Genomic DNA, 96,536 nt, shown 5'->3' with positions numbered 1-96,536 from the left:
CCGCACCCTCCAGCCGGAAGTCGGCCTCCTCGATCTCCCACCGAAGGCCGTCGACCGAGAAGCCCACGTGGATGCGCATCCGGCGGTTCGTGTCGTCGCACCGGAAAACGCCCGCATAGTTACATTTTCCTTTTTTGAAGGGAATGACCGCCGAGTTGAAGATCGAATTCGACGTCGAAAGCGCATGACGCCCGATGATCGGGTTCGCGCTGTAACGCCACATCACCTCTTTGGAGCCGGCGGGACGATCCTCCCACGGCATATCGGGTTGATTCGAGCCCGCAATTTGTAATTTTTCATTCATCGTAATATCCATTTTGTCAATTGATTGTAATCTCGTCGGTGAACAGCCATCCTCCCGGACGGCCGTTCGCAAAGGCCCGGTAGCGAACATAACGAGCTTGGTCGGTGCCCCGCCATCCGAAAGCGCGGTATGCAGGGCGATGCTCCTCCTCGGGGTAATCGTTCTCCACAGTGCCGAGGTTGCGGAATGTCTCTCCGTCATTGGAAAACGCAATCTCGACCCGTGCGGGCAGCCAGACCCATGCAGAATACCATTGGATGAAATCGGCCGTCACTTCATGGATCGGTCGCACTACACCCAGGTCAACCGTCGCGTCCATGTCGCTGTCGAGAAAGCCCAGCCAGCGGTTCCCATAGCTCCATGAACCGCGGCGCCCGTCAGTCAACGTGGCCGCGCCGTCGGCCGGATAACGCTTGCTCCACGGGATGGCGAACGATACCGGACATCCCACGGCCAGATGCTCTGTGGGCACTAGTGATTCGGGGCGCTCCCCCCGCTCTGCGGCCAAGTCGAACGTCGTGTAGCCCCTGGCGCGGGCCGCGACGCAGAGCCGCAACGCCCGGTGCCGGAAATCGGCGTAATCTTTTTCGTCGGCGGGGCTCCACGCCACTTCGGCCAGCGCGAAAGCCCGTGGGTACAGCATGTATTCGGCCTGCTCGGGCGTCGGGATGTACTCAGTCCACAGGTTCGCCTGCACGCCGAGCACTTGTCCGCGCCCCGGCATATCGGCCGGCGCAGGGTTGTAGCCGTAAACTTTCTCCAGTGGCAGATAGCCCGAAAAAGCCTGCGGTTCTGCGGTCGGGGCATCCTGATAACCGTCGAAATAGCAGTAAGCGCCCGGTGTCATCACCACTTCGTGCCCTGCGGCGGCAGCCTGGCGCCCGCTCTCCTCGTTACGCCACGACATCACCACAGCTTCGGGCGTCGAGTCTCCGTCGAGGATTTCGTCCCAACCCACCAGCTGGCGGCCGTGGGCATTCAGGAATCGTTCGATACGGCCCACGGCATAGCCCTGCAACTCGTCGACTCCCAAAAGGCCCTCCCGTTCCATGCGGGCACGGCATTTCGGGCACGTCGCCCAGGCGACTTTCGACGCCTCGTCGCCGCCGATGTGAATATACGCCGAGGGAAACAGTTCGAGCGTTTCGGCGAGGACGTTCTCCAGAAATTCAAACGTAGCATCGTTGCCGATGCAGAAGTCGCCTGCGCCGGGTTTTCCCGTGCACGACAGTTCGGGAAAAACGGCCAGAACCTCCTCCGAATGGGCGGGCATCTCGATCTCGGGTACGATCACGATATGCAACGAATCGCCACAGGCCACCATTTCGCGGACATCCGCCTTTGTGTAGTAACCGCCGTAGGCGTCGGGATCGCCCTCGCTGGCGTAGCAACGGCCTTCGGTCTGCCATTCCCGCCACGTGCGGCCAATACGCCACGCTGCCGTTTCGGTCAGTTGCGGATAGCGGTCGACGGCGAGGCGCCAACCCGCGCCGTCGGTCAGGTGCAGGTGCAGGCGGTTGAGCTTCAGCGAGGCCATCATGCGCAGTTGTTTCAACACGAACGCCTTGTCAAAAAAATGGCGCGAAACGTCCAGATGCAGCCCCCGCCATGCGAAACGCGGCGCGTCAACGATTTCCTGCGCCGGAATCCGTGCCCCGTGATAGTCGTAGAGCTGCAACAGCGTCTGGAGCCCGTAGAAAAGACCTGCGGCTCCGCGCGAACGGATCGTGACGCACTCTGGACGGATCGAGAGAGCATAGCCCTCGGCGGAGGTCGGCAGCGCCCCGTCGTCGGAGAGTTCGAACCGCAGCGCACCCCTGCCGGACACATCGTCGCCGGGCATGGCGCAGGGAAGCGGGCAGGTACGCAGATAGGCCGCAAGCGGCCGCACGACGCTGTCTGGAGCGTCGAAAACTGTTGCGAGCGTATCGCCGACCTTGAAAGAGCCCGCACCGGCTTGTACCGATACCGGATGCGGAATTACGACGCTCTCCGCCCCGTCGTGCGCGCAGCCAGCGCACAGCACCGCGACAAGCAATTGGAAGATAGATCGTAGTTTATTCATTGCTACAAGGTTTTTGCTCCACGGCGGCCAGGCCATCGGGATGGGTGAAAGGTACGAAGTGTGTTATCACAAAAGCCGGAATGGTGGCGAGCATCACCGCGAGGAAGAAGATCCGGTAGCTCATCAGATCGCTCAAAAAGCCCGAAGCCATGCCCGTGAGCATCACCGAGAGGTTCATGATACCCGAAGCGAAAGCGTAGTGCGCCATCTGGTGACGCCCCGGAGCGACCTGCTGCATCATAAACAACGTGAGGCCCACGAATCCGAAGCCGTAGCCGAAGTACTCCACGACGATGCCACCCCCGACGAGCCACATTGACTGCGGCTGGAACCATGCAAGCAAGGCGTAGACCCCGAACGGCAGGTTGAAGATACAGCACAGCGTGAAAAGAGTGCGCCGCAGACCACGTCGGGCGATGTAGTAGCCCGCCAAAAGCGAGCCCAGCAGAAACGCCCCCGCACCGAAAGTCCCGTAGTAAAGGCCGATCTGTTGGTTCGTAAGGCCCAGACCGCCCGAAGCCGTGTCGGCTTTCAGAAACAGCGGAACGATCTTCATCACGAAGCCCTCGCCCAATCTGTACAGGATGATGAACGCGATATAATACCAGATGTGTCTCTTCGTGAAAAAAGCACCGATGACCTCACGCAGGCCGGCAAGGCCATCCCGCAGCGAGCGGCCTTCTGAAGCGGTGCCGCCTGAAGGAAGCGCGCGGAGATGGTAAAGGCCCAAAGCGACGAGCGTGCCGCACAGGAGCAGCAAAACGACCGTCCACGAACGGACATAAGCGTCGAACGATGCGGTCCCCGAGGTGCTGAAACCCTCGTAAAGCCACCCCGCAAGCCACACCAGACCGCCCGTGGCGACAAGTTTCGCAAGGTTGTAGAACGCACCCTGCCAGCCGATGTATTTCGCCTGGGACGCAGGCGAAAGCTCCGACATATAGACCCCGTCGGCCGCGATGTCGTGCGTGGCCCCGCTGAAAGCAACGACGGCAAAGATCGCAATACTGACCGCGAAGAACAGCGGAAGCTGAAGCGACAGGGCCGCGACGCCGAACAATACGCCGCTCAGCAACTGGCTCCCCACGACCCAGAACTTCTTCGTCCGGTAAAGCTCCAGAAAAGGACTCCACAGAAACTTGATCGTCCATGGCCACATGATCAGAGACGTCCAGAACGCGATCTGAGCATCCGAGATACCCAGATCCTTGTACAGAACCGCCGAAACCATGTTCAGAACCACAAACGGAAGCCCCATCGCAAAGTACAAACTCGGAACCCACCGAAGGGGTGAACGTAATTTATCCGTCATCGGGTTTTACATTTTTTTGAAATACGGTTCATTTCAGATATCAAATTATTATTTTGGCCACGAACAACGTGTTATCCAAACGATTAAATCATGATAAGCTGACAACCTCGTCGTCCGGAAACTACCGCCATAATATAAACAGGTATTAGTTTAACACCCATGACCAATTCCGCGGATAAACAAATGACAAAAAACTGGACGATCAAAAAGATCGTCCGGCTTTTTCGAAAAATACGATATATGCTTATTTTACCCATGCATATATCTCGGAAGACAATACACTGGTTCCGAACATTTGCAGACGTATGTATTGAGCTTCCACCGGATCATGGAAGGAAGCATAATGGGGTTACCTTGATTTTCGAGCCGACTGGAGTCCAATTGGTTCCGTTTGTGCTGGTTTCCATAATCAACGAAGAGGGTGCGTAATTACTTCCGTAACTGGAATAGGAAGCTACACCGGTCAGCGCTTTCACCGTTCCCAAATTGACCTTGATTGCGAGAAACGAAGAATCATACCACACATAATCATTCTTGTCATTATTCGTCAATTTGGACGTCACACTCCAATTAGAGAGAGTTTCGTCATTCGTACACTCTACTATCCACTGCTGCTGGTCTTCCACCAACGTCCCGCTTGGAGCTGTCGTGTAAATGTTCGATAATTCGCTCTTTGTGATCTTATAGATGGATTGAGATTTCTCTTCCGATGGGTGAACATTTATATTCGCGATTGAGATCGTTATCGTGCATTCGACAACTGTTGCGGTTTCAGCCGCGAACGACCAGTCGATATCAAAGGCGGAGGAAACCTCTGTTTCACCGGCAGGAATGGTCAGTGTCATACCATCGCGGAACGTAACGTATTCGGGTTCTATCCCATCGATTGCCGCTTCCAACACGACGGTACACTCCTTTTGCAATTCCGATTCCATCTTGTCGGCATTGTTATTCTTTCGTGCGACCGTGAAGAGGATTTCTTTCTCCTTGATGCCGCTCGGAGTATGCTGGAATTCTACGGATTGTGTACCCGAAGCAGGTAGGTAGGCAATCGTTTCGTGGTAATAATAGGGTAATTGGGTGTCAATCGTCGGATTCTCGCAATTCGTCAGTGCGAAAATAGCTACACTGAAAAATACAAATATTTTTAATGATTGTTTCATAATCCTTTCGAGTGTTTATGAGTGGAAATTAGTTGTTTGGGGCGCTGAAATTCACCCCGACCTCCGACCATACTGGAGCTTTCTCACAGGTGAGGTCGAATCCATTAGAAGTCGAATCGTGGAATACCGAGCCTGCACCTTCGTCGAGTTTCCAGTATCCGAATAATCCTTCAGAATCAGCCGGGACAGTCCGGTTCATGGCATCCACAATCGCATTTTGCGACAGAGCCTTACGCCAGAAACGAATTTGAGCCTGCCGGCCGTTACACTTCCAGTAGGAACCGGAAGAACAGAGCTGGAGGTTGTCAATCACGTAGTTGGCGACCTCAATCTCCTTCGAGTTATCCAATGCCCCGTTTACATACAATGTAAGCGTGTTGTTCCCGTAGGTGCATGCCACGTGATACCATGTTTCCGGTGTGAATACCGTGTTACTCTGCATTTCCGAGCCGCCGGTCTTGATTTGTATCTGATTAAACGGCACCGCAGCGTCCCCGAAGCGGCAATATATTTCCGTTCCTTGCGATACGGCTGCATTCCAAAATGCTTGGTTGTTAATCGGGAATGCGCTCATCCATATCCAGCCTTCAAGTGTCCATTCGGATGTTGAGATTCCCCAATTTCCCACACCGGCCGGAAGGGTAGATGCAGTCATTTCCGGAACCTTCTGCAACAACGGTTTGGTCAGCAGGTAGAGGATGTGGCTCGAAGTTTTAGTGGTCGCTACCGGAGCATCCGAAGAAACGATTTCTAGTGGAATGCAGTAAGCCTCGCCGTTGTCGGTAGAAAATTCGTCGATAGTGAGCACAACAGGGGACGATGCGATTTGGCCGGCTGCAATGGTCGTTTCGGTCGTAAAGGTAAGATATTGCTCCGGAATGATTGTATAGGAGGTGCCGTTTTCCGAATTGTAAGCATCCGCATATTTTGGAGCAATGCCGAGCGTAATATGCACATCCCGGTCAATCGCCTGCGCCAAACGAACGGTAAGGCTGGTAGTAGTTTTTCCCGTTATAGTCAGCGTTTCCGTTTGCTGCGTAAATTTGTTGTCCGAAGCAGCTTCGTTAATGTAAAGAAGGTTCTCTATCGGCTGATAATCTGCATCTTCGCATCCGATGAGTGCAAAGAATGCCATACCGAGTATCGATCCTTTCAATATATGATTGATTTTCATGACATGTTCCTTTTTAAGGTTATTTAATAACGGGGTTTGCTACTTGGATGGCTTCCCGCAAATATTTGTAATTCTCGTCGAATTTGATGCGAAATGCTCCGATACCGCCAATCTTGGCATTGACATCCGGGTAGCTATACATTGCATAGGCTTTGAGTTGGTTGACGGACGATCCGTCGCGAAGCCTGTAAGTCGGGCCGCCCGTTCCTCCGAAAGATTCGAAATTCGAGGTCAAAATCGTTTTGCGAATAATTTCCTCACGGGTCATCACGGATTTGAACGTATTGAACAATGCATTAAGACGCCCATCCGTTGCCGGATAGTTAGAATCATAATAGGCTTGGAGGAGGAAATGGTCAAGCAACAAACCCGTTTCTGGAAGCAGCCAATCGGGCTCGCCATCAACGCACAACATCCGGTCGGTACCCGAAGCCGGCCCCATCTCTTTGGAAAGTTCGTCGAGCAGGATATGCAGACGATCCGGATAGCTGGCGATGTTGCCGGGCGATCCGTAGTGGGGTTCCAGGTCGAGGTCAAAACCGCTGAATCCGTACTTGTACATCGTGTCGATGATCGACCGGGCGTATTTACGGATGGCGGCTTCGATCACTGCGTCATCGGCGGCTTCGCCAGCCCAGCCCCAGAACTCTTTTTGAGTCCCGGCTTCTACAACTTCGGGAGGAGTCGTCTGAACACCGATGTTATCGACAATCCAGCACATGAGCACTTTCGTACCTTTCTTTGTCTGGACTTCCTGCAGGTCTTTCTGTTTAGACTCGGAGAGATTGAAGTTATTACCCCACATCGAAACAAAATCCATCGAATCGGGGAGGCCGACCAGACGTCCGTAAATATCCGTACCCGTACCTGTCCAGTCGCTGTACCAAGCGAAAGCTTTGACATGATCCGTACGAGCCTTATAGGCCCGTAAATTTTTGTAATACTCTTCGCCGTAAGACGATTCGGTCAGTGGATGGTCGTACTGCAGCGCCTCGGGCTCCGTCCAGTCGCTGCAACGGACGAATGCGAAAAAGGTCAATGCACCGAGGAGCGATATGTTAATTATTCTTTTCATATTCGGTTTCATTTTTCAACGGTTGGTTAATATTTGCTACCCGACGGAAGCGCCCAATAGAGGTCTACCCCGTCCCCATCGCGTTTGGCTCCGAGCATCTGTATGGCCGCTTTTACGTTGGCGTTGTTGTTGGTGTATTCGTTCAGCGTGAAGCGCAGACGTCGCTGACCGCGCTCGTTAGAGCATTCGCCGCCCGAGAGGTTATCCTTCGGCGGAAAGATGTAAGGATAACCGGTACGACGGAAATCACTCCAAGCTTCCAGATGATTAAGGTAGTTGGCTATCCACTTTTGCGTGATAATCTGTTCGAGATGTTTCTCGTCTGTCGAAACGCTGTCCCAAGCGATCGTAATCGTAGAACGATTTGCAATATTATTGGAAGCGGAGGCAACGTCGGTATAGTTTTCGGGAGTTTTCGAGGCATCGGATAGATAGGCTTCGACACCCGAAACACCCCATTCTTCAAATGACAAGCGGATGCCTTCTTCATAGAACTTTTTAGCCGTACCACCCATATTCCAACCTTTCAGGGCACCTTCGGCTCGCAAAAAAGCAGCTTCGGCTGCGTACATAACAGGCATAGGCTTCGTCTGTCCGTCGCTCGCTTCGTAAATCGTACCTGAATAGTTGCGGAACGTCGCGGGAACGCACCCGGCAATACCCGACCGAACGCCCATATAGCCGCCTTTGTCATTATACGCCTGTTGCGTGAAATAAGCAGCGCGGCGCGGGTCGTTGTAGCCGTTCATGTAGGACGTAATACAAGCATTGGCCTTGACTTCGTAGCTTCCCCAGCCTGTTGAGCATTGGTAGTATCCGTTGGGATAACGTCCTGCCATTTTATCGTAAGCACTTTCGGATGTCGAAGTCATGACACCGGAAGCAACAGCCTCTTCGGCTTTCTCTTGTGCATAGGCGGGTTCAGCACTGCTGATGCGCATCGCCATACGCAGTTTCAGTGTATTGGCGAATTTCAGCCATTTCGAATTGTCGCCTCCGTATATGCGATCGACCGATGCGAGCGGCATGGCGCCCGAAGTGGCTGCCGACTGGATTTCGGTGATGGCTGCATCCAGATCGTCGAACATGGCGTGCCAGGCCGTTGTTTCATCGTCATAGGCGATGTAAAGATCGCCGTCCTGGATCTGCGAATAGGGCATGGGGCCTTGTAACGAGGCAACCATTTGCATTACGTATACGCGCAATAGTTGGGCCATCTGATAGTAATAACCTTCACCGCCCGTCAACCGTTTTACCTGAAACCATGCAGGATAGAACGTCTGGAAATACCAGTTGACTGACCATTCGTTCCACGAATCATCGATGTTGTAGGTCGAGTAGAGTTGCGAGCGGCTCCATGAGTTCGGAGCAGTGACATACCCGCCGAAGCAGGCCCAGAACGTATTGTTACGCTGGCATGGATTTTCCTCGGGAGAAGCCAGGCAATCGATCATGGACGGAAAACTGGCTGTTGCCGGCAATGTGGTAGGATTGTGCTCCGGAGTATTGAACTGTTCAAAACCACTCGTACATCCGGTAGTGCATAAAACTGCGAATCCCAAAATATATTGATAGAGTTTCATGGTTGTTTTCGGTTAGAATTGAAGTTTTACGTTGAATCCAAGATTCCGCGTGCTCGGCATCATGAAGCAGTCGTAGCCTTGGTAGAAGGTGCTAGTGGTATTGGCTGAAAGTTCCGGATCGAACGGGGCCTTGCAGTAAATCATCCAAAGATTCTTGGCTACGAAGCCAACGGTCATCTTCACCTTGTTGCGGAACCATTTCCGTGGGAGATTATAATTGAGCGCAAGTTCCTGCATACGAACATTTGTTGCGTCGTAAGTATAATATGTAGCCATGCCTGAAATTGACTGAAGGTATTTTTGAGCTTGAATCATGCCGCCCTTGGCCGCAATGCCACCACGATCGCGCAATTCGGAAGAACGCTTTGATACACCATAATAGTCGAGCCATGATTCCGTGCCGCTCAACACGATACCGCCCAGACGTGCAGAGAATGTGGTACTTAAATCAAGACCTTTATATCCGAAGTGGAAATTCATGCCCATATTGGCTTTCGGGAATATCGAACCAAGGAAAGTTTCCTTGGCTTCCGTGGGAAGAATGGAACTGGAATCGTCAATATAACCATTATAATCACGTGCAAGAATGCTCTGGCCGTAAACATCGCCCATCGAGCCATCCTTGCGGAGAATGATCTTGGCGTCGAGATTTCCAAACGAACCGGCTTCCAGTTGCGGCATACTGATCTTTTCTTCAGTATAGGGATTGGTCGCACCATCAGCCAACCGGATGATCTTATTCTCGTTCCAAGTCAGCGTGTAGTTAGCACCGAACGTGAAGTCGTTCCACTTGTTATTATAACCCAATGCCACCTCAACTCCCTGATTCTGGATGTCGCCGCTTTGCACATAGATCGACGAATAACCCGACGACGAAGGCAGCGAAGCAGAGAAAGTCTGGTTTTTGGTATGTGACCGGTAATAGGTAAGATCAACAGAGAAGTGATTCCACAGGCGGGCGTTCATACCCACCTCCCACGACTGTGTGCGTTCGGGTTTCAGATTCAGGTTAGGATAAATCGAGGAGTTTTCCCAGTCGTTCGACTCTCCGTTATATGAATAGTAAACAGTATTCTTGAAATAACCATAGGAACTACCTACTTCAGTATACGAAGCACGAACTTTCAGGAAACTGAGCCATTTCGGAGCGTCGAACATATTAGTCAGTACTCCCGAAAGGCCTACCGAAGGATAGAAGAAAGACGAATAGTTCGAATAAGCCAACGAAGCGTCCCAGTCATTACGCCCCGTAAGCGTCAGGTAGATCATCGATTTCCAGCCTAGTTCGATATTGGCGAAAATCGCCTGAGACTGGTAGTGGTAGTCGGTTTGCGTGGGTTTGAACTTAGTCGTACGGTCGAGATTGTAGACAGAAAAGAAGTTGGGAATAGTGGACAGATTGCCGTTATCTCCTTGACCTTCCGCTTTAGTATCATCGAGCGAAGCGCCAATGTTGACGTTAAGCGACCAATCCTCACAGAAAGTCTTGTTGATGGTGGCGATTACATCGGCATAGGTGTTGTTCATCATCGTGAAAATGTTGCGATAAGCACCGTTCTCACTCGAAAACAATTGATCCGACGATGCATAGATCTTATATGTATTCCGGTTGGAGGTGTTGTCAACCTTGACGCGTCCGGTTACATCGACCCAGTCCGCGATCTGCCACTTGAGCGAAGCGTTAAGCGAGTAGCGCTTCTTGCTGTTCGTTCGCAACATGCGGTTCTGAACCCAATAAGGGTTGTCCATACCGACGTTGCCGTTGCCGTAGGGCCAATAGCGTTGATTGTAACCAAAGGCGGTGTTATAGCGTTCATAGAGCTGAATATCCTCGAAACTTTCGCTGCGAGGAAATAAATATAAACCCGGCAGAGGATTGTAATAATACCCCTGGGAGGTCATATTCAAGTCGGTCTGTTTTACGTAAGTGGCACCCAGATCGAGAGTCAGCTTCTCCTTGGCAAATTTGGTTGTATTGCGGGCCGTAAAGTTATAACGGTCATATCTGCTGTTGGGCAGTGTCCCCGTAGTATTGGTCGTCGTAGCCGATATATAGGTTTGGTTCTTTGTATTACCGGTCGAGAGCGAAACCGTATTGATCGTGTTTACGCCGGTGTTGAAGAATTTTCTTGGGGCGTAATTTGAATTGGTCGCATTTCCCCAACTGACCGTTTGTCCCGATGCATTGCCGTATTTCGACTGCATTTCGGGTAGCATGTAAACCGATGAGAAAGTCGTGCTGTTCGATACCGTGATGGTCGTCTTATCCTCCGAGCCTTTTTTGGTCGTGATCAATACGACACCGCTCGCTGCCGCATTACCGTAAAGTGCCGCAGCCGAAGGGCCGGTCAGCATCGAGATCGATTCGATATCTTCAGGGTTGATATCAGCCACAGCATCCGTGCCGGGCTGATCCACATGTAAGCCTACAGAAGCAGTATTGGCTATGTAGTTCGACATCGGGATACCATCGATCACGTAGAGAGCGATGTTCGAACCTGTCAGAGATTTGGCTCCGCGCATCACGACGCGCGATGCACCGCCAGCACCATTGGCCCCCGAATTGATTGTTACGCCGGCAACTTTGCCGACGAGCGAATTCATGAAATTGGCATCTTTCACGGCAGTGATTTCTTCTGCCGCGATCTGTTGTACATTGTAGGAAAGAGCTTTTTCAGAACGTTTGATGCCTAAAGCTGTTACTACAACGGCATCTACCACTTCCGATTCTTCCTCCAAGGTGACCTCAATCGAGGTTTGTCCCGTAAAGATAATCTCCTGTGTTTTGTAACCGATAAAAGAGATGATAATCACATCGTCTTTTTGAACCTTTGATAAGGTAAACTTCCCTTCAAGATCGGTCGTTGTTCCGGAGATGCCGTTTTTTGTCATGACCGTAGCACCCACGACCGACCCAGTGGCATCTTTAACTATACCTTGAACGGAGTAAAAATTCCCCCCCTGTGCCATTGCGTCTGGCACAGACACAAGCAAAATTGTGCAGCATGCTGCAAGCAATAACTTAATTGATTTCCACATAATTAATTTTGGATAAATTAAACATAAGCGCTTTGATTAAATTGAAGTGAAAAATCCATTTGTTTCACCTCGAGAACAAATGGTGCGAAATGTTGTGATGTTTTAGATGTGGTAGTGTTTTGATTTGGTTAAACTGTTTATTCGTTTTTTTGTTCCCAACTGCTTTTATAAAAAAGCAGCTACTTATAGCAAAAGTAATCAAATTTTGTTTATATCAAAAATTTATCACATGACGATAGTTAAATACTAAAAGATGAAAGCATACGAGCGATTATCCGAAAAATAGTCGTAACACCTTGTCTAGTGATACTCCGACTCTTATATTCGCAACCACTCCTTAGCCTGTTTTGCGAGGTTGAGAATCTCAATGCTTAGGGCTTTCAGCTCTCGTGTGCGTTGTTCCAACAAAGCGATCTGATGCGGGATTGCGACGTTGGAGAAGTGCGTATTAATGGCTTTTACGACCTGATTATAATTCGCAGCTATACGCTGAAATTGGAAATAAAAATCGTTCAGCCAGGCGATAAACTGCGTCTTTGACGGGTCGCGTTTGATGACGACGAACTCCTCGGCGAAGAGTCTTTTGACGATAAAACGGCTGCGGTTGTGCTCCAATCCGGCCTCGGCGAGCATCCGTCTGAAGCGAATATTTTCCTCCGTCGTCAGCTTGAAATTGTACCGATGGATGCGAGGATCGGTGGCTGTAGGCCGCCCGGTTCTCTTTTTAGTGGTTGTCATAGTGTTGGTAGTTAAGGTGGCGTGACTCGGGAACGCCACCCGGCCTCGCAGAGCGAGCACCTTTTGTATGCCGAAAAACTTTTCGGCATACAAAGGTACAGCTCGCTGTTATCTGACGATAACAAAAATCCGCGGCGGAAAAATTTTCGAAAAAACTTTGCAAAACCTCCGCTACGGCTTCCGAGGCAAGGTCTTTCCCGTGTGCAATATTACAACCGTACGGGTGCAAAAAAAAGCCATCGGTGCGGACTGGAGCGGACTGGAGCGGACATCAAAATCCAAACCCTTGAATCGGTTGTATATTGCAACATGAAAGTTCGGGTTTATTATCTCGTTCACAATTCCGATATAAACCGCATGAAATAAAAAACGGTATTTTGAATGGTTGAAAACATAAAACCAAACACGCATGCTTTACGACTGCAAAACGAACAATCAATCTCAAAAACGTTGTACCATGGATTCATTAGAAGAAAAAGACAAACCCGCACCGAAACTTTCGAAGAGTCCCCGTATCGAAGTCGATGAGGAACTGATGCGCCAGATGATCGCCGGACAAGCTCCTTTGGATTCCAAAGTCGTCCGCCGGATTCCCGAACCGGAAGAGGGCGCAGAAGAAACGGCTCAGGAGCCTGTTCCAAAATCCGAGGTTGACGAATCGTCCCCATCGGTCGTCCCTGCCGCTGTAGCTGCAGGGAAGGATGCGTTCGGGTTTCGTCGTAAAAAACTCACGCTGCCGGATTTTGAACGCACGTTCTTCGCACCGGTGGATTGCCGTAACCGCTCGGCAATCTATGTCAGTGCGCAAACCAAGCATAAAGTATCGGAAATACTCCACCTGTTAGGAAATGAGAATACAAGGCTTACAGCTTTGGTCGACAATATGCTGCGCTTTGTCATGAACATTTACAGCGACGAACTGAATTATCTCCACGAGAAGAAGAATAGCAGAAGGCCGTTTTGAAAAAGCGGAGGTATTTCGACGGCAGATAGCAGGACGGGAGGGGGCCGTCGAACGGGCAGGCCGATCGCGGCTGAACATCGGAACCGGATCGTCAGGAGCCGCAGAATGTCGTCTTTTCCGACGGTAGCGACCAGCAAAACGCCAAAGATGGAAATACGCAAGGCTCGCCCTTCGGGCGATTCGCATGGCCTTGCGTATTTCCATCTCCGGCGTTTAATTCCCTGCCGGCGGAAAGAGATTATGGTATAGTATCCAGAATCGCACCGGCTTACTGCGCAATCTTGAAGACGCTGTCGAGTTTCTCGCTCAATGCAGCCATATCCTGTCCGATTTTATCGTTGGTAATTCGGGCATAGATTTGGGTCGTGGTGATGCGTTTATGCCCCAACATCTTGCTGACGGTCTCCAGAGGTACGCCCTGCGTGAGCGTGACCGTTGTGGCAAAAGTATGCCGCGCGCAATGGATCGTGGGGTTGAACGACAGGCCGGCGTGTCTGGCAACATGCCGTAACGACATATTCAACGTATTATAGGTGCCTTTGAGCGGAAAGACTTTATCTCCCGCAAGGCGCAGATCCTTATAACGGTCATAGAGCATTGCGGCAACGGGAAGGAGTTTTACTCGGAACTGAGTGCCCGTCTTCTGGCGTCTGTCGATGATCCACCGCTCTCCGTTATCGTCCGTATGGATGTCCGCATGGGTGAGTTTCACCACGTCGGCATGGCTCAGGCCCGTGAAGGCGCAGAAAACGAAGGCATCCCGGTTGATGCCCGTTCGGTAGTTGGGAAGCTTGACATCCATCACGGCTTGTAATTCCGAAGCCGAGAGGTAACGCCGTTCGGCATATTCTGCTTTGACATAGAAACCTGTGAAAGGGTCGGCAGGAATCCAGCCGTTCTTATACGCCGTATAGGTCATCAGCTTCAGTTTCTTGATGGTCGAATGGATCGTCCCGGAACGCATCCCTTGTACCGAGGAAAGATAGGCCACGAACTTTTCGATAAAATCCCGCTTCAACTCTTTGAACGAAATGTCCTTGACATGGTATTCGTATTCGAGGAAGGAGGCAAGACGGCGGCGACGCTTGCAGTAGTCTTCATAGCTGGAATAGGTGCGGTCTTTGCCCACGCGTTTGAGGAACCCTGCGAGGTATTCGTCGAAGGTCTGTAACAGCAGGCGGCAGTCGTCCCCCATACCGAGGAAGGCGTTGCGGACCTTTTCGGCCGTAACGTATGAATCACGGTCGCAAAGGCGTTGGTATTGCTTGCCGATGTTGGTTTTGATGTTCTCCAACTTTTCATTGAGGCGTTGGGCTTCGAGGCTTTTACCTGCCGCCTTGTTTGCTTTGGCGTCCCAGAGGGAAGAACGAACGGTGAGTTTACAGCTGAACTGCGACATTGTACCGTTGATCGTAATACGGCCCATAATGGGAACCTGACCCGATTTCTCCGACTGCCTTTTTACGTAGAAAAGGACTTTGAAAGTGCTGCGTTGCATAATAACTTGAACTTTTTGGATGGGTTAAACGTTAAGTCAAGTTATTTGGTATGCGGTAATTCGATGCAACGAACTGAAAACGAATGTTTTGATGCAAACCAAAGCATTTCGGGCAGGTAACGGATAAGTAACGAAACTCACTGTTAAACCTGCCCGATTATGCTTTTTTATTGCTCGGAGCATATGCAGAAGAGAGAATCAAATATCTGTGAACTTGATACTTGCTCTTTTCTGCGCTTCTCTTTACCTACAAATACCGAACCGGACGGGTTCGTCGGCACCAACACCCAGCTAACGGAGGACAACCACCGCTGGGGCGCGAACGGCGGGTTTCTGCGCATGCAGCACGACGTCTACAACGCCGGCATGCTCATCGAAGCCGGGGTACACTATTACCAAGCCACGGGGGACGACAGGCTGCTGAAAGTCGCCACGCGCCTGGCGGACTACATGGTGCGGACGATGGGGCCCGCACCGAAAAAGAACATCGTCCCGGCGCACTCGGGCCCCGAGGAGGCCCTGGTAAAACTCTACAAGCTCTACCGTGACCGCCCCGGCCTGCGCGCGCAAACCGGGGCGCAGTCCGCAGCCGGCGACTATCTCCGGCTGGCCGAGTTCTGGATCGGCAACCGCGGCGTGCACTGCGGCTATCCGCTGTGGGGCACGTGGGGCAACGACAGCGCGGAGCGGTGGATCCACGAGGAGCTCTACACCGCGGAATTCGGCCCCGAAGCGCGGCCCGCATGGGGCGATTACGCGCAGGATTCGATCCGCGTATTCGACCAGCCCGCCATCGTCGGGCACGCCGTGAGGGCCACCCTGCTGGCGACGGGCATCGCCGCGGCGGCCTATGAGAACGGCAATGCGGACTACATCGCCACGGCGAAACGCTGGTGGGACGACATGGCCGGGAAAAAACTCTTCGTCACGGGCGGTGTCGGGGCAGTGCATTTCGACGAAAAGTTCGGCCACGACTACTACCTGCCCACCGACGCCTATCTGGAAACCTGCGCCGCCGTAGGCGTGGGGTTCTTCAGCCAGGCGATGAACCAGCTCACGGGCGACGCGAAATACATGGATGAATTCGAACGCGCGCTATACAACAACGTGCTGGCTGGCGTCGCCGCCTCGGGCAGGCAGTATACCTACCAGAACCCGCTCAACACCGACCGCAGCGAACGCTGGGAATGGCACCCCTGCCCCTGCTGCCCGCCGATGTTCCTCAAGATAGTCTCGGCGACCCCCGAATTCATTTACGCCCGGGACGACAGGACGGTCTATGTCAACCTGTTCATCGGCAGCGATGCCGACATCGCGCTCGGCGACACGCAGGTGCATGTCCGGCAGCAGACCCGATACCCCGTGGACGGAAAGGTCGTCCTCACGCTTACGCCCGAAAAGGCGGCACGCTTCACCGTGAAGGTACGTATCCCGGGCTGGGCCCGCGGCGAGGAAAACCCGTTCGGGTTGTACGTATCCGAAAGCCCGGCCGCGCCGGTGCTCTCGGTGAACGGCACCCCGGTCGAAATCCGCCTCGACAAAGGGTACGCCCTCCTCGACCGGGTCTGGAACCCCGCAGACCGCATCGTGCTGGAACTTCCCGTCGCGCCGCGCCTCGTCCGGGCACATAAAGCCGCCCGGGAGCTGGACGGCATGGCCGCCATCGCGGCCGGGCCGCTGGTATACTGCATCGAGCAGGCGGACAACGCGGATTACGCCCGGCTGAGGCTCGACACGGCCGGCAGCATGGAACTCGGATACCGCAGCGACCTGATGGACGGCACGCCGGTCATCACGGGAACGGCCATCGACGGCAAGGGCGCGAAGAGCACCTTCACGGCCATCCCCTACTACGCCTTCGGCAACCGGGGAAACGGCGGCTACCGCGTCTGGCTGCCGACCCGCTGACAACCCGAACAGCGCGGGCACAAAAAAGCACCGGAAAGGTTCGACGCCTTCCGGTGCTTTTTATTCCCGGCCGCCATCCGGCCGCCCGTTCCCGGGATCAGAAGTTGTAACCCAGCGAAACGAAGAAGCTGCCGTTCTTGGCCTTGACCTCGTCGGCATCCTTCAGGATGTTCAGCAGGCCCAGGTCATACCCGAGGCTGACATTGTAATGCTTCCTGAATGTCACGTTGGCACCGAAGCGCAGGCCCAGGTCGGAGCGTTTGAACATCGCTTCCTCCTCGGCGCCATCCCCCAGGTCGGTGGACTTGAACAGGTCGGCCTTCTCGCCCTTGAACTTCGCCTTGCCATGGATACCGAACCCATAGAAGACACCCGCCAGGGGCTGTATCGAAACGCTCCTGACGTTGAAATGCCAGCTGACCACGACGGGCACCTGCAAATAGAGCATATTGAACTTCACCTTCCCGGACAACTCCTCGTCGAACCCGAAGCCGAAATCGGCCACATTGACCGCTCCGCCGCGCCCCGTCAGATAAAGGCCCGTTTCCAGATAAAGCGGAAGCGCCCGCAGCAGCGGCTGCTGGTAGGCAAAGCCCACATTGTACGACGCACGCGAGTCGAACGAGAAGCTGTTACTGCCCGCGCTCAGGTCGATGCTGGTCACATTCAGTCCGGCGCGCACTCCCATCACGCGGCCCTGGCCGAATGCTGACATGCCGGCGGCAACGGCCAGCAAACAAAGAATAAATTTCTTCATAACTTTAAAATTGTGCCCCGGCTCCCGTGAGGCGTTTAAGTTTGGATTGCCGGAATAGGGAACCGCCGCGCCCGTTTCCATTCCGGAACGGGAAGCGGGTACCCCGCCATTGTTTCATCGGTTGTAAATATAGGCGCATTATGCGATATCCGGAAATAAAATCAATGAATGCCACCCTTTTTCACACGAAAGCCGCATTTTACAGAACCGCATCCGCCTCCGAGGCCGGAAAACCGGGATTTCGGAACGGCATGGTGCGCATAAGAAAAAGATACGGCTTATTTTTCCGACTTTTTTCTTCGTTATGTCTGATGGAATTTCTACCTTTGCCCGCACAACTCGCATCAAGAAAGGATGAAAGTATTTGAAAGTGTCAAGGAGCTCCGTGCAGAGCTGGACAAGGCGGAGCAGTCGGGAATCGGCTTCGTACCGACGATGGGTGCCCTGCATGCAGGACACCGCTCGCTCGTGGAGCGTGCCCGGCGGGAAAACGGCACCGTCGTGGTGAGCGTCTTCGTAAACCCCACGCAGTTCAACGACAAAAACGACCTGAAGCATTACCCCCGCACGCCGGAGGCCGATGCCCGCCTGCTGGAAGAGGCCGGGGCGGATTTCGTGCTGATGCCCTCGGTCGAGGAGATATATCCCCAGCCCGACAGCAGGCAGTTCGATTTCGGACTGATCGACAAGGTGATGGAGGGCGCCACGCGCCCCGGCCATTTCAACGGCGTAGCGCAGGTCGTCAGCCGCCTGTTCGACATCGTGCGCCCCGCACGCGCCTATTTCGGGGAAAAGGATTTCCAGCAGATCGCCGTCATCAAGTCAATGGTGGCCCAGCTGGCGCTTCCCGTCGAGATCGTCGAATGCGCGATCATCCGCGGCGAAGACGGGCTGGCCCTCTCGTCGCGCAACACGCTGCTCGACGCAGCGCACCGGGCCGCAGCGCCGCACATCTACGCCACGCTGCACGCCGCAGTGTCCAAATCGCAGGAGATGACACCTGCCCAGCTCAAGGCGTGGGTCACGGCCGAGGTGGAGCGCAACCCGTTGCTGAAGGTCATCTATTACCAGTCGGTCGACGCACGGACGATGCAGGAGGTCGCCGCTTGGGACGACTCCCCCCGCATCCAGGGCTGCATCGCAGTACAGGCGGGAGATATTCGTTTAATCGACAACATCCGTATCCGATAATGAAATTCCAGATTGAAGTCATCAAATCCAAAATCCACCGCGTGACGGTCACACAGGCCGACCTGAATTACGTGGGGAGCATCACCATCGACGAGGCGCTGTTGGAAGCCGCCAACATCATCGAGGGCGAGAAAGTCCAGATCATGGACATCAACAACGGAGAGCGTTTCGAAACCTATGTCATCAAGGGCGAACGCGCAAGCGGCTGTATCTGCCTCAACGGCGCCGCCGCACGCAAAGTACAGGTGGGCGACGTCATCATCATCGCATCCTATGCGCTGATGGATTTCGAGGATGCCAAGCAGTTCAAACCCTGGGTCATCTTCCCCGACACGGCGACCAACCATCTGATCGGATAATGCATCCGGAGCCGCCGGACGTAAAAAATCTCCCCTAAAGGGAGATTTTTTTGCTATAAATGTTTATATTTGTCGAAGTTAACGCTCTTTTTTTCATCCCGGATAATATGGACATAGCGCTTTCCGTACTCGCATTCCTGTTCTCGATCGTCGGCATCATCGGCTGTATCGTCCCGGCCCTGCCGGGCGTGGTGCTCAGTTACGCAGGGCTTCTGTGCGCCTACTTCACCTCCTATTCGCACATGTCGGCTTCAGCCATATGGATATGGCTGGCCATCACCGTGGCCGTCAGCGTGGCCGATTATTTCCTGCCCGCATGGATGACCCGCAGGTTCGGCGGTTCGCGGGCGGGCGCCATCGGGGCCACGGTCGGCGTATTCGCCGGGTTTTTCATCTTCCCGCCCATAGGCATCATCCTGGGGCCGTTCGTCGGCGCCGTGGCGGGGGAATTGCTCAACGACCGCGGGAACTTCCCGAAGGCAATCCTCGTAGGCTTCGGTTCCTTCCTCTCGTTCGTCGTCGGCACGGGGCTCAAGGTCGTGGCTGCCGTCGGGATGCTCATACACGTCACGGCCGACACATACCCCGCCATACGGGACTGGTTCGCAACTCTATTTTAACCCTTTCGATAATGAAAAAACTCCTACTCTTTGCGGCAGTCATCGCAGCGATGCTGGCCGCGGCTTGTTCTAATTCTAAGTACAAGTACGAAACAGTGAAGGGCGATCCGTTGAACACCAAAATCTACACCCTGGACAACGGGCTGAAAGTCTATATGAGCGTCAACAAGGAGACGCCGCGCATCCAGACCTACATCGCCGTGAACGTGGGCGGCAAGAACGACCCGGCCGAGACCACCGGACTGGCGCACTATTTCGAACACCTGATGTTCAAGGGGACGCAGCAGTTCGGCACATCGGACTTCGCAGCCGAGAAACCGATGCTCGATGAGATCGAAAACCTCTTCGAAGTTTACCGCAAGACCACCGACGAGGCCGAGCGTGCGGCGATCTACCACCGCATCGACTCGATCAGCTACGAGGCTTCGAAAATCGCCATCCCCAACGAGTACGACAAACTGATGTCGGCTATCGGCGCCAACGGCACCAATGCTTTTACGTCGCAGGACATGACCGTATACGTCGAGGACATCCCTTCGAACGAGATCGACAACTGGGCCAGGATCCAGGCCGACCGGTTTAAGAACCCCGTGATCCGCGGCTTCCACACCGAGCTGGAGACTATTTACGAGGAGAAGAACATGTCCCTGACGCAGGACAGCCGCAAAGTCTGGGAGGCCATGGACGCCGCCCTCTTCCCCCACCACCCCTACGGCACGCAGACCGTACTGGGCACGCAGGAACACCTGAAGAATCCCTCGATCACCAATGTCAGGAATTACCACAAGACCTATTACGTGCCCAACAACATGGCCGTCTGCGTATCGGGTGATTTCGATCCCGACGAAATGGTCGCTACGATCGAAAAATATTTCGGCGACATGCAGCCGAACCCCAACCTGCCGAAGCTGCACTTCGAGCCCGAACAGCCGATCACGGCTCCCGTCGTGAAGGAAGTATACGGGCTGGAAGCCGCCAATGTGATGCTGGGCTGGCGCCTGCCTGGCGCGAACGACAAGTCGACCGATATCAGCGACATCGTGGGTTCGATCCTCTACAACGGCCAGGCCGGCCTGATCGACCTCGACCTCAACCAGCAGCAGAAGGTGCTCTCGGCTTACGGCTACGCCTCGACGCAACCCGATTACAGCTCGTTCCTCGTAGCCGGACGCCCCAAGACCGGGCAGTCGCTCGACGAAGTACGCGACCTGCTTCTGGCGGAAGTAGCAAAACTGCGGGACGGGGACTTCGATGAAAACCTGATCGAAGCGACCATCAACAACTACAAAATGCAGCTGATGCGCTCGTTCGAGGAGAACGACAGCCGCGCGATACTCTATGTCTATTCGTTCATCAGCGGAACCGACTGGGCAGACGAAGTCGCACGGATCGACCGCATGTCGAAGATCACCAAGCAGGACATCGTGGACTGGGCCAACAAGTACCTCGGCCCCGAGAGTTACGCCATCGTCTACAAGCGCGAGGGCAAAGATCCCAACGAGCAGAAGATCGCCGCCCCGAAGATCACCCCGATCGTGACCAACCGAGACTCGCAGAGCGAGTTCCTCACCGAGATACAGAACTCGAAGGTCGAGCCTATCGAGCCGGTATTCGTGGACTACAAGAAGGACATGTCGCAGTTCGAGGCGCAGAAGGGCGTCAACGTGCTGTATAAGAAGAACGAAACCAACGACATCTTCACGCTGATCTACGTATTCAACACGGGTACGGAGAACGACCCGGCACTCAACCTGGCCTTCGACTACCTGAGCTACCTCGGAACGGACAAGATGAGCGCCGAGCAGATCGCATCGGAGATGTACGCCATCGCCTGCTCGTTCGGCCTGAGCGCCGGAGCCAACCAGAGCTGGATCGAGGTATCGGGCCTGAGTGAGAACATGGGCAAGGCGATGGAGATCGTCGAAGGGCTGATCGCCGGGGCGCAGCCCAACGAGGAGATCCTGCAAAACCTCAAGGGCGACATGATAAAGAGCCGCGCCGACGCCAAGCTCAACCAGAGCCGTTGCTTCGGAGCGCTCCAGCGTTACATGATCTACGGCAGCGATTTCATCCGCCGCACCACGCTCACCGACCCGGCATTGCAGGGGCTGACCTCGGAACAGCTGCTTGCAAAGATCGGCGACCTGATGGGCAAGCAGCACGAGGTGCTCTACTACGGCCCGCAGGACGAGGCCGAAGTGAAAGCCGCCCTGGCCGCACACCACAAGGTGGCAGCCGACCTCCAGCCGCTGGAAAAAAAGTTCAGCACGCTGCAACCCACCGATGAAAACAAGGTCATGCTTGCCCAGTACGACGCCAAGCAGCTCTACTACATGCAGTATTCGAACCGCGGCGAGAAATTCGACCTCGCAGCCGACCCGCAGATCACCCTCTACAACGAGTATTTCGGCGGGGGCATGAACACCATCGTCTTTCAGGAGATGCGCGAAGCCCGCGGTCTGGCTTACTCGGCATGGGCCAACCTCGCCATCCCGACCAACGCCAAGGGAGACTATTACTACATGGCCTTCATCGCCACGCAGAACGACAAGATGCAGAAGGCCATCGAGGCATTCGACGAGATCATCAACAACATGCCTGAATCGGAAAAGGCGTTCAGCATCGCCAAGGAGGCCCTTATCTCGCGCCTGCGCACCGAGCGCACGGTGAAGGACGGCGTACTGTGGAGCTACATCCGCATGCGCGACCTCGGCCTGACGGAGCCGCGCGGAAAGCAAATCTTCGAGAAGGCGCAGCAGATGACGCTCGCCGACGTCAAGGCCGCACAGGAAAAGTGGGTGAAAGGACGCAAATACGTCTACGGCATTCTGGGCGACATCCAGGATCTCGATCTGAACTACCTCAAGACCCTCGGCCCGATCCAGACCGTGACACAGGAGGAGATTTTCGGGTACTAAACCACCCCTGCTTCCCAATAACGAAAGCCGCCGGTCTCCCGGCGGCTTTTTCGTGCCCGCTCCCGGCCAAAGTACTAAACGGGCAGTCCGGCAAGCCGGCGGGAAATAAAACATCCTGAGCGGAAACGCCGCGAACGAAAACGCCGGGAACGGAAAACGCCGGGAACGCAAGCCACTGGGAAAGGAAAACACCCCTGCCGAAGGTTTTTCCGACAGGGGTGGAATCATAAAACAGGTCTTGACTTCCCACCCGGCCAGAAACCGGACGGGCGCAGGAAACTTCCCGTTTCGCCGGGGAAGAGCCCCGAAGCCCACGCAGCCTCCTGCCGCTAATAGCGGTAGTGCTCGGCTTTGTAAGGGCCGTCGGGATTTACGCCGATATAGTCGGCCTGTTTCCCGGTGAGGTGCGTGAGTTCCACGCCGAGGTTGTCCAGATGCAGGCGTGCCACCTCCTCGTCGAGGTGCTTGGGCAGGCGGTACACGCCCACTTCGAGGTTCTCCTGCCACAGCTCCATCTGCGCAAGGCACTGGTTCGTAAAGGAGTTCGACATCACGAACGAGGGGTGCCCCGTCGCGCAGCCGAGGTTCACCAGACGGCCTTCGGCCAGCACGAAGATCGAGTGTCCGTCGGGGAAGGTGAACTTGTCGACCTGCGACTTGATATTGGTCTTGACGGCCCCCGATTTTTCGAGACGCGCCATCTGGATTTCATTGTCGAAGTGGCCGATGTTGCAAACGATCGCCTGGTCGCGCATCTTCTCCATGTGCTCCAGCGTGATGATGTCGCAGTTGCCCGTGCAGGTGACGTAAATATTGCCTTCGGGGAGTGCGCTCTCGACGGTCTTGACCTCGAAGCCTTCCATGGCGGCCTGCAGGGCGCAGATCGGGTCGATCTCGGTCACGATGACACGTGCGCCGTACGAGCGCATCGAACGGGCGCAGCCCTTGCCCACGTCGCCGTAGCCGCAGACCACGACCACCTTCCCGGCGATCATCACGTCCGTGGCGCGCTTGATACCGTCGGCCAGCGACTCGCGGCAGCCGTAGAGGTTGTCGAACTTCGACTTGGTGCAGGAGTCGTTGACATTGATGGCCGGGACGAGCAGCTCGCCGGCCTCCTGCATCTGGTAGAGGCGGTGTACGCCCGTAGTGGTTTCCTCGCTCACACCCTTCCACTCGGCCACCGTGCGGTGCCATTTGTCCTTGTCTTCGGCAAGGATCGTCCTGAGCGTACCGAGGATCACCTTCTCCTCGTAGGACGAAGGCTCGTAGTCGAGCGTCGAGGCGTCGTTCTCGGCCTTGTACCCTTTGTGGATCAGTAGCGTGGCGTCGCCGCCGTCGTCCACGATCAGCTGCGGGCCCTTGCCGCCGGGGAACGAGAGCGCCATGGCGGTGCACCACCAGTATTCGGGCAGGGTTTCGCCTTTCCAGGCGAAAACGGGAACCCCGGCCGCGGCGATGGCCGCGGCGGCATGATCCTGCGTCGAGAAGATGTTGCACGAGCACCAGCGCACGTCGGCGCCCAACTCGACGAGCGTCTCGATGAGCACGGCGGTCTGGATGGTCATGTGCAGCGACCCCATCACGCGCACGCCTTCCAGCGGCTTCTGCGGGCCGTATTTGCGGCGCACGGCCATCAGTCCCGGCATCTCGTGCTCGGCGATCTCAATCTCTTTACGCCCCCACTCGGCCAGCGACATGTCGGCCACCTTGTAGGGCATTGTCAAATCCAAATACATAGTATTATCTTTTAATTCCAATATATATTCCTTGTCCCTGGCGATCTGCGCCCGAAGCTCCCCGATCGTCGCGAAACGACGTTCGTCACGAATCTTACGCACCAGTTCTACGCGCAGGGTACGGCCGTAGAGCGAACCTCCGAACCCGAAGATATGGGTTTCCAGATGGCGGACGGCTCCGCCGACCGAAGGGTTGCTGCCCAGGTTGGACATCGCGTCGTAAAGCGTCCCGTCCACCTCCGCGCGGGAATAATAGACCCCGTCCGCGGCCGTCACGGAATCAGGCACGGCCATGTTTGCCGTCGGGAATCCCAACTCGCGCCCGAGCCGGCGTCCGTGTTCCACTACGCCCTCTATCGTCACCCCGGCCATCAGATTTTCTCGGTCAGTTTACGCACCAGCCGGAACTGCGAGAAGAACTCCTTAGCAAAGACACGCAGTACGGTATAGGAAGGGATTGCCAGCAGCATGCCGAGGATTCCGGCCATCGACCCGGCGATGAGGATTACAAGGAAGATTTCGAGCGGATGGGCCTTGACACGCTCGGAATAGAGCGTCGGCTGCACCACAAAATCGTCGATCCCCTTGAGGATCAGCAGCGAACCTGCGATTATAAAAGCAGTATGCCCCACGGTCATCCCCCCGATCGGGGTTACGATACCCACGAAGACGGAAACGATACCGCCGATCAGCGGCCCGGCATAGGGCACCACGTTCATCACGCCCATCACAAGGCCGATGAACGCAGCGTCAGCCGCCTTCATGCCGAAGGCCATCATCGTGAGCGACACGGCGACCATCAGCATCAGGCTTTCCGAGAGAATACCCGTGAAGTAGCGGGCCAGCAGCAGCGTGACGGAATCGAGTGCGCGGGTGATATTCTCGTGGTAACGCTCGGGGAACATGGCCGTCACCATGGCATAGAACAACCCTTCGTCCCGGAGGAAAAAGAAGGTGATGAACGTAATGGAGAAAATGGCGATAACCGACGAGAGCACCACGTTGACGATCGAGGAGAACACCGAATTGAGCGATTCGATGTCGATAATCTGCTTGAGCGCCGATGCGAGCGCCTCCGAAAGGGAGAACGTGCTTTCGGGCACGGCGAAGAACTCATGCAGGTATCCCTGTGCTTGGGCTATCGGCTCCTCGATGCTTTGCACGACGGCGGCGAAATCGAGGTTCGACAGCTGGTAAATCTTATTGAACACAAGCGGCACGAACAGCGAGCACAGCGTGGCCAGCACCACCCAGATGACGATCAGTGTCACCAGCGCAGCCAGCCAGCGGGGCACTTTCCAGCCCTTGATATGCAGCGCCGCGAGGCGTTTCACGAGCGGATTGCCCACGACGGCCAGCACGGCGGATATGAGTATGTATACGACGATCGAACTGAAATACCAGACCAGAAAGAGGACGGCCGCAGCTACGGCCGCGCCCGCGATGAACTTCAGGAAGGTCTGGGGAGTCGTTTTCATCCTTCGGGAGTGGGGTTAAATCTTATGCAGGCGTGCGATGGGGGTCTGCGAACCCACGACGGGATCGCCGATCTCGACCAGCAGTTCGCTGTCCTTGGGTACCAGGACATCGACGCGCGAGCCGAATTTGATGAAGCCGCAGACGCTGTTCTGCTCCACAGGCTCACCGACTTTCATGTAGGAGATGATGCGGCGTGCAATCAGGCCCGCAATCTGGCGGAAAAGCACCTTCCGGCCGGAGGCCATCCTCACGACGGTCGTCGTGCGTTCGTTCTCGGTCGACGACTTGGGATGCCATGCCACCAGAAAACGCCCCGGATGGTATTTGAAATACTCGACCGTGCCCCCGACCGGCACCCAGTTCATATGGACATTGGTCACGGACATGAAGATCGATATCTGCAACATCTCCTCGTTCAGGTATTCGGTTTCCTTCACGACCTCCGTCACGACCACGCGGCCGTCGCAGGGAGAGAAAACCAGGTCGGCATCGTGTATCCGCACACGGCGGGGTTCCCGGAAAAACGCGACGATAAAGAACCAGAACAACAGCAAAAGCACGGCGCTCACCCACAACAGCGAAATATTCGAATCGCTGACCAGCAGGTGATAGATCAGCCAAAATATAAATACACAGACGGCACCCGAGATACAGATAATCTTGTAGCCTTCCTTATTTATCCTCATAACTCTTTTTTAGGTTTGCAGTTACATCACAAAAAGCATATAGACGAATACGAACGGCGCCGAGAGCAGCATGGCGTCGAAACGATCCAGCACCCCGCCGTGGCCGGGGATCAGCCGCCCCGAATCCTTTACGCCGGCAGCCCGCTTGAACATCGACTCCACCAGGTCGCCCAGCACGCCCGAAACGGCGGCGACCAGCGCCAGACCGGCCCAAACCCACATATTCCCGTCCAGCACCCGTGCGGCCACGATGCCCATGACGACGGCACCGGCGATCCCGCCGAAGAACCCCTCCCAGGATTTCTTGGGCGAAAGGCGTTCGCAAAGGCGGTGGCGTCCGACGGACATCCCCACCAGGTAGGCGAAGACGTCGTTGGCCCAGATGATGAAGATGTAGGCGACCATCACCCAAGGGTTCCAGGTATCGCTGCCGAGGATGGGAATATAGCACATCAGCGACAGGGGCAATGCCACGTAGCAGACTCCCATGAGCGTCGTGCCGATCCCGGAGGCCGGGTTTTCACCCCTGCGGTAGAGTTCGCAGATGAACATGGCGGGCAGGAGCAGCAACAGGAACGCCAGCCCGCAGCCGAAGGCCTGCCGGGCAACGCCGAGAATCTCGCGGATGTCGTCCGAGACGAACGCTAAATTGAGCGCGAAAAGCACGATACCCGCAACAAGCCCTACGACTCTCTGCGGCGCATTGCCTTGTTTCCCGGCCAGCGTATAGAACTCGTACATGCCGCCCACGAGCAGCACCGCGAGCAACGCGCCGAAGCTCCACTGCGACCAGACGATCGCCCCCAGTACCACCGCTGCCAGGACAAGGCCGCTCAGCGTGCGTACCACGAGGTTTTTCATAGTTTCATTCATCAGTTAATGCGGGTTAGGTGTCTTATTCGGTCTTGGAAATCGCGGCGGCCGTATTGCCGTCGGCAGGGGCTTCGGGCGTCTCCGTCTGTACAACCGCGGGAGCGCCCTCTTCCGGGGCGGGCTTCGCCGCCAGGGCTGCAGAAGCCTCGGGCTCCCCCTTCGCGGCGGCTCCGTCAGCCTTGGCTTTGGCCTCGGCCTCCTTCCGCTCACGCAGGATGTCTTTCTTGCGGCGGCCGAAGATACGCTCCACGTCCTCGGTGAAGACCACTTCGCGCTCCAACAACAGTTCGGCCAGCTCTTTCAGGCCGTCGGCATGCTCACGGAGCACTTTCTCGGCCATCTCGTAAGCCTTCCCGATGACGAGTTTGGCCTCGGCGTCGATCTGCTGCGCGGTCAGTTCCGAATAGGGCTTCGTGAACGCCATGTCGCTCTGCCCCGTGGAATCGTAATAGCTCAGCGTCCCGACATTTTCACTCATGCCATAATAGGCTACCATGGCATAGGCCTGCTTGGTGACACGTTCCAGGTCATTGAGCGCCCCGGTCGATATTTCGCCGAAGGTCAGCTGCTCCGAAACACGTCCGCCGAGCGTGGCGGCCAGCTCGTCCATCATCTGCTCGCGCGTGGTGATCTGCCGCTCTTCGGGCAGGTACCAGGCTGCGCCGAGCGCCTTGCCGCGCGGGATGATCGTCACCTTGATCAGCGGGCTGGCATTCTCGAGTATCCAGCTCACCGTGGCGTGGCCCGCCTCGTGGTAGGCGATCACACGCTTTTCCTCGTCGGTGATGATCTTATTCTTGCGTTCGAGGCCGCCCACGATGCGGTCGATGGCTGCCAGGAAGTCCTCCTTCGAAATGAATTTCTTGTTGTGGCGCGCAGCGATCAGCGCGGCTTCGTTGCAGACATTTGCAATGTCGGCACCCGAGAATCCGGGGGTCTGGCGGGCCAGGAACGACCGGTCGAGCTGAGGATCGAGCTTCAGCGGACGCAGGTGGACGTTGAAAATCTCCTCACGTTCCTTGACGTCAGGCAATCCCACCTCGATCTGGCGGTCGAAACGGCCGGCGCGCATCAGCGCCTTGTCGAGGATGTCGGCACGGTTCGTGGCCGCAAGGACGATCACGCCCGTATTGGTCTGGAAGCCGTCCATCTCCGTGAGGAGCTGGTTAAGCGTATTCTCACGCTCGTCGTTGCCCGAGAACCCGGCATTCTTGCCGCGGGCGCGGCCGATGGCGTCAATCTCGTCGATGAAAACGATGCACGGCGCCTTCTGCTTGGCCTGTTCGAACAGGTCGCGGACACGCGAAGCACCCACGCCGACGAACATCTCCACGAAGTCGGAACCCGAAATCGAGAGGAACGGCACGTTGGCCTCGCCTGCGACGGCCTTCGCCAGCAGGGTCTTACCCGTCCCCGGAGGGCCTACGAGCAGCGCTCCCTTGGGAATTTTGGCACCCAGTTCCTTATATTTGTCGGACTTCTTGAGGAAATCCACGATCTCCATGATCTCGACCTTGGCCTCCTCCAGCCCAGCCACATCCTTGAACGTGACGCGTTTGGAGTTATCCTTGTCGAACACCTGCGCCTTGGCCTTGCCCACGTTCATGATGCCGCCGCCCGCACCGCCTCCGGCACCGCGCGACATCGAACGCATGACGAAAATCCACACGCCGATAATCAGCACCCACGGCAGCAGGTTGATCAGCACGTTCGTCCAGTCGTTGGCCTTGTTTTCATAGACCACGGGAACGACTTGCCCGGACTGCTGCTCGGCGGCTTTCAGGTCTTCACGGAACGAGTCGACCGACCCGATCGTGAAGAGGAGCTGCACACCCGTCTCGGGAAGCCGGCGAAAGCGTTTGTCTACCGTATCCCTGCGGTACTGCTCGACCGCTTCTTTTTTCAGGAATACCTGCGCCTGGTCGCGGTTGACGACCTGGATCTTCTCCACCTCGCCCTTTTCGACCATCCGTTCGACGGTAGCCCAGTCGCTGGGCACGGGCGTGTCGTTGACATCCCCGAAGACGTAGTAGCCGATAATGAACGCGCCGATCAGACCGTAGAGCCACAGCATCGACGGTCGCGACATGTTCATATTCATCTTATTATTGTTCTTGCGTTGATTTGCCATATTTAAAATTACTCTTCGTATTCATATTTGGTCATCGGCGCATCGGCCCACAACTCTTCAAGCCGGTAAAACCCGCGCAGTTCGGTCTGGAAAATGTGCACCACCACGTCCACATAGTCCATGGCGATCCACACGGCATTCTGCTGCCCCTCGATACGCCAGACCTTTTCGCCCAGCACTTCGAGCACCTTCTCTTCGATGCCCGCGGCGATGGCCCCTACCTGCGTCGTGGAATCGGCGTTGCACACAATGAAACGGGAACATATCGCCCCGTCGAACCCCGAAAGGTCGAGCGATACAATATTCTTACCCTTTTTATCTTCAATCGCACCAACGATAGTTTCGATCAGTTTATCCATAAATAGTCAATAGGTGTCTATAACCTTGCAAAGGTACGAAAAGAGAATGATATTTGAAAATTAAGCCCCGTAAAAAAAGCAGCCGGACGGGCGACAATCGCAGAAGTCCGCACTTTTATCCGCCACAGCGCCGTTACAGCGGATTAATTCTTAATTATATGCCCGAGCCCCTCCCCTGTAAACGGCGGGTGCCCGGCAATCGTATCGCCGGGCACCCTGCCGTTTACAGGCATCCGCCTACCCCTTTACTTCGGGTATATTGGCCATGATCGTGTCGGTCAGGGCCTTGATGATCGAACTCTTGACGTACGTGCGGCGTACCGCCACGGCGATCTTACGCGACGTGGCACCTTTGGCGAGCATCTTCAGCCGGTCGTGGTGATCCGCGGGGATGTACTCGATGGCCATTTCGGGGATGATCGTCAGGCACGACGTGCAGTCGACAATGCGCATCAGCGTATCGAGCGACCCCGACTCGAAGGAGTAGTGCGACGGCATGTCGCGCTTGGCCTGGCACAGCTCAATGATCTGGTCACGCATACAATTTCCGGCGCTCAGGATCACCAGGTCTTTCAGGTCGATGTCCTCGATGCGGATGTTCTGCCGTTCGTACAACGGGTTTTCGGGCGAAACATAGGCGAAAAAACGGTCGTTGAAAAGTTCCTGTTCGAGGATACCGTCGCCACACGTGCCGCTGGCGACAAGTGCCGCGTCGATCCGGTCGCGCTTGAGCGCCTCGACGATGTCCGAAGTGACCATCTCCGAGATTTCCAGTTCCACCTTCGGGTAATCGCGCACGAAATCCGGGATGAACTTGTGCAGCAGGTAGGGCGCGATGGTCGGGATGACGCCCAGACGCAGTTTACCCGAAGTTTCGCCCTTCAGTTCGGCGACCGACTCGCGGATATTGTTGTAGGCCCGCAGCGTTTCCCGGGCGCGATCCAGCACCACTTCGCCGGCCTCGGTCGGGATCACGGGTTTCTTCGAACGGTCGAGCAGCACGACGCCCAGCTCCTCTTCGAGCGCCTTCACCTGCATGCTCAGCGACGGCTGGGTCACGAAACAATGCTCTGCGGCCAGCGAAAAGCTACCGCAGTTCGCCACCGCCAGGAGGTATTCAAGTTGAATTATAGTCATAGTAGCCGATTATTTCAATACACAAAAATATAAAATAAATCTATAACAGACAACTTTATTAGGTCACCCGCGCGGTTTTTCGTAAGTTTGCCCACAAAATATATATAAAGTTTTATGGGAAAGATCATTCTTACCGGCGACCGTCCTACGGGCCGGCTCCACTTGGGACACTACGTCGGTTCCCTGCGCCGCCGCGTCGAACTGCAGGAATCGGGCGAATTCGAACGCATATTCATCATGATAGCCGACGCGCAGGCCCTGACGGACAACGCCGACAACCCCGAGAAAGTGCGCCAGAACATCATCGAAGTGGCGCTCGACTACCTTTCGGTCGGCCTCGATCCGAAAAGGTCTACCCTTTTCATCCAGTCGCAAATCCCGGAGCTCTGCGAGCTCTCGTTCTACTATATGAACCTGGTGACCGTGCAGCGCCTGCAACGCAACCCGACCGTGAAGGCCGAGATTCAGCTGCGGGGCTTCGCCGAAGGCGCCGCCGAGGGCGACACGCAGCAGAAGCAGGGCATCCCCGTGGGCTTCTTCACCTACCCCATCAGCCAGGCGGCCGACATCACGGCATTCAAGGCCACGACCGTCCCTGCGGGCGAAGACCAGGAGCCGATGATCGAACAGACCCGCGAGATCGTCCACAAGTTCAACACGGTATACGGCCCGGCACTCGTCGAGCCCGAGATCCTGCTGCCGGAGAATGCGGTCTGCATGCGCCTGCCGGGCACCGACGGCAAGGCCAAGATGTCGAAATCGCTCTGCAACTGCATCTACCTCTCGGACAGCGCCGACGAGGTGAAGAAGAAAGTCATGGGGATGTATACCGATCCCGACCATCTGCGCGTCGAAGACCCCGGCAAGGTGGAGGGCAACACGGTATTCACCTACCTCGATGCCTTCAGCCGCCCCGAGCATTTCCCGAAATATCTGCCCGACTACCCGTCGCTGGACGAGCTGAAGGCGCATTACCGCCGCGGCGGCCTGGGCGACGTGAAGGTCAAGAAATTCCTGATCGCTGTGCTCAACGAGACACTGGAGCCGTTCCGCGAACGCCGCAAATACTACGAAGGCCGCATCGAAGAGGTCTACGAGATTCTCCGCACCGGTTCGGAGGCAGCCCGGCAAATGGCCTCGCAGACACTCGACGACGTGAAGCGCGCCATGAAAATCAACTATTTCGACGACAAACGGCTCATCGCCGAACAAGCCGAGCATTTCGCTCGCAAACAATAGGATGCAGTTACGCACCGAGCATATCTACCGCGAGTTCCTCCGCCTGACCCGGCGGTTGAGCAACAGCCAGATCATGATGCTGCTGGCTGTCGTGGTCGGTATACTCGCCGGACTGGGCACCTACCTGTTCGAAATACTGCTGCACGGCATCAAGAGCGGACTGATACGCTGGTTCCCGGTGGACAGTGCGCATCTTCTGTTCCTGATCTACCCCGCCATCGGCATCATACTCGCCACGCTGTTCGTAAAATACATCGTGCGCGACAATATTTCGGAGGGCGTAACACGCGTGCTCTACGCCATGTCGAGCCGCAACTCGCGCATCCCGGGGCACAACTGCTGGACGTCGATCGTAGGCGGCGCCACGACCATCGGGTTCGGCGGTTCGGTGGGCCCCGAGGCACCGATCGTACTGACGGGCGCGGCTATCGGCTCGAACGTCGGGCGGCTGGCGCGCCTCAATTACAAACACACCACGCTGCTGCTCTGCTGCGGTGCCGGTGCGGCGCTGGCGGCCATCTTCAAAGCCCCGATCACGGGCGTGGTCTTCGTGCTGGAGATCCTGATGCTCGACATCACGGCCGGGTCGGTGATCCCGCTGCTGATCGCCTCGATCACGGCCACGACGATGGCCTTCATGCTGCGCGGCTTCGACCCCATACTGGCCGTGACGCTCCAGCCGCAGGACGCCTTCGAGCTGTGGCAGATACCGCTTTTCATCCTGCTGGGCGTATGCTGCGGGCTGATGTCCTGGTATTTCACCTCGACCAACCTGCGCGTGGGCAACTTCTTCCGTAAGATCGACAGCCAATATAAGAAATGGCTCGTCGGCGGCGCCGTGCTGGGCATCCTGATCTTCATCTTCCCGCCGCTCTACGGCGAAGGCTACGAAGGGTTCATGTCGCTGATGCACGGCCGCGCACAGGAGTTGTTCGACAATTCGCTCTTCTACCGGTTCCGGGAGATCGATTGGGTGGTCATCCTCTTCGTCATCGCCACGATGTTCTTCAAGGTCATTGCCATGGCCTCGACCAACGCCGCGGGCGGCGTGGGCGGAACCTTCGCGCCGTCGCTGTTCGTGGGGGCGTTCACGGGGGCTTCGATCGCCCTGCTGTGCAATGCATTTTTCGACTGGGACGTCTCGGTCGTCTCGTTCACGCTGGTGGGCATGGCCGGCGTGATGTCGGGCGTGATGAAGGCGCCGCTGACCTCGATCTTCCTCATCGCGGAGCTTTCGAACGGCTACGGGCTGTTCATCCCGCTGATGATCACGGCCTGCATCTCGTTCGCCGTGGACTACTACCTCGACCCCGACTCGATCTACACCAAGCAACTGCGCCAGCGGGGCGAACTGCTCACGCACGACAAAGACCAGTCGGTATTCGTCTTCCTGAAGCTCGACGATCTGATGGAGACCGATTTCCTGCGCATCAAGGAGAATTTCACACTGGGCGACATCGTGCACATCATCTCGACGGCACGCCGCAACATCTTCCCCGTGATCGACAACTTCGGACACCTGCTGGGCGTCGTCCAGCTGGACGACCTGCGCGAGGACATGTTCAAACACGAAAAATACGGGCATCCGATCTCCGACTACATGATCCAGCCCCCGGACAAAATCCTCGAACACGAGTCGATACAGGGCGTCATGGAGAAATTCGAGGACAAGCATACCTGGATGCTGCCCGTGGTCGACAAACAAAACCGCTACCTGGGCTTCATTTCCAAATCGCGCATCTTGAACGCCTACCGCGAACAGCTGGTGAAAATACAGCAGTAAACCGGGGTTTAGCACCGTATCTTCGATACAATCCCCATAGTCACTCCGAACCTCCCGTTGAAAAGGGAGGCTTTCCCCGACGATAAACCTACGGCAATATGACGACAGAAAATCCCTATCCCTGGGCCGACGGCATGGACTGCGCGGTTACGGTATGCGACACCGGGGGCACGATCCTCTACATGAACGACAAGGCGCGCACGACCTTCGCCCGGCACGGCGACATGGTCGGCAAAAACCTCTTCGACTGCCACGGCGAGCGGTCGCGCGAAATCATCCGCCGCCTGCTCACCGACGGGGGCACGAATGTCTATACGATCGAGAAAAACGGCGTCCGCAAAATGATCTACCAGACAGCCTGGCGCGTGGACGGCGTCGTGGGCGGACTGGCAGAAATCTCGATGGAGATTCCTGCCGAGATGCCGCACCACATCCGCAACTGATTCCGGAAAGGAGAAGCACCAGGGGTGCAGGGGTTCCCCCGAGCCGGATTACGACTCCCGGACTACCATTTTCGGACTACGACTCCCGGACTACGCCCCCCGGTATCATGAATTCGGGGTACAGCTTCCATCCCATACCCGATTCCCGGGGTTCAGGGTGTGCGTGCCCGGGAATTCGGGATACATCCGGAGCCGCCCTGCGCAATTCCGCCCCGGTAAATCATACCGCCGAACAAAATTTTTAGAGGGTCTAAAAGACCCTCTAATTTTTATGCCGCAAAAATTTTGTCGTGTTTATTTGCTAAAATGTAAAATACACTTTACATTTATCCTGTCTCAAACCTTTAAACAACCACGTTATGACAAAGGAATTACTACTTCCCCACAGTTTTAAGAAAATCGGCTGGGTCATCCTGATCCCGACGTTGCTGTTGGGCGTACTGATGCTCATCGACGGCTTCAACGGCTACCCGACCTACCTGATGCCGGCCGAAGGAACGGCCTGCTACGAAACGCTCTGCTCGGCAACGACAGGCCGTGCGCTGAACAACATCGCTCTGGTGGGCATCTGCATCGGCGGGATATTCGTAGCCTGCTCCCGCGAACGGATCGAGGATGAAATGATCTCCCGCATACGGCTGAACGCCCTGCTGACGGCACTTTACGTCAACTATGCCCTGCTTATCGCCACGGCGCTATGCACCTACGACCTCAGTTTCCTCTACGTCATGATCTACAACCTGCTCACCATGCTGCTGATATTCCTCGCGGTATTCCGCTGGAAACTGTGGCGTCTGAAACACGCGGTCGCAGATGAAGAATAGGATCCGGGTCGAACGCGCCGAAGTGCGCATGACCCAGCAGCAGTTGGCCGATGCCATCGGCGTAAGCCGCCAGACCGTAAACGCCATCGAGGCCGGGCGCTTCGTCCCCTCGACGGTACTGGCACTGAAGATCGCCCGGATCTTCGGCAAACCCGTCGAACAGGTTTTCCAGCTCGAAGAGGGGGACTGACCGCGGAGACATACCGGCAGACAAGACACGCGGGGACGGTACCGCATGGTACCGTCCCCTTTGTTTTCACGGCAGGCGCTCCGTTCCGAACAGACCGTCCCCGTCTATGCGGCGTGACGCAGTTGCGAAAGCCCTATAACTTGATGTCGTAAATCTGGATCACGCCCTGCAACTTCCCTGCATCGTCGGTGACGAGCAGCGACGTGACCTTGTTACGGGTCATCATCTTCTCGGCCTCGATCAGTTTCTTATCCGCGGAGATGGTTTTCGGGTTGGGCGTGGCGATATCGGCGGCCTTGATATTGAAAAACTCGGCGCGGCGGCGCTCCATCGCACGGCGCACGTCGCCGTCGGTCACGATGCCCTCGATCCTCTCGCCGTCGCAGATGATGATGAGCCCCAGCCCGCCCTTGCTGATGGCGTGGATCATATCCGTCGCCGAGCAGTCGGGCGCCACGACCGGGAGGTCGTGCGAACGCATCACGTTGCCCACGGTCATCAGCAGGCGCCGCCCGAGGCTGCCGCCCGGATGCAGGCGTGCGAAATCGACGCTCGTAAAGCCCCGCATCTGCATGAGCGACACGGCCAGCGCATCGCCCATGGCGATCTGCGCCGTGGTCGAGGTCGTCGGCGCGAGGTGCAGGATGCAGGCTTCCTCTTCGACGCTCACGTCGAGATGGATATCGGAATTCTTCGCCAGCGCCGATTCGGGGTTGCCCGTCATCGACACCAGCTTGTTGCCGTTGGAGTGGATGAAAGGCACGATCTTCAGGATTTCGTCGGTCTCGCCCGAATAGGAGAGCGCCAGCACGACGTCGTCCTTCGAGATCATCCCCAGATCGCCGTGGAAGGCCTCGCCGGGGTGCAGGAAGAAACTCGGGGTTCCGGTCGAGGCCAGCGTCGCGGCGATCTTGCGCCCGACGAGCCCCGACTTGCCCATGCCGGTGACGATGCATTTGCCGCTGCATGCGAGGATCAGCTCCACGGCATCGGCGAAATTGTCACCCAAGGTCTCCTTCATGTGCTTGAGCGCCAGCATCTCGGTATTGATGGCCTTGCGGGCCAGGTCGAGGATCTGCGCTTTGGTGGTATCGGTCATTATAGCAAGGTTTTAATGAGATTCTCCAGATCGTCGAGTTGCAACATGTTGGGGCCGTCGCTCCTGGCGCAGTCGGGGCAGGGGTGCACTTCGAAGAAGAAGCCGTTGGCACCGAACGCCCGGGCCGCCCGGGCCATGGCCGGCACGAACTCGCGGTTGCCTCCCGTCGTACCGCCCGCACCGCCGGGACGCTGCACCGAATGGGTACAATCCATCACCACGGTCTGCGCGATGCGCAGCATGTCGGGGATATTGCGGAAATCGACCACCAGATTGTTGTAACCGTAGATATTGCCGCGTTCGGTGAGCCATATTTCCGAAGCCCCCGCATCGCGCGCCTTCTCATAGGGGTACTGCATGTCCAACCCCGAAAGGAACTGCGCCTTTTTGATATTCACGGTCTTGCCCGTCCTGGCCGCGGCGGTGAGCAGGTCGGTCTGCCGGCAGAGGAAGGCCGGGATCTGGATCACGTCGACGACCTCGCCCACGGGCGCGGCCTGCCACGCCTCGTGGATGTCGGTCAGCAGACGCAGCCCCCATTTCGCCCGCACATCGGCGAGCATACGCACCCCCCGTTCGAGTCCGGGGCCGCGGAACGAGGAGATCGAGGTGCGGTTGGCCTTGTCGAACGAGGCCTTGAAGATAATATCCGTCCCGAGGGCCTTGTTGATCGCCACGAGGCGTTCGGCCACGGTGTCGAGTAACTCGGCGGATTCGATGACGCAGGGGCCGGCGATGAATTTCATAGCTGTCATTTTATAAATTCCGGATGGTGTGACAAAAACTCCTCGGCACGTGCGAGGTCTTGGGGCGTGTCGATGCCGATGGTCTCGACGTCGGTGATGCCCACGCCGATCCTGTAGCCGTTTTCGAGCCAGCGGAGCTGCTCGAGCGACTCGGCCTTTTCGAGCGTGGACTGCGGCAGCGCCGTGACGGCACGCAGCACCTCCGTGCGGAAGGCATAGAGGCCGATGTGCTTGTAGAACGTATGGTGCGCAAGCCACTGCGAGCGTTCGACGCCGCGCAGGTAAGGGATGACCGAACGCGAAAAATAGATGGCCCGCGACTGCGCATCGAGCACCACCTTCGGCGAATTGGGGTTTTCCAGCGCGGCCAGGCCGTCCGCCTCGGCAAAGGGTTTCACGAGCGTGGCAATGTCCGTCGCGGGATCGTCGAAGCAGCGCTTCACGGCTTCGAGCTGCGACGCCCGGATGAAAGGCTCGTCGCCCTGCACGTTGACGACCACGTCGTAGGGTTTCCCCTGCTTGAGGTAGGCTTCCCAGCAACGGTCGGTGCCACTCTTATGGTCTGCCGAGGTCATCTCGGCCTTGCCGCCGAACGCCAGCACGGCATCGTAAATCCGCTCGTCGTCCGTGGCGACCACGGCATCGTCCAGTACGCCCGCCACCTGCTCGTAGACCCGCCGGATAACGGGTTTCCCGCCCAGCACGGCCAACGGTTTGGCCGGGAAGCGGGTCGACGCATAACGCGCCGGTATGATTGCGATAAATTTCATCGGCAGAGGAATTGATCCATAAAATTAAAAAAGTAAAAGGTGAAAAACAAAACTTTCCACCTTTTACTTCTTTCGGGCTGCTATATGAGCGCCTGTTTCAGCACTTCGTCGTTGGTCTTCACGTAATGGAAGGTCAGTCCGTCGATGTATTCGGGCTTGATCTCGGCGATGTCCTTGCGGTTCTCCTCCGAGAGGATCAGCTCGTTGATCCCGGCGCGTTTGGCCGCCAGAATCTTCTCCTTGACGCCGCCCACCGGCATCACACGGCCGCGGAGCGTCGTCTCGCCCGTCATGGCGATACGATCCCGGACTTTCCGCCCCGTGTAGGTCGAAACGATCGAGGTCACCATCGTAATGCCGGCCGAAGGGCCGTCCTTCGGGATCGCACCCTCGGGGACATGGATGTTGATGTCGTTCTTCTCGAACAGTGCGGGGTCAATGCCCAGCTCCTTGCTGTGCGCCATCACCCACTCGTGGGCGATCGTAGCGGACTCCTTCATCACATCGCCCAGGTTACCCGTAAGGCTGACCTTGCCCTTGCCGGGCGTCAGCACCGACTCGATGTAGAGGATGTCGCCGCCGACCTCCGTCCAGGCCAGGCCCGTCACAACGCCTGTCATGCCGCCCACCTCGTACTCCTCCTTGAGGAACTTGGGCATGCCGAGGATCTTTTCGACCTCCCGGGCCGAAACCTCCGGGGCAAACACCTCGTCGAAGGCGATCTGCTTGGCACGGGCGCGGGCGATCTTGGCCAGCAACTTGTCGAGCGAGCGGACACCCGACTCGCGGGTATAGCCGGCGATGATGCCTTCGACTACCTCGGGGGCCATCGTGAGCTCCTGCTCCTTGATGCCGTGCGCCTCGCGCTGCTTGGGCAGCAGGTGGTCGAGGGCAATGCGCACCTTCTCCTCGATCAGGTAGCCGGGGATATTGATCATCTCCATGCGGTCGCGCAGCGCCGGTGCGATGTTGGCGATATTGTTGGCCGTGGCGATGAACAGCACTTTCGACAGGTCGTACTCCATGTCGATGTAGTTATCGTGGAAGGTGGTGTTCTGCTCCGGGTCGAGCACCTCGAGCAGCGCGCTCGACGGGTCGCCGTGGTTCGAAACGGTCACCTTGTCCACCTCGTCGAGGATGATGACCGGGTTGGACGAACCGCAGCGCTTGATGGTCTGGATGATCCGTCCCGGCATGGCGCCGATGTAGGTGCGGCGATGCCCGCGGATTTCCGACTCGTCGTGCAGGCCGCCGAGCGAGATACGCCCGAACTTGCGGCCCAGCGCCGCCGCCACCGACTTGCCCAGCGAGGTCTTACCCACACCCGGAGGGCCGTAAAGGCAGAGTATCGGGGATTTGAGGTCGCCCTTGAGCTTGATGACGGCCAGGTGTTCGAGGATACGCTCCTTGACCTCCTCCAGCCCGAAATGGTCGCGGTCGAGCTGCTCGCGCGCGCAATTCAGATCGAGATTGTCCTTGGTTACCTCGTTCCACGGGAGTTCCAGCAGCAGTTGCAGGTAGGTCATCTGCACCGAATATTCGGCCACGGCGGGATTCAGCCGCTCGACCTTCTGCAACTCTTTCTCGAAGGTTTCGCCGACCTCCTTGGGCCAGTTCTTCTTCTTGGCCTCCTCGCGCATCTTCTCGATGTCGGCATCGGCGCCGTCGCCCAGTTCGTCCTGGATCGTACGCATCTGCTGCTGCAGGTAATAGTCGCGCTGCTGCTTGTCGATCTCCTGCTTCACGCGCTCCTGTATCTGGTTCTTCAGCTCGGCCAGCTGCTGTTCGCGGATCAGTATTTCGAGCAGCTTGCGGGCTCGGGCCAGCAGGCCGGGGGCCTCCAGCAACGACTGGCGGTCTTCGTCCGTAAGCTCCATGTTCGAGCAGATGAAATTGATGATGCCGCGCTTGGAGTCGATGTTCTTGATGGCGAAGGCCGCCTCCTTGGGCATCGACGGCGAAACGTTGATGATGTTGAGCGCCACGTCGCGGATCGAATCCACGAGGGCCTCGAACTCGATGCTCTTCAGGTCGGGCGTCGTATCGCGCAGGGCGGTCACCCGGGCCCGGAAATAGGGCTCGGTCGTTATGTATTCGCGTATTTCGATCTTCTCCAGGCCGTTCAGGATCACCGTGAGGTTCCCGTTGGGCATTTCGAGGATTTTGATGATGCGCGCTGCGGTGCCGACCTTGTACATGTCGTCCGGCGCGGGGTCTTCGACGTCGCTCTCGCGCTGCAACACGGCGCCCAGGATGCCGCCTTCGGCATTCACGGCACGTACGAGGCTGATGCTCTTGTCGCGTCCCACGGTGATCGGGGTGATCGCACCGGGGAAGAGCACCGAACTGCGCAGCGTAAGGATCGGGATGATCTCCGGCACTTCGACCTCCTCGGCAACCTCGTCGCCGCCGGTCACGATCGGAATCACGTGGTGTTTGCCGTCGAGCAGCTCGGGAAGCAGGCTCGCATCTTCGACTTCGATGGTTTCGATTATCTTATCTTTTTTACTCATAGTTTACAGATACAAATATATAATGGTGCAAAGGTAACGATTTTTTATAGATATTTATTTTATCTTTGACAGAATGTTAATAACTTTGCAGGCCAAATAACGAAGCAAAACATTCACACCTTTCCTTTATGCAAATCGCTGATAAATATTCGCCGCAGGAGATCGAACAGAAATGGTACGACTACTGGATCGACAACCGGCTGTTCCATTCGGAACCCGACGGACGCGAACCCTACACGATCGTCATCCCGCCGCCCAACGTGACCGGCATGCTCCACATGGGGCACATGCTCAACAACACGTTGCAGGACGTGCTGATCCGCCGTGCCCGCATGTCGGGCAAAAACGCCTGCTGGGTGCCTGGCATGGATCACGCGTCGATCGCCACGGAGGCGAAAGTCGTGGCGATGCTGCATGAAAAGGGCATCGAGAAGTCGTCGCTTTCGCGCGAGGAATTCCTCGAATACGCCTGGGAGTGGAAGGAAAAATACGGCGGCATGATCCTCAAGCAGCTGCGCAAGCTGGGCGCCTCGTGCGACTGGGAGCGCACCTGCTTCACGATGGACGAACCCCGCACCGAGAGCGTCATCAAGGTATTCTGCGACCTTTACGAGAAAGGCAAGATCTACCGCGGCGTACGCATGGTCAACTGGGATCCCGCGGCGCAGACGGCGCTGTCGGACGAAGAGGTGGTATTCAAGGAGTCGCACGGCAAGCTCTACTACCTGCGCTACATGGTCGAAGGCTCGGACAAGGCGGTCATCGTCGCCACGACGCGCCCCGAAACGATCCTGGGCGACACGGCGCTGTGCGTCAACCCCAACGACCCGCGCTACGGCTGGCTGCCGGCCGGGGCGCGCGTCATCGTACCGCTGGTGAACCGCGCAATCCCCGTAATCCGCGACGAATACGTCGATATCGAGTTCGGTACGGGCGCGCTGAAAGTGACCCCGGCGCACGACGTGAACGATTACATGCTGGGCGAGAAATACAACCTCGAGGTGATCGACATCTTCAACGACGACGGCACGATCAACGACAAAGTGGGGCTGTACGTCGGCATGGATCGTTTCGACGTCCGCAGAAAGATCGAAGGCGACCTGGCGGAAGCCGGCCTGCTGGAGAAGACCGAGGATTATACCAACAACGTGGGCTATTCGGAGCGCACGGGCGTGGCCATCGAGCCGAAACTCTCGATGCAGTGGTTCCTCTCGATGGGGCAATTGGCCGAACCGGCGACGAAGGCCGTCATGGAGGACGCGATCCGCTTCGTGCCCGAAAAATACAAGAACACCTACCGCCACTGGATGGAGAACATCAAGGACTGGTGCATCTCGCGCCAGCTGTGGTGGGGCCAGCGCATTCCGGCCTGGTACCTGCCCCAAGGCGGCTTCGTGGTGGCCCCGACGGCCGGGGAGGCGCTCGAAAAGGCGCGTGCGAAAACCGGCGACGCCTCGTTGCAGCCGTCCGACCTCAGACAGGACGACGACGTGCTGGACACGTGGTTCTCGTCGTGGCTGTGGCCGATTTCGGTCTTCGACGGCATCCGCAACCCCGGCAACAGGGAGATCAGCTACTACTACCCCACCAACGACCTGGTGACGGGCCCCGACATCATCTTCTTCTGGGTGGCGCGCATGATCATGGCGGGTTACGAATACCGCGGCGAAAAACCTTTCGGAAACGTCTATTTCACGGGCATCGTCCGCGACAAGATCGGCCGCAAGATGTCCAAGCAGCTGGGCAACTCGCCCGACCCGCTCGACCTGATCGCCAAATACGGCGCCGACGGTATGCGCATGGCGATGCTCATCTCCTCGTCGGCAGGCAACGACGTGATGTTCGACGAGGCGCTCTGCGAACAGGGACGCAACTTCGGCAACAAGATATGGAACGCCTACCGCCTGGTGAACGGCTGGTCGGCGGACGGCAATGCCGCACAGGACGAGAACAACCGTCTGGCGGTCGCATGGTTCCGCCAGACGCTCGGCGTCGCTTTGCGCCAGATCGCCGACGATTTCGGTTGCTACCGCATTTCGGAGGCGTTCAAGACGACCTACAAGCTCTTCTGGGACGATTTCAGCGGCCTGTACCTCGAGATGGTGAAACCCGCCTACGGGCAGCCGATCGACGCGCCGACGTTCGAAGCCACGCGCACGTTCTTCGACTCCCTGATGCGCGTGCTGCACCCCTTCATGCCCTTCGTGACGGAAGAGATCTGGCAAGACCTCGCCCCGCGCAAAGAAGGCGAGTCGATCACCGTCGCCCCGATGCCCCAGCCAGACGAAATCGACGGACAGTTGCTGGCGCGGTTCGAGCTGGCCAGGGAGGTGATCTCCTCGGTGCGTAACGTCCGCAACCAGAAGAACCTGCCGCAGAAGGAAGCGCTGACGCTCAAGGTGATCGCCGACGAAAACTACCCGGCCGAGTACGCCCCCGTGATGCGGAAAATGGCCAACCTGACGGCCATCGAGACGGTGACGGAGAAAGACCCGGCGGCCGCAGCGTTCATCGTCAAGACGACGCAGTACTTCGTGCCGATGGCGGGCAAAATCGACGCCGAAGCGGAACGACGCAAACTGACGGACGAACTGTCCTACCAGGAAGGGTTCCTCGCGAGCGTAATGAAAAAGCTCTCGAACGAGCGTTTCATGCAGTCGGCCCCCGAGAAGGTGGTGGCCAACGAACGCGCCAAGCAGGCCGACGCCGAGGCCAAGATCGCGGCCATCAAGGCGCAACTGGAAGCCCTTTCGTAAAAAGGACGGACATGCCTTGTCCCGAATTCCTGCGGGGTTCGGGACAGGTACTTTCCACCGCGGCCATGCCGCAGACGAACCATACCCGCACCGCAGGGCCGGGTTTAACGACAACACGATTTGCCGACAATCACCATATATACCGACGGCTCGGCGCTCGGGAACCCCGGGCCGGGAGGCTACGGCGCGGTACTCCTTTCGGGACAGCACCGCAAGGAGCTGTCGCAGGGATTCCGCCTGACGACCAACAACCGCATGGAGCTCATGGCTGTCTGCGTGGCACTCGAGGCGCTCAAGTTCGACGGGTCGGACGTCACCGTGTACTCCGATTCGAAATACGTCGTGGACGCCGTGACGAAAGGCTGGCTCTTCAGCTGGGTGAAAAAGCGGTTCGCCGGTAAGAAAAACCCCGACCTGTGGATGCGCTTCCTGCGCGTGTACCGGCATCACAACGTCCGCTTCGTCTGGGTCAAGGGGCATGCCGACACCGTGGAGAACAATCGCTGCGACCAACTGGCGGTCGCTGCCGCCAACGACAAGGCGCATTTACTGGAAGATACGGGTTACGAACCCTGAAAAGGGGCGGACAGCATGTCTGCCCCTTCGTTTTTTTCGGTTCTAAACTCCCCGGAACTTCGCACTTTTAAGCCGGGAATTCCGAATTTCACATTATTATTCCTATCTTTGTCACGATTATCACATAAACTGCAAATAATCCGCCCGTAATGTTTAAAATATACATGAGGCTTCTGGGTTTCGCCCGACCCATCCGCAAATACGCCATCCCCTATTTCTTCTACTCGCTCTTCTACGCACTGTTCAATTCGCTCACGTTCCTGCTGATCATGCCGATCCTCAAGACGATGTTCGATGCGGATTACACGTTCGTATACGTGGAGAAACTCCCCCCGCTGGCGTTCAACCAGGAATACCTGACGGCGCTGTTCAACTTCACCTATTCGCACCTGTTCAACGAATACAACCCCGAAAACGTCCTGCTGCTGCTGGCCATCGTCACCATCTTCGTGAGCCTGCTGAGCAACCTGTTCCGCTACATGGGCGCATGGACGGTCGAGAACATGCGCACGCGCACCCTGCAGCGCATGCGCAACGAGATGTTCTCCAAAGTCGTGGACATGAACGTGGGCTATTTCAGCGACCAGCGCAAGGGCGACATCATCTCGAAAATCACCTCGGACGTCGGCGTGGTGCAGTTCTGCATCACCAACACCTTGCAGGTGGCTTTCCGCGAACCGTTCCTCATCATCGGCTATACGGTCATGATGGTCGCCATCTCGTGGGAGCTGGCACTCTTCTCGGTGCTTTTCCTGCCCGTCGTGGCACTGATCATCGGCAGCATCGTCAAGCGCCTGCGCCATCCCGCACGCACAAGCCAGCAGCGCATGGGCGAACTGGTCTCGACACTCGACGAATCGCTCTCGGGCATCAAGGTCATCAAGAGCTACAATGCCACGGGCTACGTCAAGCAGAAGTTCTACGACCTGAGCGAAGACCTGGCGCGGCTGACCCTTTCGATGGCCCGCCGCCAGCAGCTGGCTTCGCCGATGAGCGAATTCCTGGGCATCTCGGCCGTAGGCGTCATCCTGGTATTCGGAGGTTCGCTCGTATTCAAGGACGCGCTCAGCCCCGAAGGCTTCATCGCCTTCATCGCCATGTTCTCGCAGATAACGCGCCCGGTGCGCACGTTCATCGACCAGTTCTCCAACATCAACCAGGGTATCGCCGCCGGCGAACGCATCTTCTCGATCATCGACGCCCAGAGCGAAATCCAGGACAAGCCCGGGGCGATCGAACTCGACGGGCTGAAAGACAAGATCGAATTCCGGGACATCCACTTCTCGTACGACGGCAGCCGCGAGGTGATCGAAGGCATCTCGTTCGAGATCAAGCGCGGCGAGACCGTGGCCCTGGTAGGCCCTTCGGGCGGAGGCAAGTCGACCCTCAGCGAACTCATACCGCGTTTCTACGACGTGAAGGCGGGCGACATCCTGATCGACGGGGTCTCGGTGCGCGACTACACGCAGGACAGCCTGCGCGCCCACATGAGCGTCGTGGCACAGGACACCGTGCTTTTCAACGACACCATCGAAGGCAACATCGCCATGGGCAAGGCCGGGGCCACGCACGACGAGATCGTCGAGGCGGCCCGGATCGCCAATGCCGACTGCTTCATACAGGAAGCACCCGAAGGCTACCAGACCAACATCGGCGACCGGGGCGTCAAACTCTCGGGAGGCCAGCGCCAGCGGCTTTCGATCGCACGCGCCGTGCTGAAAAACCCCGAGATACTGATCCTCGACGAGGCCACCTCGGCCCTCGACACGGAGAGCGAAAAACTCGTGCAGGATGCCCTCAACAAGCTGCTCGTCGGCCGCACATCGGTGGTTATCGCCCACCGCCTGTCGACGATTCACAACGCCGACAAGATCATCGTCGTCGACCACGGCCGCGTGGCCGAGCAGGGCACCCACACCGAACTGCTCGCCAAGGGCGGCATCTACGCCAAGCTGATCGAATTGCAGTCGTTCGACTAAAAATGCCGGCATGTACCGATGAGAGGCGAGAAGGAGAAGATGCTGGCGGGCGAATGGTTCGACCCGCATGACGCGGAGCTGACGGCCGACCGCGACCGTGCCACGCGCCTGATGCATCGCCTCAACGTCGAATGCTGCGGCCACGGCGACGACTACCGCACCACACTCGGGGAATTGTGCCCCAACGTCCGCGGGTTCATCCGCGAACCTTTCCACTGCGACTACGGCTACAACATCCACATGGGCGAAGGTTCCTTCGTCAATTTCGACTGCGTTTTCCTCGACCTGGCACCGATACGCATCGGCTGCGGGACGCTCATAGGCCCCAAAGTGCAGCTGCTCACGGCGCACCATCCGTTCGACGCCGCGACACGCGGGACGGCCCTCGAAGCAGGCAAGCCCATCGTCATCGGCGACCACTGCTGGCTGGGCGGCGGAGTGATCGTATGCCCGGGCGTCACGATCGGCGACAGGGCGGTCGTCGGGGCCGGGTCGGTCGTCACACGAGATATCCCCGCGGATTCGGTCGCAGCAGGCAACCCTGCACGTATCATCCGCCCGCTCTAAATATCCCCAGACATCCCATTGCACCATGTTCACACCCGACACCCCTAATTTCCAATCCCTGATGCTCATGCTGGACGCCGCCCACATGGGTTGGTGGAAAGCGGATTTCCAGGCCGGCGAACTGCATGTCTCCGAATATATTGCCAAGCTGCTGGGGCTCGACGGCGACAAAGTCCGGATCGGGCAACTGACACACCTGGTTCGCGAAGACTACCGGATGCCGATCCACAACGAATTCATGGCGCTCAAGGTCGACAGCAAATTCGACAGGACGTTCCCGATCGAACTTCCCGAGGGCGAAGTCTGGCTCCACGCCCAGCTCGTCGGACGGCAGACCGACCCCGCAACGGGTACGCACCTTTTCGGCTACATGCAGCGCGTCCCCGTGCACGACCGGCGCGAAGCAGAAATCCTGACGCTCGAAAACAACTACCACACGGTCGTAAAGGAAAACAAGCATATGGACGTGCTGCTCGACCACCTGCCGATCGGATATTTCCGCATCCGGCTGCTTTACGACAGCGACGGACGCGCCATCGACTACCTTTTTCTCTCGGTCAACCGCGCGGCGCAGCAAATCGTGGGGATAGAACCGGACGCATATATAGGCAAGACGGCACGCGAGACCGGGCACCCCGTCGATGCCCATATCGACAAACTCGCGCACATCCGCCTCGGCAATTACAAGACCGACGAATGGTTCGCAAAAAAAACCAGGCGCCATTGCCGCAGTTTCCTGTACAATACGCCCAACGACGGAAGCGAGATTGTGATCCTGATCCTCGACATCACCGACGCCATAACGGCACACAAGGCACTGGACGAGCAGGAAAAACTGCTGCGCAACATCATCCAGAACGCCCCCGTCGGCATCGAGATCTACAACGACCGGGGACGGCTCATCGACATCAACACCTGCGACCTGGAGATGTTCGGGGTGAAAGATCCGGGCAAAATACGCGGGCTCAACCTGTTCGACAACCCTAATTTCCCGGAGGAGACGAAAATCCGCATCCAGCACGGCGAAAGTGCGGATTTCACCGCCCGTTACGAATTCGGAAAACTCGGCGGCTACTACGAAAGCACGCGCCCGGGGCATTTCGACTGGACGGGGCGCATACGCTGCCTGTACGACGACCGGGGCGAACTCACCCACTACCTGCTCATCAATATCGACAACACCGAGTTGCGGCAGATCCAGAACCGGGTTTCGGAGTTCGAAGCCCTGTTCCGCATCATCTCCGAATATGCCCAGGTAGGATATGCCAACTACAACCTCTACAACAAAGAGGGCTATGCGCAAAACGTATGGCTGCGCAACTACGGGGAGGCCGACTCGGCGCAGATCGTCGACGTGATCGGCAAATACCGCCACATCCACCCCGAAGACCGCAAGCCCCTGCTCGACCTGCTGACCCGCTTCTCCGCGGGTGAAGTGCAGTCGGCAACGGCCATCTGCCGCGTGCAGCACGACGACGGACGGAAAACATGGATCAAAACCCACCTCATCTGCCGGGACTACCGCCCCGGCGAACAGGTCATCGACATGCTGGGGATCAATTACGACATCACGGCACTCAAGCAGACCGAACAGGAGCTGATCGCCGCCAAGGAGCGCGCCGAAGAGTCCAACAAGCTCAAATCGGCCTTCCTGGCCAACATGAGCCACGAAATTCGCACGCCGCTCAACGCGATCGTAGGCTTTTCGGAACTGATGGCTACGGAGGCCGATCCCGACCAGCGCAAAGAATTCGCCGACCTGATCCTGGTAAATAACACCCTGTTGTTGCAAATCATCTCCGACGTACTCGACCTGGCCCGGATCGAATCGGGACGCATAGAGATCGTCCGTACGAAATTCGACGCCCGCGATTTATGCCGCGAGGTGGCCGAGACATTCCGCCTGCAAGTCGCCGAAGGGGTCGTCCTGCGGCTGGAAGACAGCCTGCCCCGGCTCCAGCTCGAGGATTACAAGCAGGGACTGCACCAGATACTCGGCAATTTCGTACGCAATGCCGTGAAATTCACGACAAAAGGTTCGATAACGATCGGGTTCTCGCAACGCCCCGGATGGGTACGGTTCTACGTCCGCGATACGGGCATCGGCATCCCCGAGGAGGAACGCGCCAAGATTTTCGACCGGTTCTACAAGGTCGACACCTTCACGCAGGGCACCGGGCTCGGGCTGCCGATCTGCAAGAACATCGCCGAACAGCTCGGCGGCCGTATCGGCGTCGATTCCGCCGTCGGCGCGGGGTCGTGCTTCTGGGTCGAAATCCCGGCCGGAAAATAGCCCGCTCCGGGCAGATGCCGCCACGGACGGAATAGGTGCAATTTTGCACGCTTTTCAAATCTTTTTTATATCTTTGCAAGTTGTCGGAAAAAGAGGAATCTTTCCGGCACTTCCGGCCATGCCGGCGTACGACCCCGAACGAAATAAAAAACACATATACCATGAAATTCAATGAGTATAAAGGCCTCGACCTGGCCCAGATAGCCGCCGACGTGCTCGGCGAATGGGACGCCCGCGACACATTCCACAAGAGCATCACCACGCGCGAGGGGCACCCCGCGTTCGTATTCTACGAAGGCCCCCCGTCGGCCAACGGGATGCCGGGCATCCACCATGTCATGGCCCGCACGATCAAGGACGTCTTTTGCCGCTACAAGACACAGCAAGGGTATCTCGTGCACCGCAAGGCGGGCTGGGACACGCACGGGCTTCCCGTGGAGCTGGGCGTCGAAAAGAAGCTCGGCATCACCAAGGAAGACATCGGCAGGAAGATTTCGATCGAGGAGTACAACCGCACCTGCCGCGAGGCCGTCATGGAATTCACGGGGGCGTGGGAAGACCTGACCCGCAAGATGGGGTACTGGGTCAACATGGACGATCCGTACATCACCTACGACAACAAATACATCGAGACCCTGTGGTGGCTGCTCAAACAGCTTTTCGACAAGGGGCTGCTCTATAAGGGCTATACGATCCAGCCCTACTCGCCGGCTGCGGGCACGGGGCTTTCGACGCACGAGCTGAACCAGCCGGGCTGCTACCGCGACGTGAAGGACACGACGTGCACGGCGCAGTTCAGGATCATCCGCGACGCGAAAAGCGAAAAGCTCTTCGGCGACGCCGAAGGGCCGCTCTATTTCCTGGCGTGGACGACCACGCCGTGGACCTTGCCTTCGAACACCGCGCTGGCCGTAGGCCCCGCGATCGAATACGTGAAGGTCAAATGCCGCAACCCCTATACCGACGAACCCCAGACGGTCATCCTCGCTAAAGACCTCGTCGCATCGTACTTCTCCAAGAAGATGGAGGGAACCTACCAAATCACGGGCGAAAGCTGGATGGGGCCCGAACTGGAGGGGATCCGTTACGAGCAGCTGATCCCCTGGGTAAAGCCGACGGGCGACGCATTCCGTGTGATCGTAGGCGACTATGTGACTACGTCGGACGGTACGGGCATCGTGCACATCGCACCGACGTTCGGCGCCGACGACGACCGTGTGGCCAAGGCCGCAGGCATCGCCCCGCTGTTCATGGTCGACAAAGCCGGCAAAAACCAGCCGATGGTCGACAAGCAGGGCAAGTTCTTCGTACTCGAAGACCTCGACCCGGAATTCGTAAAAAACAACATCGACGTCGAAAAATACAAGGAGTATGCAGGCCGCTACGTCAAGAACGCCTACGACCCGGAGATCGCCTGCGATGCCGAGACAACGCTCGACATCGACCTGGCCGTGATGCTGAAAGCCCAGAACAAGGCGTTCAAGATCGAAAAGCATACCCACTCCTACCCCCACTGCTGGCGTACGGACAAGCCGGTGCTCTACTACCCGCTCGATTCGTGGTTCATCCGCACCACGGCGCTGCGCGAGCGGATGATCGAGCTGAACAAGACGATCCGATGGAAACCCGAATCGACCGGGACAGGCCGTTTCGGCAAATGGCTCGAAGGGCTGGTGGACTGGAACCTTTCGCGCTCGCGCTTCTGGGGCACACCGCTGCCGGTATGGGCTACGGAGGATTACTCGGAGCTGAAGTGCATCGGTTCGATCGGGGAGCTGATGGGCGAGATCGAAAAGTCGATCGCCGCGGGCTTCATGAAGGAGAACCCCTACAAGAATTTCAAGGTCGGCGACATGTCGAAGGAGAACTACTCGACCCGCAATATAGACCTGCACCGCCCCTATGTGGACAATATCGTACTCGTGTCGTCGAAAGGCGAGCCGATGAAGCGCGAAAGCGATCTGATCGACGTATGGTTCGACTCGGGTGCCATGCCGTACGCGCAGCTGCACTACCCGTTCGAGAACGGCGGCGACTATTTCAAGTCGGTCTACCCGGCCGATTTCATCGCCGAGGGTGTCGACCAGACGCGCGGCTGGTTCTTCACGCTGCATGCCATCGCCTCGATGCTCTTCGACTCGGTAGCCTTCAGGAACATCATTTCGAACGGGCTGGTGCTGGACAAAAACGGCAACAAGATGTCGAAGCGCCTGGGCAACGGCGTCGACCCGTTCGAGGTTCTCGCAACCTACGGGGCCGACGCTACGCGCTGGTACATGATCTCCAACTCGCAGCCGTGGGACAACCTCAAATTCGACCGGGACGGCGTGGACGAAGTACGCCGCAAGTTCTTCGGGACGCTCTATAACACCTACTCGTTCTTCGCACTCTACGCCAATGTGGACGGATTTACGGGCAAGGAGCCGGAAGTTCCCGTCGAAAAACGCCCGGAGATCGACCGCTGGATCATTTCGTTGCTCAATACGCTCGTCAAGGAGGTAACCCGCTCGCTCGAGGATTACGACCCGACCCCGGCGGCACGCGCCATTCAGGAGTTCGTGGGCGAAAACCTTTCGAACTGGTACGTGCGCCTGAACCGCAAGCGCTTCTGGGGCGGCGGTATGAACGACGACAAACTGGCGGCCTACCAGACGCTCTACACCTGCCTGGAGACTGTTTCGATGCTCGCGGCACCGTTCGCACCTTTCATCACCGACCGTATCTTCCGCGATCTGAATGCCGTCAGCGGCCGCCACGCGGACGAGTCGGTACACCTCTCGACTTTCCCGAAGGCCGACGAAAAGCTGATCGACGCCGACCTGGAGGAGATGATGTCCCTGGCACAGCGCGTATCGTCGATGGTGCTCGCCCTGCGCCGCAAGGTGTCGATTAAGGTGCGCCAGCCGCTCACCAAAATCCTCATCCCGGTGCTCGACCCGGCCATGGCACAGCATATCTCGGCCGTGAAAAACCTCATCCTGAACGAGGTGAACGTCAAAGAGGTCGAACTGATCGAAGACACCACGGGCATCATCACCAAACGCATCAAGCCCAACTTCAAGACGCTGGGCCCGCGCTACGGCAAATACATGAAGCAGATCGCCGCCATGACGGCGGAGTTCTCGCAGGAGCGTATCGCCCAAATCGAAGCCGCGGCCCAGACCGTACTCGACCTGGGGGATGAAAAAATCACCGTGACCCCGGCCGACTTCGAGATCACCTCGGAGGACATGCCGGGATGGCTGGTAGCATCGGAAGGCAAACTTACCGTAGCGCTGGACATTACGCTGACGGAAGAGCTCCGGGCGGAAGGCGTGGCACGCGAGTTGATAAACCGCATCCAAAATATCCGTAAGGACTCGGAATTCGAGGTAACGGACAAGATCCGCGTCGAGATCGAACAGAAGGAGCTCGTGGCCGGCGCGATCGCCAAATATGCCGGATATATCGCATCGCAGACGCTCGCCGTCGAGGTGAAAGCGGCCGCACGGCCCGAAGGCGGCGTGGTCGTGGATTCGGATGTCGACGACGAGCCGATCCGGATCGCCGTAACACGTATCTGACGGGCGGGCCAAGGCGGCAAATCCGCTTCGGGAACGGCAAATGCGTCTTGCTGAGAACGATATAAAGGGTGCGTCCGGACGATATCGTAGATAACGATATAAAATTTGGTGTTTACGGAAAAATTGTTTAATTTTACATAAAACCAACAAGGAGAAGACGACTATGGCAGACGAAAGAACCAGATACAGCGACGCCGAACTCGAGGAGTTCAAGCAGCTCATCCTGAAAAAGCTTGAGAATGCGCGCGCGGACTATGAGCTGCTGCGCGCCACTATCACCCACACGGCCGATAACGACACGGAGGATACCTCCCCGACGTTCAAAGTCCTCGAAGAGGGCGCAGCGACCCTCTCGAAAGAGGAGAGCGGACGTCTGGCGGCACACCAGATGAAATTCATACGGAACCTGGAGATGGCCCTCGTGCGCATCGAAAATAAGACCTACGGCATCTGCAAGACGACCGGCAAGCTCATCCCCAAGGAGCGGCTGATGAAAGTGCCGCATGCTACCGAGTGCATCGAAGCCAAAGAAGGGCGCAGGTAAACCTGCAATCCGGATATGACAGAAAAAAGACGACTTTCGGGGTCGTCTTTTTTATTCGGGCCCGGCCGTCTGTCCCGGCACATGCCCGCCGACAGGCAGCCGCTATGTCAGCCGCAACGGCTGCTGGATCGACAGTCTTCACAAACAGCCGCAATGACAGCTGCCTTAGCAGGTGCATTGTCAGTCTCAACGGCAGGGCAGACCGGCACCCGAAACCTCCCGTTTTTTGCCAAGGGTAACTCCTGCGGGCCAGAAACTGTATTTTAGCAGGTTCAGGCGCACTTTTTCATCAAAAAATACGTTATCTTTGACGATATGTATCGCCGGATTTGCATACTCGTGCTGACCCTCCTCGCTGCGCAAAGCGTCTGTTTCGCCCGCACGGTCAATCCCGGCATGCGGGCGCCGGACAGGGTTTCCCCCGGCGGATTCTCCCCCGACAGCCTGAACACGGCGACCTCGGAGCGCAACCAGCGCCTCTACGACAGCATACAATCCAAAACCAACCGCCGCGCAGTTCCGCGCATGCTTTACAGGATGCTCTTCGTCAAACCCGTACTCGATACGACGATGAACGGGCGCGTATTGGACGAAAGCAGGTTGCTGGAACCTTACGCCGGGAAAACCGTAGGCGACATCACCATCGAGCGCATGATGCCGTTCGACTCATGCGGCAACTGGTTCGAGCGCGCAGGCAACAAAACCCACATGCTGACCCGCGAACGGGTTATCCGGCGCGACCTGCTGTTCAAGCCGGGCGACAAGTTCGATCCCCAGCTGGTCGTGCGCAACAAGCAACTGCTGCGTTCGCGCCCCTACATCTCCGATACCGAGGTGATCGTCGTACCCGACTCGCTCGATTCGACGCGCGTGAACATGGTCATCCGCGCGCGCGACAGTTGGACGATCAGCATCGACGCAGGCATACACGGCGAAGGGCGCACCATGGTCGGGCTTTCGGACGCCAACATTTTCGGCACGGGCAACACCCTGAAAATCAAGACCAATTTCAGCCGCAGGGATTTCTCCTACGGCGGCAACATCGTGGAATACAAAATCCCCAACGTGCTGGGGACATTCTACACGGCCGACTTCTCGGCCGGCCGCGACTTCTACAACTCGGAACTGAACCTCGGGCTGCGCAAGGAGTTCATCCGGCCGACGGACTACGAGATCGGCCTCACGTACAGCGACATAAAATCGAAACGCTACATGGTCGACCTCGACACCTCGCTGCTCGTGAAAGTCCGCAACCTCGACGTATGGGGCGGCAAGTCGCACTACATCCGCTCCATCAAATCGAGCGTCTTCCTGACGGGCCGTTACAGCTATGCCCGGTTCAGCCGCCGCCCGCCCGTCACGGCCGACTACAACCCCGCGCTGCACGACCACGACGCCATGCTCTTCGGCGGGGGGCTCTACCGGGAAAAATTCTACACGGCGAACATGGTCTACGGATTCGGTACCCGCGAGTATCTGGCGACGGGTTACAAAGCCGAGCTGGTGAGCGGCTATTCGTGGGGCGAGTTCAACGACGAGATGTACCTCGGCATGTCCTACCAGACCGGCGGCTTCCGGGGGATGGGCTATATCATGGGCGGCTTCACGCTGGGAAGCTACATCGACCTCAAAAGCGGCATGTGGCGCCACAGTGCCGTCGACGTAGACCTGAAGTGGTTCTCGAACCTGTTTCTGTTCCGGCGCAGCCGCATCCGCCAGTTCCTGGCGTTCAACTACACGCAAGGCTGGAACCGGGGCGAAGGCAGCGACGAAATGATCCGCTTCACCCACGACAACGGGTTGCAGGCGCTCAAAGAGTACGTCACCGGAACCAACCGCATGATCCTCAACACGGAAACGGTGGTCTTCACCCCCTACCAGCCCCTCGGGTTCCGCATCGCGGTATTCGGGTTCGCAGACTTCGGACTGATCGGCTATTCGCCTAACATTTTCAAAAACGATTTTTTCACCTCGTTCGGAGTGGGTGTACGGCTCCGCAACGAGCGGCTCGTATTCAACACGGTGCAGATCCGCCTGGGAATCGCCTTCGGCAAACGCGGGTTGGTCGAGAGCGAATATTTCCGCCTGTCGAACGCCACGCGCGTCGAACAGTACCGCTACCGCCCCACCCGCCCTGAGATCGTAGGGTTCAAGTAAGCGCAACGCGCCGCAACAGGCCCGCAAGCGAAAGCCGCAGGCATGAAAAAACGGAGGCCACGGCCCCCGTTTTCGCCATTCCCCGCCCGGGGAGCGTCATTGCTCGACGATCTGTCCCGTCTCGTCGATCGTCAGCACCCGGTCGTATTGTTTGACCTTGGCTCTGAAATCGTGGAAATCTTCGGCCTCCTGGTACTTGCAGGGAACGACTTCGTTCCCCTGCCGGTCGATATACCCGTACCCGAGCCCCTTGATGAAGACACGCGCCAGTCCGCAGCTGAACGGATAGGCCTCGTGGTACTTGAGCGGCACGACCAGCTGACCGTTCGTGGCGATATAGCCCCAGCGGGCATCGTAGAAATCTTCGGCATTGGTACCGAAGCGCATCACGGCGGCACGCATCTCGCTGAACTCGGCGGCATCGTCCCACTTGGCCGGTATCACTTCGCGTCCCTCGGTGTCGATATAGCCGCAACGGGGCTCCATACCCTGGAAATTCATGCCGTAGAGGTCGGTATTGAAAGGCGCCAGCCCGTCGTTGAACCTGCCGATGCGTTTATAGCGGAACGAGCTGACTTCACCGCCGTTGCGGTCGACAAGCCCGAAATTGACATTGTTGTAGCTCACCACGGCCACCCCGCCCGAGAAGGGCCGCGCCACGGAGAAACGGGGCGAAATAGCCACATTTCCCTTGACATCGACATACCCGTAATTGCCGAACTGTTCCAGCCTGAACGCAGCGAGCCCCTCGCCCGGGGTGTCGAGGTAGTAATAGCGGCACGGGATCGTCTCGTGCCCCAGCGTGTCGATAAGTCCCCACTGGCCGCCGTAGGGCTCGTCGCGCAGCACCATGCTGCCGCCGTAGTTCGTCCGGGCATAACCGTCCCTGAAATCGGAAATATAGGAGAAGAAACAAGGCAGCACTTCGCGCCCGTCGGCGCCGAGGAAGCCATGTTTGCCGTCGCTCGTCACGGGGATCAGCCCGTAGGCGTTCGGCTCGCCGATCAGGTTATAGGCACAGGGGACTACCACCTCGCCGTCTTGGCGCAGGACGCCCCATTTACCGTCGCGCAGGACACGCATCCAGCCACGTTCGTCGGGTTCGCCGATCTCGGAATAAAGGCAGGGGATGATGGTTTTCCCCGTTTTGTCGATACGTCCCCAGAGCTCGCCGGCCTGCACCCAGGCCATGCCGTCGTCGAACGCCCCGGCCACCGTAAATTGCGGAGCCACGACCGCCCGGCCTGCGGTATCTATATAGCCCCACAGCCCTTCGGGCTCCTGCACGGCGGCCAGTCCGTCGTCGAAACTCCGGGCATCGGCATAACGGCATTCGATGACCAGCCGTCCCGTCCCGTCGACATACCCCCAACGGCCGACCCCTTCGTTGATATCGAGCACCGCAGCACGGTTATCGTTCACGGATCCGACCTCGGCATATTTGGCCGTGCGCTGCTCGAATGTCCGGCCGCATGAAACGAGCGTTGCGACCGTAAGAAAAAATAGCAGGCGTTTCATAGCTTCTGTTTTGTATTTTACATGCAAAGATAACTTTTTCCATCCTAATTCTGCAAGTTTCACGCCCGTATCGCATGGCCGACGAAAAAACCCGGGGCAGCAGAACCGTCCCGGGCACGAACTTTTTATACTTATGGCCTGCTTATTTTTTCCTGGTCGTAATCTCGATGACGCCGTTGCGGGCTTTCCTGCCGTATTTCTCGACCGCCGAGGCATCCTTGAGTACGGATATGTTCTCAATCCGGCCGGGATCAAGCCCCTCCAGTTTCTTGGTATCCTTAAACACCTTGCCGTCGATCACGACAAGGGGTTCCTCCCCCTTTTCAAACGGCGACTTGCCCGATCCGCGGATCACGATCGTACTGCTCTTCAGCGTACCGGCATCCTCTGTCTGCTCCATATGTTCGGCGACCTTGCGACGGATCTCGACGCCGGCTGCCGTCGACCCGGCCTCGGCAGCTTTCGCCAGGGCAGCCTGTACCCGGGGGTCGGCCAAATGCGCCTGCGCCTCCTGTATCTGCTTCTGCGCCTCTTTCCACTCGTCGCTGGCCATATACTTGCGCACGGCCTCCTCCTGCTCACGGACGGCTGCGAGTTGCGCGGCAGACAGCCTGCGTGCCGAAGAGAGTTCCTTCTGTGCCTTGTCGAGTTCGGCCTGAGCCTTTTTCCACTCCTCGCCCGACATATATTCGCGGGCAGCCTCCAGTCCGGCACGGGCAGCCTTCATCCCTTCCTCTGCGGCTTTGAACCCGGCTTCCGCGGCCTGGGTCGCCTGCCCCGGCGACAGTCCGTCAACCTGCACCGCGTCCGGTTGCGTCTTCATGACGGTCACGCCCCCGTCGTCAGTGACGGTCACCCGGCTCTGGCTGACGACAGTCTTCTTCCCGTCGCTGCCGGTAACGGACACGACACGTCCGCGGGTTTTCGTACCGGCGTCGATCCCGGCCTTACCTGCGGGCACCGTAGAACTGCCGACCACCCTGACATCCGACATCTTCCCGGAACCGCGCACCACGACCTTGACAGAGCCGTCCTCGGCGTCGACCGAATAATCCCGCGCACCGGCGGCGGCATCCTTCGTCGAAACGACCACTACGCCGTTCCTGCCTTTCTCACCGTACAGGGCTTCTGCCGAAGCATCCTTGAGTACCGTCACCGAAGCGATCCGGTCAGGCGACAGTGTATCTATCGACGCCACCTCGAGGCCGTCGACCACGAAAAGCGGCTTGCCGGATTTTCCGTCTGAAGAGTAAAAATTCGCCCCTTCGATGCGGATCGAAACATTTTCTTTTTTACCTTTGTCATCGGGAAAAACATAGGCGGTGCGGGCGAACGCCCCGAGGGCAAGCCCCGTCAACGGCAGCAGGAAAAGCACCCTGGCCCCTGCCCACCGCGACGATCTTTTACGTAACATCATGGTAATACGGTTTTTAAGTTTACTGTGATTAAAGCTGTTGGCGACTGAGTACCACCTCCCGCCGGCAGCTTTCCTTATTAATAACAACTGGTATTGCCGGGCGTCGACGCCGCTGTCCAGCACCGCCTCGTCGGCTTCGTATTCATGGATGGCGCGCAACTCACGGCGCAGGAGCCACATCGCAGGATTGAACCATTGCAGGCACCCCGCAAGGTCGGTCACCAACAAGTCGAACGAGTGGCGCAGCCTCAGGTGAGCCTTCTCATGCAGCACGATCGCCTCGCCGTTCTCGGCCAGATCCTTTTCCGACATCACGATATACCGGTACCAGCTGAACGGTACGACCGGCTGGTCGGTGCGTACGAGCACGGAACCGTCGCGCAATCGCTCCCTGTGCCCCCGGCGGATCATGTGCAATACGCCGCATACCGACCCGAGCGTCCATAACAACGCAGCGGCGGCTCCCGCAAGGAAAGCGGCCGTCGCCGCCTTATCCCACGGGAAAGGTTGGGATTCCGGCTCCGCGGACGGGGCGTAGCCCGCATCCTCCGTCACCGGGAGTTCCGGCATGGCCGGGAGTTCGCGATAGACCGTAATGACACACAGCGGCAACACGAACGACAACACCATCGCCGCCAGCACCACGATCCGGTTCAGGCGGTGGAAGGTCTCACGGCTCAGCAGCAATTTGAAGAAAAGGTAGAACACCGCCAGGCAGGCGCCGACCTTCAGGCTGTACAGCATCAGTGTGTACATGGCTAACGACGGTTTTGGGTTTCGATACGGTCGATCAGCTCGCGCAGTTCGTCGACCGAGATTTTTTCCTCCTCGACCAAGGCGGAAACGGCCCCGAGGTAGGAGTTCTCGAAATATTTGCGGATGACCCCGCCCAGCGTGCGGCGCGAAAATTCCTCCTCGGTCACCACCGGATAATACTGGTAGGTACTCCCGAAGGTATTGTGGGCGACATACCCCTTGGCTTCGAGGGCGCGCACCATGGTCGAAAGCGTATTGAAATGGGGCTTGGGTTCGGTGGCGAGCGCCACGAGCTCGCGTACGAAAAGCGGGCCGTGCTCCCAGAAGCAGCGCATCAGTTCCTCTTCCCTGCGTGTCAGTTTTTCCATCATACCGGTTTTGGTTTCTGTTATCCGCCCTGCTCCGATCGGCCGACAGGGCTTACGGGAACAAAGGTAACTAAAAAAACTTCACCCACAACTATTTTAAATAGTTTTTCAACTATATTTTTTAGTTTCACTCAAAATGCAGCAGAAATACAGGCAGGGAAAGGAGCGGAAAAAAGCAGGGGAAGAAGAGAGAGGAGCCGGGAAAAGGCAGGGAGAGATTGGAAAAGATGATTATACAGACCGGCAAGCGTGGAAGTGCTCGGCAAGGTCAGAGGGGTGGAAAAGAAAGGTCGGGAAATGAAGAGGAAAACAAAAAGCCCCGGCTATTTCAGCCGGGGCATATGGATACGGGTACCAACGGGGATTAATCCTCGTCGCGGTACATGTGCTCTACGTAAACAGCGTGCTGCATCGCCTCGCGCTTGGCGATCGAAGGCTTGGTGAAATATTGGCGGCGGCGGAGTTCCTTCAGGACGCCCGTGCGCTCGTATTTACGTTTGAACTTCTTCAGGGCGCGTTCGATGTTTTCGCCCTCTTTTACCGGCATGATAATCATAGTAGTATTCTTTTTTTTGTTTTTTTAATATCGTCGTTTACTTAAATTCCTCCGGGGTTCGCATCACCTGATACCTCGCCCCATATCGTGTCGTTGTCCGTATCGTCAGCCCCGCTTCGGGTACCGAACCGCAGGTAAGGAGCCAGCCGTGCTGCCTCTTCGCGGGTCAATATGTTGTCTTCAACCAATTCCTCAGCGGTACTCCAACCTCCTTTCAACTGTCTTGTTTTAAGTAATTTCCGAAGCTTCTGCGGCGGAATATACGGATGCTGCCTAAGGACTTTCGGGGTTGCAAAGTTAATATCAATTTTCCGAATTTCACAACTATCGCAGCAAATTTGTTTCAAAATTTTCTCATAATTGCGTTCCGTGACTCCCGGAACCTCTGCGAGTTGCTCCAGACGGACAAATCCGCCGAGCCTCGCGCGGTAGTTCATGATCGACACCACCGTCCGCGCTCCGATCCCCACCACGCCACGCAGCGTCGCGGAATCGGCCGTATTGATCTCCACGGGTTCGTCGACCGGCGCAGCTCCGCGCTCGGGAAAGATAATATAGGGTTCGAGCGCCGCAGCCACCGAATCGCTCACGACATAGCAGGCGCGCAACTCCTCCATGTCGTAGATCCCGCTCAGGTCGCGCCAGCGGATGAAGGCCTCGGCCTGCCGCTTGGACAACGCCCCGATGGCCCGCAGGTAACGCGCCCCCACGGTGTCGATGCGAAAGCGCGTGGGCGGCATGGGTTCGGGCACGACACGCCCCGTGCGATACTGCCGGGGCGCGATGGCGTATTTGCGCCCGATACGGATATAGGGAGCCAGGCGGCGGTAGAGCGAATCGCTGATGCCGTAGCAAAGCGTCACATCCTCCGGGATGCGGAAGATCTTCCCCGCGGCACGGTATTTCAGCAGGCTCACGGCTTCGTGCTTCGACAAGCCCAGCCGCCGAAGTCCGTCGTAGTCCACGGTATTGGGGTCGAACGGCCGCAGGTCGACCGAATCGGCCCGTCCTTCCATCTCCATCCCGGCCACAAAAGCCGCTTCGGGATCGGCCTTCGGGCGCAGGAGCACGATGCCGCCTATAAGCAATCCCGCCAGCGGCAGGAATACCGCCACGGCGCGGATTTCACGGTCTGAAAAAAATTTTGCCATATGCAGAAACTATTTATCACCGGTCATCCCCCGGCAGGATGCCCTGAAAACAACCCCGGCGGCACGAAATGGGCTACGGTACCCGTCAGCCCCCCCTCAACGCCACTGCGCCCCGTCGGAGAGCAGCAGGCGGCGGTAACGCCGCGACGGCGAACCGACAAACGCCCCCAAGCCATATTCCGGCCAGCGGCGGTCGACCAAAGCGACAGTCGCTTCCGACGCGGTCACGACGTTCGGGAAACGGCCGGGGTTCTCCCCCGCCCCGGGGCGTTTGCTCCGGGCATCGATCACCAACGCTGCACCTTCCGTCCGCACATCACGCCGCGGATCGGTATTGGCCGCAGCGAGCCACAAAAGTTCGGCAGCCGTGAGTTCCGATGCCGCCGGGTCGAACACGGCGAGGTATTTCACCCCCGGCGGAACCGGCACTTCGGCGTCCGGTGCGGCGAATGCGACCGCCACGCCCCATTTTTCGAGCAGGTCGGAGCGGTAGCCGGCCGGAGGGAGGGGCTGCCCGCCGTCCGCCTGCCCGTCACAAGCCCCGGATATTGCGTCATCCGCTGCGGGACGCACGCCCTCGACACCCCGTGGGGGATCGGCAGGCACACGCGTTGCAGGCTCCTGCGGATTCGCGCACCCGCCCCCGGCACCGTGGGCCGTAGCATTCAATGCAATTTTTCCGCCGAAGCCCGGCGTTGCCGTCGCGTGGTCGAGGACATCGAGAATCCCCTCGCTGCGGACTATGTCGCGCAGCGGGTCGAGGTTGCGCACGAGCCGCGCCAATGCATCCGTATCGCGCACGTCGGTCGCGGCCGGGACGACGAACATGTATTTGTTGAACATCATCTGCCCGGCGCCCCACAGCGCCTGGGCGACCTTCACGGCCTGTCCGGCATAGCGGCTGTCGATCGAAACGACGGCGATGTTATGCGCCGTTCCGGCCTCGGGCATCGTCATGTCGCGGACTTCGGGTTGCAGGGCCATGCGTATCGGCGCCAGGAATATCCGCTCCGTAGCCTGCGCGATACAGGCGTCCTCCTGCGGGGGAATCCCCACGACCGTGGCCGGGTATACCGCATCCCGCCGCCGCGTGAGGGCCGTGACGTGGAAAAGCGGATAACGGTCTTCGAGCGAATAGAACCCCGTATGGTCGCCGAAGGGGCCTTCGACAGCCTTTTCCTCGGCAGGGTCGACATAACCCTCGATCACGAAATCGCAGTCGGCCGGGACATAAATATCGTTGGTGACGCACTTCACGAGTTTCACGGGACGGCGGCGCAGGAACCCGGCCAGCAGGTATTCGTCCATGTTGTCGGGCATCGGCGCCGTCGCGGCATAGGTATAGGCCGGATCGCCGCCCAACGCCACCGACACGGGCATCCGCCGCCCCGAGCGTTTCCAGGCATCGTAATGCCGGGCCCCCGTCTTGTGGATATGCCAGTGCATGCCCGTCGTACGGTCGTCGAAGAGCTGCATACGGTACATGCCGACGTTGCGCACGCCCGTCTGGGGATCGACCGTGTTCACCATCGGCAGGGTTACGAAACGCCCGCCGTCGGCCGGCCAGCACTTCAGGATCGGAAGCGCCGCGAGCGACGCCTCAGCACCCGTCCGTACGACCTGCTGGCATTCGCCCCGCCCCGACACCGTACGCGGGAACCAGCGGGACATCCCGGCCAGCAGCGGCAACGCCCGCAACTTGTCCGCGAACGACGGGCGCGGCGCCATGGCCTGCCGCAGCAATCCGTCGACCCGTTCCGAGAGTTCGCCGAGCGACCCGACGCCCAGCGCCAGCGCCATGCGGCGCGCGGAACCGAACATGTTGGTCAGCACGGGAAACTCCGTGCCGGTATTTTCGAACAACAACGCCTTGCCGCCGCCGGGCGTTTTCGAAACCCGGTCGGTTATCTCGGCGATCTCCTCCATCGGCGACACCGGAGCCGCTATGCGGACGAGTTCACCCTCGCGCTCCAGCAGCGAGATATAGTCACTCAGGCTTCGGTGCATGCTCCAACGCTTTTTTCACCGACCCGTATTGCAGCAGCAACGCCCGTGCCTGCGCCTCGGAAAGCCCCGAAGCCTCGGCCACCATGCGCGTGCCGCGCCCCACGAGTTTGTCGTTCGTCAACTGCATGTTGACCATGCGGTTGCCCTCGACACGCCCCAGGCGGATCATCACGGCCGTCGACAGCATGTTGAGCATCAGCTTCTGTGCCGTGCCCGCCTTCATGCGGGTCGACCCCGTCACGAACTCCGGCCCCACAACCGCCTCGAGCGCATATTCCGCCTCAGCCGCCACGGGCGACGACGGATTGCAGGTAATGGAGGCGGTCAACAGGCCGTGCTCCCGCGCCATGCGCAGGCCGCCGACCACATAGGGAGTGGTACCCGACGCGGCGATCCCGACCAGGACATCGTCCGCCGTGGGATGGTAGGGCGCCATGTCGCGCCAAGCCCCTGCGGTATCGTCCTCGGCATTCTCCACGGCACGCCGCAGTGCACCGTCGCCGCCGGCGATCAGGCCGATGACCCTGTCGAAGGGCACGCCATAGGTCGGGGGAAGCTCCGAGGCGTCCGTCACACCCAGCCTCCCGCTCGTACCGGCCCCGATGTAAAACATCCTCCCGCCGCGCTCCATGCGTTCGACGACCCGCTCCACGAGCCGTTCCATCACGGGGATGGTCTTGGCCACGGCCTCGTGGACGCGTGCGTCTTCGCGGTTGATGCCCGTCAGGATGTCGTGCACCGACATCCGCTGTAAATTATCGTAGGCCGAAGCCTGTTCGGTTATTCTATTTTCCATAATGGTATTTGATAAGTCCTTCGGCAGGTGATGCGGCGATCAGGCCGACCCGGTAACCCCCATGTGCGAGCACCTCGCGCAGCAGCCCCTCGAATGCGGCGGCAACGCCGCCGATGCAGGCGACCGTCAGATGCACGGGATAGCGGCTCAGGTTGCGTTGGGCGAAATCGGCGAAGGTTTCCGCCACCATAGCCCGCACCTCGGGGCAATCCAGGTACGCATGTACGAACGGCGCGAACGACGCCAGGAAACGGTTGGCATACGGCTCGCGGTAGACCCGGAGGATGATCTCCTCATAGGTCAGCCCATGCGCCGCGAGGAACTCCTCCCGCAGGGGGATATGCCCTTTGAAAATACCGTTCACCAGGTTGCGTCCCAGCGCCGCACCGCTGCCCTCGTCGCCGAGGACATACCCCAGCGGCGGGACGTTTTCCACGATTTCGCCGCCCCGGCACCAGCACGAATTGGAGCCCGTGCCGAGGATGCAGGCCACGCCTTCGCCGCGGCCGAACAACGCCCGGGCAGCCCCCAGCAGGTCGGTCTCGGCCTCGATCCGCCCCGTGCCGAAATGCGCGCGGAGTTCCCGCACCATCTTCTCCGTCGCTTCGGGGAAGGTGCCCCCGCACCCTGCGCCGTAGAAATAGACGGCCTCGACGGGGCCGCACGGCGGCAGTTCGGCAAGCGCTTCGCGTATTTGCTCCGGGGAGTGCTGCACGGCATTGATTCCCCGCGTCCGGTATTCCGAGGTATGCACGCCGTCGGTCACGAGCCACGTGCATTTGGTCGATCCGCTGTCTGCAATGATTTTCATACTATATTGTTACTTCCTAATACATCAGAACCGCCAGCCGCACGTCAGCGAAAACCCGGCATCCGTAAGCCAGGGCGTCACATCGGTCGGCGCACCGAGTTCGACGGGCGACACCGAGAATTCCGAAGGCACAAACAGGATCGTCGGCGAAAATTTCAGTTCAAACCCCTTCGTCACCCGCAGAATCCACGCACATTCGACATTGAAGAAAGGCAATACCCTATCCTTGTCAAGATCGTTGTCTACATGCTTTAGTATCCGGTGGTATCCCGCCCCAACTCCGGCTCCGAAACGCAGAAAAAGCCTGCTTTTCACCACCGGCAGCCGATAATAGGCCATTGCATCCAGTTTATAAATATCCTGCGCAACCGTATTGCGGTAAGGGTCAGATCCGTGGCCGCTCCAATCGTAGCTCATCAAACTCCCCAGATGCCACCGGGCCGAAAAATCCACGCCCCAATAAAAATTTCCTTTCAATTGGCGGCTGTACTCCACCTTCACGCCGACAGTCACCTGATTATGCGCCGTGATTCCCGACGCGCCCGTCACAAAGAGATTATTCTCTTTCGAGGCGAGGCGATGACGTTCGATACGCGCCGCTGTTTTTGCATTCCGCGTCCGATCTGTTGCCGACGGCGGGCTTTGGGCATATGCTGCTGCGGTGACGCATACCATCAATAATACTGTTCCTATTTTTCGCTTCATTCACAAGTGGGTTACATGTTCATCATGCAAGAAAGCAATAAAATTCGGAATAGCAATGTCCCAATGCAAATGCATTGCCGGTTTGCTCCTCAAACCTGCACTCCTTCCCGTCTGGCGCAGCGCCTTTTCGGAAAATTTGCTGCCGCCAAATCGGCTCCGAACCCTAATCCACCCCATTCCCTTTTCACAGCTTCGGAAAACAAAGATAACGAAAAATAATCCGAGCGGCAAACCCGGATCATTACACAATTATATAAGGAGGCGATCAGCGCAGGAAAAGCAGCTCGCGGTATTTGGGCAGCGGCCACATCTGGTCGTCGACGATCTCCTCCAGCTTGTCGATGTGGCGGCGGATCTCGTCGAAACATGCGGCTACGGTATCATGGTAGGCGATCGCCTTCTCGCGCTGATCCTCGATCCTGTTGGCCACCTTGCGGGCGTCGACCATCCCGGCCGTGAGCCGCTGTATTTCGGCCGTATGGTACTGGATCTTCTTGATGAGTTCGATGTCGGCCGAAGCGTTCAGCCCCGGGATCTGCGACATCTTGTAGACCTTGTCGAGCAGCAATGCCTCATACTTCGAAGCGATCGGCACGATATGGTTCATCGCCAGATCGCCCAGCACGCGCCCCTCGATCTGGATTTTCTTGGTGTAGGTCTCCCACTTCACCTCGGTGCGGGCTTCGAGCTCGACCTTCGAGAAGACGCCCGTGTCGCCGAACATCCGGAGCGTCTGCTTGTCGAGGTAACGGTCGAAAATCAGCGGCGTCGAGGTTTCGCAGTCCAGGCCGCGTTTGCGCGCCTCGGCCTTCCACTCGTCGGAATAGCCGTTGCCGTCGAAGCGGATGGCCTTGCAGGCCTTGATCATCTGTTTGAGCACCTCGTAGATGGCTTTCTCTTTCTTCATGCCGGCCTCGATCTTGGCATCAACGTTCTGCTTGAACTCAGCCAGTTCGTGCGCCATCGCCGCATTGAGCACGATCATCGCCTCGGCACAGTTGTCCGAAGAACCTACGGCGCGGAACTCGAACCGATTGCCCGTAAACGCGAACGGCGAGGTGCGGTTACGGTCGGTATTGTCGAGCAGCAGCGTCGGGATATGCGAGATGCCGCTCATCTTGAACACGTTCTTGGCGTCGAAGCGGATCGCATCGTCGCCCTTGCTGGCCGCCAGTTTGTCCAGCACGGCCGACACCTGCGTCCCGAGGAAGGTCGAGATGATTGCCGGGGGCGCCTCGTTGGCTCCCAGGCGGTGTGCGTTCGTGGCGCTCATGATCGCCGCCTTGAGCAGGCCGTTGTGCTTGTGTACGGCCGAAATGGCATTGACCAGGAAGGTGATGAACTGCAGGTTCTCCGAGGCAGTCTTGCCAGGCCCCAACAGGTTCACGCCCGTATCCGTCCCCAGCGACCAGTTGTTGTGCTTGCCCGAACCGTTGATCCCTTTGAAGGGCTTTTCGTGCAGCAGCACCCGGAACTTGTGGCGGCGGGCGATCTTGTCCATCACGGTCATCAGCAGTTGGTTGTGGTCGTTGGCAAGGTTGGCCTCCTCGTAGACCGGAGCCAGTTCGAACTGGTTGGGCGCCACCTCGTTGTGGCGGGTTTTGACGGGGATGCCCAGTTTCAGGCACTCGTATTCGAGGTCTTTCATGAAGGCCATCACACGGGTCGGGATCGCACCGAAATAGTGGTCTTCCAACTGCTGGTTCTTGGCCGATTCATGCCCCATCAGCGTACGCCCGGTGAGCATCAGGTCGGGACGTACGGCCCAGAGGCTTTCGTCCACGAGGAAATACTCCTGCTCCCAGCCCAGATAAGAGATGACCCGCTGCACGTTTTTGTCGAAATAGTGGCACACCTCGGTCGCAGCCTTGTTCACCGCCGAGATCGAGCGCAGCAGCGGCACCTTGTAATCGAGCGCCTCGCCCGTATAGGCGATGAAGACGGTCGGGATACAGAGCGTTGTGTCGACGATGAACGCCGGCGAGGTCGGATCCCAGGCCGAATAACCGCGCGCCTCGAACGTATTGCGGATGCCTCCGTTGGGGAACGACGACGCATCGGGCTCCTGCTGGACGAGCAGTTTGCCGGAGAACTCCTCCAGCACCCCGCCCAAGCCGTCCGGATCAGCAAACGCATCGTGCTTCTCGGCCGTACCTCCCGTCAGGGGCTGGAACCAATGGGTATAGTGGTCGGCACCGTGCTCCAGCGCCCACTGGCGCATGCCCGCCGCGATACCGTCGGCAACCTCCCGCGTGAGGGGCGTACCGTTCTCCATCGTATCGACAAGGGCGTCGTAGGTAGCCTTGTTCAAATACTTGCGCATGGCTGCGCGCCCGAATACCCGTTTCCCGAAATAGTCCGAAGGACGTCCTTCGGGAGCCTTCACCTCGACGGCGGTGTGGTTTATGGCCGCATCGACCATCTTGAATCTGAGCAATGATGACATAGATGTAATTGAATTGGATTAGCATTCCATTAAAAACATACGCGCAGGGGCGGAAGCCGAATAATTGCTGAACTAAAACCTAACCTAAAATTCCGGAGGGCAACTGCCTCGCGGCATACTCCGCCCAACCTGACTAACCCGCGGCTTCACCCCTGCCGCCGTATGTATCGATCTCGCTTGCAAATGTAATATTTTTTCAGTTACGTTGTTTTCACAAAATCGGCATTTTTTCGAAAAACACCCTGTTTTTTCGGCATTTTCCGAAAAAATACATGCATTTTTCCATAAAACTGCCGAATTTTAACGCATTTTTTCGAAAAACACCCTTAAATTTTCGTCATATCCCCGAATTTTCACATTTTTAGTTTTTCGTAATTTTCATAGCTATTAAGAACAATATTAAACTATTTCACCACAACTAAAAAACTTCTTCCGGCGGTTGCCGAAAGCAAACGAAATCACCTATATTATGAAAAAGAAATTATATAGTGTTATTTTATTAACAATTTCTTGTTTCAATCACTAATAATTTTGTACCTTTACGTGCAATTTTGAAACTACACTTATACTAATCTCTAAATAGTTATGGCAAATACCAAAAGTGAAAAGCTGTTCACTGAATTCCCGCCGGTTCCGACCGAGAAGTGGGAGGAGGTGATTACGGCCGACCTGAAAGGTGCTGATTACGAGCGCAAGCTGGTATGGAAAACGGGCGAAGGTTTCAACGTCCGGCCCTACTACCGCGCCGAGAACCTCGAGGGCATCAAGTTCCTGGGCTCGCAGGCAGGCGAGTTCCCTTACGTACGCGGTACGCATGCGCACAACCGCTGGCGCGTACACCAGACCGTGAGCGTCGTATGCCCCAAGGAGGCAAACGCCGAGGCACTGAAAATCCTCAACGCAGGCGTCGACTCGCTCGGCTTCTGCATCGCGTCGGCGGATTTCTCGGCCGCAGACCTCGACACGCTGCTCAAGGACATCTGCATTCCGGCTGTCGAGATCACCTTCTGCGGAGAGAAGACGGCCCATGTCGCCGAGCTCGTCCTGGCCAAAGTCGAAAAGGAGGGCATCGCCAAGGAGGATGTCCGCATCGCATTCTGCATCGACCCGCTGGTAAAAGGGCTTTCGTCGAAAGGCGATTTCTGCTCACCCAACGGTGAAAAGTGCATCGCCCGCATCGTCGAGCTGATCCACAAGACCAAGGAGTACAAGCACGTGCGCATCGTAACCGTTGCGGGGCAAACGTTCGGTAACTCGGGTTCGACCATCGTCGAGGAGCTGGCATTCACCCTTTCGGCAGGCCACGACTACCTCGTACGCCTGATGGACGCAGGGCTGGACGTCGACGCGGCCGCACGCAAACTGCGCTTCTCGTTCTCGGTAAGCTCCAACTATTTCATGGAGATCGCCAAATTCCGCGCGGCACGTATGCTGTGGGCCAACATCGTCAAGGGCTACGGCCCGGCGAAGAACTGCGCCTGCAAGATGCACATCCACGCCGAGACCTCGCGGTGGAACCAGACCGTCTACGACCCCTATGTGAACATGCTTCGCGGCACGACCGAGGCCATGTCGGCCACGATCGCCGGCGTACATTCGCTGGAAGTAACGCCGTTCGACACCTCGTTCGAAAACCCGACCGAGTTCTCGAAGCGCATCGCCCGCAACGTCGAGTTGCTGCTCAAGAACGAGTCGCATTTCGACCAGGTCGTCGACCCGGCAGGAGGCTCGTACTATGTCGAGAACCTCACGCAGTCGATCGCAGCCGAAGCCTGGAAGCTTTTCCTCGAAATCGAGGAGAAGGGAGGCTACACCGAGGCTTACAAGGCCGGCCTGATCGTCGAGCGTATCAAAGCATCGGCCGCAGCCAAGGACAAGAACATCGCTACGCGCCGCCAGACGCTGCTCGGCGCCAACCAATATCCCAACTTTACGGAGGTCGCCGGCAAGGAGATCACCGCCGAGTCCGTTACGCGCAAGCAGGCCGAGGGCAACGTACTCGTCCCCTACCGCGGCGCCATGGCGTTCGAGGAGATGCGCCTGCACGTGGATCGCAGCGGCAAGGAGCCCAAGGCATTCATGCTGACGTGCGGCAACCTGGGCATGGCCCGCGCCCGCTCCCAGTTCTCGTGCAATTTCTTCGCATGCGCCGGCATCAAGGTGATCGACAACACCTATTTCAAGTCGGTCGAAGAGGGCGCGAAGGCCGCACTCGAATCCAAGGCACAGATCGTCGTGGTCTGCGCGAGCGACGACGACTATGCGGAGGCAGCCCCGAAAGTCAAGGAGCTGCTCGGCGGCAAGGCGATCCTGGTGGTCGCCGGGGCACCGGCCTGCGCACCCGAGCTGGAGGCACAGGGCATCACGAACTTCATCAACGTGAAGTCGAACGTGCTTGAAACACTTAAGTTCTACCTTAAAGAGATGGGAATCTAATCATGAGAGCTAAATTTTCAGAACTGACATACGACGCAGGCCAGCAGAAAAGTTGCTGCGCCTCGAAAGGCTGCGGACAGGTCGAGCCGTGGCTGACGGCCGAGGGTATTCCCGTCAAGGGCGCCTATACGGCCCAGGATCTCGAAGGCATGGAGCACCTGAACTATGCGGCAGGTATCGCCCCGTTCCTGCGCGGCCCCTACTCGACGATGTACGTGATGCGCCCGTGGACGATCCGCCAGTATGCGGGTTTCTCGACCGCCGAGGAGTCCAACGCATTCTACCGCCGCAACCTGGCCGCCGGACAGAAGGGCCTGTCGGTGGCATTCGACCTGGCTACGCACCGCGGCTACGACGCCGACCACCCGCGCGTGGTGGGCGACGTGGGCAAGGCCGGCGTGTCGATCTGCTCGGTCGAGGACATGAAGGTACTGTTCAACGGCATTCCGCTCGACAAGATGTCGGTGTCGATGACCATGAACGGCGCCGTGCTGCCCATCCTGGCATTCTACATCGTGACCGGCCTGGAGCAGGGCTGCACGCTCGACCAGCTGGCCGGTACGATACAGAACGACATCCTCAAGGAGTTCATGGTGCGCAACACCTATATTTATCCCCCCGAGTTCTCGATGCGCATCATTGCCGACATCTTCGAGTACACCTCGAAGAACATGCCCAAGTTCAACTCGATCTCGATCTCGGGATACCACATGCAGGAGGCAGGCGCCACAGCCGACATCGAGCTGGCCTACACGCTGGCCGACGGACTGGAGTACCTGCGCGCAGGTATCAACGCCGGCATGTCGGTGGATGCCTTTGCACCCCGCCTGTCGTTCTTCTGGGCCATCGGCATGAACCACTTCATGGAGATCGCCAAGATGCGCGCGGCACGTATGCTGTGGGCCAAGATCGTCAAGCAGTTCGAGCCCAAGAACCCCAAGTCGCTGGCACTGCGTACCCACTCGCAGACCTCGGGCTGGTCGCTCACGGAGCAGGATCCGTTCAACAACGTGGCGCGTACCGCCATCGAGGCCATGGGCGCCGCCCTGGGACACACCCAGTCGCTGCACACCAACGCTTTGGACGAGGCTATCGCCCTGCCGACCGATTTCTCGGCACGTATCGCCCGTAATACGCAGATCTACATCCAGGAGGAAACCAATATCTGCCGCGAGGTCGACCCGTGGGCAGGCTCCTACTACGTGGAGTCGCTCACCAACGAGATCGCCCACAAGGCATGGGAGCGTATCCAGGAGGTCGAGAAACTGGGCGGTATGGCCAAGGCTATCGAGACCGGGATTCCGAAGATGCGCATCGAGGAGGCTTCGGCCCGCAAGCAGGCGCGTATCGACTCCGGCGAGGAGAAGATCATCGGCATCAACGAATACCGCCTGGAGAAAGAGGCTCCGATCGACATCCTGGCCGTGGACAACACCGCCGTGCGCGAAAGCCAGATCAAGCGTCTGAAGGAGCTGCGCGCTTCGCGCGACGAGGATGCCGTGAAGAAGGCCCTCGCAGCGATCACCGAGTGCGTGAAGACCAAGCAGGGCAACCTGCTGGAGCTGGCTGTCGAGGCCGCCAAGGTACGCGCTTCGCTGGGTGAGATTTCCGACGCCTGCGAGGTTGTCGTAGGCCGCTACAAAGCCGTCATTCGTTCAATATCAGGAGTATATAGTTCAGAAGTGAAAAACGACAAACAGTTCGAGCGTGCCAAGGAGCTGTGCGCCGAATTCGCCAAGAAGGAAGGCCGCCAGCCGCGTGTCATGATCGCGAAGCTCGGCCAGGACGGCCACGACCGCGGTGCCAAGGTAGTAGCCACGGGTTATGCCGACATCGGTTTCGACGTCGACATGGGGCCGCTGTTCCAGACCCCGGAGGAGGCCGCTAAACAGGCTGTCGAGAACGACGTGCATGTAGTGGGCGTTTCGTCGCTCGCCGCAGGCCACCTGACCCTTGTGCCGCAGATCATCGCAGAGCTCAAGAAGCTCGGCCGCGAGGACATCATCGTGATCGTCGGCGGCGTAATCCCCCATCAGGATTACGACGAACTGTACCGCGACGGCGCCGCCGCCATCTTCGGCCCCGGCACCCCGATCGCCACGGCCGCCATCAAGATTCTCGAAATCCTGCTCGCCGAATAACGGTTCGACAGAATACGGTAATCCCCGCCGAGACATTTCGGCGGGGATTTTTTCATGGATACAGACGGTCTCGGGGGCAAGTTACAGGCAGGCTTCTAGAATCCTGCGCGCCATCGCCCCGTCGACATTGTGCGCCTCGCCGAACCTGCTGCCCGCAGCGTTGAAGCGGCGTTCGATTTCGGTGATCGTAGCCTCGCCGATACCCTCCTGCGAAAGATGCGTCGAAAGCCCCAGGGAACGGAAGAACTCCTCGTTGGCCGCAATCGTCCGCTCGATACGCTCCTCGTCGGAACCGCCGGTGATACCCCAGATACGCTCGCCGTATTGCAGGAGTTTGCCGCGCTTCTGCTCGCGCAGCACGCGCAACGTACCGTTGATCACAATGGCGAGCGTCGCACCGTGCGTCAGCCCGTGCAGTGCGGTCAGCTCATGCCCGATCATATGCGTCGCCCAGTCCTGCGCCACTCCCATGCGGATCATGTCGTTCAGCGCCAGGGTCGCCGCAAGCATATACTCCGACATCACGGCATAATCGTGCTGGTTCTCACGAATCCGGGGTGCGATCTCGATCACGGTATGCAGAATGCCTTCGGCCCAACGATCCATCAGGCGCGACTGCCCGGGCGTGGTCATATACTGCTCCAGCACATGCACGTAGGTGTCGGCCAGGCCGTAGGCGATCTGCTTCTGCGGCAAAGAGAACAATGCCTCGGGATCGAGGATCGAAAAGAGCGGATAGTCGCCGTTGAACGGGAATTTCTCCTTCGTTTCCTGGCACGAGATCACCGAGCCGTTGTTCATTTCCGATCCCGTCGCCGACATCGTGAGCACCGTCCCGAGGGGAACGGTTTTATCCGCTTGCCCTTTCAGGACGATCTCCCACGGGTCGCCGTCATAAAGCAGCCCCGCAGCGATCAGCTTCGTACCGTCGATGACCGACCCGCCGCCCACGGCCAGCAGGAACTCCGAGCCGTGCTCACGCCCCAATGCGATGGCCTCGCGGACGGTCTCGACCGACGGGTTGGGCTCGATGCCCCAGAATTCGACCCAGTCACGGCCTTCGAGGGCCTTGACGACCTGGTCGTAAATGCCGTTGCGGCGCACGCTGCCGCCGCCGAAGGTAATCATAATCTTCTTGCCGGCAGGAATCAGCTTTGCGAGCTGAGCGATCTGCCCTTTGCCGAAAACCAGTTTCGTCGGATTGTGATAAACAAAATTATTCATAATTGTATGCGATATGTTTTGATACGACTTCTAAATATACGCAAAAATAACAAAAAGAACGCCGGAATATTCCGGCGTTCAAAACTATATCGTATTTTTTATCCGAGGCTTAGAAATATTCGCCGCGCAGATCCTGGATGTTGGCCATCTGCTGGATGGCCTGCACCGAGAATTGCTGTGCCATGCTCTCGGCCATGGCCTGCGCACGCACCTTCTCGCCCTCGGCAGTCTGCTTGTCCGAAGTCTGGATGTCATCCACCTGGAAGACATAAACCCCCGACATGCCCTTCACCGGAGCCGAAAGGACGCCTTTCTCGGTCGTCGAAGCGATGGCGCCTACCAGACGGGGCTCGACGCCCGGGCCGTTCACGTAGAAGGCACCGAAAGTCACGCCGTCGAAATCGGCGACCTCAGAACCGAGGCTGGCAGCCTGCTCATCGAGCGTCGTACCGGCGATCTGCTTGGTGATGTAATCGTATTTCTTGTCCCGGAGAACCTGGGCGCGAACCTGCGCAGCCACCTTGTCGATCGGGGTATACTCGTTGTCATCGATCTCGGTCAGCGTAGCGACCACATAGTCGTTTCCGACGGTGAAGATTTCCGAAAGATCGCCTGTCTCGGCACCGTAAGCCCAGCGGGCAACCTCACGCGAATCCTCCAGGCCGCGGATCGTACGCTCGCCCTGCGCCAGCGAGGCGACACGGGGAGTAACGGCCGCTTCCGAAGCGGCGTTGTTGAACGCCTCGACCGAGCCCTTGGCATTCACCGAGAAAGTGCCGGCCAGGTTGTGGGCATTGCGGCGCGTCGCAGCCGAAGCCTCGACGGGATAGGTGATCGTCGCCACCTGCATGTGCTTCGAAGGTTTGTCGGCACGGTACACCTGCATCAGCTGGATGGCATCGCCCGAAGCGACCTTCACCACGTCCCCCCGCTTGGCATTGGCCAGCGCGGCAACGAATTCGCCCGTGAAAGCCGAGAAGGGCACCACACCCACTTCGCCGCCGTTGGCTGCCGTAGCTTCGTATACCGAATACTGCGAGGCGAGTTGTGCGAAATCGGCACCGCCCTTGATTACCGTCAGCAGGCTGTCGGCCAGCGCCTCCTGCGTATAGGGCAGCACGATATGGCGGATTCCCAGCGTATCGGGCACCATTTTCGAATCCAGCACACGGGCCATCGTCCACTGGTTGTTCTTCAGCACGGGGCCGTAAGTCTCACCCGCCAGCAGTGCCTTGGCCTCGTCCTCCGAAAGCTGAGCCGCCGAAACATAGGTATCGGCGATCTTGCCGTTGCGGTTGGCACGTACGAACGACTTCAGCTCCTCCGTAGCGGCGAACTGTGTGCCCACCTCGGCAACGCTCTTTTCGAGAGCGAGCATATCGTCGTCCGTGGGGGTAACCTCGAACACGACATACGACAGCGTACGCGAGGGAGTCTGCTTGAACATATCCTTATGGCTGTTGTAGTATGCCTTGATGTCGCCGGACTTCACCTGGATCAGCGAATCGGGAACCGCCGAATATTTCTTGCCGGCCCATTTCCCGGAATAGGTATTGTTGGCCGCATTCACACCGTTCGCGACTTCGAGTGCATTGACATACACGCCGCCCTTGATCAGGCCGAGGTACTTGGCGATCTCACGCTCCATGCGGGCCTGCTCGTTGAGCTGCGCCCACGCCTGCTGTGCCTGCGCATTCGTTTCGGCCTGCGCGAGGAACTGTCCGACGGCAGCCACGTTGTACTCACCCGTGCGGGAATCGGCGAAGGCGTTGTAGAACGCCTGCGACGGATGCTGGCCGCTGACCATCGACAAACGCTCGGGCTCCGTAACGCGCAGCCCCATCTTGTCGAAACCGGGTTCCAGCACATACTTGCCGATCAGGGCCTGCCATGCAGCATTGGCGAGCATGGCGGACTGCTGTTCGTCGCTCTCCTGGGCGCCGCTCTGCGCCTTGATCTGCTCGTACTGGTTGTAGTACTCCGAATAGTTGATTTTTTTACCGTTGATGACACCGACCCGGGGGTCGTTACCCGAGAAGCCCATTTCGGTCTTCAGGGAGAGAATGAAAGCCAAGAGGGCGCCTGCGATGACAATCGACAGCACGATGCCGAACTTGGTGCGAAGAGTGTTTAAACTTGCCATATAAATCGTTAATTATTCGTTTGTTTCGAATTAGCAGTCAAAGGTAGTAAAATTTATTCGGAAAAGGCCTTTATTATATAAAAATTCCTACAATTTCTTGACCCTCGCCAGCTCGATACGCGAACGCGTCGTACGCAGTATGCGCAACTGCAGGCCGCCGATGAAAACCGTTTCCCCGGCGGTCGGGATCCCGTCGTAATTGAAGATGATGAAGCCCGCCAGCGTATCGTATTCCTTGCTTTCTTCGATCCCCAGCCCGTATTTTTCATTGAGGTATTTCACCTCCAGCCGGCAGGAGAGGACATACTCGTCCTGGCCGACCTGCTTTTCGGTAAGGTCGGGTATGTCGTGTTCGTCCTCTATCTCGCCGAAAATCTGTTCGAGCACGTCCTCGAGCGAAATGACGCCCGCCGTCCCGCCGAACTCGTCGATCACCACGGCGATGTTGCTGCGGTGCTTGATGAAATTCTGCAACATCAGCTGCAGCGGCATGGTCTCGGGCACGAAATTGACCTGCATCATCACGTCGGCGATATTGGCCGGGCGCGTGAACAGACTCTTCGAATTGACATAACCGACGATGTTATCGATACTCTTGCGCCAGACGAAAATACGCGAATATTTCGAATCGACGAACCGCGCCGTGAGCTGCCCGATCGACGTGTCGTCGATATCCACCGCCTCGACATCCACACGCGGCACCATGCAGTCGCGAACCCGCAGGTCGGCGAAATCCAACGCATTCTGGAAAAGTTTGAATTCGTTGTCCGGCTCGGGGCGCGGTTCAGACGTATTGGTATCGAGCAGTGCCGCGAGGTCGTCGCGGCCGAAGCTGTGCGACACGGCCCGCTCCTCGACACGGCGCCCCGCCAGGCGCAGGATGCCATGCGAGATGAGCGTCGTGAGACGGGCGATCGGATAAAGCAGCAGGTAGAAGAAATAGATCACCGGCGCCAGAGCGCGGTAATAGAAGTTGGGGTTATTGCGGAAGATCGACTTGGGAAGGAACTCCGCAGCAAAGATGATGATGACGGTCGACACGGCCGTTTCGATGGCGACCGAACCGTTGCGGGCGATGCTTTCCCACCCCAGCGCATAGAAGATGCCGCGCAGCAGCAACGACATGTAAAGCGAATAGATGACCAGGGCAATGTTGTTGCCCACCAGTATCGTGGTGATATACTGCCCGGGGTGGCGGGAAAAAATCTCCGCGATATGGTCGAACATGCGGCTCTGTTTGCGGTCGATCTCCAGCTTCAGGCGGTTCTTGCTCGTAAAAGCGATCTCCATGCCCGAAAAGAATGCCGACAACAACAGCATTAAGACAATCAGTATGACCGAAGTAAGCATCGTCCTGTTTATTTTAGGTTACTCCCCCGCTTCGTCCGCATGTACGGCACGCCGGAGGGGCTGGATTTCACCGACCGGTTCGGCCGGGCGGAGCTCCTCCTCCCCGTCGGGGCGGACAGCTGGTGCTGCCAAAGGCGGCTCCTCGGAAAGCGGTGCCGCGGGCCGCGCCGCAACCGGAGCGGCAGGCCGGTCTGTCGCAGGGCGGGGCGAATCCGAAGTCCGGCCGGCAGGTTCGGGCACAGCCGTAGAATCTGATTCGTTAGGTTTGACCTCGACCTCCATGCGCCCTTTCATACGGCGGAAGCGCCAGTCCTTGAACTCCTCGTCCGACTCGAAACCTTCGCCGATGAACACGTCGCGGCCGTCGTTCTGCACGATTTTCGAATCGACGTTCGAATAGATTTTCTTGGTACGCGCGTTCCAGAACAGCTGTTGCGTATAGAGTTTCTTGCCGTCCGATTTCTCGACCACGACATTTCCCCGCGCTTCCCACAGGTCGCGGGTCTCGTAATGGATCGCATAGTTGGCCGTCAGCACGGCATCGACCGACGAGAGCGAATCGTCCTTATAGGTAGTCATCTCCACCCCCTTGGGGAATTCGCGGTAAAGCTCGCGCGCCAGCGAATAACCTTCGAGCAGCGGGGTTTTGAAATGGTACGAACGGCGGCCGTTCTGCGACATGACGACCGACAGGTTTTCGCTGTACTCGGTCATCATCATCTCTATCCGGGCCTCCGATTCGGGTTCTTCTTCACGCTCACAAGAGAATAGCAAGATAGCACTCCCCACAACGGAGAGTGCTACCATCACGTATCTTGCGATAAATCTGTCCATCAATTAGCGGGGACGCACAGTAGTCGACACACCGGCAGCCGTACCGCAGTTGACGGTATAGCGTGCGCCTTCCTGCAACTCGTTGAAGAAGCACTCCTCCGAAGTCGGGAAACGGCTGCGGAATGCGTTCATCGAGGTTTTGGCAGGTTCACGGTATTCCGAATCGCTCGGCAGCAGCTCGACGGCCTTGGCCATCGTGTCGTAGGCTGCCCAGAAGGTAGCCGGCCCGGCGAAACCTTCACAATGAGCTGCCGAAATGCCGTAGCACTGGGCCAGTACGAAATACGGCACACCGTCCTCGGGATTCAGGTCGCGGGCCTGACGGGCAGCCGATGCGGCGCCCTGGATGTCGTTGGAAACCAGGCCGACCAGCGCCATGCGCACCAGCAGCAGCTGACGCTCTGCGGGATCCGTCTCGACGGCAAGCGCCTCGTTGAGGTATTTCATGGCCTTCGTATAGTCGCCCTTGCTCTGGAAGGCCTGCGCAAGGAACATCGCAGTTTCGGACGAAGGTTTCACCGTATAGTATTTCTCGGCAATCGAGAAATAGAAATCGCCGTCGCACTTGGCACGCGACATCAGGGCTACGGCCTGCGCCAGCAACGCCTCATCGTCGGGAGCAGCCTCCAGCTTGCCGCGGAACAGATTTTCGAGGTTCTCGCAGCTGGCCGCGCCGCTCAGGCCGAAAGCCGCGTCGAACTGCGACTTGTAATCGCCGGCCTCGGGGTTCTTCTCGAAGAACGGGGTCAGGCGGTCGTACTCGGCGATGATCTCATCGGGCATCACCTCGTCGGTATTCTTATAATCCTCGCAGAGGTTCGAGAAATAGGCCACCACGGTCTCGGGGTCGGTGCTATCGCCGCCCTGCGCGATTGCCGCGCGGAATGCCTCGCGGATGCCCTTGCGGTCGTTGGGTTTGTAGCGCAGGAACTCGCGCGCCTTCTGGTCGAGGATAAAGGCCGTCTTGCCGGGCTTGACGTTATCGCCGAAATACTGGGCACGCATATCGTACATCAGCATCAGCGAGTCGATGAACATGTTCTTCTCCGCCACGCTCTTGGCACGGTTGATCTTGTTCTTATACACGACGGCACCACGCTGGTAGATCGACTCCGCTGCATCGGGTATCTTGTCGATAAGCCCCTTGAGGTAGTGTGCTGCGGCATCGTAGTCACGGTTGTCGCACGATTCTTTCAGGAAATTACTGTTAAGGATGTTCTGTTCACGCTCTTCGGGAGTAGCGCCCCATTTCGCATATTGCGGGCCACTGAAATCCTGAGCCAAAGCCGCCGAAGCCAAAAATACCAAAGCGGCAGAAAGCAGAAATTTTACGTTTTTCATCGGTCAGAGATTAATTTTTGTATTTCTATGTTGTGTTTTCGTCAGTTAAACTACGTTCGTGTCGGGGTCGCAAGTTACTACTAATTCCTCGGACGTGCAATATTCCGGCTCAAAAACTAATCGTATTTCGGCCTGCGGAACCAGTATTCCCCGTTCTCGGCACCCGCAAAGAGCGAGAATCCGACCGAGAATTTGAAATACTGCTGCCGCACCAGTCCCAGACGCTCGGAAAGGTTATAGCCGCGACGTCCGTATTCCACGCCCACGTCGATGGTCGAACTGCCGAGGAACTTCACAGGCACCCCTACACCCAACGTAACGGCGTATTCTCCGATTTTATTGCCGTCGTAGGTCTGGTTGTAGGTTCCGTAACGGAAACCCGCCCGGTAGGCCCAGCGTTTCATGAACCTGCGCACGTCGTAATAGTTCGGCGTATACTCCACGCCCATCTTCACCATGCTCGTATTGGTATAGGCCACTTCGTATGCAGATTTGTCCGGCCCGCTGATCCCGGTCATTTCGGTCGCCTTATTGCCGCCGGTCCAGTTCTGATAGACATAGTCAAGTCCGATCGTCCATTTCGAGGTCATATAATAAGCCCCCACCGAAAGCTGACGCGGCAAGGCAAGTGCCAAATGGGTCGTATCGCCCTTCACGGTCGAATTATACAGGTCGCCGATATAGATCCGCTTGGTCACATCGGGGTTCAGGTTGCCGCCGAAATCGTACGTAGCGCCGAACGTCAGCATGCGTTTCTGGTTCATGACAGCCTTCCAGAGGACGCCGACCTGGCCTTTGATGCTCGAAATACTGTAATTGTCGCTGCCGACCGTCGACGAAAAAGTTCCGTCGCCCGTGATCGGCGTCGGGGTCATCACGAAGCTGCGGTCGATGTCGCCCCAGTAATACTGCGCCGCGATACCCAACGAGAAATTCTTGAAAATCTCCCAGCCCAGGCCGACCTTGACCTCCGTCACGTCGCCTTCGCCCTGATAGACGTACTGCACGCGTCCCACATTGCCCCAAACCGGATCGTTCGGGTCGTAGTCCTGGGTATACTTGGTACGGTAGCCCACCGAGCTGTAAGGCGTGAGGCTGAACCCGAGCCCGAGTTTCTTGGCGACCGGCATCTGGAACGCGATATCGTGGAAATTGAACGTATTATAGGCCGTGTTTTTGGACACATTGTCCACCTTCTGCGAATTGTAGTAATTCTGTCCCTCGAGGCCGAAACTGAAGAGGAAGCTCTTTTGCGGGATGGTACTGTACGCTGCAGGGTTGAGCAGATTAATTTTACCCGGAGTACCCATGGCCACCCCGACGCCGCCCATCGAGCGCATCTGCGTCGTACCGGGCGTATTGATCTCGCCGACGCCGTACATCGTATAGGGAGAGAATGCGTTAATACTGCTTGTCTGGGCCGATACGGCATAAGGAAGCATCACGGCTGCCGCAACAACCAGCTTAATCAAGGTGTTCTTCACTTGCATTGTGCTCTAAAATTCTATTCAATCCGCAAAAGACCAGATTACAGTTTGCAAATATCGTATTTTTAATTCGTTTAACAAAGAATTTTGCATCCCCGCCGGTAAAAATTACGCACAGGCCGTCGATTTGTTCCCGCATGCGCACGACATAACCTTCGATTTCGAAGGCGATCCCGTTCATCACGCCCAACTCGATGGCCTCTTCGGTCGTGAGCCCCGAGAGTCCTTCATCCTCGGTCGCGGCACACAGCGGCAGCTTGGCCGTGTAATCGTGCAGCGCCCTGAAACGCGTCTTCACCCCCGGGGAGATGCAGCCGCCCCGGAACGTATTGTCAGCCGTCACCAGGTCGATGGTCACCGCCGTACCGAAATCGACGATCAGCACGTTCTCACCCGGATAGAGCACTGTCGCGCCGACGGCTGCGGCCAGTCTGTCGCGCCCCAGCGTCTCGGGCGTAAGGTATGCGTTGCCGATGGGCACGGGGGTCTGGGAGGTGAACTCCAGCAGATAATCCACCCGCCCGCGGAGCATCGCCGCCACGTCATCGACCTCGCCGCGCGTCGACGCCACCACGGCGCGCCGCACGGGCCATTCGGAGAGCAGTTCTTCGAGCATCGACGGGTGCAACCGCTCCGTGCAACGCTGCGCGACAAGTTCTCCCCTGTCGAAAACCGCAAGTTTTACCAGGGTGTTCCCGATATCTACGACTAAATTCAAAGCTGTTGCAGTGTTTTATACCCGTCCTCAATGTCTTTGACATTCCTAACGGTCATCGCCAGACGATTATTGTGCTGTTTGAGCACAAATCTGGCGGGATTTTGCGTCACCTTGCGAAGCAACTCCATAAAGGTATCGCTTTTGTAATAGGGCGAATTCTGCTCGCCGACGAAGTGGAGGATCATCAGCCCGTTCTTGACCTTCACCCGTTCGATGCCGAGGCGAATCGCCTCCCAGCGCAGGCGCACGACGTTGAGCAGTTCCTGCGCTTCGCGCGGCAGGGGGCCGAAACGGTCTGCCAGACGGCTCTCGAAGGCCTGCAACGCGGCTTCGTCCTTGGTCGAGTCGAGCTCGCGGTAAAGTTTCAGGCGTTCGGCCTGCTGCGCCACGTAGGCATCGGGCAACCCGGCCTCGACCTCTATTTCGATGTGCGCGTCATCCACGTAATGCATCTGCTCCACGACATCCTGCTCGGCGGCACCCAGACCCGCCACCTGCAAGCCTTCGGCCCGCAGCTCGGCGATCGCCTCGTTCATGATTTTCTGGTAGGTTTCGAAACCGATGTCGGCGATAAACCCGCTCTGCTCGGCACCCAGCAGGTTGCCCGCGCCGCGGATGTCGAGATCCTGCATCGCAATGTTGAACCCCGACCCCAGGTCGGAGAACTCCTCGATCGCCCGCAGGCGGCGCCGCGCATCGGACGACAGCATCTCCTCGGGCGGCGAGAGCAGGTAGCAGTAGGCTTTCTGGTTGCTGCGCCCCACGCGCCCGCGCAATTGATGCAAGTCGCTCAGGCCGAAGTTCTGGGCATTGTCGACGATGATCGTATTGGCATTGGGGATGTCGATGCCGTTCTCGATGATCGTGGTCGAAACGAGCACGTCGAACTCCCCGTAGATAAAATCCATAATCAGTTTTTCGAGCTTCTCGGCCGGCATCTTGCCGTGTCCGACGGCCACGCGGGCCTTGGGGCATACGCGCGTGATAAGCCCTTGGATGGACATCAGGTCTTCGACGCGGTTATGGACGAAATATACCTGGCCGCCGCGTGCGAGCTCGGCCTCGACGGCGTCGCGGATGATCTCCTCGGAGAAGACATGCGACTCGGTGACGATCGGCTGGCGGTTGGGCGGCGGGGTCGAGATGACCGACAGGTCGCGCGAGCCCATGAGCGAAAATTGCAGCGTGCGCGGGATCGGCGTCGCCGTCAGGGTCAGCGTATCGACGTTGACGGCCATCTGCGTGAGTTTCTCCTTGGCCGCGACGCCGAACTTCTGTTCCTCATCGATGATCAGCAGCCCCAGGTCACGGAATTTGATCTGCTTGCCCAGTATTTTATGGGTGCCGATCAGGATATCGATACGCCCCGATTCGAGGTCGGCACGTATCTGCCCCGCCTCCTTGGCGGTCTTGGTGCGGTTGAGATACTCGACCCGCACGGGGAAATCGCGCAGGCGCTCCGAGAAGGAGCGGTAGTGTTGCAGGGCGAGGATCGTCGTCGGCACCAGCACCGCCACCTGCTTGCCGTCCACGGCAGCCTTGAATGCCGCGCGGATCGCCACCTCGGTCTTGCCGAAGCCCACGTCGCCGCAGACCAGCCTGTCCATCGGCTGGTCGGACTCCATGTCCTTCTTGACGGCCGCGACGGTCGTCTGCTGGTCGGGGGTGTCCTCCCACTGGAACGACGCCTCCAGCTCGTGCTGCAGGTAACTGTCGGGCGTGAATGCGAACCCTTTGCTGGCCTTGCGCTTGGCATAGAGGGCGATCAGCTCGCGCGAAATATCCTTGACGGCCTTCTTGGCGGCGTTCTTGAGTTTCTGCCATGCCCCGTTGCCGAGTTTATAGACCTTCGGCGGCTCGCCGTCGCCGGACTTGTAACGCGAAATGCGGTGGAGCGAATGGACGTTTACGAACAACACGTCGCCGTCCTTGTAAACCAGCTTGATAGCCTCGTGCACCTTGCCGTTCTCGTTGATCTTCACCAGCCCGTCGAAACGCCCCACGCCGTGGTCGATATGCACCACATAGTCGCCCGGGCGGAGCTGGTTCAGCTCGGCGACGGTCATCTGCTCGTCGCGCCGGATCTCGCCGTTGATGCGGTAACGCTGGTAACGGTCGAAAATCTGGTGGTCGGTATAGAGGCACAGTTTCAGGTCGTTGTCCACGAACCCCTCGTGCAGCGTAACGGAGAGCGACCGCACGGCGGCCTGCCCCCGGCCTATCTGGTGGAAGATGTTTTCGAGGCGTTCGACCTGCACCTTGTTCTCCGAGAGGATGTAGGTCGCATAACCCCGCAGCGAATTGCGGATCATGTCGTCGGCCAGCATCTCGAAATTCTTGTTGAACTTGGGCTGCGGGGCCGTGTCGAACACCACGGCCGCCGTGGCGGGGCGTTCCGGCAGGTTGTCGCGCAGCGCCACCACGCTGTTGCCGGCCATGTCGCGCAACAGCACGTTGCGGCTGGTCAGCAGGCGGTCGATCTGCCCGGGATTCTCCATGTCCGCGAGCACCTTGCGGCGCAGGTCGTTGACACGGCGCAGCACATAGTCGGCATCGTAGAACCAGCAGGCCGCCGAAGAGCCCGCGAACTGCACGAACGACACCCGGGGTGCCTCGCCGGCATTGAGGTTGGGGACGATTTCCACCCGGTCGAGCTTGTCGGCCGAAAGCTGGCTCGAAATATTGAAACGGCGGATCGAGTCGACCTCGTCGCCGAAAAAGTCGATCCGGTAAGGCTTGCTTTCCGAATAGGAAAAGACATCGACGATACCTCCGCGCACGGAGTACTGCCCCGGTTCGTAGACGAAATCGACACGCGTGAAGTTCGCATCCGCAAGGGCATCTTCCAGCACGGCGATCGAAATCTTGTCGCCGAGCTTCACGGCAATCGTGTCGCGCTGCAACGTCGCGGCGTCGACGACCCGTTCGGCCAGCGCTTCGGGATAGGTGCAGACCACCAGGTATCCCTTCGTAAAGCCCCGCACGGCGTTCATCGCCGTGGTGCGCTGCACCACGCCCTGGGCATCCTCGGCGCCGTAGGCCGCCGAACGCTTGTAGGACGACGGGAAGAAATAGACCTGCTTCTCGTCCAGCAGATTGTAAAAATCGTTCAGCAGGTAGGCCGCGGCATCCCGGTCTTCGGCCACGAAGATATGCACGCCTCCCGTTTTCGCCACTGCCGCCGCCGCATAAAACGAAAGAGCACCGCCGACCAGCTCTTTCAGGTGGACGGTTGCGCGCTCCTTCTTATATTCGCGGCACAACTTCGGCAGGGCCTTCGACCCGGCGGCGAACTGCGCCAGCTGCTCGCTGGCAGTCATAGCGTTACTTGTTAATCAGGTCGTTATCCTTGTCGTCGTGGTAATGCACCTCGACGATGCCGAGGCTCTGGTCTTCGACGACACGCAGGCGGAGTTTGTATTTCCACTCCCAGCGGCGGCGCAGCGACCAGATGCCCTTCCGCAGGAAAGCAGCCACATAGGGGCTGACCACCAGCTTGATATACTTGTGTCCCCGATCTTGCGTGAGGAACGATATCTGGTTCTCGATCTTCTTGTCCAGCAGTACCGTAGGCTCGATCTTGCCCGTGCCGTTGCAGGTCGGGCAGACGTCCGAAACCTCCTCCACGGCCACGGGACGCACCCGCTGGCGGGTGATCTGCATCAGCCCGAACTTGGTGAGCGGCAGCACCGTATGCTTGGCCTTGTCGGTGGACATCAGCTTGACCATCTCGTCGAAGAGCGCCTGCTTGTTCTGCGCCTTGTGCAGGTCGATGAAGTCGATGATGACGATGCCCCCCAGATCGCGCAGGCGCAGCTGGCGGGCGATCTCCTTCGCAGCCGCCAGATTGACGTCCATGGCGGTCTGCTCCTGGTTGTCCTCGGCCTTGGTGCGGTTGCCCGAATTGACGTCGATGACGTTCATCGCCTCGGTATGCTCGATGATCAGGTAGGCGCCGCGGCGCAGCGAGACGTACTTGGCGAAGAGCGACTTGATCTGCTTCGAGATATCGAAGTTGTCGAAGATCGGGACGTTGCCCCGGTAAAGCTTGACGATCTTCTCCTTCTCGGGCTCGATCAGGCGGATGTAATTGCGGATGTCGTTGTACATCGCCTCGTCGTCGACGGCGATCTGCGAAAACGAGCCGTTGAGCGAATCGCGGATGATCGTATTGGCGCGGTTCATCTCGCTCATCAGCTGCGCGGGCGGCGTACTCTTCTTGATCGCGGCGCAGGTCTTGCGCCAGCGGTCGATCTGCGACTGGATGTCGTGCTCGATGTCCTCGTCCTTGGCCTCCATGGCCGCCGTGCGGATGATGACCCCGAAATTCTTGGGGAGCACCGCAGCCGCGATGCGCTTCAGGCGTTTCTTCTCGTCCGCCGAACGGATCTTCTGCGAAAGGAACACCTTGGACGAAAAGGGCACCAGTACGACGTTGCGGCCGGCCAGCGAAATGTCGGAGGTCAGGCGGGGCCCCTTGGTCGAAATGGCCTCCTTGGCGATCTGCACCATGATGTTCTGCCCGACCTGAAGATAGTCGCCGATCTTGCCCGTCTTTTCGACGGGCGGTTCGAGCTTCATGCCCTCGACGCGCATTCCCCGCTTGCCGGGCTGCTGCGAAGCGACCAGCTTCTGCAACGAGGGAAACTGGCTTCCCAGGTCGAGGTAGTGGATAAAAGCGTCCTTTTCGTGCCCGATGTTTACGAAGGCTGCATTGAGCCCGGGCATTATCTTGCGTACTTTCCCGAGGTAGATATCTCCTACGGAAAAACCCGTCTGGCACTGCTCCTTGTTGAGTTCGACAAGCACCTTGTCCTCACACAGCGCAATGGAGATTTCTGTCGGGTTGACGTTAACGATTAATTCTCTGTTCATCTATATCGTGTGTCGCACCCCGGAAACGGGGTTGCGGAATACTGAAACCGGTTAGGCCGCATTTTGGTCTGAAGTGGCGGCGAACTCCAAAGGAAAATATTGTCCGGGCCATCCATGGCGGGTAAGGAAATACCCTGGTTTATTTCGGCGGCACTGCGTCGCAATGCCCCTGCGGGGGGGGGCTCATAACCTGCGTTGCAAGAGGGCCTGACGTCCGCAAACGGCGATCCGGGAACCTGCATTCCCCCCGGGGATACGGGCCCCGGCCGCAAAAAACCGCAGAAAATAGGTAAAGCTAAAAGAACCCGGGGCTCCTTTAGCTTTATCTATCGTTTAGCACTAAGGTGCTACCCTACTTTTTCTTGTGGCGGTTCTTGCGCAGACGTTTTTTACGCTTGTGGGTAGCCATCTTGTGACGCTTATGCTTCTTTCCGTTTGGCATAGTCCTTAAATTTTAGAGGTTCTTTATTTATTGAATTATTTCACCTTCGCAGCGAAGCTCTTGGCGGGCTTGAAAGCGGGGATGTTATGTTCCGGAATGGTGATGGTCGTGTTCTTCGAGATGTTGCGTGCGACTTTCTTTGCACGTTTCTTCACGATGAAGCTGCCGAAGCCGCGGAGATACACGTTGTTCTTGTTGGTCAGAGAGGTCTTGATGCTATCCATGAAAGCTTCGACGATTGCCTGAACCTGCACCTTCTCAACGCCGGTGCTCTTAGCGATTTCGCTTACGATATCTGCCTTTGTCATAGTTTATATAGTATTAAATTATTAAGTTCGTGTGAAGACATTCGGACTGCAAATATACGCTTTATTTACATTTTAGCCAATAAACCGCAACTTTTTTTCATTATTTTTCCGGCAGTCCCCTACCAGCCACTAGAACAAGAGGATAACAAATATCGGGCAAAACTCGGCGGAAAATTAAAATATTATGTGCCAGGCAATTATATCCGGACGGCACACCGGAGCGAGCCGCACGGAATAATCGCTCATAATCAACATATTAGCCACAAACCCGCCGAAACGGGAGGAGCCTTTTCCGGGCATCATTGCGCCCGAAGAGTCCCGGCACGGCCAAGCCCCTCCCGGATGCCGGTGCGGCTGCCCGCCCGCGCCCGCCGGCATCCGGCATGCAGCCCTCCACACGGGCGGCGGAGGGGACGGCATCCTCGCCCCGCCCGGGTTCGAGCACCGATTCCCGGGGAAGAGCTCTCCGGCACGCCGCTGCAAGCCGTCCCGGAGGCGATTTACGCCCCGGAACCGCGGATAATATCCCGCCGACCCAATAAACGCCCGGTTTTTGCGTTTGATAATAAAATAACTAATTTTGCGAACTAAAATCCGATAACCGTATGGTCAAAATACTCTGGGTGGACGACGAGGTCGAACTCTTGAAGCCCCACGTCCTGTTCCTCAAACAGAAAGGCTACGAAGTCGACACCTGCAACAACGGCTACGACGCGATCGACATGGCGGCCGAAGGCGCCTACGACCTGATAATCCTCGACGAGATGATGCCCGGCATGACGGGACTCGAGACCCTCCCCAAGATCAAGGAGGTGCGCCCCACCACGCCCGTCATCATGGTGACCAAGAGCGAGGAGGAGAACATCATGGACAAGGCCGTGGGTTCGAAGATCGCCGACTACCTCATCAAGCCCGTCAACCCCAACCAGGTGCTGCTCTCGATCAAGAAGAACGTCCACCAACAGCAGCTCGTCACCGAGCAGACCACGGCCGACTACCGGTCGGAATTCGGGCGTATCTCCTCGTCGCTGCAGATGGCCGAGACCTTTTCGGACTGGTGCTCGCTCTACCGCAAGCTCACCAACTGGGAGGTCGAGCTTTCGGAATCCACCGACCAGGGCATCAAGGAGGTGCTCACCTACCAGAAGACCGAGGCGAACCAGGAATTCTGCAAGTTCGTACGCCGCAACTACTACAACTGGATCAACAAGCGCTCGGACGACACCCCCGTGATGTCACACACGCTCATGCGCACCAACATCTTCCCGGTGGCGGACGAGAACCCGAAGACCACGCTGCTGCTGATCGACAACTTCCGCTACGACCAGTGGCGGTCGATCTCCTCGCTGTTGCGGGGCTACTACGACGTGGCGCTCGACGATTTCTACTGCGCCATCCTCCCCACGGCGACGCAATACGCCCGCAACGCCGTCTTCGCCGGCCTGATGCCGCTGGCCATCGACAAGCTGATGCCCAACAAATGGCTCAACGACAACGAGGAAGGCGGCAAGAACCAGTACGAGGAGGAGTTCCTCAAGCGGCTGATGGCCCAGAACGGGAAGAACTGGAAATTCTCGTTCGACAAGCTCGTGCGCCCCGAACAGGGCCGCAGGCTGGTCGACAATATACAAAAAGTGTACGACGCCGATTTCTCGGTGATCATCTACAACTTCCTCGACATCCTCTCGCACGCCCGTACCGAGACCGACATCATCCGCGAGCTGACCGAGGACGACGCGGCATTCCGGTCGCTGACGCGCTCGTGGTTCGAGCACTCCGACCTCTACACCATCCTCAAGCTCCTCTCGGAGCGGGGGCACACGGTCGTGATCACCTCCGACCACGGCACCATCCGCGTGGACAACCCCGTCAAGGTGACGGGCGACCGCGAGACCTCGGCCAACCTGCGCTACAAGACGGGGCGCAACCTGGCCTACAACTCGCGCGACGTCTACGAGATCCTGAAACCCGAGGACGTACAGCTGCCGTCGAGCAACCTCACGTCGAGCTATATCTTCGCCTACAATTCGGATTTTCTGGTCTACAACAACGATGCGAACCGCCACATCCGCTATTACCGCAACACGTTCCAGCACGGCGGCATCTCGATGGAAGAAATGATCGTGCCTTATATCGTCTTAAAACCCAAGCAGTAATATGAAAACGATCCACATCACCTCGCAGGACGAACTGCCGGACGTCGCCGAGGCGGTCATCGAAGCACTCGGCCGCCGCACGGTAGTCGCACTGCGCGGAGAAATGGGCGCGGGCAAAACCACGCTGATCCGCGAGATCGCAGCCCAACTGGGCGCCACGGACACCGTAACCAGTCCTACGTTCGCCATCGTGAACCAGTACAAGGGCAAGGGCAACCGCCGTATCCATCATTTCGATTTCTACCGGATCAACGACATCCGCGAAGCCTATGATTTCGGTTACGAAGAGTATTTTTTCTCGGGCGACCTCTGTCTGGTCGAATGGCCAGAAAAGATCGAGCAGCTCCTGCCCGAGAACGTGATGACGGTGCGCATCACCGTCGACAGCGACACGGCACGCACGTTCGAAATCGACTGAAGCCCGGCCAAAACGCCCCGCGACACTACGACTATGGCAGACGGTTTCCGCATCGCATTCTGCATCGAATGCCATAAATACACCCCTGTCCTGCAGGAGTTGTGCCGACAGTTGCAGCACCCCGAAGCGGATATTTTCATCCATGTCGATGCGAAATCCGACATCCGGGATTTTGCGCCGCTGCGTCCCCTGGCACGTTTCATCCACCCGCGCAGCAAGGTCTACTGGGGCGAGTACGGCCAGATCGACTGCATGCTCAAACTGCTCCGGGCCACCTGTAACGGCGACTACCGCTACATCGCCATTCTCTCGGGCGACACCCTGCCGCTACGCCCTGCGTGCAGATACACGATTTCCTCGAAGCGTGCTACCCGCGGCAGTTCGCGGACATGCAGCCCGAACTGCACATCACCGAGCTGACGCAGAAGATGCAGTGGTGCCACTACCCCGACAGGAACGATTGGATCGGGCGCCTGCCGGGCTATTTCCGCAAAAGGCTCTACAAACGGCTGCGCCCCGGGGACAACCCCTATTTCAGGACATTGCCGCCGCTCGAAAAGGGTTCCAACTGGATCGTCGTCACCGACCGCTTCCGGGATTTTGTGTTCGATTATCTGCGCACCCACCCCGATTATATCCGCGCATTCAGACACTCGCACTGCGGCGATGAGATCTTTTTCCAGACCCTGATGGGCATTTCCGAATTCGCCGGTGCGAATACGCGCCGTCCCCTCGTCTTCACCCGATGGGTCGGAGAAGGGGCGCCCCATCCGGAAACATTCGGCACCGACGACCTGCCCCGGCTGCTGCAGGCACGGGACACGGCGGCGGAAGTTCCGTACCTCTTCGCCCGCAAGATCGCCGACGACCTGGACATCGCCCGCTACCGGGCGGCCTTCTTTCCCCGGCCGGAATAGTGCCGGTTTTGCGCGTCACGCAAAAAAACGCTATCTTTACAGCGCCCGAAACCGCATCCGATTTCTGAAACACATTTCATACAAGTTTTACACACGCAATGCAAGAATATATCTCCAAGCAACAACAGGTTTTGCGTCCCGCGGAACAGATTTACGCGGTCATCAGCCGTTTCGACAACCTCACGCCCGCCCTTGCCGACAAGGTCGAGGAGTGGCAGGCTACCGAGGACAGTTGTTCGTTCAAGGCCAAAGGCTTCACCGTGAAACTCCGCATGGAGGAGCGCGAGCCGGGCAAATACGTCAAGGTCGTCGGCGACGACGGGGGCGTACCGATGGATTTCGCATTCTGGATCCAGTTGCAGGAAGTCTCCGCCGCGGACACCCGCCTGCGGCTGGTGCTGCGCATCGACCTGAACATGATGATGAAGATGATGATCGGCAACAAGCTGCAGGGGGCGCTGGATCAGATCGCCGAGGGGATCGCCCGGGCGATGAACGCCGCCCCGCAGGTCTGAACAAACGGCGGACGAAGTCCGGCACCGAACCGGAACATCGGGCACGGTTCCGCAGACACGATGCCCCGGGATGATAATTCCGAGGCGATGATTCCGGGCAGGGAGAGATGTTTGCGGCACAGGCCGGGGATACGCAGCCAAAGGCGGTATGACGCCGTACCGCAGGTTCAGGCAAGGATCACGCAAGCATTCGTCGGCGCAACGCGCACACGAAAACCTATAAACGCACGCGATTATGAAACCGACAAGTTATCTATCAGCCCTTTTCCGGCCTTCGGCGCCTCCCGCCGGAGAGCGCCCGCCGTGCGACTTCGACCTGATCAGCCGCTATTTCTACAACTGCCCGGCGGAGGACACCTGCCACACGATCGACGCCGAAACCACGGCCGACCTCGACCTCAACGCCGTATTCGAGCGCATCGACCGCACGACCTCGAAAGTCGGGCAGCAATGCCTTTATGCCCGCATGCGCACGCTCCGGGGAGAGGAGGATGCCGCGGCTTTCGGCCGCAGCACGGACTGTTTCTCCCGAAACGGGGAACTTGCGGCCAGTTGTACCAAGTCCCTCTCCCGGCTCACCGACGAGGATGCCTACGGGCTGCAAAGCCTGATTTTCGACACGCCGGCCAAAGTCCGTTATTTCGCCTGGGTATACCCGCTCACCCTGCTCGCCGTGGCGACGCTGCTCGCCGCTCCGTTCTACCCGCTGTCGCTGCTGCTGTTCATGGCTATCTTCGCCGTGAACCTCTATATCCATTACAGCAACAAACTCAACGTCTCGCTTTATGGCTCGGCCGTAAAACAACTTTCGCTGGCATTGCGCACAGCCCGGGAACTGGCTGTCGAAGAGGTGCCCGGCACGGAGGAGGCCACCGGACAAATCCGGCAGGTCGCCGAGGTCGAACGCCGCAGCCGCGTGGTCGGGACGCAGGGCGACTCGGCAAACGAGCTGGCCGCCATCGCATGGCTTTTCATCGAACTGGCCAAAGTCGCCTTCAATATCGAGGTGATCCTCTTCCAGCGCTTTATCGGCAGCATCACGGCCCGGCGCGATGCGATCCACGGCATGTTCCGCTTCATCGGGGAGACCGATGCCGCAATCTCCGTCGCACGCCTGCGCAGCGAAACCCAGACCTGCCGCCCTCAGTTCGTCGACGGGAAATACCTGAAAGCCGAGCAGGTCGTACATCCGCTCATCGACGGCTGCGTGCCCAATACGCTCGTCCTCGACGGCACGGGGCTGCTGCTCACCGGCTCCAACATGTCGGGCAAGACGACCTTCATCCGCACGCTGGTGCTCAACGCCCTGACGGCCGAGACCCTCGACATATGCTTCGCCGTCTCTTATACGGCACCGTACATGCGGCTGCTGAGCTCGATCCGCATTTCGGACGACATCGCCGAAGGCACGAGCTACTACCTGCAGGAGGTGCTGACCGTCAAACGCTTCCTCGAAGCGGCACAGGATTCCGCCCCCTGCCTGTTCGCCCTCGACGAATTGTTCAAGGGGACGAACACGACCGAACGCATCGCCGCCGGGAAAGCCGTCCTCTCACACCTCAACCGTGGCCCGCACATCGTGCTGGTATCGACGCACGACATCGAGCTGGCGGAGTTGCTCGACAGCGACGGCTACGAACTGCACCACTTCCGCGAAGAGGTGGTCGACGGGCAGCTGGTCTTCGACTACCAGCTGCACACGGGGCCGCTGACGACCCGCAACGCAATCCGCATTCTGGAACTGTACGACTATCCGCCCGAGCTGATCGCCGAAGCTTATGCGGTGCAGGAACGGCTGCTGAAAAAACCGGAATGACGGCCAAACCACGGGCAGGAGCGCCGGCCTCGGAGGGTCGGCGCTCCTGCTTCAGATTTTCGGTTTCTGGAGCATCCGGATAACCAGCGACGCCCCGTAAATCAGCATTCCGTACATGACCGAGATAAAAGACACCTTGAAACCGCCGGCCAGCAACGTCGGCGAATACCACCCCTCGCGGGTCAACGTCGGCGGACAGGAAATCGAAATTTCCCGCAAATACAAGGACACCGCACGGCTGCGGTTCGAGTCCCCTGCAGGCGAATAACGCCCCGCAACCCGCGAACGGGAATTATTGCCAACACATCCGGCAGTGCGGCCATTTCCCCGACGGCATAAAACCCCGATATTTGCACTACGGGAACAATGAGCCGGAGAAGGCCACATGCCACCGGGAAACTTAAAACAGGGAAAGTTATGAAACAATATGATGCCGTCATCATCGGCTTCGGCAAAGCGGGCAAGACCCTCGCCGCCGAACTGGCCGCACACGATTGGAGCGTCGCGATGGTCGAACGCTCGGACAAAATGTACGGGGGAACCTGTATCAACATCGGCTGCATACCGACCAAAGCCCTGATCCACAGTGCCGGGCTCGCAGCCGCAGGGCACCCGCTGACCTTCGGGCAGCGGCGGGACTATTACAGGGAGTCCGTCGCCTCGAAAACGGCGCTGGTCGACCTGTTGCGGGACAAGAATTACCACAAGCTGGCCGACAACGCCCGCATCGACGTCTACACGGGCGAAGGCAGTTTCGCCTCCCCGGAAACCGTCGCCGTGAAAACCGCCCAAGGGACGCAGCAGATCGGCGGCAAATACATCGTCATCAACACCGGCGCCGAGACGGTAATCCCGCCCATCGAAGGCATCGCGCAGAGCAGGCGGGTCTATACCAGCACCTCGATCATGGAGCTCGAAGAGCTTCCGCAGCACCTGGTAATCGTGGGCGGCGGATACATCGGGCTGGAATTCGCCTCGATGTACGCCTCATTCGGATCGAAAGTCACCGTGCTCGAAGGGTTCGCGGAGCTGATCCCGCGCGAAGACCGCGACATTGCGGCCGCCGTACGGGAGGCGCTGGAAAAAAAGGGCATCGAATTCCGCATAGGCGCGCGGGTCGAATCGGTGAGCGACACCGCCGGGGGCGTCAGGGTCGCCGTGGCCGACACACAGACAGGCGGAAAATACGAAATCGACGGGGACGCCGTGCTGCTCGCCACGGGACGCCGCCCCGCCACCGCAGGGCTGAACCTCGAGGCCGCCGGGATCGAAACCGACGACCGGGGTGCCGTCAGGGTCGACGCACACCTGCGCACGACGGCTCCCCGTGTCTTAGCCGCAGGCGACGTGACGGGCGGGCTGCAATTCACCTATGTTTCGCTGGACGACTTCCGGATCATACGCGACGTGCTGCTGGGCGACGGAGCCCGCACCACGGCCAACCGGGGCCCCGTTCCCTATTCGGTCTTCATCGAACCGACGCTCTCGCATGTGGGCATGCACGAAGAGGAGGCACGCAAGGCCGGGCGCGACATCCGCGTCAACAGGATCGCCGTCGCGGCATTCCCGCGTTCGCGGATACTGGGTTCGACGGAGGGTGTGCTCAAAGCCGTCATCGACGCCAAGACCGACGAGATACTGGGGTGCACGCTCTTCGGAGCCGAATCGGGCGAAGTCATCAACACCGTCGCCACAGCCATGAAGCACGGCGTCACGGCACACGACCTGAGCAATTCGATCTACACCCATCCGAGCATGAGCGAATCGCTCAACGACCTGTTCGCCTGACGGGAACCGGTACGGGCTCCGCCGGGCATCGCCGGATAAGTATCAGGGAAAAGATCTGGGGAAGGTCAGGGGAAGGCTCCGAAGAGAAAGCCACGGGGGAGGGCGGGGAAACACACCGGTTACGCCGGCCAGAAAAGACGGCCGGAACGACCCGGCGTCACCCCAACCCCTATGATCGCCGCCGCGCTACTTTCCCATCGCCGCCACCACGCAGCGGATCGTCGGGAAAGCATCCCGCAGGTTGCGGGTGACCTCCGCGGGCGTACACCACACCACCTGCTCAATCCCCTCTTCGGCCTGAGGCACAAGCCGGGCACAGGATGCCGTATGCAGCTCGTACCAGTGGGTGCGTTTCAGCTCCCAGCGTTCGGTCTTGGGGAAATAATAGGCATGCAGCGTATCGCACAGGGGTCGCACCACCCCGGCGCGGACACCCGTCTCCTCCTCGATCTCGCGGGCCGCGCACTCCTCGATCCGCTCGCCGCATTCGAGGTGCCCCTTGGGCAAGTCCCAGCGGCCGTTGCGGCGGATCATCAGCCATTGGCCGCAATCGTTGACCACCACGCCGCCCGCCGCCTCTATAAGCGCGAACTCCGCGGCAAAGGCCCCGAACGCCGCCCCGGGATCGGGCGTGACGACAGCCGCCTTGTTGTACGATTCGAGAATTTTCGTTACCTTCGCTCGTGATATGCCGCCGTCCGGTGCGGGCGTCACGGCATACCATCCCTCGCCAGGGGTCTTCGCAGTGAAAACCACGGCTTTATCTGCAAAATATACGGTATAGTCCATGCTGGCTCGATTTGAACGCGAAAATACGAATAATATAGAAGAAACCCCGACCAAAATGAAAAAATTACTCCTTTTTATGGCTATTGCAGCTGTGGGACTGGGCGCATGCGACGACAGGCGCCCGCAACCGCTTACGATCGACAACGCCCTGACGGCCGACGAAATCGCCGCAGGCAGGCTCACCCCCGAGGTGATGTGGAAAATGAGCCGTGCAGGCTCCTCGTCGCTCTCGCCCGACGGCAAGACGCTCCTCTATGCGCAAACCGACTACAACATGGCCCAAAACCGCGGCGTGACGACCATCTGGGTGCAGGATATGGCATCGGGCGCCGTGACGCGCCTTACCGACACGGCGTCGAACAACGCCGATCCCAAGTGGAGTGCCGACGGGCGGAAAATCTATTTCCTGTCGGATCGCAGCGGCTCGATGCAGGTGTGGCGGATGAACGCCGCTGGCGGCGACGCGACCCAGGTTACGGGCAGCGGCGGGGGCGAGGGTGTCCCCGACGTCGAAGGATTCGGTGTCAGCCCCGATGAAAAGCACATCTGGTGGGTACAGGCCGTGCAGACGGCGCGGCGCAAATCGTCGGACGTATACAAGGACATGGACAAGTCGAAGGCCCGCATCTACGACGACCTGATGGCCCGCCACTGGGACTACTGGGACGAAGGCTCCTACCGCCATATCTTCATCGGCGAACTGGGCAAGGGCCTCGTGACGGGAGGCACGGACATCATGCCCGATGCACAGTGGGACGCCCCGCTGGCGCCCTATTTCGACATGGCCGAAATCGCCTGGAACAACGCCGGAACGATGCTGGCCTATACCTGCAAGCCGCTCACCGGCACAGAATACGCCGTTTCGACCGACTCGGACATCTTCGTCTATGTGCTCGAAAGCGGCGTGACGCAGAACATCTGCAAGCCGGTCAATGTCAATACCGGGGAGCCCGTCGCAAGCGACAAGGCCGTCATGGCCGGTTACGACAAATACCCCGTATGGTCGCCCGACGACACGAAAATCGCCTTCCTTTCACAGCGTCGCGCAGGCAACGAGTCGGACAAGGCACGCCTGTTCCTCTACGACTGCCGGACGGGTGAGATGCAGGATCTGACGGAGGATTTCGACTACAACGCCATGAACGTCGTCTGGGAGGGCAACGACCGCATCTGGTTCATCGCGCCGATCGAGG

At 58.2% G+C, this 96,536-nt stretch carries 72 protein-coding genes and 2 pseudogenes (1 of these 74 running past the window's edge); 30 read left to right on the top strand and 44 right to left on the bottom strand.

The window, feature by feature from the left end; translation table 11 throughout:
• The 9 genes and pseudogenes from B3C38_RS05565 to B3C38_RS05525 form a co-directional block, all read right to left on the bottom strand.
• Positions 1-304: pseudogene (locus tag B3C38_RS05565) on the bottom strand (glycosidase); the annotation flags it as partial.
• A 16-nt stretch (positions 305-320) separates the two neighbouring features.
• Complete coding sequence (locus B3C38_RS05560) at positions 321-2,369, bottom strand: family 20 glycosylhydrolase (RefSeq protein WP_286726131.1); 2,049 nt, start codon at positions 2,367-2,369, stop codon at positions 321-323.
• Positions 2,362-3,627 carry an MFS transporter gene (locus B3C38_RS05555; protein WP_286726129.1) on the bottom strand — a complete coding sequence of 422 codons (1,266 nt, stop codon included), beginning with the start codon at positions 3,625-3,627 and terminating at the stop codon, positions 2,362-2,364. The genes B3C38_RS05560 and B3C38_RS05555 overlap by 8 nt, the downstream gene beginning before the upstream one ends.
• A gap of 380 nt (positions 3,628-4,007) precedes the next feature.
• Positions 4,008-4,844: a hypothetical protein gene (locus tag B3C38_RS05550; protein WP_286726127.1), complete on the bottom strand. Its 837-nt coding sequence runs from the start codon at positions 4,842-4,844 to the stop codon at positions 4,008-4,010.
• 28 nt (positions 4,845-4,872) lie between these two features.
• On the bottom strand, positions 4,873-6,018 hold the full coding sequence (locus tag B3C38_RS05545) for a DUF1735 and LamG domain-containing protein (protein WP_286726125.1): 1,146 nt from the start codon (positions 6,016-6,018) through the stop codon (positions 4,873-4,875).
• A 19-nt stretch (positions 6,019-6,037) separates the two neighbouring features.
• Positions 6,038-7,093 carry a glycoside hydrolase family 18 gene (locus tag B3C38_RS05540; RefSeq protein WP_286726124.1) on the bottom strand — a complete coding sequence of 352 codons (1,056 nt, stop codon included), beginning with the start codon at positions 7,091-7,093 and terminating at the stop codon, positions 6,038-6,040.
• A 26-nt stretch (positions 7,094-7,119) separates the two neighbouring features.
• A complete protein-coding gene (locus tag B3C38_RS05535) occupies positions 7,120-8,676 on the bottom strand; it encodes a SusD/RagB family nutrient-binding outer membrane lipoprotein (protein ID WP_286726122.1) in 1,557 nt (518 codons plus the stop codon).
• Between the two features lie 12 nt (positions 8,677-8,688).
• The gene (locus B3C38_RS05530) at positions 8,689-11,715 is read right to left on the bottom strand and encodes a SusC/RagA family TonB-linked outer membrane protein (RefSeq protein WP_286726120.1); all 3,027 of its coding nucleotides are present in this window, start codon (positions 11,713-11,715) and stop codon (positions 8,689-8,691) included.
• A gap of 318 nt (positions 11,716-12,033) precedes the next feature.
• Positions 12,034-12,453 carry a mobilization protein gene (locus B3C38_RS05525; RefSeq protein WP_286726119.1) on the bottom strand — a complete coding sequence of 140 codons (420 nt, stop codon included), beginning with the start codon at positions 12,451-12,453 and terminating at the stop codon, positions 12,034-12,036.
• A gap of 457 nt (positions 12,454-12,910) precedes the next feature.
• On the opposite strand from B3C38_RS05525, the gene B3C38_RS05520 reads away from it, so the two are divergent.
• Positions 12,911-13,417 (top strand): DUF3408 domain-containing protein, encoded by a 507-nt coding sequence (locus B3C38_RS05520; protein WP_286726118.1) that lies wholly within the window; start codon positions 12,911-12,913, stop codon positions 13,415-13,417.
• A gap of 268 nt (positions 13,418-13,685) precedes the next feature.
• Here the strand turns inward: B3C38_RS05520 and B3C38_RS05515 are convergent, their stop codons facing one another.
• Positions 13,686-14,915 carry a site-specific integrase gene (locus B3C38_RS05515; protein ID WP_195497892.1) on the bottom strand — a complete coding sequence of 410 codons (1,230 nt, stop codon included), beginning with the start codon at positions 14,913-14,915 and terminating at the stop codon, positions 13,686-13,688.
• Positions 14,916-15,098: 183 nt separating this feature from the next.
• Here B3C38_RS05515 and B3C38_RS05510 point away from each other — a divergent pair, with 183 nt between their 5' ends.
• Positions 15,099-16,823: a glycoside hydrolase family 127 protein gene (locus B3C38_RS05510; RefSeq protein ID WP_286726116.1), complete on the top strand. Its 1,725-nt coding sequence runs from the start codon at positions 15,099-15,101 to the stop codon at positions 16,821-16,823.
• A gap of 97 nt (positions 16,824-16,920) precedes the next feature.
• Here the strand turns inward: B3C38_RS05510 and B3C38_RS05505 are convergent, their stop codons facing one another.
• A complete protein-coding gene (locus B3C38_RS05505) occupies positions 16,921-17,580 on the bottom strand; it encodes a porin family protein (protein ID WP_286726114.1) in 660 nt (219 codons plus the stop codon).
• Positions 17,581-17,934: 354 nt separating this feature from the next.
• Between B3C38_RS05505 and panC the strand changes: the two genes are divergently transcribed.
• The 4 genes from panC to B3C38_RS05485 all read left to right on the top strand — a co-directional run bounded on the left by panC (position 17,935) and on the right by B3C38_RS05485 (position 22,668).
• Positions 17,935-18,771, top strand: coding sequence for a pantoate--beta-alanine ligase (gene panC, locus B3C38_RS05500; RefSeq protein ID WP_286726113.1), 837 nt, complete (start codon positions 17,935-17,937; stop codon positions 18,769-18,771).
• Positions 18,771-19,130: an aspartate 1-decarboxylase gene (gene panD / locus B3C38_RS05495; protein ID WP_018695229.1), complete on the top strand. Its 360-nt coding sequence runs from the start codon at positions 18,771-18,773 to the stop codon at positions 19,128-19,130. Before panC ends, panD begins: the two co-directional genes overlap by 1 nt.
• A 107-nt stretch (positions 19,131-19,237) precedes the next feature.
• Entirely contained in the window at positions 19,238-19,750 is a 513-nt protein-coding gene (locus tag B3C38_RS05490; RefSeq protein ID WP_286726111.1) for a DUF456 domain-containing protein, read from the top strand.
• Between the two features lie 11 nt (positions 19,751-19,761).
• Complete coding sequence (locus B3C38_RS05485; protein WP_390613179.1) at positions 19,762-22,668, top strand: M16 family metallopeptidase; 2,907 nt, start codon at positions 19,762-19,764, stop codon at positions 22,666-22,668.
• A gap of 329 nt (positions 22,669-22,997) precedes the next feature.
• On the opposite strand, the gene ahcY is transcribed toward B3C38_RS05485, so the two are convergent.
• The 8 genes and pseudogenes from ahcY to B3C38_RS05445 form a co-directional block, all read right to left on the bottom strand.
• A complete protein-coding gene (gene ahcY, locus B3C38_RS05480; protein ID WP_286726138.1) occupies positions 22,998-24,407 on the bottom strand; it encodes an adenosylhomocysteinase in 1,410 nt (469 codons plus the stop codon).
• A gap of 81 nt (positions 24,408-24,488) precedes the next feature.
• Positions 24,489-24,779: pseudogene (locus B3C38_RS05475) on the bottom strand (riboflavin kinase); the annotation flags it as partial.
• Positions 24,779-25,885, bottom strand: a complete 1,107-nt coding sequence (locus B3C38_RS05470; protein ID WP_022333410.1) for an AI-2E family transporter — start codon at positions 25,883-25,885, stop codon at positions 24,779-24,781. The gene B3C38_RS05470 and the pseudogene B3C38_RS05475, both read right to left, overlap by 1 nt.
• Before the next feature lie 15 nt (positions 25,886-25,900).
• Positions 25,901-26,572: a phosphatidylserine decarboxylase family protein gene (locus B3C38_RS05465; protein ID WP_018695224.1), complete on the bottom strand. Its 672-nt coding sequence runs from the start codon at positions 26,570-26,572 to the stop codon at positions 25,901-25,903.
• Between the two features lie 21 nt (positions 26,573-26,593).
• Positions 26,594-27,445, bottom strand: coding sequence for a phosphatidate cytidylyltransferase (locus B3C38_RS05460; protein ID WP_232045607.1), 852 nt, complete (start codon positions 27,443-27,445; stop codon positions 26,594-26,596).
• Positions 27,446-27,467: 22 nt separating this feature from the next.
• Complete coding sequence (gene ftsH / locus B3C38_RS05455; protein WP_117506489.1) at positions 27,468-29,546, bottom strand: ATP-dependent zinc metalloprotease FtsH; 2,079 nt, start codon at positions 29,544-29,546, stop codon at positions 27,468-27,470.
• Between the two features lie 38 nt (positions 29,547-29,584).
• Positions 29,585-29,935, bottom strand: coding sequence for a ribosome silencing factor (rsfS, locus tag B3C38_RS05450; protein WP_018695221.1), 351 nt, complete (start codon positions 29,933-29,935; stop codon positions 29,585-29,587).
• Positions 29,936-30,172: 237 nt separating this feature from the next.
• On the bottom strand, positions 30,173-31,072 hold the full coding sequence (locus B3C38_RS05445) for a hydrogen peroxide-inducible genes activator (RefSeq protein ID WP_022333406.1): 900 nt from the start codon (positions 31,070-31,072) through the stop codon (positions 30,173-30,175).
• Positions 31,073-31,186: 114 nt separating this feature from the next.
• On the opposite strand from B3C38_RS05445, the gene trpS reads away from it, so the two are divergent.
• The 5 genes from trpS (at position 31,187) to B3C38_RS05420 (ending at position 35,551) form a co-directional block, all read left to right on the top strand.
• Entirely contained in the window at positions 31,187-32,311 is a 1,125-nt protein-coding gene (trpS, locus tag B3C38_RS05440) for a tryptophan--tRNA ligase (protein ID WP_055204623.1), read from the top strand.
• Between the two features lies 1 nt (position 32,312).
• Positions 32,313-34,094 (top strand): chloride channel protein, encoded by a 1,782-nt coding sequence (locus B3C38_RS05435; protein WP_117506488.1) that lies wholly within the window; start codon positions 32,313-32,315, stop codon positions 34,092-34,094.
• A gap of 98 nt (positions 34,095-34,192) precedes the next feature.
• On the top strand, positions 34,193-34,537 hold the full coding sequence (locus B3C38_RS05430) for a PAS domain-containing protein (RefSeq protein ID WP_022333403.1): 345 nt from the start codon (positions 34,193-34,195) through the stop codon (positions 34,535-34,537).
• A gap of 359 nt (positions 34,538-34,896) precedes the next feature.
• Positions 34,897-35,361 carry a hypothetical protein gene (locus tag B3C38_RS05425; protein ID WP_022333402.1) on the top strand — a complete coding sequence of 155 codons (465 nt, stop codon included), beginning with the start codon at positions 34,897-34,899 and terminating at the stop codon, positions 35,359-35,361.
• Positions 35,351-35,551, top strand: a complete 201-nt coding sequence (locus tag B3C38_RS05420; protein ID WP_022333401.1) for a helix-turn-helix transcriptional regulator — start codon at positions 35,351-35,353, stop codon at positions 35,549-35,551. Before B3C38_RS05425 ends, B3C38_RS05420 begins: the two co-directional genes overlap by 11 nt.
• A gap of 133 nt (positions 35,552-35,684) precedes the next feature.
• Here B3C38_RS05420 and B3C38_RS05415 read toward each other — a convergent pair whose 3' ends face one another.
• The 4 genes from B3C38_RS05415 to lon form a co-directional block, all read right to left on the bottom strand.
• A complete protein-coding gene (locus B3C38_RS05415; protein WP_022333400.1) occupies positions 35,685-36,650 on the bottom strand; it encodes a KpsF/GutQ family sugar-phosphate isomerase in 966 nt (321 codons plus the stop codon).
• A complete protein-coding gene (gene kdsA / locus B3C38_RS05410) occupies positions 36,650-37,396 on the bottom strand; it encodes a 3-deoxy-8-phosphooctulonate synthase (protein WP_286726090.1) in 747 nt (248 codons plus the stop codon). The genes B3C38_RS05415 and kdsA overlap by 1 nt, the downstream gene beginning before the upstream one ends.
• Before the next feature lie 5 nt (positions 37,397-37,401).
• Complete coding sequence (gene kdsB / locus B3C38_RS05405; protein WP_286726088.1) at positions 37,402-38,166, bottom strand: 3-deoxy-manno-octulosonate cytidylyltransferase; 765 nt, start codon at positions 38,164-38,166, stop codon at positions 37,402-37,404.
• A gap of 80 nt (positions 38,167-38,246) precedes the next feature.
• Positions 38,247-40,679, bottom strand: coding sequence for an endopeptidase La (gene lon, locus B3C38_RS05400; protein ID WP_022333397.1), 2,433 nt, complete (start codon positions 40,677-40,679; stop codon positions 38,247-38,249).
• A gap of 128 nt (positions 40,680-40,807) precedes the next feature.
• Between lon and B3C38_RS05395 the strand changes: the two genes are divergently transcribed.
• From B3C38_RS05395 to B3C38_RS05360, 8 genes are all read left to right on the top strand, one after another.
• Positions 40,808-43,435 carry a valine--tRNA ligase gene (locus tag B3C38_RS05395; protein WP_286726085.1) on the top strand — a complete coding sequence of 876 codons (2,628 nt, stop codon included), beginning with the start codon at positions 40,808-40,810 and terminating at the stop codon, positions 43,433-43,435.
• Between the two features lie 120 nt (positions 43,436-43,555).
• Complete coding sequence (gene rnhA, locus B3C38_RS05390) at positions 43,556-44,011, top strand: ribonuclease HI (RefSeq protein WP_055204612.1); 456 nt, start codon at positions 43,556-43,558, stop codon at positions 44,009-44,011.
• A gap of 149 nt (positions 44,012-44,160) precedes the next feature.
• Complete coding sequence (locus tag B3C38_RS05385) at positions 44,161-45,990, top strand: ABC transporter ATP-binding protein (RefSeq protein WP_055204611.1); 1,830 nt, start codon at positions 44,161-44,163, stop codon at positions 45,988-45,990.
• 18 nt (positions 45,991-46,008) lie between these two features.
• Positions 46,009-46,557 carry a sugar O-acetyltransferase gene (locus tag B3C38_RS05380; protein ID WP_022333393.1) on the top strand — a complete coding sequence of 183 codons (549 nt, stop codon included), beginning with the start codon at positions 46,009-46,011 and terminating at the stop codon, positions 46,555-46,557.
• Positions 46,558-46,582: 25 nt separating this feature from the next.
• Positions 46,583-48,850, top strand: coding sequence for an ATP-binding protein (locus B3C38_RS05375; RefSeq protein WP_286726080.1), 2,268 nt, complete (start codon positions 46,583-46,585; stop codon positions 48,848-48,850).
• Positions 48,851-49,011: 161 nt separating this feature from the next.
• Positions 49,012-52,413, top strand: coding sequence for an isoleucine--tRNA ligase (gene ileS, locus B3C38_RS05370; RefSeq protein ID WP_286726078.1), 3,402 nt, complete (start codon positions 49,012-49,014; stop codon positions 52,411-52,413).
• A gap of 163 nt (positions 52,414-52,576) precedes the next feature.
• Complete coding sequence (locus B3C38_RS05365) at positions 52,577-52,957, top strand: TraR/DksA family transcriptional regulator (protein ID WP_009598700.1); 381 nt, start codon at positions 52,577-52,579, stop codon at positions 52,955-52,957.
• A gap of 315 nt (positions 52,958-53,272) precedes the next feature.
• Positions 53,273-55,114, top strand: coding sequence for a hypothetical protein (locus B3C38_RS05360; RefSeq protein ID WP_277088528.1), 1,842 nt, complete (start codon positions 53,273-53,275; stop codon positions 55,112-55,114).
• A gap of 96 nt (positions 55,115-55,210) precedes the next feature.
• Here the strand turns inward: B3C38_RS05360 and B3C38_RS05355 are convergent, their stop codons facing one another.
• The 10 genes from B3C38_RS05355 to B3C38_RS05310 form a co-directional block, all read right to left on the bottom strand.
• On the bottom strand, positions 55,211-56,632 hold the full coding sequence (locus B3C38_RS05355) for a WG repeat-containing protein (RefSeq protein WP_286726070.1): 1,422 nt from the start codon (positions 56,630-56,632) through the stop codon (positions 55,211-55,213).
• A gap of 142 nt (positions 56,633-56,774) precedes the next feature.
• Positions 56,775-58,805, bottom strand: coding sequence for a M56 family metallopeptidase (locus B3C38_RS05350; protein WP_286726067.1), 2,031 nt, complete (start codon positions 58,803-58,805; stop codon positions 56,775-56,777).
• 2 nt (positions 58,806-58,807) lie between these two features.
• Positions 58,808-59,173, bottom strand: a complete 366-nt coding sequence (locus B3C38_RS05345; protein WP_117506847.1) for a BlaI/MecI/CopY family transcriptional regulator — start codon at positions 59,171-59,173, stop codon at positions 58,808-58,810.
• A 364-nt stretch (positions 59,174-59,537) separates the two neighbouring features.
• Positions 59,538-59,729, bottom strand: a complete 192-nt coding sequence (gene rpsU / locus B3C38_RS05340) for a 30S ribosomal protein S21 (protein ID WP_018695187.1) — start codon at positions 59,727-59,729, stop codon at positions 59,538-59,540.
• A gap of 41 nt (positions 59,730-59,770) precedes the next feature.
• Positions 59,771-60,880, bottom strand: coding sequence for a helix-hairpin-helix domain-containing protein (locus B3C38_RS05335; protein WP_278735393.1), 1,110 nt, complete (start codon positions 60,878-60,880; stop codon positions 59,771-59,773).
• Positions 60,881-60,976: 96 nt separating this feature from the next.
• Complete coding sequence (locus B3C38_RS05330) at positions 60,977-62,887, bottom strand: menaquinone biosynthesis decarboxylase (RefSeq protein WP_276791147.1); 1,911 nt, start codon at positions 62,885-62,887, stop codon at positions 60,977-60,979.
• The gene (gene murQ / locus B3C38_RS05325) at positions 62,868-63,683 is read right to left on the bottom strand and encodes an N-acetylmuramic acid 6-phosphate etherase (RefSeq protein WP_022333383.1); all 816 of its coding nucleotides are present in this window, start codon (positions 63,681-63,683) and stop codon (positions 62,868-62,870) included. Before murQ ends, B3C38_RS05330 begins: the two co-directional genes overlap by 20 nt.
• Complete coding sequence (locus B3C38_RS05320; RefSeq protein ID WP_022333382.1) at positions 63,673-64,494, bottom strand: badF/BadG/BcrA/BcrD ATPase; 822 nt, start codon at positions 64,492-64,494, stop codon at positions 63,673-63,675. Before B3C38_RS05320 ends, murQ begins: the two co-directional genes overlap by 11 nt.
• Positions 64,495-64,518: 24 nt before the next feature.
• A complete protein-coding gene (locus B3C38_RS05315) occupies positions 64,519-65,199 on the bottom strand; it encodes a hypothetical protein (RefSeq protein WP_286726063.1) in 681 nt (226 codons plus the stop codon).
• A gap of 265 nt (positions 65,200-65,464) precedes the next feature.
• The gene (locus B3C38_RS05310) at positions 65,465-67,621 is read right to left on the bottom strand and encodes a glutamine synthetase III (protein ID WP_026318244.1); all 2,157 of its coding nucleotides are present in this window, start codon (positions 67,619-67,621) and stop codon (positions 65,465-65,467) included.
• Positions 67,622-68,230: 609 nt separating this feature from the next.
• On the opposite strand from B3C38_RS05310, the gene B3C38_RS05305 reads away from it, so the two are divergent.
• Together B3C38_RS05305 and scpA are read left to right on the top strand one after the other, a co-directional pair.
• Positions 68,231-70,081: a methylmalonyl-CoA mutase family protein gene (locus B3C38_RS05305; protein ID WP_286726062.1), complete on the top strand. Its 1,851-nt coding sequence runs from the start codon at positions 68,231-68,233 to the stop codon at positions 70,079-70,081.
• A gap of 2 nt (positions 70,082-70,083) precedes the next feature.
• Positions 70,084-72,222, top strand: a complete 2,139-nt coding sequence (gene scpA / locus B3C38_RS05300) for a methylmalonyl-CoA mutase (RefSeq protein WP_022333378.1) — start codon at positions 70,084-70,086, stop codon at positions 72,220-72,222.
• Positions 72,223-72,303: 81 nt separating this feature from the next.
• Here scpA and B3C38_RS05295 read toward each other — a convergent pair whose 3' ends face one another.
• From B3C38_RS05295 to B3C38_RS05250, 10 genes are all read right to left on the bottom strand, one after another.
• On the bottom strand, positions 72,304-73,446 hold the full coding sequence (locus B3C38_RS05295) for an iron-containing alcohol dehydrogenase (protein ID WP_141417536.1): 1,143 nt from the start codon (positions 73,444-73,446) through the stop codon (positions 72,304-72,306).
• Between the two features lie 109 nt (positions 73,447-73,555).
• Positions 73,556-75,589, bottom strand: a complete 2,034-nt coding sequence (locus tag B3C38_RS05290) for a peptidylprolyl isomerase (RefSeq protein ID WP_286726060.1) — start codon at positions 75,587-75,589, stop codon at positions 73,556-73,558.
• 87 nt (positions 75,590-75,676) lie between these two features.
• Positions 75,677-76,939, bottom strand: a complete 1,263-nt coding sequence (locus tag B3C38_RS05285; RefSeq protein ID WP_141404843.1) for a hemolysin family protein — start codon at positions 76,937-76,939, stop codon at positions 75,677-75,679.
• A gap of 18 nt (positions 76,940-76,957) precedes the next feature.
• Positions 76,958-77,773, bottom strand: a complete 816-nt coding sequence (lptC, locus tag B3C38_RS05280; RefSeq protein ID WP_286726055.1) for an LPS export ABC transporter periplasmic protein LptC — start codon at positions 77,771-77,773, stop codon at positions 76,958-76,960.
• A gap of 3 nt (positions 77,774-77,776) precedes the next feature.
• Positions 77,777-79,114 carry a tetratricopeptide repeat protein gene (locus tag B3C38_RS05275; protein WP_032136006.1) on the bottom strand — a complete coding sequence of 446 codons (1,338 nt, stop codon included), beginning with the start codon at positions 79,112-79,114 and terminating at the stop codon, positions 77,777-77,779.
• A gap of 116 nt (positions 79,115-79,230) precedes the next feature.
• Positions 79,231-80,604, bottom strand: a complete 1,374-nt coding sequence (locus B3C38_RS05270; protein ID WP_022333372.1) for an OmpP1/FadL family transporter — start codon at positions 80,602-80,604, stop codon at positions 79,231-79,233.
• Complete coding sequence (locus tag B3C38_RS05265) at positions 80,579-81,319, bottom strand: type III pantothenate kinase (RefSeq protein WP_055204582.1); 741 nt, start codon at positions 81,317-81,319, stop codon at positions 80,579-80,581. Before B3C38_RS05265 ends, B3C38_RS05270 begins: the two co-directional genes overlap by 26 nt.
• Positions 81,316-84,639 (bottom strand): transcription-repair coupling factor, encoded by a 3,324-nt coding sequence (gene mfd, locus B3C38_RS05260; protein ID WP_286726051.1) that lies wholly within the window; start codon positions 84,637-84,639, stop codon positions 81,316-81,318. The genes B3C38_RS05265 and mfd overlap by 4 nt, the downstream gene beginning before the upstream one ends.
• Positions 84,640-84,643: 4 nt before the next feature.
• Entirely contained in the window at positions 84,644-86,194 is a 1,551-nt protein-coding gene (locus B3C38_RS05255) for an Rne/Rng family ribonuclease (protein ID WP_018695171.1), read from the bottom strand.
• Positions 86,195-86,671: 477 nt separating this feature from the next.
• On the bottom strand, positions 86,672-86,944 hold the full coding sequence (locus tag B3C38_RS05250) for an HU family DNA-binding protein (protein WP_009596092.1): 273 nt from the start codon (positions 86,942-86,944) through the stop codon (positions 86,672-86,674).
• Positions 86,945-87,549: 605 nt separating this feature from the next.
• On the opposite strand from B3C38_RS05250, the gene B3C38_RS05245 reads away from it, so the two are divergent.
• The 8 genes from B3C38_RS05245 (at position 87,550) to B3C38_RS05210 (ending at position 94,554) form a co-directional block, all read left to right on the top strand.
• Complete coding sequence (locus B3C38_RS05245; RefSeq protein WP_055202573.1) at positions 87,550-89,100, top strand: response regulator; 1,551 nt, start codon at positions 87,550-87,552, stop codon at positions 89,098-89,100.
• 1 nt (position 89,101) lies between these two features.
• Positions 89,102-89,518, top strand: a complete 417-nt coding sequence (tsaE, locus tag B3C38_RS05240; RefSeq protein ID WP_018695169.1) for a tRNA (adenosine(37)-N6)-threonylcarbamoyltransferase complex ATPase subunit type 1 TsaE — start codon at positions 89,102-89,104, stop codon at positions 89,516-89,518.
• A gap of 33 nt (positions 89,519-89,551) precedes the next feature.
• Positions 89,552-89,938 carry a beta-1,6-N-acetylglucosaminyltransferase gene (locus tag B3C38_RS05235; protein ID WP_286726038.1) on the top strand — a complete coding sequence of 129 codons (387 nt, stop codon included), beginning with the start codon at positions 89,552-89,554 and terminating at the stop codon, positions 89,936-89,938.
• On the top strand, positions 89,857-90,435 hold the full coding sequence (locus B3C38_RS05230; protein ID WP_286726035.1) for a beta-1,6-N-acetylglucosaminyltransferase: 579 nt from the start codon (positions 89,857-89,859) through the stop codon (positions 90,433-90,435). Before B3C38_RS05235 ends, B3C38_RS05230 begins: the two co-directional genes overlap by 82 nt.
• A 98-nt stretch (positions 90,436-90,533) precedes the next feature.
• Positions 90,534-90,950, top strand: coding sequence for a polyketide cyclase (locus B3C38_RS05225; protein WP_018695165.1), 417 nt, complete (start codon positions 90,534-90,536; stop codon positions 90,948-90,950).
• Positions 90,951-91,185: 235 nt separating this feature from the next.
• Entirely contained in the window at positions 91,186-92,766 is a 1,581-nt protein-coding gene (locus B3C38_RS05220) for a MutS-related protein (RefSeq protein ID WP_022333365.1), read from the top strand.
• 115 nt (positions 92,767-92,881) lie between these two features.
• Positions 92,882-93,034 carry a hypothetical protein gene (locus B3C38_RS05215; protein ID WP_022333364.1) on the top strand — a complete coding sequence of 51 codons (153 nt, stop codon included), beginning with the start codon at positions 92,882-92,884 and terminating at the stop codon, positions 93,032-93,034.
• Positions 93,035-93,183: 149 nt separating this feature from the next.
• Positions 93,184-94,554: an FAD-dependent oxidoreductase gene (locus B3C38_RS05210; protein ID WP_286726028.1), complete on the top strand. Its 1,371-nt coding sequence runs from the start codon at positions 93,184-93,186 to the stop codon at positions 94,552-94,554.
• A gap of 186 nt (positions 94,555-94,740) precedes the next feature.
• Here the strand turns inward: B3C38_RS05210 and B3C38_RS05205 are convergent, their stop codons facing one another.
• Positions 94,741-95,343 carry an NUDIX hydrolase gene (locus B3C38_RS05205; RefSeq protein ID WP_022333362.1) on the bottom strand — a complete coding sequence of 201 codons (603 nt, stop codon included), beginning with the start codon at positions 95,341-95,343 and terminating at the stop codon, positions 94,741-94,743.
• A 76-nt stretch (positions 95,344-95,419) separates the two neighbouring features.
• On the opposite strand from B3C38_RS05205, the gene B3C38_RS05200 reads away from it, so the two are divergent.
• Positions 95,420-96,536: the 5' portion of an alpha/beta hydrolase family protein gene (locus tag B3C38_RS05200; protein ID WP_286726026.1), read on the top strand. The gene runs 1,010 nt beyond the window's last position; the window shows 1,117 of its 2,127 coding nt (coding positions 1-1,117); it begins with the start codon at positions 95,420-95,422; its stop codon lies beyond the right edge, outside the window.

The organism is Alistipes sp. UBA1686, assembly GCF_002320215.1.
Classification (GTDB): Bacteria; Bacteroidota; Bacteroidia; order Bacteroidales; family Rikenellaceae; genus Alistipes; species Alistipes onderdonkii.
This window is presented reverse-complemented; position numbering and strand designations above follow the sequence as displayed.

Bases quoted from the DNA above. Each gene is read 5' to 3' on its own strand.
- B3C38_RS05550 (WP_286726127.1), bottom strand. From the start codon at position 4,844: ATGAAACAATCATTAAAAATATTTGTATTTTTCAGTGTAGCTATTTTC.
- tsaE (WP_018695169.1), top strand. From the start codon at position 89,102: ATGAAAACGATCCACATCACCTCGCAGGACGAACTGCCGGACGTCGCC.
- kdsB (WP_286726088.1), bottom strand. From the start codon at position 38,166: ATGAAATTTATCGCAATCATACCGGCGCGTTATGCGTCGACCCGCTTC.
- B3C38_RS05245 (WP_055202573.1), top strand. From the start codon at position 87,550: ATGGTCAAAATACTCTGGGTGGACGACGAGGTCGAACTCTTGAAGCCC.
- B3C38_RS05515 (WP_195497892.1), bottom strand. From the start codon at position 14,915: ATGCAACGCAGCACTTTCAAAGTCCTTTTCTACGTAAAAAGGCAGTCG.
- B3C38_RS05460 (WP_232045607.1), bottom strand. From the start codon at position 27,445: ATGAATGAAACTATGAAAAACCTCGTGGTACGCACGCTGAGCGGCCTT.
- B3C38_RS05465 (WP_018695224.1), bottom strand. From the start codon at position 26,572: ATGAGGATAAATAAGGAAGGCTACAAGATTATCTGTATCTCGGGTGCC.
- B3C38_RS05395 (WP_286726085.1), top strand. From the start codon at position 40,808: ATGCAAATCGCTGATAAATATTCGCCGCAGGAGATCGAACAGAAATGG.
- B3C38_RS05255 (WP_018695171.1), bottom strand. From the start codon at position 86,194: ATGAACAGAGAATTAATCGTTAACGTCAACCCGACAGAAATCTCCATT.
- B3C38_RS05490 (WP_286726111.1), top strand. From the start codon at position 19,238: ATGGACATAGCGCTTTCCGTACTCGCATTCCTGTTCTCGATCGTCGGC.
- rsfS (WP_018695221.1), bottom strand. From the start codon at position 29,935: ATGGATAAACTGATCGAAACTATCGTTGGTGCGATTGAAGATAAAAAG.
- B3C38_RS05555 (WP_286726129.1), bottom strand. From the start codon at position 3,627: ATGGGGCTTCCGTTTGTGGTTCTGAACATGGTTTCGGCGGTTCTGTAC.
- B3C38_RS05540 (WP_286726124.1), bottom strand. From the start codon at position 7,093: ATGAAAAGAATAATTAACATATCGCTCCTCGGTGCATTGACCTTTTTC.
- B3C38_RS05360 (WP_277088528.1), top strand. From the start codon at position 53,273: ATGTATCGCCGGATTTGCATACTCGTGCTGACCCTCCTCGCTGCGCAA.
- rpsU (WP_018695187.1), bottom strand. From the start codon at position 59,729: ATGATTATCATGCCGGTAAAAGAGGGCGAAAACATCGAACGCGCCCTG.
- B3C38_RS05350 (WP_286726067.1), bottom strand. From the start codon at position 58,805: ATGTACACACTGATGCTGTACAGCCTGAAGGTCGGCGCCTGCCTGGCG.
- B3C38_RS05345 (WP_117506847.1), bottom strand. From the start codon at position 59,173: ATGGAAAAACTGACACGCAGGGAAGAGGAACTGATGCGCTGCTTCTGG.
- B3C38_RS05305 (WP_286726062.1), top strand. From the start codon at position 68,231: ATGGCAAATACCAAAAGTGAAAAGCTGTTCACTGAATTCCCGCCGGTT.
- B3C38_RS05445 (WP_022333406.1), bottom strand. From the start codon at position 31,072: ATGACTATAATTCAACTTGAATACCTCCTGGCGGTGGCGAACTGCGGT.
- B3C38_RS05290 (WP_286726060.1), bottom strand. From the start codon at position 75,589: ATGGCAAGTTTAAACACTCTTCGCACCAAGTTCGGCATCGTGCTGTCG.
- B3C38_RS05485 (WP_390613179.1), top strand. From the start codon at position 19,762: ATGAAAAAACTCCTACTCTTTGCGGCAGTCATCGCAGCGATGCTGGCC.
- lon (WP_022333397.1), bottom strand. From the start codon at position 40,679: ATGAGTAAAAAAGATAAGATAATCGAAACCATCGAAGTCGAAGATGCG.
- B3C38_RS05435 (WP_117506488.1), top strand. From the start codon at position 32,313: ATGCAGTTACGCACCGAGCATATCTACCGCGAGTTCCTCCGCCTGACC.
- B3C38_RS05525 (WP_286726119.1), bottom strand. From the start codon at position 12,453: ATGACAACCACTAAAAAGAGAACCGGGCGGCCTACAGCCACCGATCCT.
- murQ (WP_022333383.1), bottom strand. From the start codon at position 63,683: ATGGAAAATAGAATAACCGAACAGGCTTCGGCCTACGATAATTTACAG.
- trpS (WP_055204623.1), top strand. From the start codon at position 31,187: ATGGGAAAGATCATTCTTACCGGCGACCGTCCTACGGGCCGGCTCCAC.
- B3C38_RS05375 (WP_286726080.1), top strand. From the start codon at position 46,583: ATGTTCACACCCGACACCCCTAATTTCCAATCCCTGATGCTCATGCTG.
- B3C38_RS05235 (WP_286726038.1), top strand. From the start codon at position 89,552: ATGGCAGACGGTTTCCGCATCGCATTCTGCATCGAATGCCATAAATAC.
- B3C38_RS05430 (WP_022333403.1), top strand. From the start codon at position 34,193: ATGACGACAGAAAATCCCTATCCCTGGGCCGACGGCATGGACTGCGCG.
- B3C38_RS05510 (WP_286726116.1), top strand. From the start codon at position 15,099: ATGCAGAAGAGAGAATCAAATATCTGTGAACTTGATACTTGCTCTTTT.
- B3C38_RS05530 (WP_286726120.1), bottom strand. From the start codon at position 11,715: ATGTGGAAATCAATTAAGTTATTGCTTGCAGCATGCTGCACAATTTTG.
- ftsH (WP_117506489.1), bottom strand. From the start codon at position 29,546: ATGAATATGAACATGTCGCGACCGTCGATGCTGTGGCTCTACGGTCTG.
- ileS (WP_286726078.1), top strand. From the start codon at position 49,012: ATGAAATTCAATGAGTATAAAGGCCTCGACCTGGCCCAGATAGCCGCC.
- B3C38_RS05250 (WP_009596092.1), bottom strand. From the start codon at position 86,944: ATGACAAAGGCAGATATCGTAAGCGAAATCGCTAAGAGCACCGGCGTT.
- B3C38_RS05545 (WP_286726125.1), bottom strand. From the start codon at position 6,018: ATGAAAATCAATCATATATTGAAAGGATCGATACTCGGTATGGCATTC.
- B3C38_RS05220 (WP_022333365.1), top strand. From the start codon at position 91,186: ATGAAACCGACAAGTTATCTATCAGCCCTTTTCCGGCCTTCGGCGCCT.
- panC (WP_286726113.1), top strand. From the start codon at position 17,935: ATGAAAGTATTTGAAAGTGTCAAGGAGCTCCGTGCAGAGCTGGACAAG.
- B3C38_RS05335 (WP_278735393.1), bottom strand. From the start codon at position 60,880: ATGGCAAAATTTTTTTCAGACCGTGAAATCCGCGCCGTGGCGGTATTC.
- B3C38_RS05215 (WP_022333364.1), top strand. From the start codon at position 92,882: ATGACCGAGATAAAAGACACCTTGAAACCGCCGGCCAGCAACGTCGGC.
- B3C38_RS05470 (WP_022333410.1), bottom strand. From the start codon at position 25,885: ATGAAAACGACTCCCCAGACCTTCCTGAAGTTCATCGCGGGCGCGGCC.
- B3C38_RS05310 (WP_026318244.1), bottom strand. From the start codon at position 67,621: ATGGTCGATGCGGCCATAAACCACACCGCCGTCGAGGTGAAGGCTCCC.
- B3C38_RS05520 (WP_286726118.1), top strand. From the start codon at position 12,911: ATGGATTCATTAGAAGAAAAAGACAAACCCGCACCGAAACTTTCGAAG.
- B3C38_RS05315 (WP_286726063.1), bottom strand. From the start codon at position 65,199: ATGAAGCGAAAAATAGGAACAGTATTATTGATGGTATGCGTCACCGCA.
- B3C38_RS05560 (WP_286726131.1), bottom strand. From the start codon at position 2,369: ATGAATAAACTACGATCTATCTTCCAATTGCTTGTCGCGGTGCTGTGC.
- kdsA (WP_286726090.1), bottom strand. From the start codon at position 37,396: ATGAAATTCATCGCCGGCCCCTGCGTCATCGAATCCGCCGAGTTACTC.
- B3C38_RS05205 (WP_022333362.1), bottom strand. From the start codon at position 95,343: ATGGACTATACCGTATATTTTGCAGATAAAGCCGTGGTTTTCACTGCG.
- B3C38_RS05225 (WP_018695165.1), top strand. From the start codon at position 90,534: ATGCAAGAATATATCTCCAAGCAACAACAGGTTTTGCGTCCCGCGGAA.
- B3C38_RS05415 (WP_022333400.1), bottom strand. From the start codon at position 36,650: ATGACCGATACCACCAAAGCGCAGATCCTCGACCTGGCCCGCAAGGCC.
- scpA (WP_022333378.1), top strand. From the start codon at position 70,084: ATGAGAGCTAAATTTTCAGAACTGACATACGACGCAGGCCAGCAGAAA.
- B3C38_RS05505 (WP_286726114.1), bottom strand. From the start codon at position 17,580: ATGAAGAAATTTATTCTTTGTTTGCTGGCCGTTGCCGCCGGCATGTCA.
- B3C38_RS05285 (WP_141404843.1), bottom strand. From the start codon at position 76,939: ATGCTTACTTCGGTCATACTGATTGTCTTAATGCTGTTGTTGTCGGCA.
- lptC (WP_286726055.1), bottom strand. From the start codon at position 77,773: ATGGACAGATTTATCGCAAGATACGTGATGGTAGCACTCTCCGTTGTG.
- B3C38_RS05320 (WP_022333382.1), bottom strand. From the start codon at position 64,494: ATGAAAATCATTGCAGACAGCGGATCGACCAAATGCACGTGGCTCGTG.
- B3C38_RS05365 (WP_009598700.1), top strand. From the start codon at position 52,577: ATGGCAGACGAAAGAACCAGATACAGCGACGCCGAACTCGAGGAGTTC.
- B3C38_RS05535 (WP_286726122.1), bottom strand. From the start codon at position 8,676: ATGAAACTCTATCAATATATTTTGGGATTCGCAGTTTTATGCACTACC.
- B3C38_RS05275 (WP_032136006.1), bottom strand. From the start codon at position 79,114: ATGAAAAACGTAAAATTTCTGCTTTCTGCCGCTTTGGTATTTTTGGCT.
- B3C38_RS05380 (WP_022333393.1), top strand. From the start codon at position 46,009: ATGAGAGGCGAGAAGGAGAAGATGCTGGCGGGCGAATGGTTCGACCCG.
- ahcY (WP_286726138.1), bottom strand. From the start codon at position 24,407: ATGTATTTGGATTTGACAATGCCCTACAAGGTGGCCGACATGTCGCTG.
- B3C38_RS05270 (WP_022333372.1), bottom strand. From the start codon at position 80,604: ATGCAAGTGAAGAACACCTTGATTAAGCTGGTTGTTGCGGCAGCCGTG.
- B3C38_RS05420 (WP_022333401.1), top strand. From the start codon at position 35,351: ATGAAGAATAGGATCCGGGTCGAACGCGCCGAAGTGCGCATGACCCAG.
- B3C38_RS05330 (WP_276791147.1), bottom strand. From the start codon at position 62,887: ATGCACCGAAGCCTGAGTGACTATATCTCGCTGCTGGAGCGCGAGGGT.
- mfd (WP_286726051.1), bottom strand. From the start codon at position 84,639: ATGACTGCCAGCGAGCAGCTGGCGCAGTTCGCCGCCGGGTCGAAGGCC.
- B3C38_RS05295 (WP_141417536.1), bottom strand. From the start codon at position 73,446: ATGAATAATTTTGTTTATCACAATCCGACGAAACTGGTTTTCGGCAAA.
- B3C38_RS05385 (WP_055204611.1), top strand. From the start codon at position 44,161: ATGTTTAAAATATACATGAGGCTTCTGGGTTTCGCCCGACCCATCCGC.
- B3C38_RS05210 (WP_286726028.1), top strand. From the start codon at position 93,184: ATGAAACAATATGATGCCGTCATCATCGGCTTCGGCAAAGCGGGCAAG.
- B3C38_RS05355 (WP_286726070.1), bottom strand. From the start codon at position 56,632: ATGAAACGCCTGCTATTTTTTCTTACGGTCGCAACGCTCGTTTCATGC.
- panD (WP_018695229.1), top strand. From the start codon at position 18,771: ATGAAATTCCAGATTGAAGTCATCAAATCCAAAATCCACCGCGTGACG.
- B3C38_RS05425 (WP_022333402.1), top strand. From the start codon at position 34,897: ATGACAAAGGAATTACTACTTCCCCACAGTTTTAAGAAAATCGGCTGG.